General features: G+C 65.2%; 76 protein-coding genes and 3 tRNA genes (1 of these 79 only partly in view). 35 read left to right on the top strand and 44 right to left on the bottom strand.

All coding sequences use genetic code 11. The annotated features are described in order from the left end of the window. The 6 genes from HCA61_RS16535 to HCA61_RS16560 form a co-directional block, all read left to right on the top strand. Window positions 1–1,185 carry the 3' portion of an alpha/beta hydrolase-fold protein gene (locus HCA61_RS16535; protein ID WP_169689253.1) on the top strand. It extends 711 nt beyond the left edge of the window, so only the last 1,185 of its 1,896 coding nucleotides appear in the window; its start codon lies off the left edge, out of view; the stop codon is at window positions 1,183–1,185. 135 nt (window positions 1,186–1,320) lie between these two features. Beyond that, window positions 1,321–1,884 carry a DUF732 domain-containing protein gene (locus tag HCA61_RS16540; RefSeq protein ID WP_169689254.1) on the top strand — a complete coding sequence of 188 codons (564 nt, stop codon included), beginning with the start codon at window positions 1,321–1,323 and terminating at the stop codon, window positions 1,882–1,884. Window positions 1,885–1,915: 31 nt separating this feature from the next. Next, window positions 1,916–2,872, top strand: a complete 957-nt coding sequence (locus tag HCA61_RS16545) for a cutinase family protein (protein ID WP_169689255.1) — start codon at window positions 1,916–1,918, stop codon at window positions 2,870–2,872. Between the two features lie 646 nt (window positions 2,873–3,518). Further along, window positions 3,519–5,408, top strand: a complete 1,890-nt coding sequence (gene fadD32, locus HCA61_RS16550) for a long-chain-fatty-acid--AMP ligase FadD32 (RefSeq protein WP_169689361.1) — start codon at window positions 3,519–3,521, stop codon at window positions 5,406–5,408. A 50-nt stretch (window positions 5,409–5,458) separates the two neighbouring features. Continuing rightward, on the top strand, window positions 5,459–10,411 hold the full coding sequence (pks13, locus tag HCA61_RS16555; RefSeq protein ID WP_169689362.1) for a polyketide synthase Pks13: 4,953 nt from the start codon (window positions 5,459–5,461) through the stop codon (window positions 10,409–10,411). A gap of 8 nt (window positions 10,412–10,419) precedes the next feature. Further along, window positions 10,420–11,961: an acyl-CoA carboxylase subunit beta gene (locus HCA61_RS16560; protein ID WP_169689256.1), complete on the top strand. Its 1,542-nt coding sequence runs from the start codon at window positions 10,420–10,422 to the stop codon at window positions 11,959–11,961. A 75-nt stretch (window positions 11,962–12,036) separates the two neighbouring features. Here the strand turns inward: HCA61_RS16560 and HCA61_RS16565 are convergent, their stop codons facing one another. After that, window positions 12,037–12,447 (bottom strand): RidA family protein, encoded by a 411-nt coding sequence (locus tag HCA61_RS16565; RefSeq protein WP_169689257.1) that lies wholly within the window; start codon window positions 12,445–12,447, stop codon window positions 12,037–12,039. A gap of 77 nt (window positions 12,448–12,524) precedes the next feature. On the opposite strand from HCA61_RS16565, the gene HCA61_RS16570 reads away from it, so the two are divergent. Further along, window positions 12,525–13,148 carry a TetR/AcrR family transcriptional regulator gene (locus HCA61_RS16570; RefSeq protein ID WP_169689258.1) on the top strand — a complete coding sequence of 208 codons (624 nt, stop codon included), beginning with the start codon at window positions 12,525–12,527 and terminating at the stop codon, window positions 13,146–13,148. Between the two features lie 4 nt (window positions 13,149–13,152). Here HCA61_RS16570 and HCA61_RS16575 read toward each other — a convergent pair whose 3' ends face one another. The 4 genes from HCA61_RS16575 to HCA61_RS16590 all read right to left on the bottom strand — a co-directional run bounded on the left by HCA61_RS16575 (window position 13,153) and on the right by HCA61_RS16590 (window position 21,645). Further along, on the bottom strand, window positions 13,153–13,800 hold the full coding sequence (locus tag HCA61_RS16575) for a TetR/AcrR family transcriptional regulator (RefSeq protein ID WP_169689259.1): 648 nt from the start codon (window positions 13,798–13,800) through the stop codon (window positions 13,153–13,155). A 47-nt stretch (window positions 13,801–13,847) separates the two neighbouring features. After that, a complete protein-coding gene (locus tag HCA61_RS16580) occupies window positions 13,848–14,846 on the bottom strand; it encodes a hypothetical protein (protein WP_169689260.1) in 999 nt (332 codons plus the stop codon). 185 nt (window positions 14,847–15,031) lie between these two features. Next, window positions 15,032–18,343, bottom strand: coding sequence for an arabinosyltransferase domain-containing protein (locus HCA61_RS16585; RefSeq protein WP_346777574.1), 3,312 nt, complete (start codon window positions 18,341–18,343; stop codon window positions 15,032–15,034). A gap of 44 nt (window positions 18,344–18,387) precedes the next feature. Continuing rightward, entirely contained in the window at window positions 18,388–21,645 is a 3,258-nt protein-coding gene (locus tag HCA61_RS16590) for an arabinosyltransferase domain-containing protein (RefSeq protein WP_247273648.1), read from the bottom strand. 82 nt (window positions 21,646–21,727) lie between these two features. Here HCA61_RS16590 and HCA61_RS16595 point away from each other — a divergent pair, with 82 nt between their 5' ends. Beyond that, a complete protein-coding gene (locus tag HCA61_RS16595) occupies window positions 21,728–24,505 on the top strand; it encodes an FAD-binding and (Fe-S)-binding domain-containing protein (RefSeq protein WP_169689263.1) in 2,778 nt (925 codons plus the stop codon). 175 nt (window positions 24,506–24,680) lie between these two features. Continuing rightward, entirely contained in the window at window positions 24,681–25,109 is a 429-nt protein-coding gene (locus HCA61_RS16600) for a phosphopantetheine adenylyltransferase (protein ID WP_169689264.1), read from the top strand. Between the two features lie 37 nt (window positions 25,110–25,146). Here the strand turns inward: HCA61_RS16600 and HCA61_RS16605 are convergent, their stop codons facing one another. The 6 genes from HCA61_RS16605 to HCA61_RS16630 form a co-directional block, all read right to left on the bottom strand. Beyond that, window positions 25,147–25,881, bottom strand: a complete 735-nt coding sequence (locus tag HCA61_RS16605) for a hypothetical protein (protein ID WP_206040168.1) — start codon at window positions 25,879–25,881, stop codon at window positions 25,147–25,149. Further along, entirely contained in the window at window positions 25,878–26,381 is a 504-nt protein-coding gene (locus HCA61_RS16610; protein WP_240959647.1) for a hypothetical protein, read from the bottom strand. The genes HCA61_RS16605 and HCA61_RS16610 overlap by 4 nt, the downstream gene beginning before the upstream one ends. A 223-nt stretch (window positions 26,382–26,604) precedes the next feature. After that, window positions 26,605–27,111 (bottom strand): hypothetical protein, encoded by a 507-nt coding sequence (locus tag HCA61_RS16615; protein WP_240959651.1) that lies wholly within the window; start codon window positions 27,109–27,111, stop codon window positions 26,605–26,607. 160 nt (window positions 27,112–27,271) lie between these two features. Then, window positions 27,272–28,432 (bottom strand): hypothetical protein, encoded by a 1,161-nt coding sequence (locus HCA61_RS16620; RefSeq protein WP_169689266.1) that lies wholly within the window; start codon window positions 28,430–28,432, stop codon window positions 27,272–27,274. Continuing rightward, window positions 28,429–28,704, bottom strand: a complete 276-nt coding sequence (locus HCA61_RS16625; RefSeq protein WP_169689267.1) for a hypothetical protein — start codon at window positions 28,702–28,704, stop codon at window positions 28,429–28,431. Before HCA61_RS16625 ends, HCA61_RS16620 begins: the two co-directional genes overlap by 4 nt. Next, complete coding sequence (locus HCA61_RS16630; RefSeq protein WP_169689268.1) at window positions 28,701–29,012, bottom strand: SAV_915 family protein; 312 nt, start codon at window positions 29,010–29,012, stop codon at window positions 28,701–28,703. Before HCA61_RS16630 ends, HCA61_RS16625 begins: the two co-directional genes overlap by 4 nt. Before the next feature lie 125 nt (window positions 29,013–29,137). Between HCA61_RS16630 and HCA61_RS16635 the strand changes: the two genes are divergently transcribed. Then, window positions 29,138–29,572 carry a DoxX family protein gene (locus tag HCA61_RS16635; protein WP_169689269.1) on the top strand — a complete coding sequence of 145 codons (435 nt, stop codon included), beginning with the start codon at window positions 29,138–29,140 and terminating at the stop codon, window positions 29,570–29,572. On the opposite strand, the gene HCA61_RS16640 is transcribed toward HCA61_RS16635, so the two are convergent. From HCA61_RS16640 to HCA61_RS16650, 3 genes are all read right to left on the bottom strand, one after another. Beyond that, window positions 29,550–31,430 (bottom strand): galactan 5-O-arabinofuranosyltransferase, encoded by a 1,881-nt coding sequence (locus HCA61_RS16640; protein WP_169689364.1) that lies wholly within the window; start codon window positions 31,428–31,430, stop codon window positions 29,550–29,552. The two genes, HCA61_RS16635 and HCA61_RS16640, sit on opposite strands and share 23 nt — an antisense overlap. A gap of 123 nt (window positions 31,431–31,553) precedes the next feature. Further along, window positions 31,554–32,315 carry a decaprenylphospho-beta-D-erythro-pentofuranosid-2-ulose 2-reductase gene (locus HCA61_RS16645; RefSeq protein WP_169689270.1) on the bottom strand — a complete coding sequence of 254 codons (762 nt, stop codon included), beginning with the start codon at window positions 32,313–32,315 and terminating at the stop codon, window positions 31,554–31,556. Then, the gene (locus HCA61_RS16650) at window positions 32,315–33,739 is read right to left on the bottom strand and encodes an FAD-binding oxidoreductase (RefSeq protein ID WP_169689271.1); all 1,425 of its coding nucleotides are present in this window, start codon (window positions 33,737–33,739) and stop codon (window positions 32,315–32,317) included. Before HCA61_RS16650 ends, HCA61_RS16645 begins: the two co-directional genes overlap by 1 nt. 128 nt (window positions 33,740–33,867) lie before the next feature. On the opposite strand from HCA61_RS16650, the gene HCA61_RS16655 reads away from it, so the two are divergent. Continuing rightward, the gene (locus tag HCA61_RS16655) at window positions 33,868–34,347 is read left to right on the top strand and encodes a GtrA family protein (RefSeq protein WP_308198789.1); all 480 of its coding nucleotides are present in this window, start codon (window positions 33,868–33,870) and stop codon (window positions 34,345–34,347) included. Window positions 34,348–34,396: 49 nt separating this feature from the next. On the opposite strand, the gene HCA61_RS16660 is transcribed toward HCA61_RS16655, so the two are convergent. The 3 genes from HCA61_RS16660 to rfbA all read right to left on the bottom strand — a co-directional run bounded on the left by HCA61_RS16660 (window position 34,397) and on the right by rfbA (window position 36,830). Then, window positions 34,397–35,245 carry a type IV toxin-antitoxin system AbiEi family antitoxin domain-containing protein gene (locus HCA61_RS16660; protein WP_240959654.1) on the bottom strand — a complete coding sequence of 283 codons (849 nt, stop codon included), beginning with the start codon at window positions 35,243–35,245 and terminating at the stop codon, window positions 34,397–34,399. A gap of 123 nt (window positions 35,246–35,368) precedes the next feature. Next, on the bottom strand, window positions 35,369–35,950 hold the full coding sequence (gene rfbC / locus HCA61_RS16665; protein WP_169689273.1) for a dTDP-4-dehydrorhamnose 3,5-epimerase: 582 nt from the start codon (window positions 35,948–35,950) through the stop codon (window positions 35,369–35,371). A 4-nt stretch (window positions 35,951–35,954) separates the two neighbouring features. Continuing rightward, the gene (rfbA, locus tag HCA61_RS16670) at window positions 35,955–36,830 is read right to left on the bottom strand and encodes a glucose-1-phosphate thymidylyltransferase RfbA (RefSeq protein ID WP_169689274.1); all 876 of its coding nucleotides are present in this window, start codon (window positions 36,828–36,830) and stop codon (window positions 35,955–35,957) included. A gap of 33 nt (window positions 36,831–36,863) precedes the next feature. Between rfbA and rfbB the strand changes: the two genes are divergently transcribed. The 3 genes from rfbB (at window position 36,864) to HCA61_RS16685 (ending at window position 41,435) form a co-directional block, all read left to right on the top strand. Further along, a complete protein-coding gene (gene rfbB / locus HCA61_RS16675) occupies window positions 36,864–37,871 on the top strand; it encodes a dTDP-glucose 4,6-dehydratase (protein WP_169689275.1) in 1,008 nt (335 codons plus the stop codon). A 147-nt stretch (window positions 37,872–38,018) separates the two neighbouring features. Further along, window positions 38,019–39,923 (top strand): glycosyltransferase, encoded by a 1,905-nt coding sequence (locus HCA61_RS16680; protein WP_169689276.1) that lies wholly within the window; start codon window positions 38,019–38,021, stop codon window positions 39,921–39,923. Between the two features lie 6 nt (window positions 39,924–39,929). Next, entirely contained in the window at window positions 39,930–41,435 is a 1,506-nt protein-coding gene (locus tag HCA61_RS16685) for a glycosyltransferase family 39 protein (RefSeq protein ID WP_169689277.1), read from the top strand. Here HCA61_RS16685 and HCA61_RS16690 read toward each other — a convergent pair. From HCA61_RS16690 to HCA61_RS16700, 3 genes are read right to left on the bottom strand one after another with little or no spacing between them, the layout of a single operon-like run. After that, the gene (locus HCA61_RS16690; protein ID WP_169689278.1) at window positions 41,423–42,271 is read right to left on the bottom strand and encodes an ABC transporter permease; all 849 of its coding nucleotides are present in this window, start codon (window positions 42,269–42,271) and stop codon (window positions 41,423–41,425) included. The genes HCA61_RS16685 and HCA61_RS16690 overlap by 13 nt on opposite strands. A gap of 60 nt (window positions 42,272–42,331) precedes the next feature. Further along, complete coding sequence (locus HCA61_RS16695) at window positions 42,332–42,739, bottom strand: DUF2628 domain-containing protein (protein WP_169689279.1); 408 nt, start codon at window positions 42,737–42,739, stop codon at window positions 42,332–42,334. A 45-nt stretch (window positions 42,740–42,784) separates the two neighbouring features. Beyond that, window positions 42,785–43,891 (bottom strand): PLP-dependent aminotransferase family protein, encoded by a 1,107-nt coding sequence (locus HCA61_RS16700; protein WP_169689280.1) that lies wholly within the window; start codon window positions 43,889–43,891, stop codon window positions 42,785–42,787. 47 nt (window positions 43,892–43,938) lie between these two features. Between HCA61_RS16700 and HCA61_RS16705 the strand changes: the two genes are divergently transcribed. Then, window positions 43,939–44,463 carry a MarR family transcriptional regulator gene (locus HCA61_RS16705; RefSeq protein ID WP_169689281.1) on the top strand — a complete coding sequence of 175 codons (525 nt, stop codon included), beginning with the start codon at window positions 43,939–43,941 and terminating at the stop codon, window positions 44,461–44,463. Window positions 44,464–44,544: 81 nt separating this feature from the next. Continuing rightward, window positions 44,545–46,758: a choline BCCT transporter BetT gene (gene betT, locus HCA61_RS16710; RefSeq protein ID WP_346777579.1), complete on the top strand. Its 2,214-nt coding sequence runs from the start codon at window positions 44,545–44,547 to the stop codon at window positions 46,756–46,758. A gap of 14 nt (window positions 46,759–46,772) precedes the next feature. Here betT and HCA61_RS16715 read toward each other — a convergent pair whose 3' ends face one another. The 6 genes from HCA61_RS16715 to HCA61_RS16740 form a co-directional block, all read right to left on the bottom strand. Beyond that, entirely contained in the window at window positions 46,773–47,465 is a 693-nt protein-coding gene (locus tag HCA61_RS16715) for a universal stress protein (protein ID WP_169689283.1), read from the bottom strand. 49 nt (window positions 47,466–47,514) lie between these two features. Beyond that, window positions 47,515–48,807 carry a Na+/H+ antiporter NhaA gene (gene nhaA, locus HCA61_RS16720; RefSeq protein ID WP_169689284.1) on the bottom strand — a complete coding sequence of 431 codons (1,293 nt, stop codon included), beginning with the start codon at window positions 48,805–48,807 and terminating at the stop codon, window positions 47,515–47,517. 187 nt (window positions 48,808–48,994) lie between these two features. Continuing rightward, a complete protein-coding gene (locus HCA61_RS16725) occupies window positions 48,995–50,779 on the bottom strand; it encodes a long-chain fatty acid--CoA ligase (protein WP_169689285.1) in 1,785 nt (594 codons plus the stop codon). Between the two features lie 97 nt (window positions 50,780–50,876). Further along, a complete protein-coding gene (locus HCA61_RS16730; protein WP_346777575.1) occupies window positions 50,877–51,767 on the bottom strand; it encodes a glycosyltransferase family 2 protein in 891 nt (296 codons plus the stop codon). Beyond that, window positions 51,760–52,617 carry an ABC transporter ATP-binding protein gene (locus HCA61_RS16735; protein ID WP_169689367.1) on the bottom strand — a complete coding sequence of 286 codons (858 nt, stop codon included), beginning with the start codon at window positions 52,615–52,617 and terminating at the stop codon, window positions 51,760–51,762. Before HCA61_RS16735 ends, HCA61_RS16730 begins: the two co-directional genes overlap by 8 nt. A gap of 59 nt (window positions 52,618–52,676) precedes the next feature. Then, on the bottom strand, window positions 52,677–53,255 hold the full coding sequence (locus HCA61_RS16740) for a bacterial proteasome activator family protein (protein ID WP_169689286.1): 579 nt from the start codon (window positions 53,253–53,255) through the stop codon (window positions 52,677–52,679). 154 nt (window positions 53,256–53,409) lie between these two features. Between HCA61_RS16740 and HCA61_RS16745 the strand changes: the two genes are divergently transcribed. Beyond that, on the top strand, window positions 53,410–54,609 hold the full coding sequence (locus HCA61_RS16745; RefSeq protein WP_169689287.1) for a cysteine desulfurase-like protein: 1,200 nt from the start codon (window positions 53,410–53,412) through the stop codon (window positions 54,607–54,609). Between the two features lie 14 nt (window positions 54,610–54,623). Here HCA61_RS16745 and HCA61_RS16750 read toward each other — a convergent pair whose 3' ends face one another. Next, window positions 54,624–55,610: an NAD(P)H-quinone oxidoreductase gene (locus HCA61_RS16750; protein ID WP_169689288.1), complete on the bottom strand. Its 987-nt coding sequence runs from the start codon at window positions 55,608–55,610 to the stop codon at window positions 54,624–54,626. 111 nt (window positions 55,611–55,721) lie between these two features. On the opposite strand from HCA61_RS16750, the gene HCA61_RS16755 reads away from it, so the two are divergent. From HCA61_RS16755 to HCA61_RS16775, 5 genes are all read left to right on the top strand, one after another. Continuing rightward, window positions 55,722–56,192: a MarR family transcriptional regulator gene (locus tag HCA61_RS16755; protein WP_346777576.1), complete on the top strand. Its 471-nt coding sequence runs from the start codon at window positions 55,722–55,724 to the stop codon at window positions 56,190–56,192. A gap of 27 nt (window positions 56,193–56,219) precedes the next feature. Beyond that, window positions 56,220–56,304: transfer RNA gene (locus HCA61_RS16760), tRNA-Ser, on the top strand. Window positions 56,305–56,431: 127 nt separating this feature from the next. Further along, a complete protein-coding gene (locus tag HCA61_RS16765) occupies window positions 56,432–57,073 on the top strand; it encodes a Fic family protein (RefSeq protein WP_169689289.1) in 642 nt (213 codons plus the stop codon). 295 nt (window positions 57,074–57,368) lie between these two features. Beyond that, window positions 57,369–57,902: a hypothetical protein gene (locus HCA61_RS16770; protein WP_169689290.1), complete on the top strand. Its 534-nt coding sequence runs from the start codon at window positions 57,369–57,371 to the stop codon at window positions 57,900–57,902. Further along, complete coding sequence (locus HCA61_RS16775; protein WP_169689291.1) at window positions 57,899–58,519, top strand: RES family NAD+ phosphorylase; 621 nt, start codon at window positions 57,899–57,901, stop codon at window positions 58,517–58,519. The genes HCA61_RS16770 and HCA61_RS16775 overlap by 4 nt, the downstream gene beginning before the upstream one ends. A 1,314-nt stretch (window positions 58,520–59,833) precedes the next feature. Here the strand turns inward: HCA61_RS16775 and HCA61_RS16780 are convergent. The 6 genes from HCA61_RS16780 to HCA61_RS16805 form a co-directional block, all read right to left on the bottom strand. Next, window positions 59,834–59,971, bottom strand: coding sequence for a hypothetical protein (locus HCA61_RS16780; protein ID WP_169689292.1), 138 nt, complete (start codon window positions 59,969–59,971; stop codon window positions 59,834–59,836). A gap of 227 nt (window positions 59,972–60,198) precedes the next feature. After that, window positions 60,199–60,813 (bottom strand): RES domain-containing protein, encoded by a 615-nt coding sequence (locus HCA61_RS16785; protein WP_169689293.1) that lies wholly within the window; start codon window positions 60,811–60,813, stop codon window positions 60,199–60,201. Continuing rightward, on the bottom strand, window positions 60,813–61,421 hold the full coding sequence (locus HCA61_RS16790; protein ID WP_169689294.1) for a helix-turn-helix domain-containing protein: 609 nt from the start codon (window positions 61,419–61,421) through the stop codon (window positions 60,813–60,815). Before HCA61_RS16790 ends, HCA61_RS16785 begins: the two co-directional genes overlap by 1 nt. A gap of 281 nt (window positions 61,422–61,702) precedes the next feature. After that, window positions 61,703–62,347, bottom strand: coding sequence for a hypothetical protein (locus HCA61_RS16795; protein ID WP_169689295.1), 645 nt, complete (start codon window positions 62,345–62,347; stop codon window positions 61,703–61,705). Then, the gene (locus HCA61_RS16800) at window positions 62,334–63,881 is read right to left on the bottom strand and encodes a hypothetical protein (protein WP_169689296.1); all 1,548 of its coding nucleotides are present in this window, start codon (window positions 63,879–63,881) and stop codon (window positions 62,334–62,336) included. The genes HCA61_RS16795 and HCA61_RS16800 overlap by 14 nt, the downstream gene beginning before the upstream one ends. After that, window positions 63,878–64,765, bottom strand: coding sequence for an ABC transporter ATP-binding protein (locus tag HCA61_RS16805; RefSeq protein ID WP_169689297.1), 888 nt, complete (start codon window positions 64,763–64,765; stop codon window positions 63,878–63,880). Before HCA61_RS16805 ends, HCA61_RS16800 begins: the two co-directional genes overlap by 4 nt. A gap of 133 nt (window positions 64,766–64,898) precedes the next feature. Here HCA61_RS16805 and HCA61_RS16810 point away from each other — a divergent pair, with 133 nt between their 5' ends. The 3 genes from HCA61_RS16810 (at window position 64,899) to HCA61_RS16820 (ending at window position 68,007) form a co-directional block, all read left to right on the top strand. Then, window positions 64,899–66,233, top strand: a complete 1,335-nt coding sequence (locus HCA61_RS16810) for a sensor histidine kinase (RefSeq protein WP_346777577.1) — start codon at window positions 64,899–64,901, stop codon at window positions 66,231–66,233. Between the two features lie 5 nt (window positions 66,234–66,238). Then, window positions 66,239–66,889 carry a response regulator transcription factor gene (locus HCA61_RS16815; protein ID WP_169689369.1) on the top strand — a complete coding sequence of 217 codons (651 nt, stop codon included), beginning with the start codon at window positions 66,239–66,241 and terminating at the stop codon, window positions 66,887–66,889. A 146-nt stretch (window positions 66,890–67,035) separates the two neighbouring features. Continuing rightward, a complete protein-coding gene (locus HCA61_RS16820; RefSeq protein ID WP_169689299.1) occupies window positions 67,036–68,007 on the top strand; it encodes an alpha/beta hydrolase family protein in 972 nt (323 codons plus the stop codon). 20 nt (window positions 68,008–68,027) lie between these two features. On the opposite strand, the gene HCA61_RS16825 is transcribed toward HCA61_RS16820, so the two are convergent. Both HCA61_RS16825 and hisC read right to left on the bottom strand, forming a co-directional pair. After that, complete coding sequence (locus HCA61_RS16825) at window positions 68,028–69,713, bottom strand: bifunctional UDP-sugar hydrolase/5'-nucleotidase (RefSeq protein WP_169689300.1); 1,686 nt, start codon at window positions 69,711–69,713, stop codon at window positions 68,028–68,030. Window positions 69,714–69,811: 98 nt separating this feature from the next. After that, on the bottom strand, window positions 69,812–70,891 hold the full coding sequence (gene hisC / locus HCA61_RS16830) for a histidinol-phosphate transaminase (RefSeq protein ID WP_169689301.1): 1,080 nt from the start codon (window positions 70,889–70,891) through the stop codon (window positions 69,812–69,814). A 62-nt stretch (window positions 70,892–70,953) separates the two neighbouring features. Between hisC and HCA61_RS16835 the strand changes: the two genes are divergently transcribed. The 6 genes from HCA61_RS16835 (at window position 70,954) to HCA61_RS16860 (ending at window position 75,375) form a co-directional block, all read left to right on the top strand. Then, the gene (locus tag HCA61_RS16835) at window positions 70,954–71,664 is read left to right on the top strand and encodes a dienelactone hydrolase family protein (RefSeq protein ID WP_169689302.1); all 711 of its coding nucleotides are present in this window, start codon (window positions 70,954–70,956) and stop codon (window positions 71,662–71,664) included. Window positions 71,665–71,740: 76 nt separating this feature from the next. Then, window positions 71,741–71,832, top strand: a tRNA-Ser gene (locus HCA61_RS16840). Between the two features lie 43 nt (window positions 71,833–71,875). Beyond that, a tRNA-Arg gene (locus tag HCA61_RS16845) sits at window positions 71,876–71,948 on the top strand. Between the two features lie 138 nt (window positions 71,949–72,086). After that, the gene (locus tag HCA61_RS16850; RefSeq protein WP_169689303.1) at window positions 72,087–73,724 is read left to right on the top strand and encodes an NAD(P)/FAD-dependent oxidoreductase; all 1,638 of its coding nucleotides are present in this window, start codon (window positions 72,087–72,089) and stop codon (window positions 73,722–73,724) included. Next, window positions 73,721–74,515, top strand: coding sequence for an SDR family oxidoreductase (locus HCA61_RS16855; protein ID WP_169689304.1), 795 nt, complete (start codon window positions 73,721–73,723; stop codon window positions 74,513–74,515). Before HCA61_RS16850 ends, HCA61_RS16855 begins: the two co-directional genes overlap by 4 nt. A gap of 2 nt (window positions 74,516–74,517) precedes the next feature. Beyond that, window positions 74,518–75,375 carry a mycofactocin-coupled SDR family oxidoreductase gene (locus HCA61_RS16860; protein WP_247273606.1) on the top strand — a complete coding sequence of 286 codons (858 nt, stop codon included), beginning with the start codon at window positions 74,518–74,520 and terminating at the stop codon, window positions 75,373–75,375. Window positions 75,376–75,416: 41 nt separating this feature from the next. Here HCA61_RS16860 and HCA61_RS16865 read toward each other — a convergent pair whose 3' ends face one another. Beyond that, a complete protein-coding gene (locus HCA61_RS16865; RefSeq protein ID WP_240959657.1) occupies window positions 75,417–75,686 on the bottom strand; it encodes a hypothetical protein in 270 nt (89 codons plus the stop codon). Window positions 75,687–75,806: 120 nt separating this feature from the next. On the opposite strand from HCA61_RS16865, the gene HCA61_RS16870 reads away from it, so the two are divergent. Further along, a complete protein-coding gene (locus HCA61_RS16870) occupies window positions 75,807–76,496 on the top strand; it encodes a PadR family transcriptional regulator (RefSeq protein ID WP_169689305.1) in 690 nt (229 codons plus the stop codon). Here HCA61_RS16870 and HCA61_RS16875 read toward each other — a convergent pair. The 5 genes from HCA61_RS16875 to HCA61_RS16895 form a co-directional block, all read right to left on the bottom strand. Further along, entirely contained in the window at window positions 76,478–77,431 is a 954-nt protein-coding gene (locus HCA61_RS16875; protein WP_169689306.1) for an alpha/beta hydrolase, read from the bottom strand. The genes HCA61_RS16870 and HCA61_RS16875 overlap by 19 nt on opposite strands. Beyond that, complete coding sequence (locus tag HCA61_RS16880) at window positions 77,428–78,183, bottom strand: IclR family transcriptional regulator (RefSeq protein ID WP_169689307.1); 756 nt, start codon at window positions 78,181–78,183, stop codon at window positions 77,428–77,430. The genes HCA61_RS16875 and HCA61_RS16880 overlap by 4 nt, the downstream gene beginning before the upstream one ends. Window positions 78,184–78,363: 180 nt before the next feature. Continuing rightward, a complete protein-coding gene (gene bphC, locus HCA61_RS16885; protein ID WP_169689308.1) occupies window positions 78,364–79,269 on the bottom strand; it encodes a biphenyl-2,3-diol 1,2-dioxygenase in 906 nt (301 codons plus the stop codon). A gap of 41 nt (window positions 79,270–79,310) precedes the next feature. Then, window positions 79,311–80,492, bottom strand: a complete 1,182-nt coding sequence (locus HCA61_RS16890) for an acyl-CoA dehydrogenase family protein (protein WP_169689309.1) — start codon at window positions 80,490–80,492, stop codon at window positions 79,311–79,313. Window positions 80,493–80,524: 32 nt separating this feature from the next. Continuing rightward, a complete protein-coding gene (locus HCA61_RS16895; protein ID WP_169689310.1) occupies window positions 80,525–81,703 on the bottom strand; it encodes a Rieske 2Fe-2S domain-containing protein in 1,179 nt (392 codons plus the stop codon). 144 nt (window positions 81,704–81,847) lie between these two features. On the opposite strand from HCA61_RS16895, the gene HCA61_RS16900 reads away from it, so the two are divergent. After that, complete coding sequence (locus HCA61_RS16900; RefSeq protein WP_169689311.1) at window positions 81,848–82,669, top strand: class I SAM-dependent methyltransferase; 822 nt, start codon at window positions 81,848–81,850, stop codon at window positions 82,667–82,669. A 14-nt stretch (window positions 82,670–82,683) separates the two neighbouring features. Here HCA61_RS16900 and HCA61_RS16905 read toward each other — a convergent pair whose 3' ends face one another. Further along, window positions 82,684–83,577, bottom strand: a complete 894-nt coding sequence (locus HCA61_RS16905; protein WP_169689312.1) for a TIGR03619 family F420-dependent LLM class oxidoreductase — start codon at window positions 83,575–83,577, stop codon at window positions 82,684–82,686. Between the two features lie 287 nt (window positions 83,578–83,864). Between HCA61_RS16905 and HCA61_RS16910 the strand changes: the two genes are divergently transcribed. Together HCA61_RS16910 and HCA61_RS16915 are read left to right on the top strand one after the other, a co-directional pair. After that, window positions 83,865–85,097, top strand: coding sequence for an acyl-CoA dehydrogenase family protein (locus HCA61_RS16910; RefSeq protein WP_169689313.1), 1,233 nt, complete (start codon window positions 83,865–83,867; stop codon window positions 85,095–85,097). After that, complete coding sequence (locus HCA61_RS16915; protein WP_169689314.1) at window positions 85,097–86,272, top strand: acyl-CoA dehydrogenase family protein; 1,176 nt, start codon at window positions 85,097–85,099, stop codon at window positions 86,270–86,272. Before HCA61_RS16910 ends, HCA61_RS16915 begins: the two co-directional genes overlap by 1 nt. A 35-nt stretch (window positions 86,273–86,307) precedes the next feature. Here HCA61_RS16915 and HCA61_RS16920 read toward each other — a convergent pair whose 3' ends face one another. Both HCA61_RS16920 and dcm read right to left on the bottom strand, forming a co-directional pair. After that, window positions 86,308–86,721 carry a very short patch repair endonuclease gene (locus tag HCA61_RS16920; RefSeq protein ID WP_169689315.1) on the bottom strand — a complete coding sequence of 138 codons (414 nt, stop codon included), beginning with the start codon at window positions 86,719–86,721 and terminating at the stop codon, window positions 86,308–86,310. 23 nt (window positions 86,722–86,744) lie between these two features. Further along, a complete protein-coding gene (dcm, locus tag HCA61_RS16925) occupies window positions 86,745–87,890 on the bottom strand; it encodes a DNA (cytosine-5-)-methyltransferase (RefSeq protein WP_169689372.1) in 1,146 nt (381 codons plus the stop codon). Window positions 87,891–88,145 lie beyond the last annotated feature (255 nt).

Here is an 88,145-nt window from a genome sequence, read left to right on the forward strand (position 1 = left end):
CGTTACGCCATGCAGGACGCGGGCGGATTCGACGTAGACGCGATGTGGGGCGAACCCGGCAGCGAAGTATGGGAGTCACACGACCCGTATCTGCTCGCCGAGAAACTCCGCGGTGTGAGCATGTATGTCTCGAGTGGCAGCGGCAGCACGGGTCCGTACGATCAACCGACCGCGGTTCCCGGTGTGAGCACAAACTACGCGGGCATGGGACTCGAGATCCTGTCGCGCCTGACCTCTCAGGCGTTCGCGACGAAGCTCAACAAACTCGGCATCCCCGCGCAGATCGTGTACCGGCCGTCGGGCACGCACTCATGGCCGTACTGGGAGTTCGAACTGCACCAGTTGTGGCCGCAGCTCGCCAACACGCTCGGTGTCGAGACCCAGAAACCCGAGTGCGCCCCGCTCGGCGCATTCGGCGATGTCGCGGCCGCGAATCCATGGCTCGGCGACTGCCTGACGCGCGAGTATCCGGTTGCGGGTGGCTCCGTGCAGGACTTCCGGCACGGCCGGGTGTTCTCGTCCGGCGGCACCGCGGTTCCTGTCGCGGGCGCTATCGGCGGCAAGTACCAGAGCGTGGGCGGTCCTGCCGGGCGGCTCGGATACCCGGTGACGGAAGAACGCGGCACGGCCGATGGCAGGGGTCGCTTCAATCACTTCCAGAACGGAGCCATCTACTGGACTCCCGAGCACGGAGCCCGCACGGTGCAGGGCGCGATCTTCGAGGAATGGAAGAAGCAGGGCTGGGAAGCCGGTCCTCTCGGCTATCCGGTGCTCGACGAGGTCGGTACCCCGGACCAGCGTGGCAGTGTTCAGGGATTCGAGATCGGCGCGATGTACTGGACCGAAGCGACCGGCGCCAACGCTGTGTTGGGGAAGATTCTGGGCAAATACGGCGAACTCGGCTACGAGACCGGGGCGCTCGGCTATCCGAAGTCGAGCGAGCACGTGATCAAGGATGACGGGCGGTTCTCCGAGTTCGAGCACGGCAACATCTATTGGACCCATCCGACCGGCGCATGGCCGGTGCGTGGCCGCGTGCTCGAGGCCTGGGCGGCCGAGGGTGCCGAGAACGGTCGGCTCGGCTATCCGATCGGTGACGAGACGCCGATCGAAGGTGGAATCGAGCAGAAGTTCCAGCACGGCTCGGTCTCCGTCGTCGGTGACGTACCGACGGTTCATCCGTGATTCCGTAAATCAAGTGACGTCGTAGGACGCACGGTGCCGGTCGGAGCAGGCGCTCCGGCCGGCATCGTGCGCGCTCTGTAGCCTGGACCGAGCCCAGTTCAGATCACTCGAATTCCGGATGTGAGGACACCCCAGATGCCTGCACGGACCCGCTCGCGCTCGACCCGCGTCCTCGGAGCGATCGCCGCAGCCCTGACTTCCGCGGCTGTGCTGGCCGCGTGCGGTAGCGACGATTCGACGGCCACGAATACTCCGTCGACCACAACCACGACCTCTTCCGCGACGACCTCTGCCGAGGCGACCGCCTCGGAATCGGCGGACGGAACCTCCACCCCGGACGCCCCCGACACCGAGGACACCGACACCGAAGGCACCGCCGCTGCTCCGACGAGCCCGGGCGAAGCAGCGACCGCGCCGCCGGCAGGGTCCCAGCCTGCCCCGAGCGAGAGCGGCGAAGCGTTCCTCGCCGCGCTGCGCGAGGAGGGTGTCGAGCCCTCCGACGAGGCGAGCGCGATCGCAATCGCGGACTACGTCTGCGGGGCCGAGGCCCAGGGCGGTAATCCCGACGAGATCAAGACGATGGTGACAGCGCTCGTCGGTAGCGGATCAGTCGCTGCCGGTGAGGAGATCACCGAGGAGGACGCATCCGCGACCGCCGACACGTACATTTCGGTCGCCCACGACACGTACTGCAGCTGACAGGCACTGCAGATAGAGGGAGAAGCACTTGATGGCCAGAACGAAGCGGCGTCGCGGGCGCAAGATCGTCGTACTCGGGGCGCTGCTGGTTCTGGTCCTGGTGCTGGCTCTCTGGTACATGCTGGCGGGCCGCCTGGATGTTCCCGGGCCCATCACACCTCCCGGACCGGAAGAACCGCAGTCGCAGCCTGCGTCCTGTCCCGACGTCCAGGTGGTTGCGGTGCCCGGTACGTGGGAGTCCGCGGTCGGTGACGACCCGTACAACCCGACGGCCAACCCTGCGTCGCTGATGTTGAACGTGACGCGACCGCTGCAGGAGCAGTTCGACCCCCAGCGCGCCGACGTCTACACGGTCCCGTACGTCGCTCAGTTCTCGAATCCGGTTGCGCTCCCGCCCGACGGCCAGCAGTCGTACAACAACAGCCGCAGTGCCGGTACTGCCGCGATGAACGAGTTCCTTGCGGGCCGGTCTGCGGAGTGTCCGCTCACCACCTACGTCTTGACCGGGTTCTCCCAGGGCGCGGTCATCACCGGGGACGTCGCGGCCCAGATCGGAGCGGGCAACGGACCGGTCCCCGCTGACCGTGTTCTCGGTGTCGCGTTGATCGCGGACGGCCGTCGTGACGGGGTGTCCGGCATCGATATCGGCCCGCCGGTCGCGGGAGTCGGCGCCGAACTCTCGCTTGCCGGTCTGAGGCTTCCCGGCATCACCATGACCGGTGAGCGCCCCGGCGGATTCGGTGCACTCGACGATCGCACCTTCCAGATCTGTGCACCCTCCGACAGCATCTGCGATGCCCCGCCGGATGCGCTCAACCCGACCAACTGGGTGACCGCTGCGCCTCGCGTGCTCGAGTACGTCAACAACCCGATCCACGCAATGTACAACACGTTCGTTGTGGACGAATCGGGCACGACTGCGACTCAGTGGATCACCGGATGGGCCGCCGAGAAGATCGAATCCGCACCACATCCGCGGGAAGAGTGACCCCTCGGTTACCAGCGGGTAGTGTTCCCGGTCACGCACCCGGTACAATCGACCGATGGCCGCGGCGTGCCCAGGCACGACCGGCGCTCGTGAGGCCGGGGGAGGCCGCGGGCAATACGTCAGGGACCGGAGGGGATGGATGTTGTGCCGTCACCGGCTGAGAGCTTGGGAAACGGTGGGCGGAGCGGAATGATCCTCGTCACGAAAAGTCGTGTCGAGCGGGAGGTGCACCGACAACCTGCCCACGCTCCCGAAGGGAAGGCCGAGTTGTGTGCACTGCCGATGCGGCGACGGCATGCGCTGCCGATGCGGTGTCATCGGCGGCGAATCCGCATATCTCGCAACCGGAGTGTCCGAACAGACCGCCGAGCGAGACCGCATTTCGCGAATGGCAGACCGGGTGTCGTATCTTTGGTGCTTCCCATCTCGGACGGAAGGGTTCGCGCCACACGATCCGCTGCTCGCGGGGAGCGAGCTGAGCCGATCTGTAACATATTCGTGATCTCGGATCGATGGACAGTACTGGCAGGTTGACTGCCGGAGGCTGCGAGTGCTGTGCAGGCACGACGATCCGGTAGCGCGGACAACGTAAATGGGGCGCAACCATGTCGAGTGGTTGTGGGATCGCTTCGACAGGGAGAAGGAATTGAGCGTCGGGTTCGAAGAGTTCATCGATGAGTACGGGCAGATCAAACTGCCGGACGGCAGCACGCTGCTCGATCACCTCGAGCAGCACACTGCCTCCAACGGTGACGAGTTGGCCTACCGGTACATCGATTACTCGAGCAACCGTGATGGCGATGTGGACGAGCTCACCTGGGCGCAGTTCGGTGTGCGGCTCCGTGCGATCGCTGCTCGGCTTCAGCAGGTCACCAGTCCCGGCGACCGCGTCGCGATCCTGGCGCCCCAGGGCCTCGATTACGTGGTGTCCTTCTTCGCAGCGATCTATGCGGGTGTCATCGCCGTGCCGCTCTTCGATCCGGACGAGCCGGGGCACACCGACCGCCTGCACGCTGTCCTCGGCGACTGCACGCCCAGCGCCATCCTCACTGCCACCTCGTCCGCTGCGGGTGTGCGCCAGTTCTTCCGCCCCCTCCCCGCTGCACAGCGCCCCCGCGTGATTGCCGTCGACGCGATCCCCGACACCGTCGCCGACTCATGGAAGCGTCCTGAGGCGACCAGCGATGACATCGCATACCTCCAGTACACGTCCGGATCGACGCGGGTGCCCGCCGGCGTGGAGATCACCCACCGGTCTGTGCTCACCAACGTGATCCAGATGGCCGACTCGATGGAGCTCAACGAGAACTCTCGAGGTGTCACCTGGCTGCCGCTGTTCCATGACATGGGCCTGCTCACCGTCATCCTCCCGGCGATCGGTGGCAAATACATCACGATCATGAGTCCCCGCGCCTTCGTTCAGCGGCCAGGCCGCTGGATCCGTGAACTCGCCGCGGTCTCCGACGGGGCAGGGACGTTCGCGGCCGCACCGAATTTCGCGTTCGAGCACGCGGCAGCGCGCGGCGTCCCGAAGAACGGCGAGGCCCTCGACCTGAGCAACGTGATCGGTCTGATCAACGGCAGTGAGCCGGTGACGACGTCGTCCATGCGCAAGTTCAACGAGGCGTTTGCGCCTTACGGACTGCCGAAGACCGCGATCAAGCCGTCGTACGGCATGGCCGAGGCCACGCTGTTCGTGTCCTCGACGAAGAACTCCGAGGAAGCCAAGGTCCTCTACGTGGACCGCAACGAGCTCAACGCCGGCCGGGTCGTACTCGTCGACCGCGATGCGCCCGGCGCGATCCCGCAGGTCTCGTGCGGTTATGTCGCCCGCAGTCAGTGGGCCGCGATCGTCGACGCCGAGACCGGCGCAGAGGCTCCGGAAGGTCACGTCGGAGAGATCTGGCTGCACGGCGACAACATCGGAATCGGTTACTGGGGTCGGAAGGACGAGACCGCCGACACCTTCCACAACAAGATCACGAAGCGGGTTCCAGAGAAGAGTCAGGCCGAAGGCACGCCCGAGGACGCCAACTGGCTGCGCACGGGTGACTACGGCGTCTACGTCGACGGTGAGCTGTACATCACCGGTCGCGTCAAGGACCTCGTGATCGTCGACGGGCGCAATCACTACCCGCAGGATCTCGAGTTCTCCGCTCAGGAAGCGAGCTCCGCGCTGCGCCCGGGCTTCGTCGCCGCGTTCGCGGTGCCTGCGAACCAACTGCCCAAGGTCGTGTTCGACAACTCGGCCTCCGGCCTGCAGTTCGACACCGACGACTCGTCCGAGCAACTCGTCATCGTGGCCGAGCGCGCCCCGGGCGCAGGCAAGGCAGACCCGCAGCCGATCGCCGACGCCGTACGTGCCGCGATCTCCGCGCGACACGGCGTGACCGCGCGCGATGTGCTTCTCGTACCGGCCGGATCCATCCCTCGCACATCGAGTGGGAAGATTGCGCGGCGGGCATGCAAGGCTGCCTACATCGAGGGAACGCTGCGTGGTGGATACCAGCAGCAGGCGTTCCCCGACAGCGTGTAAGAAATTGTCCTCTGTCCGGGTAGCGTGGTGGGTTGATGGCTGACACTGAAATGACCGTTGCGCAGCTGCGCGAATGGCTGCGGAACTGGATTGCCGACGCAACCGGCCAGCCGGTCTCCCAGATCTCGGACGATCGTCCGATGGAGGAGTTCGGGTTGGCGTCGCGCGACGCTGTGGCGCTCAGCGGTGACATCGAGGATCTCCTCGGTGTCACGCTGACCGCGACTGTCGCGTACCAGCACCCCACGATCGCGTCGCTGGCGACTCGCATCATCGAGGGCGAACCGGAGGTGCCGGAGGGCACCGACGACACGTTCTATGTCGCCGGTAGCGCTCTCGGCTCGAAGGACATCGCGATCGTCGGCATGTCGACGCGTCTTCCCGGACACATCGACACCCCCGCCCAGATGTGGGACCTGCTGGCGTCGGGGCGCGACGGCATCACCGACCTGCCCGAAGGCCGCTGGTCCGAGTTCCACGGCGACCCGCTCGTCTCCGAGGCGATCGCGAATGCGAACACGCGCGGCGGCTACCTCGACGACGTCAAGGGCTTCGACGCCGAGTTCTTCGCCATGTCGCCGCGCGAGGTCAAGATGGTCGACCCGCAGCAGCGTCTCGCGCTCGAGTTGACCTGGGAGGCCCTCGAGCACGCCCACATCCCCGCGAGCGACCTCAAAGGCGGCTCGGTCGGTGTGTTCATCGGCTCGTCCGCGAACGACTACATGCTCATCGCGGCGTCGGATTCGTCGGCGGCCGACCCGTACGCGATCACCGGCACGTCCACATCGATCGTCTCCAACCGTGTCTCGTACTTCTTCGACTTCCGCGGCCCGTCGATCAGCATCGACACCGCATGCTCGTCGTCGCTCGTCGCGGTCCACCAGGCGGTGCGTGCACTGCGCGGCGGTGAAGCAAACGTGGCGATCGCCGGTGGCATCAACATGTTGCTCGCCCCCGCCGGCACACTCGGTTTCCACGAAACGGGCATGCTCACCGCCGACGGCAAGATCAAGGCGTTCTCGGCGGACGCAAACGGCATCGTCCGCTCGGAAGGTGGTGGCCTCGTCGTACTCAAACGGCTCGAGGACGCCGAACGCGACGGCGACAACATCCTCGCCGTGGTTGCCGGATCGGCCGTCAACCAGGACGGACGCTCCAACGGTCTGGTCGCGCCCAACCCGGATGCCCAGGCGGACGTGCTGCGTCGCGCCTACCGCGACGCGCAGATCCTGCCGTCGGGTGTCGACTACATCGAGGCGCACGGCACCGGCACGGTGCTCGGTGATCCGATCGAGGCGGACGCCCTCGGCCGTGTCGTCGGCCGCGGCCGCGACGCCGACAAGCCGGCCCTGCTCGGTTCTGCGAAGACCAACTTCGGGCACCTCGAGGCTGCCGCAGGCGCCGCGGGCCTGATCAAAGTCGTTCTAGCGATGCGCGAGAACGCACTCCCGGCTTCTCTCAATTACACCGAGCCCAACCCGTACATCGCATTCGACAAGGCCCGTCTCCGTGTGATCCCGGAGGGTGCGCAGTGGCCCCGTTATTCGGGCCGCGCTGTCGCGGGCATCTCCGGATTCGGGTTCGGTGGCACCAACGCGCACGTCGTGGTGCGCGAGTACACCGGGCCGGAAGGCCAGATCGACTCCGAGGCCGAGGTCGAGGTTCTGCCCGACAGCGCCGAGGCTGCGCAGCATGCCGTGGTGCCGGAGCCCGCACGCGAATTGCCCGTCGTGCTTGCGGTGTCCGCACCGATGCCGTCGCGTCGTCGCCGCGCCGCGGCGGATCTCGCCGACTGGCTCGAAACCGAATCGGGTAGCACCACTGCGTTGGCCGATGTGGCCCGCACGCTGTCGCGTCGCAACCACGGCCGGTCCCGTGCCGTCGTCATCGCCGCCGACCGCGCCGAGGCGATCGCCGGGCTGCGTGCCGTCGCTGCAGGAAAGCCCGCGCCGAACGTCTTCGCCGCCGACAGCCCGGCCGCGAACGGCCCGGTGTGGGTATTGTCCGGCTTCGGTGCGCAGCACCGCAAAATGGCCAAGCAGCTGTATCTCGAGAACCCCGTGTTCGCCGCTGCAGTCGACGAGGTCGACGAGTTGATCTTCGACGAGTCGGGCTACTCCATGAAGGAGAAGTTCCTCGACGACGCGCAGGACTACGACGTCGAGACCGCGCAGGTCGGTATCTTCACCATCCAGGTCGGTCTCGCCGCGGTGCTGCGTCACCACGGCGCCGATCCTGCAGCGATCGTCGGCCACTCGATGGGTGAGGCCGCCGGTGCATACATCTCGGGTGGTCTGTCGCTCGAGGAAGCCGTGCGCGTGATCTGCGCCCGGTCGCGCCTGATGGGTGAGGCCGAGGGCCAGCTCGAGGGCGACGACATTCGCCTGATGGCGCTCGTCGAGTACAGCTCCGACGAGATCACCTCGGTTCTGCCCGACTTCCCGCAGCTCGAGGTGTGCGTCTATGCGGCGCCCACCCACACTGTGATCGGCGGACCGCAGGAGCAGGTCAACGCCATCGTCGCGCGCGCCGAGTCGGAGGAGAAGTTCGCCCGGGTCCTCCAGACGAAGGGCGCGAGCCACACGTCGCAGGTCGACCCGATCCTGGGTGAGCTCGCTGCCGAACTCGCGGGTATGGAGCCGCAGCGCCTGAAGGTCGATGTGTATTCGTCCGTCGATCAGGAAACGCTGTACCGCGCCGGTCACGCGGGCATCCACCCGGTCGAGTACTGGACGAAGGGCATGCGCCACAGCGTGTACTTCACCCAGGCGATCCGGAAGGCGCTCACCGACGGCTACACGACGTTCGTCGAGCTCAACGCGAATCCCGCGACGCTGATGTCGGTCGCCGCCACCGCGTTCGATGCCGGTGTGCAGGACGGCGTGTTCATCCAGACGCTCAAGCGTAAGGAAGACGAGTCGCTCGGCGTGCTCACCGCGCTCGCGCAACTCTATGTCCACGGGCATCCGGTGGATCTGCGCAGTCTGCTGCCAGAGGGCGACTACGCCGACATTCCGCGTACCGCGTTCCTGCGTAAGCCGTACTGGGTCGACGCCCGCATCGGCGGCGGCGCCGGCCACGGTCGTGTCCCCGGCGCACATGTCGCGCTGCCCGACGGCAGGCACGTGTGGGAGGTGCAGGCGACGGCGGTCACCGATCCCGCGGAACTCGTCACCACCGCGGCGTCGCAGGTGCTCGCCGATGTCACCCTGACCGCATCCATACGGCATGCAGAGCTGCCTGATGCAGCCACCGTGACCACGACCCTCACCCCGCACCCGGGTGGTGCGTCGGTGCAGGTCCACGCCCGCACGGCGAGCGGTTTCACCCTCGTGCACGAGGGCGTCGTCACGTCGGGTGAGGCTCTTCCCACCCCGGTGATCGCCGCCCCGGCTCGGTTGTCCGACGACGTCGAGGAACTGCCGGAGGTCGTCGAGACCTTCGGTGACAAGTGGGATCCCGAAGGATCGCAGACCCTGGAAGATCGCCTGACGCTGATCGTCGCCGAATCCATGGGTTACGCACCCGAGGATCTGCCCGCCGAGATCCCGCTCATGGAACTGGGCCTCGACTCGCTGATGGCGGTACGCATCAAGAACCGCGTCGAGTACGAGTTCGACATCCCGCAGCTGCAGCTGACGGCGGTCAAGGACGCATCCTTGCGCGATGTCGCCAAGTACCTTCGCTATGCGGTGGACAACCGCGACGAGGTCGCGCAGCTTGCCGAGCAACAGGCCGCGGAGAAGGCAGCCGACCGCGCCGAGGCCGGGTCGCTGGAGTCGGGGTCCGCTCTGCTGCCGGTCGAGGACACCACCATCGTCGGTGAAGCCGAGCAGATTCTTGCCCACACCGACTCTCCGGAAGAATCCGAGTCTCCGGAAGAAGCTGCCCCTGCCTCCGCGGAACCTGCAGCAGATTCGTCCGGGCCCGACGTTCCTCCCCGCGACGCCGCGGAACGCCTGACCTTCGCATCGTGGGCCGTGGTCACCGGGAAGTCCGCCAAGGGCATCTTCAATACGTTGCCGACGCTCGACGAGTCTGCGGCCGAGCGCCTCGCCACGCGGCTCACCGAGCGGTCCGGCGGGGAGATCACCGTCGACGATGTCCGCAAGGCGTCGACGATCGAGCAACTCTCGGAAACGGTCCGGCAGTATCTCGAATCCTCCGACAAGATCGACGGACTCGTGCGCGCGCTGCGGCCGCGGCCCGAGGGGTCGTCGGCGGTGCCGGTGTTCGTGTTCCATCCTGCGGGGGGCTCGACCGTCGCGTACGAGCCGCTGCTGCGGCGCCTGCCCGCGGATACCCCGATGTACGGGTTCGAACGCACCGAGGGGCCGATCGACGAGCGCGCCAAGGTGTACCTGCCGCTGATCAAGGAGATCCAGGGCGACGGCCCGTACGTGCTGTACGGCTGGTCGCTCGGCGGCGTGCTGGCTTATGCCGTCGGCCGGTTGCTGCGCGCCGAAGGCAAGGACGTGCGGATCATCGGTCTCCTCGACACGGTCATGGCCGGTGAGCAGATCGAGGACACTCCGGAGGAGATCCGGAAACGCTGGCAGCGCTACTCGGCCTTTGCGAAGAAGACCTACGGTGTCGAGGCGCCGCTTCCGTACGACCTGCTTGCCGACGCGGGCAGCGACGAGGAGCAGATCAAGATTCTCATGGGCCTGCTCGAGATGAGCGGTGTCGAGATCCCCGGCGGCATCATCGAGCATCAGCGCACGTCGTGGCTCGACAACCGTGCCATACAGACGGCGAAGCTCGAACGCTATGACGGCGACGTCGTGCTGTACATGGCCGACAAGTATCACGATGACGCAATCGACCTCGAGCCGGCGTTCGGTACCCGGCAACCCGACGGTGGGTGGGGAGATGTGGTCGCGAATCTGGAGATCGTCCCGGTGGGGGGAGATCACCTGCAGATCGTCGACGAGCCGTACATCGCGAAGGTGGGGGCCGACCTGACCCGCAAGCTGGCCGACATCGAGGCCTCGAGGAGCTGAGCAAAGTAGTGACCACTACGGCAGAAAAACTGGCCGAGCTGCGCGCAAAACTGGAGATCGCGAACGAACCCGCAGGGGAAGCCGCAATCGCCAAGCGCGCGAAGAAGGGCATCCCCAGCGCTCGGGAGCGCATCGACATGCTCCTCGACAAGGGCACCTTCGTCGAGATCGGCGCGCTGATGAAGACGCCCGGCAATCCGAACGCGTTCTACGGCGACGCGGTCGTCGTCGGACACGGACTGGTCGACGGCCGCCCCGTCGCTGTCTTCTCACACGACCAGACCGTCCTCGGCGGCAGCGTCGGTGAGATGTTCGGCCGCAAGGTGTCTGCTGTTCTCGAACACGCATTGAAGATCGGCTGCCCCGTCGTCGGTATCAACGACTCCGGCGGAGCCCGCGTCCAGGACGCCGTGACCTCGCTCGCTTGGTACGGCGAGATCGGTAAGCGCACCGAACCGCTGTCCGGACTGGTGCCGCAGATCTCGGTCATCGTCGGCAAGTGCGCCGGTGGTGCCGTGTATGCGCCGATCAACACCGACGTCGTCGTGGCGACCGAAGAGGCGTACATGTTCGTCACCGGCCCCGACGTCATCAAGGCGGTCACCGGTGAGGATGTCAGCCTCGAGGAGCTCGGCAGCGCCCGTAAGCAGGCCGAGTACGGCAATGTGCACCATGTCGCGCCCGACGAGAAGGCCGCGTTCGATTGGGTGCGCCAGTATCTGAGCTACATGCCGTCGAATGCGCAGGAGAAGCCTCCTGTGATCAACCCGGGTCTCGAACCTGAGATCACGACCGACGACATCGAGCTCGATTCGTTCATGCCCGACGCCGACAACTCCGGCTACGACATGCACGACATCCTGCTCAAGATCTTCGACGACGGCGACTTCTTCGAGGTCCGCTCGCAGACTGCCCCGAACATCATCACCGGCTACGCGCGTGTCGATGGGCGCCCCGTCGGTGTGGTCGCGAACCAGCCGCTGTACCTATCGGGTGCGCTCGATGCTGCGGCCGCCGACAAGGCCGCGCATTTCGTGCGTGTGTGCGATGCATACGACATCCCGCTGGTGTTCGTCGTCGACACGCCGGGCTTCCTGCCGGGTGTCGACCAGGAGAAGATCGGCGTCATCAAGCGTGGCGGACGGTTCCTGTTCGCGTACGTGGAGGCGTCGGTGCCGAAGGTGACCGTCGTGGTGCGCAAGTCGTACGGTGGCGGCTACGCGGTGATGGGCTCGAAGCAGCTCGGTGCCGACATCAACTTCGCATGGCCCACCGCGCGTATCGCGGTGATGGGTGCGGAGTCTGCGGTCGCGGTGATCGGCCGCAAGCAGATCGCCGAGGCAGGCGAGAACGCTCCGGTGGTGCGTCAGCAGCTCATCAACTTCTACAACGAGCATGTCGCGACCCCGTACATCGCGGCCGAGCGCGGCTACATCGATGCGGTGATCGAGCCGAAGACCACGCGTCTCGAGATCCGGAAGGCGTTGACACTTCTCCGCGACAAGAAGGTGTTCAAGAACCCGCGCAAGCATCACCTGCTTCCGCTCTGAGGTTTTGACCGAGAAGTCCCACCGGCCGTCGACATGGCTGTGCCGGTGGGACTTTCGCGTGTCAGTCTGCGCGTGTCAGTCGAGGACTGCGGTGGCTTCGATCTCCACCAGGAGGTCGGGTTCGGCGAGTGCCGAGACACCGATGCCGGTCAGCGGTGCCAGTGGTCCCTCGATTCCCAATTTGGCGGCTGCTCGGCCGCCGCCTTCTACGAGCTGGGCCATCTTCTCGGGAGTCCAGTCGACGATGTAGGCGGTCAGTTTCGCGATGTCGCCCCAGCTCGCACCGACCTCGGTCAGGGCGGTGGCGATGTTGAGATAGCACTGCTCGGTCTGCGTGGCGAGGTCGCCCTCGCCGATTCTGTTGCCGTCGGCGTCGCGCGCGACCTGTCCGGCGATGAACACCATTTTCGATCCGGTGGCGACCGATACCTGTTTGTACAGGTCGGTCTGCGGAAGTCCTGCAGGGTTGACGAGCGTGACGGCCATGGAGGTCTCCTGGGGTGGTCGAAGTCCGGAAGCGGACCTTCAAACTATAACAGTGCGATGCTATGTAAAGTGTCGTCATGGTGAGAGCGAAGGATCCAGCGGTGCGCACCCTCCTCGTCGAGCGCGCAGCGCAGATGCTGCGAGCCCGCGAACCCATCACACTGCGCTCGCTGGTGGCAGGCACGGGGGTGTCGACGATGGCCGTCTACACCTACTTCGGTGGCATGGAAGGATTGTGGAAAGCCCTTCGGCAGGAAGGGTTCACGCGCCTCGAGTCCGGGTTCCGCACGGTGGAGACATCGAGTGATGCGGTGCGAGATCTGGCGGCGTTGTCCGCGTCCTACGTCGACAACGCCCTCGATCACCCCGACCTGTACCGCGTCATGTTCGACGCGAGCGTCGAACTCGAAGATCTCGAGGCGGCAGACGCCACCCTGGAATATCTCGTCCAGGCTGCGCGACGAGCGCGGGACGAGGGCCGCTTCCGCGCCGACGTCGACCCGCTCGAACTGGCGATCCAGAGTTGGGCGATCGACCACGGACTCGTGTCGCTCGTGGCGAACGGACCGCTACCACACACCACCGTCGACCACTGCGTTGTCATGCTCACCGCACTGTTCGTCCAGGCAGGAGACGAACCCGACAGGTGCCGGGCATCTGTCGAGGAGGGGTGGAAGCAGCGGGCCGCCCGCGAAACGTAGGTGATCAGCCGGTGTGGAGGGCGCTGATGATGTAGGTGAGGATGTGCTCGACCTCTGTGGCCGGATCGAAGTCCGTCGTGTCCTTCCACAGCAGATGTTCCATCTGCGCCAGCAACAGAATCGCGGTCGTTGTCGAATCCCGCTCCGGGTCGGTGGAGCCGAGATCGGTGATCGGACCGACAAGGACGCGAGCGAGGGTGAGCTCGAGCTCCTCCCGCACCTTCGGGGCATGCGATCGTCCGCCGGCGCCCCCGCCCACGACGTTGCGCGTCGCGGCAGCGATCTCGGGGTCGATGCCCTGCCTCAAGATCACGGTCGCGCCGGCGCGCAACGCCGCTTCCGGCGTCTCGGCTGCATCGATCTTCCTGCGCAGATGATCGACGAGGCGGTGTCCGCCCTCCTCGACCACTGCGTCGACGAAGTCGCCCTTACTGCGGAAATAGCGGTAGAACGCATCGTTGGACAGTCCGGCAGCGGCCACGATATCGGCGACACGCGCGGGTGATCCGGCGGTCAGCAGATCCCGTCCGGCCTTGATCAAACGATCGACGTCGCGACTCGCGGCTTCCTGCCGCGGAGTGAGGCTCCGCTGTACCGCTTCGGTGGCGCGGGCCGACATGGAGCTGGTGCCGGTGATGTCTTCGGTGGTCACCTTCGTCATTCTAGGGAATCGGAACCGAATTCTGTGCACCCACCGCTTTATGGCCGAACGTCACCTTTGGTCACTTGGGATGTATGAAGGTGACGTTCGGTCAATCGGACTGGGGGTCGAGGGCGCCGGGAAGCGTGTTCGACGGCTGCCCGAAGATCGGAGAGAACCATCGCGGGTGAGTTTCGGATCTGAGCGGGCAGGTGCTCGACCACGATGATCCCGTGCCGCTGCATACGGGCTCGGCGCTGCATCGTCTTCTCGTGGTCGGCCGGACTGAAATGGTGCGCGAGTGAATCGATCTCCCACGCCACGGCGACGTCGTCCATCCAGCCGTCGGGGCGAGCGATCCAGGTGCCGTCCTCGGTGACGACATCCACGTTGTGCATCATCGCTGGTAAGCCGCTGGTCGCGTACAGTTTCTGTGCCCACACTTCAGCGACAGAATGCGCGTCGTCGGAGAGTTCGCGTAGGACCGATCGCGGCACGGCAGTCCCTCGGCGGCTCCCCTCGGCCAGTTCCTGCGTCAGTTCGTCGACGGTGACGTCGCCGCGTTGCAGAGCCGACGTCAGCAGAGCCCGGCATCGGTCCGTTCTCGACATACGGCGAGCGGCGTCGAGCAGGCAGCGAGCTACAGGCGCGACGCGCAGTTTTCCCTTGCCCACGGGATCTGGGAGACGAGAGGACCGCTCGACATCGACGAACGAGAATTTCCGTCGGTGTTGTTCATGGGGGATGAGGATAAGAACATCACTCATTGTGGCGGAATGCTGGTAGCCGTGAAGCGCCAATCCGGCATGCCCCGAGAGCACTGCATCAGCGCCTCCATAGAGTTGCGCTGCCGTGTGCCGGTCGGTCGTGCTGAGCCGACCGTTGTGTAACCCGATGACGCCTGGCAGGATCCGTTGCCACGGACCGCCATTGCGGCAGCGTCCAGAGATTGTCCCAGAGGTGACACCGAAGTCGAGTAGCGTCGCGGTCCGGATGATCCCGTTGACGCTCAGTGCGTGCAGTGCTGAGGGGTCGTCGCCCCAGGCTCCCCGTTTCATGGCGAACATGATGCCGACCACAAGGGACAGAACAGGTTCGTTGCGCGCGTAGGTGGACCGACCTGTGGATGAAATGCCGTGCTGTGGATAACCCGGTGTGCCAGCGGGGGTTTGGCCGAACGTCACCTTCGGTCACTTGGAGTGTATGAAGGTGACGTTCGGTCAATCGGGGGGCGGGTGCTGCCCTACCGCTCGTAGACCCTCAGCGTCCCCGGGTTCCACAGGCCCGACCGGGTAACCTCATCGGTCGCCACGTCGGCGGGATCGGCGTTGGGATAGAACCGCACGTAGCGTTCGAGTGAACCCCAGTCACGGGCCCAGTCGCCATCGAGATACGTCGGGATCTGTTCGGCCCGCGCGAGCACCTCGGTGAAGCCGAGTGGCCCACCGAATTCGGCAGCCTGCCAGGTATCGGTGGACGACACCGCCAGCGGACGATCCGGGAGGATGCGATAGTTCGGCATCTCCGCGACCCCGTAAGCGTGGTCGAACGGACGCTGGCACGGGAACTGCAGCCCGACCGCCCAGTCCAGCAGTACCGGCTGTTCGGAACCGATCACCGACTGGAGCGTGTCGAGCTGCGGAACACGCGGCGGCGTGAACGCGAGCCATTGGTCGCCGGTCAGATTGGGGTCGTTCGCGACGACGCGGACGACATCGGCGTCCTCGGGCAGGTCCGCAATCGGGATCCGCAGATTCCGCCACGACGGCGCGGGTCCGATATCGCGGGGCAAGTAGCTGCCCTTGACCTCGAATGTTCCGTCGGGGTTGTGGGTGCCGTACTCGAGCAGCAACGACTGTCCGTAGGTCAACGCGCCCGTGTCGTCGTACGACCAGATACGACCGGCCGCGGAAATGACGATCAGCGGAGTGTCCTCGCTGCGTTCGGGTAGCTGGTACCAGCTCGACGTGAGCATCGCGGGTTCCTGGACGCCGTCCTGGTAGCTGCCGAGGACCGGAGTGACCGCGGGGTCGAGACCGAACGGCAACTTCACGGTGCTGCCGTTGATCGTCTCTGCACCCGAACCGCCAGTGGTGCCGCCGCCTGCCCCGGTTTCGAAGGTCGGTCCGATGCTCTGGGTATCGGTATTGCCTTGCCCGGGCTTGACCTCGACGTAGTCGGCTGTCAGATCGCTCGGGACGCCGTTGGGGGAGAACCCGACGGGACCGGCTCCTGCGAGAGCATCACCGCCGCTGGGCGGATTCGCAGGATCGAGGATCGGTTCGAGCCGCCCGGCGTTCGGGTCGCTCTCGACGAGGACGTCGTTGGCGAGGCCACACGTCGAACCGGTCAGTGCGTCGACGTTCGAACGGGCCAGTGAGTACGCGGGATACTGCGACACGGCGCCCTTGAGCAGCGAGAGGACTTCGAACAACACCATCGCCGCCGCGACGACGGTCAGCGGCGCGGCCGCGAACGTACGGATCCGCTGCCCCTTCTTCGACGTGGGTTTCTCCGGTGGCGGTGCATAGCCTTCGCGCAGGTACTGCCAGGCGACGAGGACGAGGGCGAGACCGAACAGAACCAGGAACAAGCTGCTCGACTGGTACCCCGACAGCGACACGGTCTTGTCGAACCACGGCACGCCGTAGCTCGACACGTACCACCAGCCGTTGATGCCCGCGAACGAGATGGCGAGGACGAACAGCAGCCCTGCCAGGAAGATCGTGCGGTTGCGGCGTGACCGCAGCGCTTGCGCCGACACGATCACTGCGGTCAGCGCAGCCAGGGAGCCTGCGATGCCCGCATACGCCCCGAAGTGGTGGGTCCACTTCGTGGGGTTGAACATCATGAAGAAGATCGTTCCGAACACGATGCCGATCAGGCGCCACGACGGGCTCACTGCGATCCCAGGGATGCGACGACGACGCAGGAGCACGAGCAGCGTCGTGAACAGGCACAGGACCATGACCAGGAACGCGAAGCGGCGGGGCAGCGAACCGTCGACGGTCTGCACCATCAGGTAGTAGTAGCGGAGGAAGTCGTTCCACCACTCCTCGTTGGGGCCGATGATGGTGCGCACCCGGGTCGCTTCGAGGACCGCGGAGAGCGTCTGGTCGGAGAAGACGACGACGAGCACGAGCAGTCCGGCGGCGCCGATCGGAGCGAGAAGCGGCAACGTGCCGACCTCGCGATGTTTGCGGACGATGATGCGCGTCATGGGCCGGATACCGGCGATCAACGCAGCGATACACATCAGGCCAGTCGGAGCAGCAGCGAGCGTGAACGCGCCTATGACAACGGCCGTGGCAGCGGGAAGCAACCGTCCGGTGGCGATTGCGCGTTCGATGGAGCACCACGTGAGCAGAGCACCGACGGCGACGATCGGCTCGGGCCGCAGACCGTTGTTGTACGGCAGCCAGAACGCGAGGAACACGAGGCCGCCTGTCCACAGGGCGACCTGATTGTGCCGGACCGCACGACCGAGGCGCGGCACTACCTCGCGGCTGATCACCATCCAGCACAGAATCCCGGCGAGCAACGCGGGAAGACGCATCCACGGGCTTGCCGTCGAGATCTTCGCAAACAGGGCCAGCACGTCGTAGTACCAGCCGAACGGGGCTTCGGGGACACCGAACCACCGGAAGTAGTTCGCCATGTATCCGGCGTGATCGGACACCCGCGCCATGGTGAGCAGATAGCCGTCGTCGGAGGTGTTCGCACCGAAGAAATGCCAGCCGATCAGTGTGCCGACCACCACGAAGTCGACGCCGCGGAACTTCCACCAATGCGACGGGAGGAAGCGTCGGTGCCCGCGGCCGTCGGTGCCGTCGAGTTTCGCCAGCGCCGCCAGGGCCAGCGCCGTCGCCAGCACCGCGAGAATCATCGCGAGGGACTTCGCGAGCGTGGGCGTGGACGAGAACCGCGAGTCCACGTCGATCTGCACGTCGAGACCGGGAACATCGGTGGACAGGTCGCTGAACACGCCGACGACGAGGGGCCGCAGGTCGCCGGTCAGTTCACCCGCGCGGGGATTGCCGTTGTCGTCGGTGAGGCCGACGAACTCGGCGGTGGTGCGCTCGATATCGGACAAGATTCTGATCTCGGTGCAGGCGGGGGAGGCGACCTCGGCGCGCGGCGCAGTCGCGACCACGACATTGCGATCGAGAACGTCGACGTTCTCCGGCCCGACCCGGACGAACATCGCGTTGAGTGCGGCGTCCTGCCCGCGAGAAGGCGCGGTTGCGAGAACCATGCCGCCACTCTCGGGGAGTTGTGCGAGCGCGACGCATGGCACGGTCGCCGTCAGCTGCAGGGGCACCTGCGACATGAGCGGGGCCTCGACGTCCGTCATCGAGCCGTTCTGCGGCCACGACACCGTCGCCTCGGTGACCTTGACGGGCAGGAACGGTGTCGCGAGGGCGAGCACCATCCCGATGATTCCGGCGACGACTGCGATGAGCCGCGCGGTGCGGTACTGCGAACGCAGGTCCTCACCGACCGGTCGTGTGGCGGTCACCGCTGGGGAGGAGTCGTTCGTCGTGGCGTCGGGCACGGGAGTCGATGGTATCGGGCAGTGACCAGCGCGGTCACGCGCCCTCATTCGAGCAGATCGGGCACTCCGTCACGGATCGCTCCCGGATTCCACAGACCGGAGCGGGTGATCTCATCGACCGTGATGGTCGCTGTGCCTGCGTCCGGGTCGATCCGTCGGTACCGCTCCAGCGACCCCCAGTCGCGATCCCAGTCGTGATTCAGATAGGTGGGCACGGTCTCGGCGGTGAGCAGCAGCGGGATCCATCCGAGGGGCCCGCCGCCGATGGAGTCCTGCCATCCGTTGGTCGCATCGGCGCCCACGCGGTCCGGAAGGATGCGGTACTCGGGAACCTCGGCGACACCGTAGCGGTGGCCGAACGGGCGCTGGCACGGGAAGGCGAGCCCGACCGACCAGTCGAGGAGGCCGGGAGCCTCGGAACCGATGACCGTCTGCAACGTGTCGAGCTGCGGCATCCGAGGTGGTGTCACCGCGACCCACTGGTCCGGCGACAGGTCGCCGTCGTCGATGACGAGCCGCACGGCGTCGGCGTCCGCGGGGATCGCGTCGCTCGGCACCCGCAGATTGCGCCACGACGGCGCCGGCCCCACGTCGATCGGTGCGACCCGCCCGATCGCGTCGACGTTCTCACCCGAGGAGACACCGAACTCGAAGAGTACGTCCTGACCGGGGGTGATGACACCATCCGGGTCGACGTACTGCACACGACCCGCCGCGGTGACGACGAGCAGCGGTGTATCAGCGGTGCGTTCGGGCAGCGCGTACCACCCGGATTCGAGCTCGGCCGCGTGCTGTGTGCCGCTCCGGTAGCTGCCGAGCACCGGGGTGCGTGCGGGGTCGAGCCCGAACGGTAGCTGCACAGTGCTCTCGTTGATCCCGGCGTCACTGCGGCGCCCACCGCCGGTGCCCGCCGTCGTCGAGGTGGTGGTGCCGCCTTCGTCGGCCTCGAGGGAGTTCGCGCCACCGGTGGTGGTGATCTCGGCGTCCGCGGTCAGATCCAGTGCGACGCCGTTGGGAGTGAACCCGTCGGCGCGGCCGGCGCCGAGAGCGTCTGCGGCGAGGCCGTTCAGCGGGGCGAGCATGGTGGAGTTCGGGTCGGCTTCGACGAGGACGTGATCGGCGAGACCGCACCCGCCCGAGAAGGCGGCGGCGTTCGAGCGCGCGATCGAGTAGGCCGGGTACTGCGATACGGCGCCCTTGACGAGGGAGAGCACTTCGAAGAGCACGACGCCCGCTGCGACGGCGGTCAGCGGTGCCGACGCAAGTGCGCGAGCTCGACCGTTCCGTGCCGGTTTCGGCTTCGCGAACGGTTCGCGCAGATGGAACCATGCCGCCACGATCAGCGCGAGCACCGTCAGGGCGAGCAGCACTGTCGAGAACCCGTATCCCGAGATGGACGGCGGCTTGTCCCACCACGGGACGCCGTAGCTCGAGACGTACCACCAGCCGTTGGACCCCGTGAACGACATCGTGAGCACGAACAGCACACCCGCGCTGAACAGTGCACGGTTGCGGGCCGACCGTATCCCCGCTGCACCCACTCCGATCGCGGCGAGAGCTGCGACGGCCGCTGCCAGACCCGCATAGACACCGAAGTGGTGGGTCCACTTCGTGGGCGTGAGCATCATCAACAGCAACGATGCGAAAACGATCCCGAGGATGCGCCTCGACGGGCCGATCGCGGTACCTGGGATGCGACCCTTCCTGAGGATGAGCATCACGCACACGACAAGGCACAGCAGCATGATGAACACGCCGAAGCGGCGAGCGAGCGAACCGTCGGGTGCCACGGTGAGCAGCGCGTCCCAGCGCAGTCGTTCGTCGAACCACGGCACGTTCGGTCCCACCGCGGACCGCACCCGGGTGGCCTCGAGCACCGAGGCCAGAGTTTGATCGGCGAACACGGCGATCATCACGACGGTGCCCGACGCGAGGATCGGGGCGAGTTGCGGAAGCACCCCGACCAGCGACCGCCGCGCGACGATGAGCTTCGTGAGCGGACGGATGCCCGCGATGAGCGCGGCCACACAGATCAGCCCGGTGGGGCCGGCTGCGAGCGAGAAAGCGGCGATGAGCACGCCGACCGCGGCGGGCAGCATGCGGCCGGTCGCAATGGCGCGCTCGATCGAGCACCACGTGAGCAGGGCGCCGACGGCGATGATCGGTTCGGGGCGCAGGCCATTGTTGTACGGCAGCCAGAACGCGAGGAACACCAGGCCGGCGGTCCACAACGCGACAGTGCTGTGTCGCACGGCCACGCCGAGACGCGGAATCACCTCGCGACTGATGATCATCCAGCACACGATCGCCGCGATGAGCGTGGGCAGCCGCATCCACATGCTGGCGGTCGACACCTGCGACATCAGGACCAGCACATCGTAGAACCAGCCGAACGGGGCCTCCGGCACCCCGAACCAGCGGAAGTAGTTCGCCATGTACCCGGCCTCGCCGGACACGCGGGCCATGTTGAGGATGTAGCCGTCGTCGGAGGTGTTCGCCCCGATGACGTGCCACAGGAGGAGGACTCCGATCACCACGGCGTCGGCCGGTGTGAACCGCCACCAGTGCGATGGCAGGAACCTGCGTGCCCTGCGGCGATCGACCCCGTCGATGCGGTGCAGAGCGACCAACGACGACAGTGTGGACAGAGCACACAGGATCATCGCGACGAGTTTGATCACCGTGGGCGTGGACGTGAATCGGGAATCCAGTTCCGCCTGCACGAACAGTCGGTCGGCGTCGGCGTCGGTGGTCAACGGGACGGCGGACTCGTCGAGGTCGGAGAAGACCCCCACCATCTGGGGGCGAACATCGCCTTCGACGGTGACGTCGACGGCCGGGTCCGCACCCACGATCTGCGCCGCGGTCCGGTTCGAATCGGACGCTACGGTGACCGCGGTGCACGGCGCGTCGAGCGGCGCGGAAACGAGCACCGAGTTCCGCAGCACCGCCTCGACGGTGGCCGGCGCGCCGTCCTCGCCGGGTACTGCACGAATCACGAGCGCGTTGCCCGTGGCGTCCGGTGCGCCCGGAGGCACCGTCGACACAAGCGTGCCGCCGTCGTCCCCGAGCGCTGCGGCAGCCGCGCACGGAACGCTCACCCGCAACGTGAGCGGTGTGTACGTCACGAGCGGCGCTTCGACACTGGCGAGGCCGTCGTTCTGCGGCCATTGAATGGTCGCGGCTTCCTGCTTCACAGGGAGAAACGGGATGGCCGCTGCCAGGACGACTCCGAGCAGGCCGGTGAGGACTGCGATGAGGCGCGCGGTACGGACGCTCGAAGCCGGGGAATCGTCTGACACAGGGATCGATGCTAAGCGAATGGAGAATTGTTCTGCTCGACCTGATCCGGCGAGCGACACAACACAGTTAGCATCGGTCAGCATGGAGATCTCGTCGGCGATCGGCACTCGCCTCCGCCAAGCGGGGATCTCCGATGTTCGAGACGACAGCACCACTCGCGCGATGTACTCGTCCGATGCCTCGCTCTATCGGGTGCCGCCACAGGTCGTCGTCTGCCCTCGCAGCGTCGACGATGTAGCGGCTGCCCTCGACGTATGCCGCCGTGAAGGAGTGCCGCTCACCTCCCGCGGCGCGGGCACCTCGCTCGCGGGCAACGCTGTCGGAACCGGGGTGGTGCTCGACTTCTCCCGCCACATGGGGCGTGTGCTCGAGATCGATCCTCAGCACCGCACCGCGCGCGTGCAACCAGGAGCAGTTCAAGCCACCGTGCAGCGGGCCGCAGCGCCGCACGGACTTCGGTTCGGCCCCGACCCGTCGACCCACAACCGCTGCACGATCGGCGGGATGATCGGCAACAACGCGTGCGGCGCTCGCGCCCTCGGCTACGGCCGCACCTCCGACAACGTCGTCGGCATCGAGGTCCTCACCGGAACCGGACATCCGCTCTCACTTCCCGGCAGTGCGCCGATGCTCGATCCGCTGCGTGATCTCGTCGACGCGAACCTCGCGACGATCCGCACCGAATTCGGCCGGTTCGGCAGGCAGGTGTCCGGCTACGGACTCGAACACCTCCTACCGGAAAATCGCTTCGACGTGCGCAAACTGTTCGTCGGAAGTGAAGGCACCCTCGGTGTGCTCACCGAGGCAACAGTGCAGTTGGTTGCCGATTCGCCGGTGCGCACCATGGTTGCCCTCGGCTACCCCGACATCGTCGCCGCAGGCAACGCCGCCCACACTCTGCTCCGGTTCCGTCCCACGGCGTGTGAAGGCCTCGATTCGCGCATCGTCGACATCGTCCGTACCCGGCGTGGGCCCGGCGCGGTCCCACCGCTTCCGCGTGGTGCGGCGTGGCTGTTCGTCGAACTCGTCGGTGACGACTTCGGCGAGGTCCACGACCGTGCCGTATCGATGGTCGAGTTCTCCGGTGCAATCGACGCCCTGCACATCGATGATCCGGCACGCGCCGCGGCACTGTGGCGCATCCGGGAGGATGGCTCCGGGTTGTCCGCCCGCAGCCCGCGCGGATTGCCCGCGCACGCCGGATGGGAAGACGCCGCGGTGCCCCCGGACCGCATCGGAGACTACCTGCGCGATTTCGAGCAGCTCACCGACAGTTACGGCATCACCGGCTACCCGTACGGACATTTCGCCGACGGCTGCATCCACATCCGGCTCGACATCCCACTCGAGATGCCCGGACTGTTCCACGAATTCCTCTTTGCTGCAGGTCGTTTGGTGGCCTCGTACGGAGGTTCGATGTCCGGCGAGCACGGCGACGGACGGGCCCGCAGCGAACTGCTCCCGTTGATGTACTCAGGCGATGCACTGCGCCTCTTCGGCGCCGTCAAAGCCGTCTTCGACCCCGAGAACCTGCTCAACCCAGGTGTCCTCGTCGACCCGCGTCCCGTCGACGCCGACCTACGCGTGCCTGCGGCGCCCGCCGTCCGCACCGGCCTCGCGTTCCGGTATCGGGACGACGACGGCAACTTCACCCAGGCCGTGCACCGGTGCACCGGCGTCGGGAAGTGTCGCGCCGATACGACGGCTGTCGGTGGGGTGATGTGCCCGTCGTATCTCGCCACCCGCGAGGAGAAGGATTCGACGCGCGGCCGGGCCAGGGCTCTGCAGGAAATGCTCAACGGCTCGTTGGTCTCCGGAGGGTGGGCCTCGCCGGAGGTGCACGAAACCCTCGACCTGTGCCTGTCGTGCAAAGGATGCGCGTCGGATTGCCCCACCGGTGTCGACATGGCCACGTGGAAGTCGGAGGTACTGCACCAGACGTACCGCGGTCGCCGACGTCCGATCAGTCACTACACCCTCGGTCGGTTACCGCAGTGGGCAGCACTCGCCACGCGAATTCCCAAGGTGGTCAACTCGATCGCCAAGGTTCCGGGTGTGGGGTCGGCGGGATTGATGCTCGGCGGCATGGACAGGCGAAGGAACGTACCCGCCTTCGCACCCCGCAATTTCCGGCGCTGGTTCGCCGAGACCGCGGGACAGCGGTCACGCACGGGCGAGCCTGTCCTCCTGTTCGTCGACACGTTCACCGATTACTTCACTCCCGAAGTCGGGATGGCGGCGGTCGAGGTCCTCGAGGCGGCCGGGTACCGTGTCCGGATCACCGAGAAGCAACAGTGTTGCGCTCTCACGTGGATCACCACCGGCCAGCTCGACGATGCCCGAAAGATACTGGGCCGCACAGTTACCGAACTATTCCGTGCGGGGACACCGATCGTCGGTATCGAACCGTCGTGCACCGCGGTGCTGAGGTCCGACACCCTCGAACTGCTCGGCTCCGAGCCGGCCCGCGTGGTGGCGGAATCGACTCGCACGCTTGCTGAGTTGCTCGGCGACTGGGAACCACCGTCGCTGGCAGGCACGACGGTCGTCGCACAGCCCCACTGCCACCATCACGCGGTGATGGGGTGGGATGCCGATGCAGCGCTGCTCAAACGTGCCGGCGCGGAAATCACCCGGCTCGGCGGCTGTTGCGGTCTCGCCGGAAATTTCGGAGTCGAACGCGGTCACTACGACGTGTCGGTCGCGGTCGCGAACAACCAGCTGGTTCCTGCCGTCGAATCCGCCGCCGCCGACACGGTTGTGCTCGCCGACGGTTACTCGTGCCGCACTCAGCTCAGCGACCTCACCGATCGTCGTGGCACTCATCTGGCGGAGCTGCTCGCGTCGCGGTTGCCGTAGGGGGCCGCATCGTCGACCACAATGTTTGTGCCCGTCATAGCGAGTGACGTGGCGGTGAGGCCGAACATCCGCAGGAACGAGTCGCTGAAGTGGGACGGCGACGAGAACCCTGCCGACATGGCGGCGCCATCCGGAGCGGCGCACCTGCACAGGTCGATCAGAGTTGCCTCGGCCGGTGGTTGATCTCGAGCTGTCCCTCGCGGCGTCCCATTCGGCCCATGTGCTCCGATCGCATCTCGTCCCGGCGACGGCGGTGCTGTCACGACGCCGGATCGAAGAACTGTACGGGATCACGGTGGCGGACCCGGACGTCGAACTTCTTCTCCGCCACCGCGCTCTCTTCTTCGGACTCCTAGGCGTGGCGTTGATCGATGGTGCGGCCAGACCGCGCTATCGGCGCCCAGCGCTTCTGTCGGGTGTGGTGGGGCTGGGGTCGTTCGTCGGTCTCGCATACAGCATCGACGGTTCGAACGGTGCGCTTGTGCGCGTCGCACGAGTGGACATCGGACTTCTCGGCACACTGGCGGCGGCAGCGGCGCTGACGCGGCGGCAATCAGGTCGGAGTCAGGTGCGAGGCTGTTCACCCGCGGTGTCTTCCGTGTGAACGTTTGTCGTTGTCGGTCCGCGCAGTACTGACCACATCACTCGGAATCCGGGGCGCGGTGACGGCCCAAGCGACGTATGAGATCGACGGGGCGACCGGTGGTTCGGCGCAGCGGGTCGGGAGTAGTGCGTCCCTTGCGCGGTTCGAACCGCTTGGGTCGTGGCCCGATCTCGAACGGGATTCTCAGATGTTTCCGGGTGTCGGAGTCGATGTCGCAGTTGCCCGATGCCACCGAATGAAGGATGCCGTTGTAGACGAGGTCCCACAGTGCGGGGTTCGCCTGAATCTGCGCGATTCGCATATGGTCAATCTTGCGGCCGTGTGCATCTCGGAAGAACAACTGCCTGTCGGCCCTGGATACGCGGAGATGTACTTGGGTGAGTTGGTAGGTGTCGACCGAACTTGTGTGCTTCTGCAGCCAGGTCGCTCCGGCAGCGGTCCAGCGATCATTCCCTCGGTGCACCAACAAGGAGAAGAGGACGAGAAGTACCCAGTTGAACCAATGGTGCACCCACTCGAATCCTCCCCAGATCACCGTCCCGTACAAGGCGAATAGGGCGGAGATCGTGATATTGGTGCCGAACCGATCACGGAAGCGCGGTTGCGCAACCTCGAGTGTCGGGCCGAACTCGATCGGAGGTGGGGCGGGGATCCTGTGCGGCAACTGATCGCTCGGGGTGTTCGGTTGCCCGCCGAGAATTCTTGGTGCGCGGGGTGGCCGGGGTTCGCCGGTGATCGGGTCGGGCATCGGTGGTAGGTCGGGACTGGTCATCCGCGACGTCTTCCTCGGGTGTGTTTGTCGTTGACCGGGCGTGGTCCGAGTTCGTAGGGGATGTGCAGGATGTGGCGGGTTTTGGCGTCGATGTCGCAGTTGCCGGATGCGATGGAGTGGAGGATGCCGTTGTAGACGAGGTCCCAGAGGTCGGGGTTGCCCTGGAGATCGTGGATCTTGAAGGAGTGGATTTCGTTGCCATGTGCGTCTTTCAGCTGTAAGACGCGGGCATAGCCGTCGGCGGAGAAGCGAATGCGGGTGAGTCGGTAGGTGTCGACCCAGCTACTGCGCCATTGCACCCAGCTGGCACCGGCAGCGGCCCAAGAGTTTCCGTAGGCACGGAACATCACCCACGCGAAGGTCACCACAATCGCCCAGTACCACCACCACCGCACCCATTCGAATCCGTACTGTATCGAGACGACACCGATGAGAATGCCTGCCATTGCCGCTGCGGCAGAGCACTGCTCGCGCAACGTGGGCTGGCTCCATTCGAGCATCGGCCCGAAGGGGTCGGGTGGTGGAGTGGGGCAGTTCCGAGGGAGACGGCCCACGGGTGTTTGTTCTGTTCCCCGGTGGATGCGTGGTGCGCGCGGAGGTCGGGGTTCTCCAGTTATGGGGTCGGGGATGGGAGGCAGGGTTGTTTCCGACATTGTCATCCTCAGAAAAGAGCACTGGCATCGGGTGCGCTGGCGACAGCGGCACTCGCGTCCATCTGTGGGCTCACCATCCGCGGCGTCGTCCCCTACTGCGTTTGTCGTTGACCGGGCGTGGTCCGAGTTCGTAGGGGATTTGCAGGATGCGGCGGGTTTTGGCGTCGATGTCGCAGTTGCCGGATGCGACGGAGTGGAGGATGCCGTTGTAGACGAGGTCCCAGAGGTCGGGGTTGCCCTGGATCTGGCTGATCTTGAACGAGTGGATCTCGTTGCCGTGTGCGTCTTTCAGCCGTAGGACGCGGTTGGTGCCGTCGGCGGAGAAGCGGATGCGGGTGAGGTGGTAGGTGTCGACCCAGCTGGTGCGCCATTGCACCCAGGTGGCACCGGCGGCGGTCCAGTGGTTTCTTGTGGCGCGGAACATGACCCAGGCGCCGGCGAGCGTGATCGCCCAAAACCACCACCAGCGGACCCATTCGAATCCGGCCTGTACCGACATAAGGGCGATGGAAAGGCCTGCCATTATCGCTGCAGCGAAACACTGCTCGCGAAGCGTGGGTTGGTTCCATTCGAGCATCGGTCCGAAGTTGTCGGGTGGCGGTGCTGGGCGGTGCTGGGGCCGCCGGTCGGTCGGGGTGTGTTCGGACCCCCGATGGATACGTGGTGCGCGGGGCGGTCGAGGGTTGCCTGTGGACGGGTCAGGAGTTGGCGGTAGGTCGTGTGCGTGCATCGTTTCCTCAGAACAGGTTTCCGACCCAGCGCGTCGCTGAGCCGGCAGCACCGGAGATGTCATCCCAGTGTTCGATCACTTCGCCGACGCCGAACGCGACACCAACACCGGCGCCGACAGCGAGCAGCGTGACTGGGCCGCCGGCAGCACTGGCGAGGATCAATTCGGTGGCGATGGTGCCCGCGACGAACCCGCCGACGTCCTTTGCAACGGCCTTCACTGCGTCGCCGGTGGTCTCGGCGTTGTACACGTCGTACCCGGTTTGGCCGATGGTCAAAACGAGACCGGCCACAGGTATCTTGGATCCGACTTTGGAGAGCGCCGATCCGTCAGGCATGAAGTCGCCGACGTTCTTCCCGAGCAGTTCTACGAACTTGGTTTCACCGAGCCCTGCGAGCAGCCGGGAGTTCTCCGCAGCGAATCGCGCTGCGTCGTCGGCTCCACCTTGGAAGGCTCGAACAGCTCTCGCTGCGGTGGCTTCTGGGTATGGATCCCCCAGCCGGGCCGCTTCCGCGGCGAGTTCGTGTAATCGGGCCAGGTTCGCGCTTCGGCTGTCGGCGATCGGACGCCATTTCGCCAGTTCGGAAAAAGCCGTCGCCACATATCCGGTGGCTGCGAACGCCGCCATCCAGCCCCACTGGGCCTCTGCGTCCTTCAGGATCGTCGTCGGCCCGCGCAGTGCCTCCGCGAACCTGCTGTGCGCTGCGACCTCGATCCCGCGACCCTCCGCGACGAGCCCCGCCGCATTCTCGTAAGCCGCAACCTGCTTTGCTCGAAGAACCTGGGGTGCAACATCGTACGAGTTCGGATCGATCTCGATCGGCTCGCCGATCCCGGTGCCGAACTCCACGGGAATGCCGGCTTCCGAAGCTGTCGCCTCGGCTTGCGACATTCGCGCTCGGGCGGTGACGAGCTCATCGGCGAATACACGCAGGGCGGCGGCAACCACGTCGATCTGGTCTGCGGCCTCGGTGGTTCCGGCGATGATGCCGTCGAGCGTCGACCGGAACTCGTCGCCTGCCGTGCTCCTGAACTCGTACTCGGACTCTGCGCGGCCGTCGCGTGCCGACTTCAGCTGATCCGTTACACCGGTTGCGAGAGTGGCGAGCGAATCCGCGCACGCGTAGCACGAGGCGGGGTCGCCGAAGACATGGGTGTCGAGGCTCATTGTTCACCGGCCTTCGCGATCCCCTGCGCGTTGTGATCATCGGTTTCCTGGTAGGCGCGCAGACTGTCCTGGGTGACGTCGGCTGCGTTGGCCAGCGACCGGACTGCCACGTCCAACGCGGATGCGATCGATCCGAGAGTGTCTACGAGCAGCACGGTGGACGGACCGGCGTCGGGTATTTCGGCTGCGTCGGATCCGAGGTCGTTGATCCCGATCGCTCCGGTTGCCAGACGGCGCGCGACGGCGTTGAGATCTCCGATTTCGATGCTCACCGGGTTCGCGTCCGTCCGAGCGGGTCCTGCAGCCAGCCTCCAGACCGACGGTATTCGTCCTCGGCCGCAGGTGGTGGCTGTGCGGCGTCGAGCAAGACCACGTCGTATCCGGTGGTGCGGTGGATTTCCTGCAGTCCGGCGCTGTCGACACCCATCCACGGCTGCCGCGGTCCGCAGCAGCGCACCAATTCCTGCAGTGACGTGTAGGCAGGTAGCGCCAGCCGACCGTCCGGAAGAGTGCGCATCTCCAGCCGAACCTGCCCCGACTCGTCGCGTCGTCGAGTCGGCACGTACAGAATGTCGCTCATCGAATCCCCCCGATCCTGTCGCACCCCCGTACGACCGGTTGCGACCTTACCGCAGCGGCGATGAGTTTCCGTGCGGAGCCGGGTCGGTATCGGTGACATCAGCGCATCGAATCCAGGAGATCATCATGACCACCCATTCCGCCACCGACCGTGATACTCACGCCCGCGCCGAATCACCCGGTCGGGGCGCGCACATCGCCGGCCTGATCGTCAGCGGCCTCGTCGTCCTGTTTCTGCTCTTCGACTCCGTCATTCACATCATGAACACCTCGCAGGTGCAGGAGGCCATGGCCGACCTCGGCTTCGATCCGAGCCTGAACAGGGTGTTCGGGGTCGTGCTGCTGATCTGCCTCGTGCTCTACGTCGTGCCGACGACTGCGATCCTCGGCGCCGTACTGCTCACCGGATATCTCGGCGGCGCGGTCGCGACCAATCTGCTCACCGAGCAGCCGATCGTCAGCACCACACTGGCGCCGATCTACACCGGAATCTTCGTGTGGGGTGGATTGTGGCTGCGCGACAACGGAGTTCGAAGCATCATGCCCCTTCGGCGCGGGTAACCACAGCGAACGGCCCCACCTCGGTGATTGTGAAACGTGGATCGTCGAACAAGGTCTCGGGGAAGGTGACCGTGTATCGGCGGACATTCGGGTCGTTCGGATAGACGTCCTCGGCCAACCGAAGTGTGTAACCCTCGGTGCCCTGTCGGAAGACGATGGCGTCGGGGGCACGCCACTGCAGCGAATCCCACGCGGAGAGAAGTTCTTCGGACGATCCGAGTTCCGACCATTCTTCGATCGCCGCTGCACGACCCGCGAAGTCTGCGAGGGGATTCGCGTAGTGCGACGTCAGCGCTTGGAAACCGAAGTACGGGTAGTACGCGAGGAACGCGGTGTCGGCGGTGAGGATCACGTGGTCGTCGCGCTCACCACCGAGCTGCGAACGCAGTGTCTCGTCGATCTCCGAGTAATACGATGCGGCGCCCGGTGGCCGCTGGTCGGCGCGTTCACCGTTGCCGTCGGTGTCGGTGTAGGCGACGGTGATCTCGTTCCCGAGAACTTGCGGAATGTTCTGGGTGAACGCCAGCGCACCGAGTGCGCCCACCGCGACGAGCACACGCCGCACATTCGGGTTGTCGCTCGAGGCGAGGCTGATCCATCGCGAGAATTCGACGAACGCGAATGCACCCGCCGTACCGAGCAGCACCAGCAGGATCACTTCGAGCCGGAACGCGAGCAGCGTATTGCCCAGCGCAGTGAACGCCATCGACCCCAGGAACCACAGGTACACAGAGATGACGCCGAGCCCGAGCGCCTGAGCACGCCGCGATGACGTCGCCCGCCCGATCAGCCACACACTGCCGAGCAGGCACAACAACCCGATCAGCGACATGTGGAACATCGGCAGGGGCAGGCTCGCGCCCGTGTCGGGTAGGTAGTGGGTCGCGGAACCCGAGCCGGCGGTCGAACCGCCCCCGAGCACGTCGAGCAGGAACGGCGCCCACACGATCAGCGCGACGAGCCCCGCGATCACCGCGATGGAGACGAATCGCACGAGCACCGGCATCGTGCTGCGCCACGAACCGTCGGCCCGCTTGGCGAGTACTGCCGCGACCACCGCCATCACCGTCACCGCGAACGCGGCCAGACCCAGGTACAGCGTGTAGAACGTCGCCGCGACCCCGAGGAACAGGCCGGTACCCACCACCGCGCCCCACCCCTGCCGTGCGCGTTTCTGGTAGTCATCGCTACCAGAAGCGCGCACGGGGTTGAGGGCGCCCCAGGCCAGCACCAGAGCCGGTGCGATCAGCAGCGCGATCACCGCGCCGTACGGCTCCGGCGACCCGTACGCCAGCACGATCACCGTCGATGCGGTCGCCACGAGCACCGCGAGATCCGACCGGACGAGTTCCGACCACAGCGCCAGCGCCACGACCGCCGCGACCGCCAATGAGGCGATGGCATAGGGCTTGAATGCCTCCCATCCATCCATCCCCAGCAGGTTCGCGACACGGCCGCCGACCCAGAACCACCCGGCCGGATAGAACGGCGGCATGTCGGCGTAGTTCATGTCGCGCAGGGCTGCGCTGTCGGTCAGTCGCGTGAGGAACTGCGTGCGGAACTCCTGATCGACGGAGATTCCGTGCAGATACAGCTTCGTCGCTGCCAGGGGCATCCCGAGGGTCGCGGTGACGAGGCCGGACAGCGCCGCCCACGACAGCACGCGCGCACCCGTCACCCACTTGCGGCGACGCAGCAGGTAGATCGAGCACCCGAGCGCAGCCAGAGCGACGAACTGCATGACAGTCGTGACGGCCTGTGTGACGTTCGACGAGTTGAACGCCGGCCATTGCACTCGTGCGAACGCGAACAGTCCCACTGCAGAAACGACGATCGCGACGACCACGGCCGCAACCATGCGACCGGCGGTCGTCGCGATCTTCCGAAACGGAGCGACGGGGATGACGGTGGGACTCTCGGCGACTGTCACGGGACCCGAGCCTAGTGAAGCTGTGGGCTCAGGCGGTGAAGCCGGGGCCGGTCAGATCGGTAGCTTGCGGAAGACGGCGCGCGGAATGTGCCGCAGCACGATCATCACGAACCGGAAGGGACCCGGCGCCCACACGATTTCCTTGCCCTTGTCGGATGCGGATACCGCGAGCGCAGCTACATCTTCCTTGTTCACGGTCAGCGGCGCTTCGTCGACATGCGCGCTGAACTTGGTGCGAACCTGGCCGGGGCGCACCACGGTGACGCGGGGACCGAACGGGCGCAGCGCCTCGCCGAGACCCAGGTAGAAGCCGTCGAGGCCCGCCTTCGACGAGCCGTACATGAAGTTGGCACGCTTGACGCGCTCACCGGCCACCGACGACATCGCGATGATCCGGCCGAAGCCCTGCGCCTTCATCTTCTCGCCGATGAGTACACCGACGGACACCGACGCCGTGTAGTTCACATTCGCGACGCGGACGGCCTTGGCCTGGTTCTGCCACAGTTCCTCGGAGTCACCGTCGAGACCGAAGGCGACGACGGCGATGTCGACGTCGCCACCTGCCCATGCCTCGTCGATGACTTTCGGGTGGGATTCGGTGTTGAGCGCGTCGAAGTCGATGACGTCGACCTTCGTCGCACCCGCAGCATTCATCTGGGCGACGGATGCGTCGCGCAGCGGGTCGCCCGGCAGTGTCGCGAGGATGACGCGGGCGGGTGCCTTACGCAGGTACTCCTCGACGATGGCCAGGCCGATCTCGGAGGTGCCACCGAGAAGCAGCAGGGTCTGGGGATTGCCGACGGCATTGATCATCAGTGCAGTTCCAACCTTCTGGACATATCGGAGGCGAAGACGTTGGTGGGGTCGACCGTGCGGCGCACCTTGAGCCACTCGTCGATCCTCGGGTACATCGAGTGGAAGGTTTCCGCGTCGGTCCGCGAATCCTTTGCCGTGTAGAGGCGACCACCGAACTCGAGGACGCGCTTGTCGAGTTCGCGCACGAACTCGTTCAGGCCCGCCTTGATCGGGAAGTCGACGCAGATGTTCCAGCCCTTCATGGGGAAACTCAGCGGCGCCTTGTTGCCCTCACCGAACAGCTTGAAGACGTTGAGGAACGAGTAGTGCCCCGACTTCTGGATGTCGATGATGATCTTCTTGAACTCTTCGACGGCTTCGGTGGGGACCACGAACTGGTACTGGAGGAAACCCTTGGATCCGTAAGCGCGGTTCCACTCGCCGAACAGATCGAGCGGGTGATAGAACGCGGTCAGGTTCTGGATCTGGCCCGTTGCGTTCTTCGTCTTGCGGTAGTACAGCTCGCCGACGATCGAGAAGTCGAACTTGTTCGCCAGGCCGTTCGGGAACACGTCGGGAAGGGTGATCAGCGTCGGCGCGTCGAAGGCCAGCGGATTCTTCTGCAGTTTCTTCGGCAGCTGATCGAGTGTTGCTAGTGAGCCCCGTGACACAGCTCCGCGGCCCAGCTTCGGGGGCGCCGAGATCGCGTCGAACCAGGTGCTCGAGTAGTCGTACTTGTCCTCGGAGCCGTCGCTGTGCACGGCGATCGTCTCGTCGAGGGATTCGGTGCGCATGCTGTCGGCGATGAAGTACGCCGTCTCGGTGGGTGTCATCTCGATGGTCGCGCGCAGGATGATGCCCGTCAGACCCATACCGCCGACCGTGGCCCAGAACAGCTTGGAGTTGCGTCCCGTCGGGCCGCAGGTGCGGACCTGACCGTCTGCGGTGAGCAGGTCGAGGGAGCGCACGTGGTTGCCGAAGCTGCCCGCGCTGTGGTGGTTCTTGCCGTGGATGTCGGAGCCGATGGCACCGCCGATCGTCACCTGGCGGGTGCCGGGCAGGACCGGCACCCACAGGCCGAACGGCAGCGCCGCACGCATCAGCTGGTCGAGCGTCACACCGCCGTCCACCACGACCTTGCAGGACTCGCGGTCGACACTGTGGATCTTGTTCAGGGCCGTCATGTCGATGACGAGCCCACCCGCGTTCTGCGCGGGATCGCCGTAGGAGCGACCGAGACCGCGCGCGATGACACCGCGGCGCAGGTGCGTCGGCTTCGACTCGTTCTGCTCCGCGACCTGCGCCACGGCCTTGGCGATCAGCTCGACGTCGGGTGTGGAGAGCACCTCGGCGGTGGTCGGCGCGGTGCGCCCCCATCCGGTCAGGGTGCGTGTCTGGGTGGGGAGAGGCTCGCTCGCCTGCTCTTCAGCTGTCGTAGACATCGAGGTAGAGGCTACCCGCGTCAGCTCACTACCCGGCAAGATGCCGTAGGTCACTGGTTGCGTTTCGGTGAGAATCTCCATGTAGTGGCGGTGCGGATTGTGGCGCGGCGGACGCTACCCTCGACTCCGTGCCCGAACCCCACGACCACGTCCAGCCGCTGCCGGAACACCATGTTCCGCTCGCTCCCGAGCTGCCGCTGACCGACTCGACCGCAGACGAAGCGCTCGACCTGAAGACGCAGCTGGTGCGGTTCGTGGTTACCGGAGGGCTGTCGGCCATCGTCGACTACGGCCTGTATGTGCTGCTCATGGCGCTCGGCGTCACCCGTGATATTGCGAAGGCGCTGTCCTTCATCGCGGGTACCACCACCGCGTACCTCATCAACCGGCGCTGGACCTTCCAGGCGCCGCCGAGCCGGTTGCGGTTCGCCGCTGTTGTGATCTTGTATGCGGTGACGTTCGCCGCCCAGGTCGGGATCAACCGGGTGCTCAACGAGTCGCTCGGTGACGATTGGTGGGTCACCCCGTTCGCCTTCGTGGTCGCCCAAGGTGTGGCGACGGTCATCAACTTCGTCGTGCAGAGGCTCGTCATCTTCCGGATCCGCTGAAGATTTGGTGGCTTCTTGTCCGCTCAGCGAACCATTTCTCACCAAGGATTCACCGGTGTCGTGACATCGCCGTCCGAATCTGGCGAAGTACACCTTCGGGATCCTGGGTCAGCGTGTGCCACGTGAATCGCAGGACGTGCCAGCCGGCGTTGACCAGGACATTCTGTCGTTCCGCGTCGCGCCGGTGCCGCTGCGCGTCGCGGTGCCAGGCCCAGCCGTCGATCTCGATGGCAACGCGCTCGGCGTCGAACACCACGTCGATTTCGTAACCGCAGCTCCTCGCGTGGGCACGCCACCCGATCAGGCCGGCAGTCCGTAGAAGACGATGCAGGATCCGTTCGGCTTCCGAATGTCCGCCATCGCCGGCGGACCACAGTAGCCGTGCTGCAGCACGTGCCCCGTGCCGTCCCGAGTTTCTGAGATGCACCCGCTGGAGGACCTCGAGCGACGTGTGGCGCTGCAGCGCACGGTCCATGAGCACGGATCCGTTCGGTAACTCGACTGCAGCCTCGAGAACGGTCAGCGGTAGGGCAGTGACGGGCAGGCTGCGGACTACAACTGTGTCTTTCCAGTGCAGGTCACGGCGCCGAAGGCGAACTTCATGTCTTTGCGGAAGCGCTCGACGATGAGTCACCGTGACGTAGTGGTGGCCGGGTGGACGATCGAGAAGTCCGTGCCACCACGCGGCACTCGGACCCCAAGCAACAGCATCCCGCCCTGCGCAGTACACCGCCGCGCGAAGGCTCACGCTTTCGGTGTGTTCGCGGTCGGCGCGCAGGTATATGCCGGGTGCGAGGGTGGACCACTCGCCGGACCGGACCTGCCGGGTCACAGTCGACGAGCTCATACCGCATTCGAGGGCTTGCGCGCGTGTGATGATCCCGTCTTGGCGAGACATGATCGCGTGGATCGCTTTACGGCTCATATTTCGTTCGACGCAGCATCGCTCGAAGCGGTTCCGCTGGTACGCAACGTTGGTGAGATATTGCCCGGAATACGGACAAGAATCCACCAAAGTCGATTAGGCGTGGGGCAGGCGACCTGCCCCGCGCGCTTCTGTGAGTGAGGGTGCTGCCCGGTCCTTGGCCGACAGCTCGTACACGAGCCGGCTTCCGCCGCGCCCGACCGTCGGCCACTCGATCCCGATCTCCGGATCCAGCGGATGAACCTCGTGCTCGCGTTCGGGGTCGTAGCCCGTCGAGCACAGGTACATCACCGTCGAGTTGTCCTCCAACGCCAGGAACCCGTGCCCCAGCCCCTCGGACAGGAAGATCGCACGACGATCGACGGTGTCGAGCAACACCGAATCCCACTGCCCGAACGTCGGCGATCCCACCCGCAGGTCGACGACGACGTCGAGCACCGACCCCGACGCACACGTCACGTATTTCGCTTGTCCCGGCGGCACATCCGCGTAGTGGATTCCGCGCAGCACTCCCGCGGCCGACACCGAGCAATTGGCCTGCGCGAGATCGAGTTCCCGACCGGTCGCTTCGATGAAGCTGGACTGCTTGAACCATTCGAGGAACACCCCGCGGTCGTCGCCGAACTGCTTCGGGGTGATCTCCCATGCGCCCGCGATCTTCAGTTCTCGGTACTGCATTTCCTCAGGAGTCCTTTCCTCGTGCGACCAGGTCCAGCAGGTAGGTGCCGTAGCCCGATTTCACCAGAGGGTGTGCCAAGGCTGCCAATTCGTCGTCGGTGATGAATCCGCGTCGCCACGCAACCTCCTCGGGCACTCCGATCTTCAAGCCCTGACGCTGTTCGATGGTGCGCACGAAGTTCGACGCGTCGAGCAGCGAATCGAAGGTGCCGGTATCGAGCCACGCGGTGCCGCGGGGCAGCACCTCGACCTGAAGTCTGCCGGTCTCGAGATATGCGCGGTTGATGTCGGTGATTTCGTATTCGCCTCGCGCGGAAGGTTTCAGCGACCGCGCGATCTCGACGACGTCGTTGTCGTAGAAATACAGTCCCGGTACCGCGTAGTGCGATTTGGGGTCGGCCGGTTTCTCCTCCAGCGACAATGCGCGACCATCGGAATCGAACTCGATCACCCCGTAGGCCGACGGGTCCGAGACCCGGTACGCGAAGACGGCGCCGCCGTCGAGATCGTCGAACCGTTTGAGCTGTGTGCCGAGCCGCGGCCCGTAGAAGATGTTGTCGCCCAATACCAGAGACACGGTCTCCGCGCCGATGTGATCGGCACCCAGAACGAACGCTTGTGCCAGTCCGTCGGGCTCGTCCTGGACCGCATACGTGATGTCGATGCCGAACTGCGACCCGTCTCCGAGCAGATGCCGGAATTGGCCGGCGTCATGCGGAGTGGTGATCAGAAGGATGTCGCGGATTCCCGCGAGCATCAAGGTCGAGAGCGGGTAGTAGATCATCGGCTTGTCGTAGACGGGAGTGAGCTGCTTGCTGATACCCAGCGTGATGGGGTGCAGTCGCGAACCGGTCCCGCCGGCAAGGATGATTCCGCGCATGCCGGTCAGTGTCCCATGGGTAGGGTTGGCGTAATGAAGCTGCTCGTCACCGGCGGCGCCGGTTTCATCGGCGCGAACTTCGTCCACCAGACCGTGGCCGAACGACCCGACGTCGAGATCATCGTCCTCGACAAGCTCACCTACGCGGGCAACCTCGAGTCCCTCGCACCGGTGAAAGAGTCGATCACCTTCGTCCACGGCGACGTCGCCGACACCGGTCTGGTCGACCGGCTCGTCGCCGACACCGACCTTGTGGTGCACTTCGCCGCCGAATCCCACAACGACAACTCCCTGCACGACCCGTCACCGTTCGTGCAGACCAACCTGGTGGGCACGTTCGCCCTGCTCGAGGCCGTCCGCAAGCACGACGTGCGCTATCACCACATCTCCACCGATGAGGTGTACGGCGATCTCGCGCTCGATGATCCGGCGAAGTTCACCGAGGACACGCCCTACAACCCGTCCAGTCCGTACTCGTCGACGAAAGCAGGCTCCGACCTGCTCGTCCGCGCGTGGGTGCGTTCGTTCGGTATTCGCGCGACCCTGTCGAACTGCTCGAACAATTACGGGCCGTACCAGCATGTGGAGAAGTTCATTCCCCGTCAGATCACCAACGTGCTCACCGGGGTGCGGCCCAAGCTGTACGGCACCGGCACGAATGTGCGCGACTGGATCCACGTCGACGACCACAACCGTGCGGTGTGGACGATCATCGACAAGGGCGTCATCGGTGAGACCTATCTCATAGGCGCAGACGGTGAAACGGACAATCGTACCGTCGTCGAGACCGTCCTCGAACTGTGCGGGAATGACCCGGCCGGGTTCGATTTCGTTCCCGACCGCCCCGGCCACGACCTGCGTTACGCGATCGACGCGACCCGGCTGAAGACCGAACTCGGGTGGGCGCCTGTGTACAGGGATTTCCGATCCGGCCTGCACGCGACCATCGAGTGGTACCGCGCGAACGAGGCGTGGTGGCGTCCGCACAAGAACGCGACCGAGGCCGCCTACCGCCGAACGGAACGCCCACTCGAAGAGTGAGGGCGGTGCCCGTCAGGACGCAAAAAGTGCATTTCCCGCGATCCTCACCAATCGGTCGCAACTCTCACGTGATCGGCGAACGGCGGCGTTCCCGCTGATAATGTCGCATCCGGACCAACAGGATCGAGGAGATCGGGGAGTTACTCGATGGAGCAGGCACCTGCCGGCGACACGACAACTGACGGCAGCAACGTCGACGCGCTGGAGGAGGCCCTCATCGAGCCCGCACGTCGTGATCGGCTGATCGTTCAACGCGGACTGTTCGGGTCGCTCTCGCCGCGCGTACCCGAGAAGATGTACGTGGTCACCAAGGGCGACGCGGCCGCCGACCGGCACGGGCTCCAGCTCGCCGAGGGCGCGACCGCCCACACCAACACCTACTTCGGCCGGTTCGCCGCGACCTTCTGGCAGCGCTGGACCGACGTGAAGACGGTGAACCTGCAGCTCACCTACGCCTCGTCGGGTAGCGCGGCGTTCACCGTGTGGGCGTCCGACGCCCGTGGCCGTGAGCGCATCGTCACCACCTCGAAGGTCTCGGGTTCGGGCGACCTCGATCTCGAGCTTCCCATCGAGCGATTCGTCGACGGCGGCGCGATGTGGTTCTCCGTGGAGTCCAGCAACGGCTCGCTGCTCATTTCCGACGCGCGCTGGACCGTCGCCGCTCCCGAGCACCTGCGACCGGCCGCCGTCGTCATCTGTACGTTCAACCGCGCCGACGACTGCACCGTCACGGTCGGCACCCTCGCCTCCGACGACGATGCGATGGCCGACATCGACGCGGTGTGCATCGTCGACCAGGGCACCGACCAGGTGCGTTCGCGTCCCTCGTTCGCGGAGGTCGAAGAGAAGCTCGGCAAGAAGCTGATCTACCTCACGCAGCCGAACCTCGGTGGCGCGGGCGGATTCTCCCGCGGCATGTACGAGATCACCGGCTCGCCGAACTCGGCGCACGCCAACGTGATCGTCATGGACGACGACATCCTGTGCGAGCCGGAATCCGTGCTGCGACTCAACGCGTTCGCGAACATGACGGTGCAGCCCACGATCGTCGGCGCCCAGATGCTGTCGCTGAGCAACCCGCAGATCCTGCATGTCAGTGCCGAGCGTGAGGTGCTCGACGAGATCACTGCGGGTGAGCTCACCCCCGGTGCGAAGATGGGCATCGATCTCATCAAGAAGAAGCAGGATCCCCGCTTCGACGCAGGCTGGAACGGCTGGTGGACGTGCCTGCTGCCCGCCGAGATCATCGCCGAGTGTGGCCTGCCGATTCCGCTGTTCTTCCAGTGGGACGACATCGAGTACGGGATCCGAGCCCGCTTCGCCGGGCATCCCACCGTCACGCTGCCCAACGCGGGTGTGTGGCACGCCGATTTCCACCTCAAGGACTACGACGACTGGGCGCGGTACTTCAGCATCCGCAACGGTCTCGTCGTATCGGCGCTGTACGGCCGGTTCGACGGCAACGACATCTCGAAGTATCTGTTCCGCAAGATCAGCGAGCTGATCGTGTCGATGCAGTACGGCTTGGCCGCGACCTTCATCAAAGCCGCCGAGGACTTCCTCGCGGGGCCCGACTTCCTCTACGACGGAGGGCAGTCTGTGCTGAAGGAGCTGCGCGAACTTCGCGACCGCTATCCCGAGACGAAGCCGCTGCCCGCGTCGCAGGTGGGCAAGGAGTCGGATCCACATACCCAGATGAAGGTGTGGGACTTCGAGCCCGACAAGAAGCGTGAGGGGCTCGTCCTCGTGAAGCGTGCGGTGCAGCAGTTCCGGGGTAAGGTCGACCGCCGTCAGGTCACAGTGCCTGCGCACTTCGCGAACTGGTGGCACGTGTCGTTGTTCGACACCGCCGTGGTCACCGACGCGTCGCAGAATGCGGTGCGGGTGCGCCGCCGCGACAAGGACATCGCCGTCGCACTCGCGAAGCATGCCGCGAAGGTGTGCTGGCAGCTCCGCAAGGAAGCGCCGCAGATGAAGAAGACGTGGCACGACGCCATGCCCAAGCTGACCAGCCGTGAGAATTGGGCGCGCCTCTACGGCATCGGCGAGTAGTAGCACGTGAGGGCATGGCCGCTTCCCTTGATCGTCGGGGGAGCGGCCGTGTTCGTAGGTGCGGCTTTTTCGTGGGTTCCGTCGTTCTGGTGGGACGAGGCCGCCACTGTCTCGGCGGCGAATCGTCCCCTCGGGGCGCTCCTCGAACTGCACGCCCAGCGCGATGCTGTGCACGGGCTGCACAACCTGCTTCTGCACTGGTGGTTCTCGCTGGTGGGAATCAGTGAGTTCACCGCCCGGATCCCAGGTGCGGTGGCGCTCGGGGTCGGCGCGGCCGCAATCACCGCGACCGGACACAAGCTCGGCGGGGCACGAGTCGCTGTCGCGTCGGGTGTGTTGTTCGCGATCACACCGCGGGTGACGTGGGCAGCGACCGAAGCGCGCTCCTATGCTTTCGCGATCGCAGGGGCAGCGCTGTTGACCCTGCTGCTGGTGAAGGCCCTGACCGCGGGCCACGCACGTTGGTGGGTGGCGTACGCTCTGCTGGCTGCGGTTTCGACGGTGCTGTTCGTCTACTCCGCGACAGTGGTCCTCGCGCACGCGGTGACAGTCCTGTTGCTCTCGCGTGATCGTGTGAGGTTCGCCGTCGCAGCGGTGGCCGGAGCGTCGCTGTCGGCGCCGTTCATGATGCTGGCGTCGACCCAGATACAGCAGGTGTCGTGGATCCCGCCGCTCGACGCCACTGTGGTGCGCACGATCCTGGTCGACCAGTGGTTCCCGCAAGCTCCCTGGGCGGCGGGACTGTGCGCGGTGACCGTCGTCGCGGGTGCGGTCGTTGCGATGCGGATCGGCGTGACACCGGGGGAGCGGATGCTGCTGGCGGTGGCGCTCCCTGGATTCGCCGTGCCGATGACGGTGCTGCTCGTGAGTTCGCTGGTCTCGCGCAATCTGTATCTCGACCGGTACCTGTCGTTCACGGTGCCTGCGATGGTGCTGCTGGTGGGCTGGGCGCTGGCTCGGGTCGCGACTCGGTGGTGGACGATGCTCGTCGTGTTCGTCGCGCTGGCTGTGGCAGTGTCCCCGGCCTACATCGCGCAGCGTCAGCCGTTCGGGAAGGCAGGCGGGATGGATTACAGCGCGGTCGCCGACCGGCTCATCGAGGTGTCGGAAGCAGGCGACTGCGTCGCATTCGAGCCGACCATCTCGTGGGCACCGACCTCCCCGCGAGCGGTCATGGATGCGCGGCCGGATTCGGTGGTGGGTCTCGATGATGTCGGGCTCGGGCGCAGCGCGGCCGAGCGAACTCAACTGTGGTCGAGTGATGCGGCGCCATCCGAATCGGCCGTTCGTGCGGCCGCCCGGTGCACGGTGCTGTGGGTGATCGCGGATCGTGAGCGCGATACCCCCTGGAAGCTGTGGCATCCCAACAATGTGTGGTGGCGATTCGAGCCGTATCGATTCACCGACACGGAGACCTTCCACGAACTGGCCGCGGCGGGATTCGAGATCACCGACCACGCCGCGGTCCACCGGTTGCAGCTGATCAGGCTGCAGCTCGGTCAGACCCAGTAGGCGACGCGAGCGCGGTAGTTGCGCATCGCGAGCAGGGCCAGTCCCCAGCCGAGCACGGTGATCACGAGGACGATGACCCAGTGGTAGAGCTGCTGGTCGCCGCCGAGCAGCGGGGTGCGGACGATGTCGAGGAAGTGGTAGAGGGGATTGATCTCGGCGATCTTCGCCCGGCCTTCGTTGCCTGTGCCGACGAGGGTCTGCTCCGTCCAGATGATCGGTGTCATGAAGAAAAGCAGCTGGACGATGCTGCCGAGCAGCGGCGCGATATCGCGGTAGCGGGTCGAGAGAATGCCGAACACCAGTGAGACCCACACCGCGTTGATGGCGATCAATGCCAGCGCGGGAATCGCCGCGAGGGCGGTCCAATGCAGCGGCTGCGGAAACACGATGAGAATGCCCACGTAGATCACGATGTTGTGCGCGAACAAGATCATCTGTCGCCACACCAGGCGATACACATGCACGCTCAGTGGCGTCGGCAACTGTTTGATCAGGCCCTCATTGGACATGAACACGTCGGCGCCCTCGAGGATCGAACCGCTGATCAGGTTCCAGATGATGAAGCCGAGGGCCACATACGGCAGGAACGTGGGTACATCGAGGTTGAACAGTGTGCCGTACAGCACGCCCATCGCGATCGCGGAGACGCCCGTTGCGATGGTGATCCAGAACGGGCCGAGCACCGAGCGCCGGTACCGCTGTTTGATGTCCTGCCATCCGAGGTGGAACCACAGCTCACGATGCGCGAACCCATCGCGGAGGTCCTCGAATGCACGCTTGAATGTGCGGGAGGACGATTCGATCGGCTCGTCATCGACGGTGAGGGCATCAGACACGGGTCCCGAGCCTACCCGCGTCGAAAACATGCCTATTGCGGTGTGGTGGTCGGCGTCTGTTCACAGCCCCCAGGTGTGACGTCCCAGCACGCGGCGCTCGTAGTTGTAGATGTTGACGCGGCTCGCGATGAAGAAGGCGAATCCGAAGGTCACGATTCGGTCGATGCTGGGCGGCAGGTCCAGGATCAGGCTGACGAACCCGATGGCGATGCCGAGTCCCACCAACACCAGGGCTTTCCGCCACAAGCGCAGATACAGCAGGTAGAAGACACCGAAGACCGCTCCGAGCCAGTTGAAGTTCAGCTTCATCCGCTTGCCGAACGACAACTGCCGGAATGCGGCGGTGTAGGCCGGTGAAGTCTTGATTGCGCCCGGTGTGCCGTTCCTGTCGAAGAACTCGAACCGGTACCGCCACGTGTTGCTCAGGCCCTCGTACTTCTCGGTGCCGTGCGTGCTGATATCCGTCATGATCCCCCCGGATGTTCGACCGTTCCCCCTGAACGGTTCAACGCATTATGCACGATGGTCCCTCAGTAGCTGCGCGAGTCTCCGGAGCCCGCGTTCGGTGGCGTCCGCGTCGGCGTGGCTGAAGTTCAGCCGCATGGTGCCGAGCTGCGGACGATCGGGGAAGAACTCCTCGCCCGGCATGAACGCGACACCGCGATCGATCGCCGTGTGGAGCAGAGTTCGCGTGTCGAGCGGCCGAGTGAGGCGGAGCCAGAAGAACAGCCCGCCTGCTGGGGCCTGCCACTCGGCGAGCCCACCGAGGTGACGGTGCAGTGCCTCGTCGAAACCATCGCGGCGCTTTCGGTAGAACGACGCGAGATCCTCGAGGCGGTTCGACCAGCTCGGGTCGGTGACGGCGCTCAGCACGAGTCGCTGCGACAAGGTGGAGCTGTGCAGGTCGACGGCCTGCTTGAGCATCACCAGGTGCGGGAACAGGTCCTCGGACGCTGCGAGGAAACCGAGGCGAAGCCCAGGTGCGAATGTCTTGGAGAACGAACCCTGATACACCCATGATCCGCCGCCCATGCGGGCCGCGACGGGCACTCGGTCGCACGGTTCGTACGTGAGCTCGCGGTACGGGTCGTCCTCGAACAGCGTTGTGCCGCTGTCCAGGCAGGCGCGGGCGAGGCTGTCACGCTCGTCGCGTGTCGCGCACCTTCCGGTGGGGTTCGCGAAGGTAGGCACGACGTAGGCGAGGGGCGCGGTCGGTGCGCGGTCCCAGCCGAGGTTCGTGAAGTCGGCGCCGTAGAGGCGGAAGACCTGCAGTGCCGCGAGGTAGGTGGGGGATTCGACCGCCACGGGCGTGCCGGGGTCGATGAACAGCTTCGAGACGAGGTCGATGCCCTGCTGACTGCCGGACAGGATCATCACGCGCTCGGTGGGTGCGTCGAGGCCGAGCGCGCGTAGTTGCTCGGACACGGCGGCCCGCAGTTCCGGGTCGCCTTCGCTCGGTCCGTACTGGAGTAGGGCGGGGTCGTCGGAGTGGGCCAGGTGCGGAAGGGTTTCCGATGCGGGGAGCCCGCCCGCGAACGACACCATGCCCGGCCGGTCGATGACGGAGAGAATTTCGCGGATCGGTGATGGGCGAAGCGAAGCGATGCGTTGGGAGAGCATGGGCGATTCCCATCAAATAGGTCAATGTTGTTGACGTACTCTAGGGCATGAGTGAGAATAAGGTCAACGTGTTTGACCCAAATCGTGAGGCGGAGTTGAGAGAGGCGATCGAAGATTTCTTCTTCGGTTACCGAGCCTTCACCGCGCTACCCGATCGACTACTCGCTGAACGCGGACTCGGCCGGACGCACCACCGCATCCTGCACTTCGTCCGCCGCGACGACGGGCTGTCGATAGGCGAACTCCTCGACATCCTCGGTATCACCAAGCAGGCACTGCACCGGCCCATCAAGGACCTCGAAGGGCAGGGGCTGATCGCAATCGCACCCGATGTGAACGACCGGCGTGTCCGTCGGCTCACGATCACCGACGACGGACGCACCCTCGAAGCCGAGCTGACCGCTGCGCAGATGCGCCTTCTCGACGACGTGTTCCGTCAGGCAGGAAGCGGTGCGGAAACGTCGTGGCGGGCGGTGATGGAGTTGCTGCGCGCAGACCCTCTCGATCAGGACGCTCGAGCACTCTCGACATTCACGACAACTGCTGCGCACGCACCGATCTCGGGGGGATAGTAAGTCATCGACCCGCGCGGTCGACGAAGCTCTGCATGCAAGGAGTACTGGTTGACCGACGCAGAACCGCCGCATCCGAGAATCGAACGCAGCCAATTCGGAGTACCCGAACGACGCAGGGAGCCTGCGCTCGAAGATCTGCCCCCGATCTCCAGCACCGAGTTGAGCAAGGGGCCGACCGAGCTCGCCGAACACCGGGGACCCCGCGTCAATTGGCGCGTCTTCGTCATCTCGGCTGCCGTCGTCCTGGCGTTCTCCATCTGGGCCATGGTGATGCCCGATCAGGCCAAGGAGACCATGCACACGGTCGTGACGTGGATCGCGACCAATGTGGGCTGGTTCTACGTCGTCACGGTCACCCTGGTCATCATCTTCGTGCTCTGGGTTGCGCTTTCGAAGGAGGGCAGCGTCAGGCTCGGACCTGATCACTCGCGTCCCCAGTACAAGCTGTTCACCTGGGTGGCGATGCTCTTCGCTGCCGGCGTGGGCATCGACATGCTTTTCTACTCCGTCACCGGACCGATCAGCCAGTTCATCGCCCCACCGGCGGCGAGCCCGGAGTCTGCGGAGGCGATCCAGGACGCCGTGGTCTGGACGATGTTCCACTACGGCATCGCCGGCTGGTCCATGTACGCGCTACTCGGTATGGCAATGGGCTATTTCGCTTATCGCTGGGGGATGCCGTTGTCCATCCGCGCTGCGCTCTACCCCCTGCTGGGTAAGCGGGTGCGAGGAGTGACGGGTGACGTCATCGACATCTTCGCACTCGTCGGCACCGTCTTCGGTGTCGCGACGTCGATGGGCATCGGTGTCGTCCTGCTCAACGTCGGGTTTTCGACCATGTTCGGTCTCCCGGAAGGCCTCGCGCTGCAGATCGCGCTGGTGCTGGTTGCTGTGCTCATGACTGTCGCTGCGTGCACCTCGGGCGTGGACAAGGGCATCCGTCTGATCTCCGAGCTCAACCTGTGGTCGGCGGGCGCGATGATGCTGTACATCCTCGTCACCGGCAAGACGTCGTTCCTGCTCAATGCCTTGGTCGAGAACATCGGCCGCTTCGTGTTCACCCTGCCCGAGCGGACCCTTCAGACGTTCGCATACGAGAATGACGGTTCCGCGTGGATGGCCAGTTGGACCCTGTTCTTCTGGGCGTTCTGGCTTGCCTGGGGACCATTCGTCGGCCTCTTCCTGGCCAGGATCTCCCGCGGCCGAACCCTGCGCGAGTTCGTCATCGCCGCGATCACCGCACCCGTGCTCTGCGACTTCTTCATCGTGTCGATCTTCGGCAACAGCGCCATGCGCGAAGTCCTCGACGGCAACGACGAATTCGCGGAGCTGGCCGTCGACAGTCCGGAACACGGTTGGTACAGCCTGCTGGAGATGTTCCCGGGGGCGCCCTTCCTGATCGGTCTGGCCACGCTGTCCGGACTGCTCTTCTATCTCACCAGCGCCAACTCCGGCGCCATGGTGATGTCGAACTTCTCGTCGTCGATCCCCGACCCCGCCGTCGATGGTGCGAAGTGGCTGCGGATCTTCTGGGCCCTGGTCACCGCGGTTCTCACGATCGCCATGCTCGTCGCAGGAGGGGTGACGACCATGGAGTACGCAACCCTCATCTTCGCGCTGCCGGTCACGATCATCGCGTACCTGGTGATGGCCTCCTTCTCGAAGGTGCTGCGGATGGAACGTGCCGAGCGCGAAGGCCACATGCTGCGCCGAAGGACGATGGCTGTGCACGGCGGGCAGACACCGGAGAAGACCTGGCGACAACGATTGGGCAGTTTGAGGTCGTACCCCTCGAACAAGGTGGTGGCCCAGTTCTCGACCCGGGTGATCGAGCCGGCCCTACGGGAAGTGGCCGACGAGTTCGGCAAACTCGGTTACGAGGCCGGCCTGACCACCACTCCCGACGCGAACACCGGTATCGACGCGCACACACTCGTCGTCAACATGGACGAGCATCGAGATTTCCACTATCAGGTGGCCGGCGTCGAGGCTCCTGTGCCGACCTTCGGCGGACGCAGCATGTCCAGGCAGATCGACGTCTACTACCGGCTCGAGGTGTTCACCCAGACCGGGTCGGAGGGCTACGACCTGATGGGACTCACCAAACAACAGGTCATCAACGACGTCCTCGACCGCTACGAGGCCCACCTCGGCTTCCTCAGCTACTCAGCCGAACACGACTATGCGTCGAAGTTGACGCCACCCACGGTTCCCGCCATCGAGGGAACTCCGTCGATCCCCGTCACTGCCGACGACGTCGAGCGCATCGATGACGACAAACCCGGCGACTAACGTCGGCTGTGGCTCTAGGACCCTTCGACATCTTCTGCAGGAACGCGCATGGCCACTGGGGCCGAATGCTTGTCGTCGGTCGACGCGTGCTCTGCCGGATCGACGACGAGGACCGGTACGGGGCAGTGCTCGGTGAGATACGCGGCGACGCTGCCCAGCATCCGGTTCGACATGCCCCGGCCGCGCTTGCCGATCACCAGTACATCGGCATGCTGTTCGGTCGCGAACCATCGCAGGCTCTGCCCTGCCGGGCCGGCGATGACCGCGTAGCCGACGGGGACCTCCTCGGAGCCGGAGGCCGCCGCTTCCAGCCGTTCCTTCGCCCCGGCGAGCACTTCGGAGTCGATGTCGGTTGCGTCGTCGTACGACACCACCGCGACGAGCTCGAGTACCCCGCCTCCCGGCGCGAACAGTTGCCGCGCGGTACGCAAAGCCTGTTCGGCCTCCTTCGATCCGTCGAATCCCACCATCACGCGCAGACCGCCGGACTCCTCGCCACCGGCACCCCACATCGCGACCGGCTCCGACGCCACGGACCGGGGATTCCGTTCGATGCGCTCGAATGCGATGGGTACGAACAGGGGGCCGAGGATAACCGCGATGAGTGTCCATCGTGGGTCGTGCCCCTTGCGGGCCATCCACAGTCCGGTGGCGAGCCCGGTTAGCACCCACACGCCGATGAAAACCCACAGTGCCGTCCAGTTCACGGCGCCCTCCTCCTGAAATGTGAAGGAACGAAGATCGGCCGGAAGGTGATCATCGTCCCTGTTGGACGTCGGGGATTACATGGCCGTCGTCGTCGACCCGATCGTGCTCGGCGATGCGCCGGTACGCACGGTTACGGATGGTGAGGACGATCGAAGCCAGAACAGCGCTCAGTACCGATCCACACAGCACAGCGACCTTGGCGTGATCTGCCTCGACCGATCCCGCGCCGAACGCAAGATCGCCGATCAGCAGGGAGACCGTGAATCCGATGCCGCCGAGTAGCGCCACACCGAAGACGTCGACCCAGCGCACATCGTCGTCGAGGCGCGCTCGGGTGAATTTCGCCATCAGATAGGTGGTTCCGAAAATCCCGATGACCTTGCCGACGACAAGGCCTGTCGTCACTCCCACGGAGACGGGATCGGTGATCGTGGAGGTCAGGCCCGAAAGGCCTCCCACAGTGACGCCAGCGGCGAAGAACGCGAAAATCGGCACGGCGATTCCCGCAGACAGCGGGCGGACCCGGTGTTCGACATGTTCGGCGACCGCGATCTTCTTGCCGTTCACGTGCCGCGACACGGGAACGAGGAAGCCGAGCAGCACACCGGCGATGGTGGCGTGCACCCCGGACTGGTGGACGAGCCACCACGTGATGACACCCAAGGGCACCAGTACCCACCACGCAGTCACTCCGCGTTGCATCGCGAAACCGAAGGCGGCCAGCGGAATCAGGGCACCACCCAGATACAGCAGGTTCAGTTCGTCGGTGTAGAACACGGCGATCACCGTCACTGCGAGCAGGTCGTCGACCACCGCGAGGGTAAGCAGGAAAGTCCGCAACGCTGTGGGCAGATGCGACCCGATCACCGCGAGAACGGCCACGGCGAATGCGATGTCGGTGGCGGTCGGCACCGCCCAGCCGTTCAGTGCTGCGGCACCACCCTGCAGGTTGATCGCAACGAAGATCAATGCCGGGGCCATCATCCCGCCGACTGCCGCGACGATGGGCATCGCCGCGCGTCGGAGATCGCGCAGATCACCCTCGACGAATTCGCGTTTGAGTTCGACACCGACGATGAAGAAGAAGATTGCCAGCAGTCCGTCGGCGGCCCACGTGCCCAGCGACAGATGGAGATGCAACGACTCCGGACCGAACGTGGTGTCGCGCAGCGCGTGATACGAATCCGACCAAGGGGAGTTCGCCCAGATCAGCGCCGCGAGCGCAGCAAGCAACAGCAGGGCGCCGCCGACCGTCTCCTTGCGCAGTATGTCCGTGACGCGACGTGACTCTTCCGAGGAACCGCGTGACAGCAAGGGAAGTGACGAGAAGATTCCGGGCATCACACGCCTCCGGATACGGACAAGGAATCGTTGCGATGGCACGACGGAATCATGACACCTCCGGTTCGACAGCAGAAAACACTCGCCGACCAGACTTCCCGGCACACCGCACGTAACCGTACCGCACCGGCGGCCACCGGTGCGGTACGGGAGTGTCCGACGCCGAGAATGATCGGCCGAGAAGAACCTACGGCGTGCTGTCGTAGAGGCTCGCAATCTGCTCGGCGTACTTGGCGTCGATCGGCTTGCGCTTGAGTTTCATCGTGGGGGTCAGTTCGTCACCCGATGGTTCCCAGATGGTCGGCAAGACCGTGTACTTCTTGATCTGCTCGACCCGCGACAGCTTCGAATTCGCCACCTGCACTGCTTTCTCTATCGCATCGAGGACGACGGGATCGTCGGCAAGTTCCTCGTGGGTGCCGGACAATCCGTGCTCCTGTGCGAATGCTGCGAGTGCGTCGGGGTCGAGTGCGAGCAATGCGACGTTGAACGGCCTGTCGTTGCCGATGGCGACGGCCCCTCCGAGCATCGGGCACGCTGCGCGGAGAACACCTTCGATGTTGGCGGGCGACATGTTCTTTCCCGCGGCGTTGACGATGAGTTCTTTCTTGCGGTCGATGAGTCGAACGTAGCCGTCGTCGTCGATCTCTGCGATGTCGCCGGTATGCAGCCATCCCTCGGAATCGATCGCGTCGGCGGTCTTCTCCGGATCGTTGCGGTACCCCTTCATGAGCAGAGGGCCTCTGACGAGGAGTTCGCCGTCCTCGGCGGTCTTGATCTCCACGCCGGGGACCGCTCGGCCGACCGTTCCGATACGAATGGCGCCGGGCCGGTTCATGGTCACCACGCACGACGTCTCCGACATACCCCACACCTCGGAGCACGGGATGCCCAGCGCCAGTACGAATTCGAGAACCTCGGGCGAGATCGCGGCGGCGCCGGTGACGGCGGCGCGAACCTCGTCGAGTCCGAGCTTCTGTCGGATCTTCGACAGCACCAGCTTGTCGGCGAGACCATGCTGCAATTCGAGCGTCCTCGGGACGGGCTTGCCGTCGGACTGCAGCCGCGCACGCGTGCGGCCGACATCGATTGCCCACAACGCGAGCTTCTTCTTGACCGGGCTGGATTCCTCGGCGAGTGTCTTGTCGATCGCGGCCTTGAGCTTGTACCAGACCTGCGGCACAGCGCCGAACAGCGTTGGGCGGACACTCGGCAACACCGCGATCGCCTGTTTGAGGTCGTCGAGTGTCGTGATCTGCATACCGCCATAGATGCTCGAGTAGTGCGAACCCCACCGGTTCGCGATGTGTGCATCCGGCAGATACGACACGATCCGGTCGGCGACACCGGTGGGCAGGAACGTGGTGGTCGCTTTCAATTCGGCGAGCAGATTCGCATGGGTCAGTTCGACACCCTTCGGGGGTCCTGTGGTGCCGGACGTGTAGATGAGAGTGAGCAGGTCCGACGGTTGCACGGCCTTCCACGCCGCCTCGAAGTCGAATTCTGCATCGGCGGCAGCCTCCAGATCGTCGAGCGACAGCGTTCCCTCGGGCTTTGCGTCGATGCACACCAGGTGCTCGACCTTCGTGGTGCCGATCGCTTCCGTCAATACTGGGACGAACTGCTCTTCGCAGATCATCACACGGTTGCCTGCATTACCGAGCACGTGCGAGATCTGTTCGGCGGTGAGCGAATTGTAGATCGAGAAGGGGGTCGCGCCCAGATGGAATGCTGCAGTGTCGAGAAGGTGGAACTCCGGGCGGTTGGTGAGCATCAGACCGACAGTGTCGCCGTGCCGAACACCGAGCCCGGCGAGTCCGGCGGCGAGCCTCTCGACGCGGTCGGCGTACTGGCTCCATGTGTACCGGACAGAATCGTCCGGTGTGCGCAGCGCGACGCTGTCGGGGTACGCCGCGGCGGTGGACTGGAAAGCATGGCAGAGGGTGGACGGTGCACTGTCTCGAGTTGTCATGATCGCTCCAGGGAAGAATGGTGCGAAAAGTGTAAAGGGGACTGCACACGTTCGTGGGCGGATTGGTGTGAATGGCTGGGGCGCTACGGATCCACCCTCAGGGACGCTCGAACTTCTCCTCGCGTCCCAACTTGCGTAGCCGCACCCACTCACGCAAACCGGCCGGGTCACGGCGGGTCACCAGGAAGTACCAGCCGAACCGCACCCACTCCTGCGGCAGCAGTCGTCGCAGACCGGGTTGTGACAGCAGATAGCCGCGGTTGCGGTATGTGAAGAAGCGTTTGACATCGTTGTCGGGGAACTGGGTGTGCATCCGTCCGCCGAGGATCGGCTTGAATTCGTCGGCGCCATCAGGATGCAGGTAGGCAGTCTGCAGGCACGTCCCGAAAGGAAGCCCCGAACGTACCAGCCGTCGGTGGACCTCCACCTCGTCGCCGCGCACGAACAGCCGCAGGTCGGGGACGCCCACAGCGTCGATCGCATCCGCGGTGAACAATGCGCCGTTGAACAGCGACGCGATACCCGGCAGCAGGTCTTCGTCGCCGAGTTCATGACGCCACCGTCGCCACACCACGCCGCGGCGAAGCGGGAACGCCAGCCGGTCCGGCTCGGCGATGTCGCAGACGACAGGGGAGACCTCGGCCAGCCCGTTGCGCTCCGCGCAGTCGAGCAGCGTCGCGAGAACCTCATCACCCTCAGGCCGACCGTCGTCGTCGGCGAGCCACACCCGGTCGGCCCCCAATGACAGCGCGTACAGAATGCCGAGCGCGAAGCCGCCGGCTCCCCCCAGATTGTGCTTCGACCCGAGATAGGTCGTGGGAATCTCGACCGCGTCGACGAGCACACGCACCTCGTCTTCGTCCGCGTTGTCCACCACGACGAGATGATCGAGGGGGCGCGTCTGCGCAGCCAGCACCTTCAGCGACTCGGCCAGAAGCTCGCGGCGCCGATGGGTGACGACGACGCCGATGATGCGTTCGTCAGGCACCGTTGCCGCCCATCGGATCCGCATCGACGACGGAAGCCGATCCGGCGGCGGTGCGTTCACGTTCGAGTTCTTCGAGGACAGTGCGCACGTGGTCGCCCGCGTCGTCGCCCTCGTAGGCACGCACCACGTCTTCGATGCCGCCTTCCTGTCGAATCCGGCCATGATCGATCCACATGGCCCGGTCGCACAACTGTGCGAGGAACTCGTTGGAGTGGCTCGCGAAGACGAGAATCCCCGAGCGCGCCACCAGTTCCTGCAACCGGACGCGAGCCTTCTTCATGAACTCGGCGTCGACTGCGCCGATGCCTTCGTCGAGGAGCAAGATCTCCGGGTCGATGCTGGTGACCACACCCAGCGCGACACGCACGCGCATGCCCGTCGAATAGGTGCGCAGCGGCATCGACAGATAGTCGCCGAGCTCGGTGAACTCGGCAATCTCGTCGACCTTTGCCAGCATCTGCTTGCGGCTCATGCCGAGGAACATGCCGCGGATGAGGATGTTCTCGTAACCGGAGATCTCGGGGTCCATGCCCACACCGAGGTCGAATACCGGCGCGACACGTCCGCGCACCCGCGCCGCGCCGCGCGTCGGCTCGTAGATGCCCGACAACAGGCGCAGCAGCGTCGACTTTCCAGCTCCGTTGTGGCCGACGAGACCGACCCGGTCGCCTTCTTTCAACGACATGGTGATGTCGCGGAGCGCTTCGACGACGACGACGTCGGAGGCGTTGCGGCCGATCGAGCCGCCGGCCTTGCCCAGGAACGCCTTCTTCAACGACCGAGTTTTGGCGTCGAAGATCGGAAAGTCGACGCATGCGTTTCGGGTTTCGATGCTGACTCGGCTCACGATGCTGCTCCAGACGCTGACACGAGTTTCGAGCCTACCGGTCCGTGTCTGATGCCCGACGCCTACAGGTACTGGCCGGTGCCCGTGTGACCGTGACCTTGCTGGTCGTCCGGCCCGGCCTGGATGTTCAATCCGGGCGGCAGCGCGCCCTGGCGCATCTGTTCGAGCTGCGCGCGGGCCGCCATCTGCTGAGCGAACAGAGCGGTCTGGATGCCGTGGAACAAGCCTTCCAACCATCCGACGAGCTGGGCCTGGGCGATGCGGAGTTCGGCGTCGGACGGCACGGAGTCTTCGCTGAACGGCAGCGCGAGCCGCTCGAGCTCGTCGCGTAGATCGGGCGCGAGACCTTTCTCGAGTTCCTGGATCGAGGAGTGGTGGATCTCCTTGAGCCGTGCTCGGCTCGCGTCGTCGAGGGGCGCGGACTTCACCTCTTCGAGCAGTTGTTTGATCATGGTGCCGATACGCATGACCTTCGCGGGTTGCTCGACCATGTCGGCGAGGGTCTCGCCGGAACCGGCCTCGTCCGCGGACGCTTCTTGCGATCCCGGCACCTCGGGCTGCCCCGCTTCGCCACGGGGAATACGGACGGGCTGTCCGTCCGGGCCGATCACCAGAACATCGTCATTCTCGGGATGCGTCATGGGTCAATTCTGGCCTTTCCGGCCGAGCGCTGGGGCATCGGCCCGATCTGTGCGTGGAATGTCCGCGATTTCCCCGTTCGAGCGTACCGACCGGTCGAGCGTTGCCCGGGGCGCGAACAACCGCCGGTTGACTCCAAGATTTAGAGTGTCTGCCATGGCTTACGACGTTGCCCGGATTCGGGGGTTGATCCCCTCGCTCGGCGACGGTTGGATCCACCTCGATCCGCAGGCAGGCATGCAGATCCCTGACGCGGTGTCGCGCACCGTCTCGACAGCGTTCCGGAACGCTGCAGGATCGGCGGCGGGCCGGCATGTCTCGAACCGTCGCAGCGCAGGGATTCTCGACGCGGCGCGCACCGCCATCGCCGACGTCGTGGGCGGAGATCCTGCCGCAGTGGTCCTCGGACCGAGTCGCGCCGTGTTGCTCGCGTGGCTGGCCGAATCGCTGAGCCCGAGACTCGGGCTCGGTACCGGCATGGTGCTTTCGCGTCTCGATGATGAGGCGAACGTGGCGCCATGGCTGCGGGTGGCGAGCCGTTACGGCGCGCAGGTGCGTTGGGCCGAGGTCGACATCGAGACCTGTGACATGCCGGCCTGGCAGTACGAGGAACTGATCACCCCGACGACGCGTCTGGTCGCTTTGTCGGCGGCCTCGTCGATCGTCGGCTCGGCGCCCGATGTCCGGGTGGTGGCCGACCTGGTCCACGACGTGGGGGGCCTCATGGTCGTCGACGCCGCAGGTGCCGCACCGTACGCCCACCTCGACATGGCCGATCTCGGCGCCGACATCGTCACCGTCGACGCTGCCGCGTGGGGCGGGCCACAGATCGGCGCGCTGGTCTTCGCCGACGCTGCGCACCTCGACCGGGTCCCGGCGATGTCACTCGACCCGCAGGCCCGAGGGCCGGAACGGCTCGAAGTCGGGGGCCATCAGTACGCGCTGCTCGCGGGTGTCACCACGTCGATCGATTTTCTGTCCTCGCTCGACGACGAAGCCACCGGGACCCGACGGGAACGGCTCGAGATTTCCATCAGCTCGATGCAGCACTACCAGGACAAACTCTTCGAACGGCTGCTGCGCCAGCTCGACAGCCTCACCGGTGTCGTTGTGCTCGGACGTGCGTCGAGTCGGGTACCCACGATCAGCTTCACGATCGACGGTGTGCCCGCGGACAAGGTGGCTGCGCACCTGGCGGATCGCCGCATCGCGACGGTCGCGAGCACTCGCGGGACGAGCCGGTTGCTCGACTCACTGGGTGTGAGCGACGAGGGCGGCGCTGTCAGCGTCGGCCTCGCGCCCTACACCACGGCGTTCGAGATCGACCAGCTCGTCCGCGAACTCCGCAATCTCTGAGCTCACCTCTGAGCTCACCTGCGGTCGATCTCGAGCACCACCTTGCCCACTGTTTCCGGGGAGTCGAGAAGTTCGTGGGCCTTGGCGGCTTCCGCGATGGGGAGCTCGGCGTGCACGACGGGTTGGACCTTGCCTTCGGCAACCAGCGGCCAGAGATGTTCACGGACGGCTGCGACGATCGCGCTCTTGCCCGATTTCCCGGTATCGGGCCGGCCGCGCAACCCTGTTGCAACGACGTGTCCACGCTTGGCGAGGAGCTTGCCGAGATTCAATTCGCCCTTGGTGCCGCCCTGCATCCCGATCACCACGAGCGTGCCGTCGGGGGCGAGGACGTCGATATTGCGCGACAGGTACGCCGCGCCCATGTTGTCGAGCACCACGTTCGCGCCGCCGTAGGCCTTCTTCACTTCGGCGACGAAATCCTGGGCACGGTAGTCGATCGCCAGGTCTGCACCGAGTTCACGGCAGCGATCGAGTTTGCCTGCGGACGCCGTGACGGCCACCGTTGCGCCGAGGGCCTTACCGACCTGGATGGCATGCGTACCGATACCGCCGCCGCCGCCGTGCACGAGCAGGACATCTCCGCGGGTCAGGCCGGCGCTCATGACGACGTTCGACCACACCGTGCACGCGACCTCGGGCAGAGATGCTGCCGCAGCGAGGTCCATGCCGGCAGGTACCGGAAGTAGCTGCGAGGCGGGAACCACAACCTGTTCCGCGTACCCGCCGCCGGTGAGCAGCGCGCAGACGCGATCGCCGATCTTCCACCCGGAGACACCCTCGCCCAGCTCGGCGACCACACCGGAACATTCGAGTCCGAGGATCTCGCTGGCCCCGGGCGGGGGCGGATACAGACCCCGACGCTGCAGCAGGTCGGCTCGGTTGACCGCGGTGGCGGCGACATCGAGAAGAACCTGGCCGGGACCGAGCTCCGGGTCCGGCTGTTCGATCCACTGGAGAACCTCGGGCCCACCGGGTTCGGTGGCGACGATTGCGTGCATGTCGACGACGTTATCGTGACGGGCTCGAGATAGGGCAATGACTCGCGAACATGCTCTCCACGGAGTACCTGGCGGTAACTTCTCGGGTAGGCACGTGATTACACTTCCCGCGTGACCGGCGAACATGACACACCGAACTGGCTGACCGCGGAGGAGCAGAACGCCTGGCGACGGTATATGGACGGCAATAGCCGGTTGATGGAAGTGCTCAATCGGAACCTGCATGACCAGCACGGGTTGTCTCTTGCCGAATACCGGATCCTCGTCATGCTGACCGAAGCTCCCGAGGGGTCCCTGCGTATGAGTGAACTCGCCGACGGTGTGCTGTCGTCCCGCAGTCGCCTCACCCATCAGATCCGGCGTATGGAGACCGACGGAATGGTCGTGCGGAGTTCGTGCCCCGACGACGGTCGCGGCGTGCTGGCCACCGTCACCGATGAAGGTCGTCGTCGCCTCGCGGAGGCTGCTCCCACCCACGTCGATGACGTGCGTACCAACCTCATCGATCTGCTGAGCAAGAGCGAGTTGAAGACCCTTGCCCGGATTTTTGCGCGCGTGGACGGGGCCCTCGCTGAAAAGTAGTTCGGGGATGCAGTTAGGATTTGGCACGGAAGCGTGGCAGAGCGGCCGAATGCACTCGCCTTGAAAGCGAGCGTCGTGAGAGCGACCGGGGGTTCAAATCCCTCCGCTTCCGCCGATGAGAACGGCCCCTGTCCAGCGCATATTGCCTGGTAGGGGCCGTTTTTCTCTGGATTGTCAGGTGCCAGCCGACGGCTTTGCCTACGCTCTGCGCTGATCATAGATAAGGAGCGCTGTCACCCATGATCACCGTCGCCGACCTGGCCGGCGCCGTCTACACCTCGGGAAAGGTGTTCGACGGCCTCGCTACCGGCCGCCTCGACACCGAGAACTTTCTGCGCTCGGGAAGCCTGGCCGGAATCTCCTCCCGCGCCGACCTTGCGCTGCTCGAGGACCTCCGGGACGTCGCGCAGTTCATCATCGACCGCCACGATCAGCCGGTCGACGCCGGTTACGTCCGTGCGATCAATGAGCAAATCACCCGCAGCGGTGCCCTGCATCCCGGGCGGCTACGCACCGACGACCAGCAGATCGGCGTCGGAACCCGCTACGGCCGGCACACACCGCCCGCGCTGACCGAGAACGATCTGCAGCGATTGATCGACTCGCTGGCCAGCGATGACGTCACTGAGAACGCGCTGGATCTGTTCGTGGAGCTCGCCAAGGCACAGCCGTTCGAGGACGGGAACAAACGGACCGCGTTGTTCGCTGCAAACAGTCTGCTCATCGGCCACGGCGTGTTGCTGGTCATTCCCGTCGACGAGCAGGATCCGCAGCTGGCCGATACCTTCAACGATCTGCTCGCCAAGGCGTACATCCACGACGAGCACACCCCGGTGAAGGGCCTGCTGCGCGACCGCGGACTCACCACGCTTCCGCGCTGACCGATGTGAGAAAGGATCGCCACCGCGCCGTTGCTCTCCGTGACGATCCGCTCGGTGGTCTCGGGTCGCTCCCGGAACGATTCTCCGTCACGGACTTCCTGCGTGATCTGGGCGTCAGGTTCTGGGGATCCGAGAACCGACCCGGCGTCACCACCGACCACAGAACTCGCGCTCTGCCTCTGGCGGAGCCGGCCTCGGGCCAGGCCGGAACAACCAGCCGTCCAGGTCTCGTTGACGTGGTTGACGATTAAGAGGACAATGTGATTGACGCAGTTGACCTTTTAGGAGGCTTCGTATGGATACCCCCACCCTGGCCGCAAAGGAACGCGAGCTCATGGACCTCCTCACCCGCCGCGTCCACGCCACGTTCCGGGACGCACGCGAGGCCGGCGTCCCGGCCGAGGTCTTCGACGACGTCGAGGCCATCGCTGCCTCGATGGCCGCGGGTCTGCCCACTGCCCACGTCTACGACCTGCTCGTGGGTCCGTTCTACGACACCGGCGGCCTGACCCGGTGGTGGGGCATCAGCCGCCAAGCGGTCAACAAGGCTGTGGCCGCGGGTACCGTGATCGCCTGCCGGCTCGCCGACGACGGCCCGTGGGTCTATCCCACCTGGCAGTTCACCGCCGAGGGGACCGTGCACCCGCACCTGATCACCCTGTGGAAGATCCTTCGCGAGGCCGCCGACCTGTGGACCTGCGCGGTCTGGCTACGCAGCCGGCAGCCCGGTCTCGGCGACCGCACCGCGGTCGAATGGGTCACCGACGGCCATCCCGTCGACACCGCACTGGCGCTGGCCAGCGCTGATGCCGAGCGGTGGCGCCAGTGACACGGGACTCCGTTGCTCTGCGTCCACCGGCCCTGCCGCTGAAGGATTTCCCCGGCTGCGAGGTCACCACATCACAGAAGCTCATCCGTGGCCACAGCGCGGCCAACGGTCCGTGGTGGTTCTCTTCTTCGGGCGGTGGCCGGTTCGACCTGACGCCGCCGCGAGGCACCTGTTACGTCGCGTTCGACGAGGTCACCGCGATCCGGGAGACCGTCGGCGAGGCACTGGCCACCACCGGGATCATCACCGACACCTTCGCCGCTACCCGGCAGCTCTCGACCCTGGCCGTGCAGCACGACCACCGCGTCGCCGACACCTGCGCGGAGCGGGCCGCGGACTTCGGTCTCACCCGGGAGCTGGCGTCCATGACGCCGTACGCGGTGCCGCAGGAGTGGGCTTGCGCGTTCGAGGCCGTCAGCTTCGGCGGGCTGCGTTACCAGACCCGGTTCACCACCGGGCCGAACCCGAACGCCGTCGCCCTGTTCAACGACGCGGGTGAAGCTGCGTGGCCGGAGGATTCGAGCCCGGAGCCGTTCATCGCGGCAGCCCGGCGGTGCGGCTTCACTGTCGCCGGCGCGCCGAGGTCGGTGCGAATCGTCTCGCCGCCGACGAGCTGATACGGCCCGGGTGTAGCACTCTCCGCATCATCAACATGAATGGGAAGTCGAACGACCGTGAGTGTCTGATGACGAGTGTTGCCAGGGGAGGTCGGAGAGAATGAGCCGGTGGCGCTCAGGAACAGACAAGGCACGAAATCACGTACCAAGTGGCTGACCGCCGCCTTCTGGGTCGTGACCTTCTTGTTCGCCTATATGCTCGGGCACCTCGACTGGTGGGCATGGCTGGTGTATTTAGGGGCAGGATCGACGCTCACTTATATCTGGTGGAGACGGCGTCATCGCAGTAGATATGCGATTTTGTTCGGCTCGACCTGCGCGTTGCTGGTAGTCATGATGCTGACAATGATCGGGTGGGCACTCTTTGCGTCCGTCTCGGTCCCGGTAGATAGCGTCGGACCGCGGAGGGTTGTCTGCGGATCCGTCATCAACCCGGTGTCCGCCAACGAGCTGAAAGTTACGATCGCCGGATCGGGTGATTCCGTAGTCCAGTCTCGTCCGATACCGCAGAGTGAGCTGGAGCGGGTGTGTTCGAACTGGCTCGACTTTCGCGGTAGTAGAGCAGTCGATCTGGCTTTGATAAGTCTGTTTGGGGCTGTGCGGGCTGCTGGGCACTTCGTTCCGCCGAGAGCTTCCTCGACCGCTTGCACGACACCATGGCCTAGCCCAACAGATCGGGGACAACGATGACCTCAGCTCACGAGACTTCCGATTCGCTCGTCTCAGCACTTGCGAAAGCGGACATCCCGACTATCAATCACGAGTTCATTCGCGACATCACGTCGGCTGTTGGGATTCTCAGCTATCACGCTGTTTCTGCCAGTACGTCATACATGGTTGCGAGTCGGCGCGATGGCGGGCCGGACTTGCACATCCACTACGGGTACACGAATGGATTCACGAGCGAGGAGGAGATCGTTCGCGTTGCAGGTAGCGGTCCTGTGCGTGCACCCAGCTCCCGGAAGGGCACCTGGTACGTGGGGCATCCGGAGAACGCCCTCCGTCATCGCGATGGCTCCTCGCGTGACGCTCGGCGGGAAGCCGGCTACTGCAGCTGCGGGATGCAACTGTCCTTACGGGGGAGTATGCGACTACTGCGACTAGCTACGAGGCCCGCGCGACGAGAGTGCCTCTGCCGCCACGTCATCAACCACACGGAACCCGCACTCTGTCCTCTCCGGCAGGGTGCGGGTTCTTCTTTTCGCTTCGACACGGCCGCCGTGTGGCGCGTAGCCCTCCAATTCCAGTTCATGGCTCTATTCTCGAGGCCGTGGCCAGCGACGACACCCCAGCCTCGACCACCTCCTTGCCGACCTACGCGCCCGCAGCGACCTCGCCACCGAGGCCGGCCTTGCGGAGATCGCCGAACTGGGCACCGTCGAACTCACCATCGCCGAGCTCGACCAGCTCCTCGACCGCCTCGAGGATTACGAGACCGAGGTCATCACCCACGAATTCATGCGCCGGCGGCCATCACCTCTGCACGGACGGCACATCGCAGCGACACCTATAGCCCCATAGGGGTTATAGGGATAGTGCTGATCGAGACGGACCTGACAGTGGAAAGCAACCGAATCGACAGAACACCCTATTTGAACAGTGGTTATGACACGTCCCTATAGGGGGTGGTGACTATGCCAGCCACTGCGCACATCGCATCCAACTCGTAATGTTCTGTCCTACAACGAATTGCGGCACTTGACGCAGTCCGCATCCGGAACCGGCGTGACCGGAATGCCGGTCCCCTGCAATGCCTTCAGAAGCAACCGGCGCCCCCGACCGCCGCGGTACGCGGACCGGTAGTGGGTTCCCTCGACCTTCGCCGTGGCAGGCTGATCCTCATATATCGCGCGGGCCCACTGCTGGGTCAGCTCGCGGTTCTCGTTGCCGGATGCGAGCGCGGGCAGCGCACCGATCGCCATCGCCGCGCCCGGCTGATCCAGGTTGTAGGTGTCGATCTCGCGCAGCGGACGCAACCGGGCAACGCGCCAGTTCGAGCACAGTGGCGCGACCCCGGCCTCGCCGAACGCCTCACACGCGGATGTCGCGAGATCGACCGCCAGGTAGATCACCGACCGCCCGTCAGCGTCGACCGCCGGCGCCGCGAAAGACGCGCTGTGGTGATCGAACTGGGCGAGCGGCCCGAACGACCGGAACGTCGCCCCGTTCGGGGTGAACCGATCGCGGTGATAGATCCCGTACCACGGTGCTGCCGTTCCGTCGGCCGGCGTCCATGCCCACCGGTGATCGGCGGCGGGCAACGGCCGCGCCGGTGCCTCGAGAGGCTTGGCCATCAGGCGGCTGCCAGTGTCTCGACGATCGCGAACACATGGTCACTGTCACAGACCATCTCCTGCGCGGGCGTGCGGCCGGCGAAATTGTCGTTCGGCCGGCTCATCCACCGCGACAGGCTCACCACTCCGCCCGGGAAGGCATCGACGAGCCGACGCAGATTCGGCAGGACCGGCTCCGAGTTGTCCGGGGTGAACTGCCATGCGGGGAAACGCCACTCGCGCCCGTCCTTCAACCCGACGAGGCGGTGCTGGGCCACCCACTCCGACACCGTCTGTGGAGAGATCCCGAGCATGTCGGCTGCCTGAACCCGAGAGAACGACACATTCAGCTGCTCGCGCCGCTGCTCCACTTGGAGCGCGAGGTTGGCCTGTTCGAGCTCGGCGGCCTCTTCAGCGGACATGGCCGGTCCCCAGTCGTCCTCCACGCCGTCGGTCTCGGTCGCGGCATCAGCACTCGAGGTCGGAAAGCTGGCGGCTAGGTGCCGGATCGCACGCAACGCCGGAGCATCCTTGCCGAGCAACGTTTCGAACTCGGCGGCCACATCGTCGAGGGTCTTCGACACCCGCGCCTGCGTCGCTGTCGACATCACCTCTGGTCGTGTCGTCATGGACTCACCTCCTGATCCACCACCAGCATACGCGGGATATGCGGGATGTGCGTCCACTGCGCCCACAGGCCTCACACGGGGCTCATCGCAGGAGCGGACCTGCGCAAATGCCCTCTCTCTACGCGGTGCCCACCGGATACCAATCCGCCAGGCCGCTCAGCCCTCCCGAAGCACACGCTGGTTGGGTATTCTCGTGTGATCGTCACGACGTAACGTCGGCTTGTCCGTTCTGCTTGACTCCGACCCGGAGTTTTCAGATGCACTCTCACGAAAGTCCAAGGTCATCCGACTTGCGTTGTGGCGGTGACGGCACCGTCTCCGGATCGCATCCGTATCGGGATTCCGCTTGGGTCCTGCGGTATCTCGACTGTGGCTGGTCCCGCCGCAGACACGGCGTCGACCGCGTAACTGCCCGGGCCTACGACCAACGCGACGTCACCGTAGCGGGAATTCAGGTCGACGGCGGCACGGGTGTCGGTCACCGTCAGATCTCCGAACTTCGAATTTCCTTGGATCACAGTGCCGTAGGGGACGGAGATCTCGTAGCGGGCGACGCAGGTGGGGCTACCCACGGCGAACCTGTCGGGGCACCGCGCGCTGATCGTCAGGCCGGACGAATCGGTGTCGATCGTCTCATCGGGCTTGTCGCCGTCGGTGAACTCGAGGGCGCGCCGGACCTCGATGTCGTCACGGTCGGAGCCGATCACCTGTGCGCTCAGCGACGCGGTGGTGACACCGAGTTGCTTCGCACCCGCATCATCGAGATCGAGTGTGACGGAGGTGATCGTGCCGTTGTAGGTGTCGGTCCGCTGCTCCTGACTCGTCGAACCGGCGGTGCATCCGGTGAGTGCAAGCGTCGAGAGTGTCAGTGCTGCAATCCCGGCAGACAGAAGGGGCTTCCGGGCCAGGTTTTCAACGACGGGCATGACGAACCTCCAGAACGAGTAAGGAAGCGGCGACCAACACTGCGCTGATGCCGAGTGAGAACAGTGGAGAAGGGCCACTGAGCGACCCGTCGGTGCGGAGCGCACCCATGACGTCGACGGCGGCGACTCCGTTGAGCACGGCGTACCAGATCACCAGGTAGACCGCTTGGAATAGGCGTGCACCGCGTCCGATCGACCCGATCAGCAGTGCAAGAGCGGGGATCAACGTGGCGCCCGCAACCCACGCAGTTACGCCGGTCCAGTCCAGTGCAAGGAGCATCTTCACGAGCGGGCCCACACCGGCGACGGCCGCAATGAGCACACCTGCCCCCCACTCGGCGATGAGACGGATGCGCGGCGAGACACCGCACTCCACAAGGGGGTCGACGCCCTGTTCGTAGGTGAGTGTGCCGAGACGCGACCACAGCAGCACCGGCAGCAACCACGCGAAGAGCAGGGCGGTGCCGATGCGATCAGCGGGAACCGCGAGGGCTGCGACCGTCACTATCGCGAGTGTGAGCCACCACCACCGCGACACGCTGCCGAGATGGATACGCACTTCGCCGATCAACAGCCCCAGGAACGCGTGCCCACGCTCGACCGGGGACAGTCCTCGTACGGTTCGTGAGAATGCCTGTGTAGCCGTCGATTCCGGTGTTTCCGAGGGCGTCTGGGTGGAAATCGTCGAGAGGGAAATCTGCAGCCTTGACGGATCGAACCGAGTGAACCAGAACGACGGCACGACCGCGACGAGCGTCGATACCGCAATCAATCCCACACCGGCTGCGACGAGAGTCGCATCGAAGTCCATTCCGGACCACGTGAACTGCCCGAGCGCACCGGGTTCCGCGGTGAGACCGATCGAGATCTCGTCGTCCATGCCGGGGTGCTCGGCGGCCAGGTCGGTCTGGAACCCTGCGGTGATCGTGCCGTAGATCAGCGGAATCCCGGCGAGGAACATCGACGGATAGACGAAGAACCACAGTATGTTTCCCGCACCACCGCGCAGGATCGGGATCGTCTCGAACACCACAGCTGCTGCTGCGGCCACCGTCAGGACCGGAAGACAGAACAACACGATCGGAAGCCAGAGTGCAGTCATGTCGAGGCTCGTGGATTCCCCGCGGAGGAGCTGCATCACGGGTGCGATGAAGGCGAGTGCGGCAGCCATCGCTGCCAGCACCATCAGGTTGCTGAGGTACTTTCCCAGCAGATACATCGGAGTGCGCAGCGGGGATGCGGCAAGCGTTTCTCCTACGCCGGTGGAGATGTCGCGCGCGATGCTGCTGCGGACGACGTAGAACCCGAACAGTGGCAGCCACAGGCTGCCGATCATGGCGAGCATCATGCCGATATACGCGCTGTCGTACATTCCCCGGAACGACCCGACCTTCACCATCGCGTAGGTGGCGGAAGCGGGCGGGATGGCAACATACCCGAGCGCGATGGCGCCGAGCACCGTGACCAGGAACGCGGGACGCCGGGCACGGTCGCGGAAATCTGCTGCCGCGACGGCAGCAACGGCGCTTGTCATCGGGTCACCCCGGCAGCGGTGATCGGAGTATGTACCGCACTGACATACGCGTCTTCGAGGTCGGGTTCGACAGGGCGAGCCCCCTCCACCGGAGGCATGTGCGCGACCGCACGAACCCGCACGCCGCGTGATGTTCGGACGGTGCGGGTGATCGTCGCTCGCTGCCGGACGTCGGCAACGGCATCGATGGGGACGATCGCTTCCCACACCAGGCCGTCCGCTGAACGGAGCAGTTCCTCGGGGGTGCCGCGCCGACGCAGTTCGCCGGCGGTGAGGATTGCGATGTCGTCGGCGATCGCTTCGATGTCCGACACGATGTGGGTGGACAGGATGACGATCCGTTCGGACGCCAGATCCCCGAGCAAGTTGCGGAACCGCATGCGTTCTTCGGGGTCCAGCCCGACCGTCGGTTCGTCGACGACGAGAAGTTCAGGGTCGCCCAGAAGCGCCTGTGCGATTCCGACGCGCTGGCGCATGCCGCCGGAGAACTTGCCCACCGGTCGCGATCCGGTGTCGGTGAGGTTGACCAGTTCGAGCAGTTCGTCGACCCGCTCCTTGGTAGATCGCGTGCTCAAACCCTTGACCGCGGCGAGATACCGGAGGAACTCGCCGGCACTGAGATTCGGATAGACACCGAAATCCTGTGGGAGGTAGCCGAGGACGCGTCGGAGCGGTTCAGGCCGAGCGACGATGTCGGTGCCGTTCCACGTGACCGTCCCGGAAGTCGGCCGAGTGATCGTCGAGAGAATGCGCATCAGCGACGACTTGCCGGCTCCGTTGGGTCCGAGGAGGCCGAGAACCCCCGGTCCGATCCGCATGCTGACGTCGGTGACGGCCTGTTTACCTCGATAGGTTTTGGTGACGTTGTTCAGCTCCAGTTGCATGACTACAGCCGACCATTTCGTCGGTGGTGCGGTCACTGGGGCCACGCGGCGGATCGGAGGTGGTGTCAGCACCACCCTCCGGCTACACCTCACCTCATCCCGAAACAGCGGCTGCGTCGATAGGCTCATTCGAGTGTCCTCTGCTGAACCGACCACGGTGCTCACCGCGATCACACGGCGACGCTTCCTGCTGACAGGGTGGTTGTGGCGCTCGCTCGGCTATCTGCTGACCACCGTCCCGGTGGCATGCGCGGTGGCGCTGCCGTTCGCAGCGTTCTGCGTCCCGTGGTTGATCCTGATCGTGTGGGCGGGCGACGGCATGTATCCGCAACCGCTCGGCAGGGTGTTGTTCCTCGGTGTTCTCGGCGTGGTGCTGGTGTTCGGGCTCGGCCCGTTGGTGGCGATACCGCTGGCGACTCTGGAACGTATGCGGCTGCGTCTGGTGAGCAGCGATCGGGCGCTCTCGGCGCACCGCGCTCCTCCCGCCGCGGGCCTGTGGCCCTGGGTGCGCACCCGCTACACCGAGGCCGCGACGTGGAGAGAACTCGGCTACGCAGTCCTGCTGCTCACGTTGATTCCCGCATTGTTGTTCCTGGCCGCGGTGATCACCGGACTCATCGTCGTGATGGTGGCCAGTCCCTTGGTTGTAGGTGACGGTGACGAGGCGGTCGCGCTCGGCTTCAGCCAGATCACGTCGGTCGATCAAGCTCTTCCTTATGCGATCGCTGGTCTGCTTCTGCTTCCGACGATCCCGTATGTGATTGCCCTGTGTGCGGGACTGCACGGTGCACTCGCCCGGTCGTTACTGTGCGGCGATGACCCCGACGCGCTTCGCGCTCGACTTGTCGAGGTGTCCCGGTCTCGGGCCCGGCTGGTCGATGCGTTCGAGGCGGAACGCCGCAGGATCGAGCGCGACCTGCACGACGGCGCGCAGTCGTTGCTCGTCAATCTCACTCTGCAGTTGGGCATGGCCAAGCTCGACCTCCCTCCGGATTCCGCCGCCGCGAAAAGTGTGTCGCTGGCACATGACCAGGCCAAGGACCTGATGGCGGAACTGCGGCAACTCATCCGGGGAATCCACCCCAGGGTGCTCACCGACCGCGGCCTACCCGATGCCCTACGTGAGTTGGCCGAGGACTTCGCGGTCCCGGTCTCCGTCACCGCGGAGATCTCGCCGCGCCCGTCGCCGGACATCGAGGTTGCAGCCTATTTCGTGGTGGTCGAAGCGCTCAACAACATCGCCAAACACGCGGGTGCGACGGCAGTCGACGTGACCGTCCGGCGGGCCGGGGATCTGCTGGTCGTCGAGGTCGTGGACGACGGCTGCGGCGGTGCGGATCCGAAACGGGGGAGCGGTCTGACGGGCCTGGCCGACCGGGTCGCTGCGGTCGACGGCAGAATGCTGCTGTCCAGCCCGCCCGGCGGGCCCACCGTCGTCCGAGTGGAGTTGCCGTGGATCGAGAACTGACTGCTGTGCGAGTGGTCCTCGCCGAGGACGGCGCACTGCTGCGCGAAAGTCTTGCCGCGATGCTCGAGCGATTCGGGTTCGAGGTCGTCGCGTCGGTCCCGGACGCCGTGGCATTGGAAACGGCTGTCGCCGAGCACCGTCCGGACCTGGTCGTGACCGATGTGCGGATGCCGCCGGGGTTCACCGACGAGGGGTTGCGCGCGGCAGTGGAATTGCGACGGACCTACCCGGAGCTCGCCGTGGTCGCGCTGAGCCAGTACGTCGAATTGAGTTACGCCGACGAACTTCTGGGGGCAGACGGCGGGCGCGTCGGTTATCTGCTCAAAGATCGCGTGGTCGATGTCGAGGAGTTCGTTTCCACGCTGCGCCAGGTGGTTTCCGGTGGCACGGTGATCGATCCCTTGGTCGTCCAGCAATTGTTCCGGCGCCGGCGGGATCCGTTGGCACAGTTGTCGCCGCGCGAGCGCGAGGTGCTCGCCTTGATTGCCGAGGGACATTCGAACGCTGCTATCGCCGCTCAGTTGTTCATCACGGAGTCGGCCGTGGGCAAGCATGTCGGTAACATTTTCAACAAACTGGTGCTGCCACCCACCGACGACACGAATCGTCGGGTGCTGGCTGTGCTCGCGTATCTGCGTCGGAACGAGCTCGACTGAGACGCCTTTTACGCCCGAATCGTCCGAGATGGGCTGAATTCGCACGATGTGCGGCGCCGACAACTAGGGTCGCTTCCAGTTGGCTTGACCCGGAGATGCCGGACGGGTTGAGATCGAACTCCGGTCGTCGGGGGACGAGGAGCTGTATGCACAAGAGGTCGATCGCCGCCTTAGCTGTGGCGCTGTTGTTACCACTGTCCGGACCTGCCGTCGGGCACGCTCAGCCATCTCCACAGGCTGCGGTGATCGATCACACCGAGCGCATCACCGACAGTCGCACGGCACTGTTCGTGTTTTCGCCTTCGATGGGGACGGTCGTCCAGGTCCAGGTGCTGCACCCGGCGTGGGACGGACCGCGCCCGACGCTGTATCTCCTCGATGGTGTCGGCGCGGGTGAAGAAAGCGAGTACCGCGAGAGCACCTGGACGAAGGAGACCGACATCGTCGACTTCGTTGCGGACAAGAACGTGAATGTGGTGCTCCCCGTGGGTGGGACGGGCAGTTACTACACCGACTGGCAGCGACCGGACCCGATCCTCGGGGTCAACCGGTGGGAAACGTTCCTCACCGAAGAACTCCCGCCGATCATCGACGCGCGGTTCAACGGCAACGGAACCAACGCGGTTGCCGGGCTGTCGATGGGCGCGACCGCAGCGATGATGCTGATCACCCGCAATCCGGATCTGTACGAGGGAGTGGCGGCGTTGAGTGGCTGCCTCGACACCCAGCAGGACTCGACCCGAAACTCGGTGCGCGCCACGGTCGTCTACAAGGGTGGAAACCCCGACAACATGTGGGGTCCGCCGGACGACCCGGATTGGGCTGCACACGACCCGTACGTCCACGCTGATCAGTTGCGCGGCAAGGAGGTGTTCATCAGCACCGGCAACGGACTGCTGGGTCCGCACGACTTCGCGGTGGCGAACGAGCCGATGTCGACGGGCGTCCCCCTCGAGATGGGTGCGTTCATCTGCACCCTCACCTTCGACCGCAGGCTCCGCGAGCTGCACATTCCTGCGACCGTTGTGTATCGACCGTGGGGCACGCACTCGTGGGCGTACTGGGAAGACGACATCAAGACGGCATGGCCCACGCTCGAGGATGCGCTCGGGCTCTGACGTCGAGGCGTCCGCGTAGGTCAGAAGAGGTGTATGCGGTCGCGGGAAGGGGGCCGGCTCGGGGTGGGGTTCGACAGGAACGTTGTCAGAGCCGTGAGTTCCTCGCCTGCCCCGACGCGCGACCGGGCTTCGGTGAAGACAGAGAATCCGTCGCTGCCACCGGCGAGGTAGTCGTTGACGGCAACGGAATAGATGGCTTCGAGGTCGAGGGGCGCACCTGAGACAGTGATGTCGCGGACTCGCTGTCCCGAGGGAGCCGACCTGTCGAGGGTGTAGTGCAGATTGTGCGACGGCGCCAGGATCCGCTCGAGCGCAGCGCCGGTGATATCTGTCTGGAACTGCTGTTCGAGAACCGCGGTGAGCTGAGCGCCGGTCATTTCGAGGACCTGGAGGAGATTTCCGAACGGCTGAACCCCATACGCCTCGCCGTAGGTGACGGCGCCGTCGTCGTCGAAGTACAGGTCGCCGCGGAGTCCGCCGGGGTTGGTCAAGGCGATCTGCGCTCCGAGGGGCGCGGTCGCTGCGAGTTGGGCGTCTGCGACGAGGTTTCCGAGTGACGATTCACCGCTGGGCGAGCGGTCGCGGGTGATGTCCGCTGCGATGTGCCCGACTTTCTGGGCGGCCGTGTCGGACGATCTGTCGGCAACCTCGGCAACGAAATTCTCGGTGCGCGGATCGGGCGTGATGTCGTGGGTGATCACCTGGTTGAACGCGACTGTCCGGTCGCGCACGACGTCGCGGGTGGCCCGGTCGATCATGATGTCTGCGACAGAGAGGATCCGCCCTCGTGAGGCGCCCTGCAGCACCGTGCGTTGCTGTCCGGAGGGGTCGGGATAGCTGCAGTTGAACTGTCCCTCGCCGTCGGAGGTGACGATGAGATCGACATGCGACGAGACGGTGGTGGTGACCTCCTTGGCGCGTCCGTTGTCGAGGCTGCACGGATCGGCGTCGCTGCCCGCGGCGATATCGCCCTTGTACAACAGGATGATGGAACGGATCCCGAGTGCGTCGAGAGTGTCGGCAGTGCGGTTCACCGCTTCGATCTCGTCGCCGAAATGCAGATTCTCGATCGAATCGCTGCGAATGTATTCGGGAGTGTTGCGGGGCAGGACCCCTATTGCAGCAACAGGAATTCCGTCTACATAGCTGACATCGAAGGGCAGTGCAGCCGGCGTGCCGTCGGCGGTCGTGACGTTGGCGCCGAGGAAGGGGAAGTCCGCGCCGTCGTAGGACTCGCTGAACCGGCAGCCGTCTTCCGGGTGACATCCACCGTCGCGTAGTCGTTGCAGCTCCGTGAACCCGTTGTCGAACTCGTGGTTGCCGAGAGCTGCGGCCGTGACATCGAGATCGTTGAGGAATTCGATTGTCGGTTCGTCGTGAAACATCGCCGATTCGATCGGCGACGAACCCCAGGAGTCGCCCACTGCATACAGCACCGAATCGTCGGCCTGTCCACGGAGCTGGTCGACGTATGAGGCGAGATAGGCGGCGCCGCCCGCGGGTACCGACTGGCCGTCCGAGCGAACCACTTCGCTCTGCGGGCCTTGCGGCGGCAGCAGGTTGCCGTGGAGGTCACCGAAGGTGATCAGACGCAGCGGCACCGCGTCGGGGGGTAGCGCTCCCGCATGTCCGATTGCGGCAGCGGTCACGGCGGAGAGCGCTGCGACGATGGACAGCGCGCGTCGCAGTGCAGCGCGTCCGCCCATCCGTTCCTCCGTACTCGCCGGTCATTTCGACCGATCGAGTCTGACAGCGGCGAATAACGCGTCCGATACCCAGCGATAACGGTTGGGTCTCGCCAAGGTCAGGCGACGCCCGCGAGTTCCCGGCCCGCACCGGTCGCATAGGCCACGAACAGGTCGTTCTCGTGTGGATCGCCGATCGAGATCCGGACGCCTTCCCCTGTGAAGTTGCGCAGGATCACACCGGCCTCAGCGGCAGCAGCCGAGAACGCCGCCGATCTCTCGCCGAGCGGAAGCCATACGAAGTTCGCCTCGCTGGGCGGTACCACGTAGCCGGCCTCGATCAGAGCAGCGCGCACGCGTTCCCGTTCGGAGAGGACACCTTCGGTGCGTGCGAGCAATTCGCCCGCTGCCTCGAGCGATGCGATCGCGGCTCTCTGGGCGAGTGAGTTCACGGAGAAGGTCGTGTGGACCTTGCTCATCGCGACGATGATTTCCGGATCGGCGACGGCGTAGCCGACCCGGAGGCCGGCCAGACCGTAGGCCTTCGAGAAGGTCCGCAACACCACGACGTTGCGGCGCCCCGCAGCGAGCGAGATTCCGTCCGGGAGATCCTCGCCGGGGGCGGCGCGCATGTACTCGAAATACGCTTCGTCGAGGGCCACGACGATGTGGGACGGGACGGCGTCGAGGAACTGTTCCAATTCGTCCTTCCCGAGGCACGAGCCCGTCGGGTTGTTCGGATTGCACACGAAGATCAGCCGCGTGCGGTCGGTGATCGCCGCGAGCATGGCCTTCAGGTCGTGGCCGTGGTCGGGGGTGTTCGGCACCGGCACCGCAGTGGCGCCCGCGACCGCACAGACCACGGGGTAGGCCTCGAACGACCGCCACGAGTAGATGACTTCGTCGCCGTCGTTGCAGGTGATCTGCACGAGTTCCTGGCACAGGCTCACCGATCCGCATCCCACAGCGATACGGTCTGCCGACATGTCGAGACGTGCCGCCAGTGCAGCGATGAGCTCGGCGGAGCCATTGTCGGGATACCGGTTGACAGTGGCCGCTGCCTGCAGGATCGCGTCGAGAACACTGGGGAGCGGACCCAGGGTCGTCTCGTTGCTGGCGAGCTTCACCGCGTTCGGGACGGTGCGCCCGGGAACGTAGGCAGGAATCGAGGCAAGATCGGGGCGGGTACGCGGAGTCACCAGCCGATTATGCTCCCGAAGTTTGCATGCGCGACTCGGATGGTCGTGTCATCGTGGACACCATGCCGGAAATCAGCAAGGATGCTGCACCGTTGGCAGGGGACGCGGGTGAGTTGCCGCTCACCGTCGTTCGTCCGGACGTGACCCCCCGGGGCTGCATCGTGCTGCTGCATCGCGCGCGCGTGTTCTCGCCGGAACTCCTCGACTTCATGCAGGCGCTCGCCGACGAACGCTGGTTGATCGTGGCACCCGACCTCCACAGCCGAGGTCCGGGTTCCGACGAGGCCGCCCTGTTCGCAGAGGCGGCCCGCGTCAATGCTGACGCCACCTTCGCGTGGATCACCGATGTCGGCATCCGGATGGACATGGTCGGCCTCCTCGGCTTCGACGAGGCAGGGACCGCAGCGATGTGGGTCGGCACCACGCGGCCGGTCGGTGCAGTCGTCAGTGTCGCAGCGCCGGGCATCGTCGAGTCGTTGCGTCCCGTCGTCCCGCCACTCGTCGATCTGGTGAGGTCGCTGCGCGCGCCGTGGCTCGGCCTGTACGGCACCGACGACCCGAACACTCCCGGCGGTGAGGTCGAGCAACTCAGTGAATCCGCGAGCAAATCGGATGCGCCGACGCTCGTGGTGAGCTATGAGGGTCTCGAGCACCGTCCCGACGAGCCTCCGGTCGTGCATTCCGGCGTCGATCCGGACGAGGATCCGCGCGAGGCCGCGATCGTCGACGCGAGGCGCAGAATCTTCGACTGGTTCGACAGTAACCTCCGCTGATCAGGCGTTTTGCTTTTCTGTGGAGTGGTTGTGTAATGTTTTGCCCCGGCGGTTCGAGAGAATCGAAACCCCGCAAGGAGGCGTGCCAGAGCGGCCGAATGGGACTCACTGCTAATGAGTTGTCCCCCTTACAGGGGACCGGAGGTTCAAATCCTCTCGCCTCCGCCACGATGGTGTAGCGTCACCGTCGATAGAAAAACTGAATACCCATGCGCCCGTAGCTCAACGGATAGAGCATCTGACTACGGATCAGAAGGTTAGGGGTTCGAATCCCTTCGGGCGCACAGCAGAAAGCCCCACCAGCAGTAACGCTGGTGGGGCTTTTCTTCGTCGATGGGGGCTCGACACCTTCCCTCCGTGAATGACCGCCCACCGGGAGAGCCCGTATCCGACCGATCGATGGTGTCTCTACCGTCGCGGCCATGACACAACCAGCAGATGTGGACGTCGTCGTGGTCGGCGCTGGTGTCGCCGGGATGTATGCGGTACACCGCTTCAATCGCGACGGGCTCTCGGTCCGCGGTTTCGAGGCAGGGGACGACGTCGGTGGCACGTGGTTCTTCAACCGGTACCCGGGCGCGCGGTGCGACGTCGAGAGCGTCGACTACTCGTTCTCGTTCTCGGACGAACTGCAGCAGGACTGGGACTGGAGCGAGAAGTACGCGACCCAGCCCGAGATCCTGCGCTATCTGAACCACGTCGCCGACCGTTTCGATCTGCGTTCCGCGTTCACGTTCGGTACGCGTGTGGTGTCGGCCGTGTACGACGAGGACAGCGTCGTGTGGGAGGTGAGCACTGACGGCGGTGAGCGGGTGCGCGCCAGGTTCTGTGTATTTGCCACAGGAAGCCTCTCGACTGCGAACACTCCAGCGATCCCCGGCAGTGACCGATTCGCGGGCTCTGTGTTCCACACTGCCGCCTGGCCGCACGAGGGTGTCGACTTCAGCGGCATGCGGGTGGGAGTGATCGGCACCGGTTCGTCGGGAATCCAGTCGGTTCCTGTGATCGCTGAGCACGCGGAACATCTGACCGTGTTCCAGCGCACCGCCAATTACTCGGTGCCCGCGGGCAATGCACCGTTGACCGATGAGCAGCGGCGTGAGCACAAGGCGGGGTACGCGGAGCGGCGCAGGTTGTCGCGGCTCAGCGGAGGCGGGTCCCCATTCCATCCGCATTCGAAGTGCGCACTCGAAGTCGACGAGGAGGAGCGTCGTGCCGCCTACGAGCAGCGCTGGAACATGGGTGGTGTCCTGTTCGCGAAGACCTTCCCCGACCAGACTTCGAACCTGGAAGCCAACGACACCGCCAGGGCGTTCGTCGAGGGGAAGATCCGCGCGATGGTCGACGACCCGGAGATCGCCGATCGTCTGATCCCGAAGGATCATCCGATCGGTACCAAACGGATCGTCACCGATTCGGGTTACTACACGACTTTCAACCGCGACAACGTCTCTCTCGTGGATCTACGGAAGACGCCGATCACCGAGATCACGGGCACCGGGGTTCGTACCACCGAGACGCATCACGATCTGGATGCTCTCGTCTACGCGACCGGCTTCGACGCCCTCACCGGCACACTCGACCGGATCGATATCCGCGGACGCGGCGACCGGAAGCTGCGCGAGCATTGGCAGGGCGGCCCACGGACCTATCTCGGACTGGGCGTCGACGGTTTCCCCAACCTGTTCCTCGTCACCGGGCCGGGCAGCCCGAGTGTGCTTGCGAACATGATCCTCGGAGCCGAGGACCACATCGACTGGATCGCCGACGCCATAGCCCACGTAGACATCAACGGCGACCGTGGTCTGGAAGCGCGTGCCGATGCTGTCGACCGGTGGCAGGCCGAACTGGCCGAGCGCGCCGACCGGACGCTGTTCCCACGCGCGGACTCCTGGTACACGGGAGCGAACATTCCCGGCAAGCCCCGCGGTTTCATGTTGTTCATCGGTGGATTCGCTTCCTACCGGGAGATTTGTGCGCGCGTCGCCGAAACCGGGTACGACGGATTCGACCTTGTCGGGAGTCGGAACTTCGACATCGTTGCGGCGGTGACCGAATGACGGGGCGTCTGGACGGCGCCGTCGTTGCGGTGACGGGTGCAGCCGGCGGCATGGGGACGAGTCACTGCGTCCGGATGGCGCAGGAGGGCGCAGACATCGTGGCACTCGATCTTGCCGGCACCGACATGGATTCGGTCGCCGACGCTGTCGGGTGCACCGGACAGCGATGCGTGACTGCCACGGTGGACGTGCGCGACCGGGCGGCGATGGCCGAGGCGATGGCGTCGGCGTCGGCGGCTCTCGGTCCGCTGACCGCCGTGGTTGCCAATGCCGGCGTCTACGACACGCCCGGTCCGGCGTGGACGATCGCCACCGATGACTGGCAGCGGGCACTCGATGTCAACCTCACCGGCGTGTGGAACACCGTGTCGGCCGCCGAGCCGCACCTGGCCGACGGAGGTGCGGTGGTGATCATCGCGTCCACTGCAGGTTCCAGAGCGATCGCGACGGCCGCGCCGTACAGTGCAGCCAAGCATGCCGTGATCGGACTTGCCCGCACCCTCGCGAACGAACTCGGTGGCCGGGGTATCCGGGTGAATACGGTGCAACCGGGGTCGGTACGCACGCCGATGATCATCGATCCGCGGGTGTTCGCGCGGCTACGCCCGGACATCGCCGACCCGACGGAGACCGACGCCGCGGCAGTCCTCGCCGCACGGAACATCCTGCCCGTCCCGTGGGTGGATCCGGTGGACGTGAGCAACGCCGTGGTGTTCCTCGTGTCGGATGAATCCCGCTACATGACCGGCACGTGCCTCCCGGTCGATGCAGGTTTGACGGAGAAGGTGTGAACGTGACGAAACCGAGTGTGCAGAAACGTAATGCGGGCAGGGTGCAGGGTAGGGTCGCGCTCGTCACGGGCGCGGCCCGAGGAATCGGGCGGGCGCAAGCGGTGCGGTTCGCCGAGGAAGGCGCGGACGTGATCGCGCTGGACCTGTGCGGCGCAGTGGAGTCGGTCGTGACTCCGCCGGCGAGCGTGGACGACCTCTCCGAGACCGCCGATATGGTTCGTGCCTGCGGCGCGAGAGTACGGACCGCGGTGGTGGACGTGCGAGATCGCGACGGTATGGCCGCTGCGGTCGACGAAGCTGTCTCCGAATGGGGCGGGCTCGACATCGTGTGCGCAACAGCGGGTATCACGTCGTCCGCGCCTGCCGTCGAGCTATCCGAAGAGCAGTGGCGCACGATGCTCGACGTGAATCTGACCGGGGTGTGGATCACGTGCGCAGTGACCGCCGAGCACCTCATTGCCCGCGGCGGTGGGGCGATGGTGCTGACGAGCTCGATCGCGGGTCTTCGGGGTCTGGTGGGCGTCGCCCACTACACCGCAGCGAAGCACGGTGTGGTCGGTCTCATGCGATCACTCGCGAAAGAACTTGCACCGCATGGAGTTCGGGTGAACACAGTACACCCGACAAATGTCGACACCCTGATGATCCAGAATCCGGCTGTGCGGGCGAAGTTCCGCCCGGACACAACAGAGCCGAGCAGGAAAGAGTTCGCCGAGGCGGCACGCACCATGAACCTTCTCGACGTGCCGTGGATCGAGCCGGTCGACGTGGCCAACGCTGCTCTGTTCCTTGCTTCGGATGAGGCCCGCTACATCACGGCGGTGGCGCTGCCCGTCGATGCCGGCAGCACTCAACGCTGAGCACATGACCTACATCGATGCCGGGCCGGTGGTCAGTGGTCTCAGGCGTCGACGCGGCTGAAGCGGACCGGTGGCGGATCGTGGCGCAGTGTCTCACCGATACGACCGGATTCGCAGGCGTCGTCGATCGCGCGCCGCAGCGACGGGCAGGTCGGGTTCCAGCCACCGGGCGTCTGCTCGTGGACGAGCTGAGGACACACCGTGCGCGCGGGCCACTGCACGCTCGTATGGGCTGCACTGAACTTTTCGACGAACACGGTGGTGCCGCAGCCGCACGACACGGGTTCCATATGATCAGGTCGTTCCATCATGCCTGGTCACGGTACGGACAGAGTGGTTCGGTGTGATCCCTCTCTCCCGCCCAGCGGACGTGTTCGCTCAGCGGTCGATGAGGTCCTCCGGTTCGCTAGGCGGTTGTTAGGCTCGGATGGATGTCGGATCACCCGGAATATGTCGAGCCTTCGTATCCGTCGCTACCTGCGACGAGCTGGGCTGTGCTCGGCATGCTCTCGTTCGGTGAGGAGCTGTCGGGCAACGATCTGAAGAAGTGGGCGGATTGGAGCATCGGCTTCTTCTATTGGAGCCCGTCGGTCAGTCAGGTGTACGGCGAGCTCAAGAAGCTGGAGAACATGGGACTCGTGGAGTCGCGCGCGGTCGCGGAGGCCGGTGTGCGCGGACGCCGGGTGTACAGCGTCACGGCAGCGGGCAAAGACGCGGTCGGGGCATGGTCGCGTAGCGCCCCGGTGGAAATCCCGGTCCTCAAGCACGGCGTGATGCTTCGAATGTGGTTGGGTCACCTCAACGACCCCGAACATCTCAAAGAGCTTGTCCGAGCTCACATCGACAACATGGAAGAACTGCGCGATCGCGCGGCACTGCACGCCGAGCATTCGTCGCGCGAGCCGGCGTGGGCATTTCCCCGCATGAGCTTGCAGTGGGCGGTCCGCTACTTCGATGCGGAGATCGAACTGTCGCGTACTCTTTTCGATGAGATCGACCAAGCAGCAAGAGAGTTCGAGCAGGCCCGCCTCACCGTCTCGGGCAGCATAGTGCCGCTCGACCCGGGATCGTGGCGCAGTGTCGAGGAGATCGTGATCGGACTTCAGCGCGGGAGCGAATGAGAACGGGCCGGGGTGAGAATCTTCCGGAATGCCGCCCAGACGGCGTCGGCGGCCGCGGTGCTTTCAGCGAGCGACGGAAACGACAGGAATCCGTGGAACAGTCCTGGAAAATCCAAGTGCCGCACCGGAACGGAATCCGAGCGTAGCCGCTGCGCGTAGGCGACCCCTTCGTCGTGCAACGGGTCGAGGCCCGCTGTGACCATCACGGCCTGGGGGAGGCCGGTGAGCGTATCGGCGCGCATCGGTGACACGTCTGCTGTGAGTGCGCCGCCTGGTGCGTATTGCTGCCAGTACCACTGCATTGCTGCGCGCGTGTTGTAGTAACCGTCGGCGTAGCGTCGGTAGCTGTCGGTGCCGAAGTCGTCGTCGATCACCGGATACAGCAGTGCTTGTGCGCGCAGATGTGGCCCGCCGCGGTCTCGTGCTGTTATGGCCACCACCGCGGCGAGGTTTCCGCCTGCGCTGTCGCCCGCGACTGCCAGCCGCGCCGGATCGGCGCCGAATTGCGGTGCACGGTCGTGGGCCCATTCGAGCGCGAGATACACATCTTCTGCGGCCGCTGGGGCCCGATGCTCCGGGGCGAGCCGATACTCGACCGAGACCACGACGGAGGCGGTGGCATTGCACATTGCTCGGCAGATCCCGTCGTGCGAGTCGAGATCGCAGAACACGAACCCGCCGCCGTGCGCGAATACGATCAGCGGGGTGGGTGCGGACGTGTCGGGCACGTAGACACGCACTCGTACTCCGGAGCCGATTCGGTGGTCCTCGATGCGGCCGACAGGCTGGGGCGACGGATTCGGTGCGCGGCGTGCGGCCACCGCTGCGCGGGCGGCCAGGCCGGTCATGGTGTGCACTGCGGGAAAATTCGCATTCAGTGTGTCGAGCATCGCGCGGACCGGCGGTGAGGGGGACGTGTGCGGGGCGTCGGTCATGCCGGCTCCATGACCCGGTGCGTACTCCACGCCCGGTTCCGGCCGAGGACGGGGGAGACACCGACGAGTTGGTCCTGGTAGTCGCGCCAGATTCGGGTGGCGGCGGCACGCACAGGGTTGGCGAGGCGATGATCGAACGGCATCGAACGTACCGGACCGCACACCGAGATGGCCGCAACAGGATCGTGTTCCGGTCCGATCGACGCTGCGACACAGCCGAATCCGCGCAGCGATTCTTCCTTCTCGAAGGCGAAGCCCGATTCTCGTACTCGTACGAGATCGGCGTCGTCGAGTGCGGTGGCGGCGAGCATCGCCTTACCCGCCGCGGTGTGCCGTGCCGGCCGGCGGCCCCCGACCCTGGTGGGTACCGACCCGGCGAGGCGTCCACCGATCTTCTCGAGATAGACGATGTCGGTGTCGTCGAGTACGGCGAGATGGACGACGCAGCCGGTCATCCGATGCAGTTCGTGCAGGACGGGGACGGCTGCGCGGTGCACTCGGTCCTGCTCGAGCGCGATCGATCCGAGTTCGATCAGCCGCATGCCGAGTTCGTAGTCACGCCCGTCGCGTCGCAGCCAGCGCATTCTGACCAGCTGATCGAGCATGCGGTGCGCCGACGAGCGCGGAAGCCCGGTGCGGCGGACGACGCCCGACAGGGTCAACCGTCCGGGTCCGTCGAAGGCGTCGAGGACCGAGGACAGTCGATCGAGGGTTGCTGTGGGCACGGGCGGGTGCGAGCTTTGAACGGTCACGGATGCTCCCTTGCGATCACCAAGCGAATGTGTAGCTTGACGTGGCAATTTCTAATCGAAATAGTGGCACATTCGTTGCGCGAAGGGAAGGGCATTCGTGAATTCGGTCACAAACATGCAGGCCCCGCGGTTCCGGTGGGAACCGCGGGGCCCGCCGACACGTCCCGGTGCGGGATCCGCCTACATCGCCGCCAGCGGCTCGCTGCCCGACCAGTCGTGACCCCAGTAGCTGTCGGCGGTGATCTCTTCCGAGCTGTAGTGCGCCTCGTCGACCTTCATCCCCTCGGTACCGAACTCGATGTCCCAGCCGCCGGGTGCGCGGGTGTAGAACGAGACCATCTTGTCGTTCGTGTGCCTGCCGAGAGTCGACGAAACGGAGAACCCGTCCTTCACGACACGGTCGAGCGCCTGGCCGACGGCGTCGAGTGAATCCACCTCCACCATCACGTGGATCAGTCCCGGCGCGCCCCCGTGCGCGGCGGGGCACAGCGCGAGACTGTGATGGCGCTCGTTGATGCCGAGGAACCGGATCCTCATCGGCCCGACCTCCGGCGGAGTGGGCAGACGGAAGGCGCCGCGGGGCAGGAAGCCGAGGGTCTTCGTGTAGAACTCGAATGACGCGTCCGGATCGGTGACCGGCAGTACCACATGGCCGAGCCCTTGCGTTCCGGTGACGAAACGTGCGCCGAACGGTGTGACCACCGGCGAGTGATCGAGAACAGCGCCATGGAACACCTCGAGGACCGCACCGCTCGGATCCTGGAACGTGATCACCTCCTCTACGCGCCGAGCGTCGGCCTCCTCGAGAGACAACCGCTTGACGGGGACACCGGCGAGTTCGAGTTTCTCGGTCACGCGCTGCAGCGCAGCATGATCACGTACCTCCCAGCCCACGGCGACAACCTCGTCCGTGCCACCGGGAACGACCACGATGCGTGCGGCGCGTTCGTCCATCCGCAGATACAGCGCGTCGGGGTCGGGTCCGGAACCGGGCGCGAACCCGAGGACGTCGAACGCGAACGTTCGCCAGCGGTCCATATCGTTCGTCTGGACCTTCACGTAGCCCAGAGCTTTCAAATCCGGCATCGAAAAATGCCCTTCCGATGAGATGAGTATGAGTGGGTCGGTCAGATCATTGCCCGCAGAGGACCTTGTGGTTCGACACCGAGGCGACTGAGCGACGACGCGTGGAAGACCGTGCTCGGCACGTGGATCGCGTGGTGCAGTCCGGCGTGCGCATCGCGCCAGAAACGCTGCAGGGGCTTGTCCATGCGCAGAGCGTTGCCGCCGCAGCGGGGGTAGATCTTGTCGATCGCGTTCACCGCACGCCACGCGGCCTGCACCTGGGTGCGCCGCCCCTCGGCGCGCTGCGCGAACGTCGGTGTCTTCCCGGAATCGACGAGGTCCCACATCCGGTCCACGTTCGCCAGCAGTGTGTCGCGGGCGGCCTGCAGGTCGGCGACGGCTTCGGCGATGGCGAACAGGGTGTAGGGGTCGTCCTTGATCGCGGTACCCTGCGCGTTGATCCGGTCACCCTGATACACCTCGGCGTGATGGACCATTCCCTCGGCGATGCCGACGGTCGCGGAGGTGATGCCGAGGGGGAACATCGTCGACCACGGCATGAGATAGAGCGTCTCGGTGCGCCCGTATCGGCGTACCGCGGTTCCGTCGATCACCTCGTCGCAGTCCATGACCCGGTAGTCCGGAACGAATGCGTTCTCGACCACGACGTCCTTGGACCCCGTACCGCGCAGTCCCATGGTGTCCCACGAGTCCTCGATGATCGTGTAGTCGGTGCGCGGGATGATCACGTGGAGCATGCGCATCGGTTCTTCGGGCTTGCCGTCCGGTGTGCAGGCCAGAGCACCGAGGAACGCCCAGTCGCAGTGGTCGGTGCCCGAGGAGAACTGCCAACGTCCGGAGAACGTGTAGCCGCCGTCGACCGGTACGCACAGTCCGCCCGGCATGTACGGCGACGCCATCCACGTGTTGTCGTCCTCGCCCCACACCTCTTCCTGTGCACGCGGATCGGCGAATGCCAGCTGCCACGGATGGACGCCGACGATGCCGTGGATCCATCCGGCCGACGGATTCAGCGACGCCGTGCGCATCACCGTCTCGGCGAATTCACGAGGATGTGCCTCGTGGCCGCCGTATTGCTTCGGCTGAAGCATCTTGATCGAGCCGGCTTCCTTCATCCGCTTGGCCGTTTCGTCGGCGAGCTTGCCGATGCGCTCGGCTTGCTCACCTTCGATGAACAATTCGTCGGCCATCGCATCGACGCGGTTCAATACTTCGTAAGTCATCGGGTGTTCCTGTTCCTGCTGCGGGCGCCGGGTCAGGGCGCGGTGGAGTTGATGACGCGGCCGGCGGCGATGTTCTCGTCGACTTCCTGACGCCAGTTGGAGACCGCGCGGGTGGTGTCGATTTCGAACTCGAAGCGCGTCGTCATGTCGTCGGTGACGTCGGCGGCGTCGACGTAGAACTGCTTGTACCAGCGACGGAGCTGATAGACCGGGCCGTCTTCCTCGGACAGTAGCGGATTGTCGATCGGGGCCTTGTTCTTCCAGATCTCGACGTCCTGTTCGAATCCGAGCTGTACACCGTCTGCGAACTGGGCGGCCATACCCGCGGCTGCGTCGTCGGACAATCCGGGCAGCTTCTTCACGATTGCGCCGTACTGCAGCACGAATTCGTCGTTGCTCACGGGATAGTGGCAGTTGATCAGCACGGTGTTGATGGTCATCCCGTTGGCCTGGGATTCGAGCCAGTCGATCATGTACGACGGCCCGAAGTAGGTGGCTTCGGACTGCAACTCGGCGTTGGGATCGTCGTAGTTGGTGCCGACGATGACGTCCTCGCGTCCGGTGGAGCGCATGTACTGCGTGGCGGTGTGTCCCTCGAACACGTTCTTGAAATAGCGCGGGAACGAGTAGTGCACGTAGAAGAAGTGCGCCATATCGACGACGTTGTCTATGATCTCCCGGCAGTGGGAACCCTTGATGCGGATGGTCTTCCACGACCAGTCCGTCCATTCATCGGTGCCGTAGCCCTCGATGTGCGGAATCGTCACGTCCGCCGGCGGCGGGTTTCCTTCGGGGTCGTTCCATATGAACAGCTGACCGTTGCGTTCGAGAGTGGTCCACGCTCTGGTGCGGGCCAAGGGCGGGACCCGGCGAGCGTAGGGAATGTCGCTGCATTTGCCTTTGCCGTTCCAACGCCAGTCGTGGAATGGGCATGCGATCGAGTCGCCCTTGATGGTGCCCTGTGCCAGGTTGCCGCCCATGTGCCGGCAGTATGCGTCGAGAACGTTGAGGTTCCCCTGGCTGTCGGCGAATACCACGACGCTGGTGCCGAAGATGTCGATCTGGTGGGGCTTGCCGTCGGCGAGGTCGCGAATCAGTCCGATGCAGTGCCATCCGCGTGCGAATCGCTCCGGGGGAGCGGCTGCTTCGATGACGCGGATTTCCTCATCGTTCGAGGTGGGTGTGTCGGGTTGGCTGGAGAGTGCGGTCATGCAGGCCTCCGGGGGTGGGCTGTGAATGTGATGCATTGCATGGTCCGGAGTGAGGAGAAGTGAATGGAACGGTGGCTCCCGCTGGGCGGACGGAAATTCACAGAAGGCATTTCGAATTAGGTTTCCCTAACCTATATTGGGCTGATGGGTGACTCCGTCTCGCTCGGCGAAATTCAGGAAACGCTGCTGATCCCGCTCTACGGACGGGCGCTCGACGCGCGTCGCCGTCACAGCGTGCTCGGCGACCGCAGGGCCGCTGAGCTCGTCGACACCCTCGACTACGACTTCGCCAAGTTCCGCGGTCCGTCGCTGTCGGGATCGGTGCTGCGTGCGTCGATCTTCGACGGCTACGTGCGCAGCTTTCTCGCCGAACATCCCGACGGCACAGTCGTAGATCTCGGATGCGGGTTGTCGACAAGATTCGAACGACTCGACAACGGTCGCGTGCGCTGGTTCGATCTCGACGTCCCCGACACCATGGAACTGCGCAGGCGCTTCTTCTCCGATTCGGACCGCTACACGACGATTGCGGGTTCGCTCTTCGATACCGACTGGTTCGAGCAGGTCATGGAGCGTGGCGGGCCGGTCTTCCTGCTGAGCGAAGCGGTACTCCTGTACTTTCCGGCGGATCAGGTGCACACGGTGCTCGAACGCATCGTGGAGGAATTCCCCGGGGCCGGTATCGCATTCGACACGGGTGGCCGGGCAATGATGAACAGCCAGGACCGCAATCCGGTCTTCAAAGCGGTGCCCGCCCGGATGGTGTGGACGTGCGATGAGCCGCACGCGCTCGAACCCCTCGGATTGACGTTGCTCGAATCGAGGACGTTCGCGTCACCCCAATCCGAGGTGGGGCGTACGTGGCCGCTGCGGTACCGGTTGGGACTCAAAGTCTTGCGCTATCTGGTGCCGCCGCCGGTGACCACGTACAAGCTCAACCGTTTCGAGACGGCGCCGGCGAAGTAGGGGACGGGGCTCGTTCAGGTCAGCCGGTCGATGATCTTCTCCCGGAAGTCGTCGATGGGGGCCCGGTAGCTTTCTGCGCTGCCCAGTAGATGGTTGTGGTCGCCGGAGTGCGTGCGCTCCCAGTTCGCCCACGGCGACACCATCACACCGGTGACGCCGATCTTCTCGGCCTGTTTGTACAGTTCGAGGGACGGGGTCTCGCGCAGTCCCATGATGATGTCGAACGGTTCGTGCTCGCGTCCGTACCCGCGTCTGAGATCGTTGATGCGCTGAATCCAATGCTCGGCGTCGTCGAGGCTGTAGGCGGTGCCGACCCAGCCGTCGCAATATCGTGCGGCCCGCCGCAGGGCTGCCTTCGATTCTCCGCCGCACAGGATCGGCACCGGTTCGGGCGGATGAGGCTCGATCATCATTTCGGGGATGTCGTAGTACTCACCCTTCCATGACACCCAGCCGCCCTTCCACAGTTCGCGCAGCGCCTGGATCATCTCGTTGAGCCGAGGGCCGCGGTTGTCGAAGTCCTGGCCGAGGAGCTCGAACTCTTCGCGCATCCATCCGGCGGACAGCCCGATCGACACGCGTCCGCCTGCGATCGTTGCTGCAGTGCCGACCTGCTTGGCGACCTCGATGATGGGGCGCGAGGGCGCGATGTATACGTTGTTCCCGAAATGCAGGTTCTTGGTGACTGCTGCCATTGCGCCGACCAGCACCCATGCATCCGGCCACTCGGTGTCGGCGGGCCAGAACATCTTGCCACTTTCGTGACCGGGATAGATCGTCGTCATTTCCTTGGGGAAGACGAGGTGGTCGGAGATCAACATGCCGTGGAAACCCGCTTCGTCGAGCATTCGTGCGACCGCAGGCATCTCTGCGGTTTTCATGAACGCTGTGCCGCTCCAGAACTTCATGTGCTCGACTCCTGTGTGGTGTGCCTGCCAGATGTAAGAGCTCCCGTGACGAGAGTCACTATAGGCGAATGTCAGAATTCTGTTCTGGACCGTTGGGCATGCAAGGCTGCTGAAGCAATTACGTGAACGATGGGTCTCACCTATTTCGACGGTTGAACCTGATGTGGGAATCATGGATTCCCTGTTGACGTTCGGGTATGCGCGCCAGTAATCTCCGTTCGATCCTGAAAAGTTAACGGCAATTCGCACCAAAATGGTTGCGGCGAGCGACCCTGCTGGGAGACAACATGGAACTTGCGTGGTCAGCGGCCGAAGCCGCATTCAGAGACGAGGTCCGCTCGTTTCTCGACGAGAAGCTGACACCCGAATTGCGTCGTGCCGGCACGCTTGCAACGAGCGTGTACTCCGATCACGAGGCCAGCATGGAGTGGCAGCGGATCCTGCACGAACGTGGCTGGGCCGCCCCCGCGTGGCCGGTCGAGTACGGAGGTTGCGATTGGACGCAGACACAGCACTACATCTTCGGCCGGGAGTCGGTCCTCGCCGGTGCTCCGACGCTGTCGCCGATGGGGATCAGAATGGTCTCGCATGCGATCATCGCTTACGGCACGCAGGAGCAGAAGGACTTCTTCCTCCCCGGAATCCTCACCGGCGAGGTCTTTTTCTGCCAGGGCTACTCCGAGCCGGAGTCCGGGTCGGACCTGGCGTCGCTCACGATGGCAGCGGTCGACGACGGCGACGACCTCATCTTGACCGGCAGCAAGATTTGGACGACGCACGCTACCGAGGCGAACTGGATGTTCGCGCTCGTGCGCACGACGAAGTCCGAGAAGAAGCAGCACGGCATCACGTTCGTGCTGATCGACATGTCGGCGCCGGGCATCGAGATCCGTCCGCTGGTGATGACCTCCGGTGAAGAAGTGCAGAATCAGGTCTTCTTCGACGAGGTGCGGGTGCCGAAGAGCAACGTCCTCGGCAAGATCGACGAGGGGTGGTCTGTCGCCAAGTATCTGCTCGTCTTCGAACGCGGTGGTGCCGCCGCAGCGCCCGCCCTGCAGGTGATGGCCGAGCGGATCGCGACGGCCGCCGCAGAGCAACCGGGTCCTTCCGGTGGAAAGCTCATCGACGATCCGTCGTTCTCCGCGGCGCTCGCGGACGCGCGCATCCGTACCGAGGTGCTCGAGATCCTCGAATATCGCACGCTGGCAGCATTGGCGGCGGGGAAAGATCCGGGGCCCGCGTCGTCGATGCTCAAGGTGCTCGGCACCGAACTCAGCCAGACGCTTACGCGGCTCACTCTCGAGGCAGCCGGTCCTCGCGGCCGCGTCTACCAGCCGCACGCGACGAAGCCCGGCGGCCCGGTCGCGGATTTCGTGCCGCCCAGCGACGACTACGTCAGTGGCGACGAATGGCAGGCGGTCGCGCCGTTGCGCTACTTCAACGACCGCGCGGGATCGATCTACGCCGGTAGCAACGAAATTCAGCGAAACATTCTCGCCAAAGCAGCATTGGGGCTCTGATGGACTTCGGTTTGAGCAAGGAGCAGGAGCTCCTTCGTGATTCGGTCGCCAAATTCCTCGCGAGCCGGTACGACCTCGGCCGCAGCCGGAAGGCCGCGACCACGGGAGCGGGCTGGCAGCCCGAGGTGTGGCGCGCATTCGCCGACGAACTCGGCATCCTGGGTGCGACTCTTCCCGAAGACGTCGGTGGCATGGGTGGCGGCCCGGTCGAACTCATGGTGGTGGCGGAAGAACTCGGCCGGGCGCTCGTCGTCGAGCCATACGTCGACACAGTGGTTCTCGGGGGCGGACTTCTCGGACGCGCAGGGGGCGACCGCGCGAAGTCCGCCCTCGAACGGATAGCGGCCGGCGACGCCGTCACCGCGTTCGCGGCCACCGAGGCGACTTCCGGATACGTACTGCACGACGTCACCACGACAGCGCGGCGGGACGGCGACGAATGGGTGCTCGACGGCGCCAAGATCGTGGCGGGCAGCGCGCCGCTGGCCACCCACCTTCTCGTCACCGCGCGTACCGAGGGCGACCGATTCGATACCGACGGGATCTCACTGTTCCTGCTCGAGTTCGACGCCAGCGCTCCTCCCGCCGGTGTGGAGGTCCATTCGTATCGGACGATCGACGACCGCCGCGCAGCCGACCTCGAGTTCACCGGGCTGCGACTACCCGCCGATGCACTGTTGGGTGAGCAGGGCAAGGCATGGAGTGCAATCTCCAGGACTGTGGACGAGGCGATCACGGCGGTCGCCTCGGAATCCGTCGGACTGATGCGCAAGGTGCTCGCCGACACCGTCGACTACTGCAAGCAGCGTCAGCAGTTCGGTCAGCCCATCGGCAGCTTCCAGGTTCTGCAGCATCGCATGGTCGACATGTACATGGAGCTCGAACAGGCCGTTTCTGCGGTGTACCTTGCGGTGTTGCACCTCGACTCCGACGACGTAGGCAGGGCTCGCGCAGTCTCGGCCGCGAAGGCGACAACCAGCCGTGCGGCACGGTTCATCGGCCAGAACGCAGTCCAGTTGCACGGTGGGATGGGTATGACAGAGGAACTTGCCGTCGGCCACTACTTCAAGCGGCTGACGGCAATCGAGTACGAGTTCGGCAGCGCCGAACAGCACATCGCTCGTTACGCAGAGCTGGTCAAGCCAGCTGGTCAAGCCGTAACCGTCAAGCCGTAACCACAGCGACGGCGGCCTACCGTGAGGGCGTCTCCCTATTCGAGGGAGCGCTGGACACGGTCGGCCGCCGTCGTCGCATCTTCGTGTTCCCATACCCGCACGACGGTCCACCCCGCATCGGTCAGACGTGCATCCGTGTCGCGGTCGCGTCGAACATTCGCCGCGAGTTTCGCGTCCCACCACTCGGCATTGTTCTTCGGGGCGGTCGCATGTAGCGGACACCGGTGCCAGAAGCACCCGTCCACATAGACAGCAACGTGTCGCCGGGGGAAGACCAGGTCGGCGCGGCGTCGCATGCCTGCTATCGGGGAGCGATCGACGAAGAACCGCAGCCCGCGTCGGTGTAGCTCCCGGCGGAGCGCAATCTCGGGTGCCGTGTCGCGGCGACGCTGCCTGCTCATTCGCGCGCGCGTGCGAGCATCGGTGGGCGGCCGGTCGGACGACGCCATACGAACCCCCTGTGCTCGAATCCCTACGCGGCGACGGTCGGGAAGCCACCCATACGGTCGAGATGATTCTCGACGTCGTCGAGGAATCCCGGAGGAAAGCGCAGTTTGCCGGAGCGGGCGCGGCGCAGGAACCCGGCGGTCGCTCTGGCGGACAGCAACCGGGACTCGTCGAGGAACCCGCCGAGATCCTCGTACGGAGCGTGGACCGGCCACAGTGATTCGTGGACCCGGAAGGTCTTGCCCTGCATCCCCCAGGCCGCGCTCGGCCAGGCGTCGCCCGTTGCCAGCGGCGTCTCGTGGTCGGGGGAGTATTCGATCCGATGGCTGAGGCGGTGACCGACCCACGACGCCATCCGTACGCTCACTGCATTGCCGACGAGTCGCCAACGATGTCCGGGCCGGACGCCGGGGGCCTGGATGGCCGGTGCCGTCCAGTCGGGGTCGAAGCCCTGGAGCCGTTCGGCGTCGATCAGGCCGGGGGTCACTATCTCTCCCGACGGCAATCGCACGGCCGGTGGACTTGCGATACCCAGCGTCGAGCCGCCCTTGAGAGTGGGGACTGCGTTGATCGCCCACCCGAGGCCGCGGACACCCTCTGTCCAATAGAACCCGCACGGATAGAGATCGGGATTGCCTTCGATGGGCATGCCTGCGTCCTCGCCGAACAGCACGGTCCGAGGATCCTCGGTACGAGAGGCGACCATCAGCACACGCTGCCGGCGCTGCGGTAGACCGAATGCGCGAGCGTCGACGACGCGGTACGCCCACATGTACCCGAGGTCGCCCAGCGCGTCGGTGATGTGCCGCATCGCAGCACCCCGGCCGAGCTGCAGCATGAACGGCACATTCTCGATGACCAGCCAGCGGGGACCGTTCTTCCTCTTCACAAGCCGGAAGACCTCATCGACGAGGCTGGACTTCGACCCGGTGATCCCCGCGGTCCGGCCGGCCTGAGAAAGGTCCTGGCAGGGGAAGCCTGCCGCCACCAGTTCTGTGTTCTGGGGAAGAGAGCGCAGACGCGTCACATCAGGGTGCAGAGGAGTGTCCGGAAACCGCGCGCGGAGGACAGCCTGTGCTCCGGGGTCCACCTCGCACAGAAGCTCGGTGTTCCATCCGTGCTCCGTCAGCCCCAGCTCGAGGCCACCGATTCCGGCGAACAACCCGACCATGTTCCCCGTCGACGTCACGGCACCCTTCCTCGCTCGGCTCAAACGAAGACGTTACTCGAGAGTGGTACTGATCCGTGAGTCGACGCATGAACACGGTGTCGTTCCGGAACAAGCGCCTGCCCGATGCTCCGGTCCTTCGCCGGCCGATTCGGTGCCGATGATGGTGCGCTTCCGCACGAAAACTCCGTTGACCTGGCGATTTGGTGTTCCGGTGAGTCCTCGCGTAACTTATTCCAGGTCAGAGCGACACGGACA

This window comes from Rhodococcus sp. HNM0563, from assembly GCF_012726195.1.
In the GTDB taxonomy this organism is placed as follows: domain Bacteria; phylum Actinomycetota; class Actinomycetes; order Mycobacteriales; family Mycobacteriaceae; genus Rhodococcus.

Coding starts and splice junctions, on each gene's coding strand:
- HCA61_RS16540 (WP_169689254.1), top strand. CDS start 1,321: ATGCCTGCACGGACCCGCTCGCGCTCGACCCGCGTCCTCGGAGCGATC.
- HCA61_RS16545 (WP_169689255.1), top strand. CDS start 1,916: ATGGCCAGAACGAAGCGGCGTCGCGGGCGCAAGATCGTCGTACTCGGG.
- pks13 (WP_169689362.1), top strand. CDS start 5,459: ATGACCGTTGCGCAGCTGCGCGAATGGCTGCGGAACTGGATTGCCGAC.
- HCA61_RS16565 (WP_169689257.1), bottom strand. CDS start 12,447: ATGGCCGTCACGCTCGTCAACCCTGCAGGACTTCCGCAGACCGACCTG.
- HCA61_RS16570 (WP_169689258.1), top strand. CDS start 12,525: ATGGTGAGAGCGAAGGATCCAGCGGTGCGCACCCTCCTCGTCGAGCGC.
- HCA61_RS16580 (WP_169689260.1), bottom strand. CDS start 14,846: ATGAAACGGGGAGCCTGGGGCGACGACCCCTCAGCACTGCACGCACTG.
- HCA61_RS16595 (WP_169689263.1), top strand. CDS start 21,728: ATGGAGATCTCGTCGGCGATCGGCACTCGCCTCCGCCAAGCGGGGATC.
- HCA61_RS16605 (WP_206040168.1), bottom strand. CDS start 25,881: ATGACCAGTCCCGACCTACCACCGATGCCCGACCCGATCACCGGCGAA.
- HCA61_RS16610 (WP_240959647.1), bottom strand. CDS start 26,381: ATGCTCGAATGGAGCCAGCCCACGTTGCGCGAGCAGTGCTCTGCCGCA.
- HCA61_RS16615 (WP_240959651.1), bottom strand. CDS start 27,111: ATGCTCGAATGGAACCAACCCACGCTTCGCGAGCAGTGTTTCGCTGCA.
- HCA61_RS16620 (WP_169689266.1), bottom strand. CDS start 28,432: ATGAGCCTCGACACCCATGTCTTCGGCGACCCCGCCTCGTGCTACGCG.
- HCA61_RS16630 (WP_169689268.1), bottom strand. CDS start 29,012: ATGAGCGACATTCTGTACGTGCCGACTCGACGACGCGACGAGTCGGGG.
- HCA61_RS16635 (WP_169689269.1), top strand. CDS start 29,138: ATGACCACCCATTCCGCCACCGACCGTGATACTCACGCCCGCGCCGAA.
- HCA61_RS16640 (WP_169689364.1), bottom strand. CDS start 31,430: ATGGTTGCGGCCGTGGTCGTCGCGATCGTCGTTTCTGCAGTGGGACTG.
- HCA61_RS16645 (WP_169689270.1), bottom strand. CDS start 32,315: ATGATCAATGCCGTCGGCAATCCCCAGACCCTGCTGCTTCTCGGTGGC.
- HCA61_RS16650 (WP_169689271.1), bottom strand. CDS start 33,739: ATGTCTACGACAGCTGAAGAGCAGGCGAGCGAGCCTCTCCCCACCCAG.
- HCA61_RS16660 (WP_240959654.1), bottom strand. CDS start 35,245: ATGTCTCGCCAAGACGGGATCATCACACGCGCGCAAGCCCTCGAATGC.
- rfbC (WP_169689273.1), bottom strand. CDS start 35,950: ATGCAGTACCGAGAACTGAAGATCGCGGGCGCATGGGAGATCACCCCG.
- rfbA (WP_169689274.1), bottom strand. CDS start 36,830: ATGCGCGGAATCATCCTTGCCGGCGGGACCGGTTCGCGACTGCACCCC.
- rfbB (WP_169689275.1), top strand. CDS start 36,864: ATGAAGCTGCTCGTCACCGGCGGCGCCGGTTTCATCGGCGCGAACTTC.
- HCA61_RS16680 (WP_169689276.1), top strand. CDS start 38,019: ATGGAGCAGGCACCTGCCGGCGACACGACAACTGACGGCAGCAACGTC.
- HCA61_RS16695 (WP_169689279.1), bottom strand. CDS start 42,739: ATGACGGATATCAGCACGCACGGCACCGAGAAGTACGAGGGCCTGAGC.
- HCA61_RS16700 (WP_169689280.1), bottom strand. CDS start 43,891: ATGCTCTCCCAACGCATCGCTTCGCTTCGCCCATCACCGATCCGCGAA.
- HCA61_RS16705 (WP_169689281.1), top strand. CDS start 43,939: ATGAGTGAGAATAAGGTCAACGTGTTTGACCCAAATCGTGAGGCGGAG.
- nhaA (WP_169689284.1), bottom strand. CDS start 48,807: ATGCCCGGAATCTTCTCGTCACTTCCCTTGCTGTCACGCGGTTCCTCG.
- HCA61_RS16725 (WP_169689285.1), bottom strand. CDS start 50,779: ATGACAACTCGAGACAGTGCACCGTCCACCCTCTGCCATGCTTTCCAG.
- HCA61_RS16740 (WP_169689286.1), bottom strand. CDS start 53,255: ATGACGCATCCCGAGAATGACGATGTTCTGGTGATCGGCCCGGACGGA.
- HCA61_RS16745 (WP_169689287.1), top strand. CDS start 53,410: ATGGCTTACGACGTTGCCCGGATTCGGGGGTTGATCCCCTCGCTCGGC.
- HCA61_RS16750 (WP_169689288.1), bottom strand. CDS start 55,610: ATGCACGCAATCGTCGCCACCGAACCCGGTGGGCCCGAGGTTCTCCAG.
- HCA61_RS16765 (WP_169689289.1), top strand. CDS start 56,432: ATGATCACCGTCGCCGACCTGGCCGGCGCCGTCTACACCTCGGGAAAG.
- HCA61_RS16770 (WP_169689290.1), top strand. CDS start 57,369: ATGGATACCCCCACCCTGGCCGCAAAGGAACGCGAGCTCATGGACCTC.
- HCA61_RS16785 (WP_169689293.1), bottom strand. CDS start 60,813: ATGGCCAAGCCTCTCGAGGCACCGGCGCGGCCGTTGCCCGCCGCCGAT.
- HCA61_RS16790 (WP_169689294.1), bottom strand. CDS start 61,421: ATGACGACACGACCAGAGGTGATGTCGACAGCGACGCAGGCGCGGGTG.
- HCA61_RS16795 (WP_169689295.1), bottom strand. CDS start 62,347: ATGCCCGTCGTTGAAAACCTGGCCCGGAAGCCCCTTCTGTCTGCCGGG.
- HCA61_RS16800 (WP_169689296.1), bottom strand. CDS start 63,881: ATGACAAGCGCCGTTGCTGCCGTCGCGGCAGCAGATTTCCGCGACCGT.
- HCA61_RS16805 (WP_169689297.1), bottom strand. CDS start 64,765: ATGCAACTGGAGCTGAACAACGTCACCAAAACCTATCGAGGTAAACAG.
- HCA61_RS16820 (WP_169689299.1), top strand. CDS start 67,036: ATGCACAAGAGGTCGATCGCCGCCTTAGCTGTGGCGCTGTTGTTACCA.
- HCA61_RS16825 (WP_169689300.1), bottom strand. CDS start 69,713: ATGGGCGGACGCGCTGCACTGCGACGCGCGCTGTCCATCGTCGCAGCG.
- HCA61_RS16835 (WP_169689302.1), top strand. CDS start 70,954: ATGCCGGAAATCAGCAAGGATGCTGCACCGTTGGCAGGGGACGCGGGT.
- HCA61_RS16850 (WP_169689303.1), top strand. CDS start 72,087: ATGACACAACCAGCAGATGTGGACGTCGTCGTGGTCGGCGCTGGTGTC.
- HCA61_RS16855 (WP_169689304.1), top strand. CDS start 73,721: ATGACGGGGCGTCTGGACGGCGCCGTCGTTGCGGTGACGGGTGCAGCC.
- HCA61_RS16865 (WP_240959657.1), bottom strand. CDS start 75,686: ATGATGGAACGACCTGATCATATGGAACCCGTGTCGTGCGGCTGCGGC.
- HCA61_RS16870 (WP_169689305.1), top strand. CDS start 75,807: ATGTCGGATCACCCGGAATATGTCGAGCCTTCGTATCCGTCGCTACCT.
- HCA61_RS16875 (WP_169689306.1), bottom strand. CDS start 77,431: ATGACCGACGCCCCGCACACGTCCCCCTCACCGCCGGTCCGCGCGATG.
- bphC (WP_169689308.1), bottom strand. CDS start 79,269: ATGCCGGATTTGAAAGCTCTGGGCTACGTGAAGGTCCAGACGAACGAT.
- HCA61_RS16890 (WP_169689309.1), bottom strand. CDS start 80,492: ATGACTTACGAAGTATTGAACCGCGTCGATGCGATGGCCGACGAATTG.
- HCA61_RS16895 (WP_169689310.1), bottom strand. CDS start 81,703: ATGACCGCACTCTCCAGCCAACCCGACACACCCACCTCGAACGATGAG.
- HCA61_RS16900 (WP_169689311.1), top strand. CDS start 81,848: ATGGGTGACTCCGTCTCGCTCGGCGAAATTCAGGAAACGCTGCTGATC.
- HCA61_RS16905 (WP_169689312.1), bottom strand. CDS start 83,577: ATGAAGTTCTGGAGCGGCACAGCGTTCATGAAAACCGCAGAGATGCCT.
- HCA61_RS16910 (WP_169689313.1), top strand. CDS start 83,865: ATGGAACTTGCGTGGTCAGCGGCCGAAGCCGCATTCAGAGACGAGGTC.
- HCA61_RS16915 (WP_169689314.1), top strand. CDS start 85,097: ATGGACTTCGGTTTGAGCAAGGAGCAGGAGCTCCTTCGTGATTCGGTC.
- HCA61_RS16920 (WP_169689315.1), bottom strand. CDS start 86,721: ATGGCGTCGTCCGACCGGCCGCCCACCGATGCTCGCACGCGCGCGCGA.
- dcm (WP_169689372.1), bottom strand. CDS start 87,890: ATGGTCGGGTTGTTCGCCGGAATCGGTGGCCTCGAGCTGGGGCTGACG.